This window comes from Pseudotamlana agarivorans (assembly GCF_001642835.1).
GTDB lineage: Bacteria > Bacteroidota > Bacteroidia > Flavobacteriales > Flavobacteriaceae > Pseudotamlana > Pseudotamlana agarivorans.
On the sequence record NZ_LXEI01000003.1, the window covers coordinates 1 to 115,343 of the forward strand.

108 protein-coding genes and 3 pseudogenes (1 of these 111 running past the window's edge) are annotated in these 115,343 nt (G+C 34.7%); 56 read left to right on the forward strand and 55 right to left on the reverse strand.

What is annotated here, in order from left to right; translation table 11 throughout:
• Positions 1-294: 294 nt before the first annotated feature.
• The 10 genes from A6I66_RS05800 to A6I66_RS05845 form a co-directional block, all read right to left on the reverse strand.
• On the reverse strand, positions 295-2,700 hold the full coding sequence (locus tag A6I66_RS05800) for a glycoside hydrolase family 31 protein (RefSeq protein WP_067146583.1): 2,406 nt from the start codon (positions 2,698-2,700) through the stop codon (positions 295-297).
• A 208-nt stretch (positions 2,701-2,908) separates the two neighbouring features.
• The gene (locus A6I66_RS05805; RefSeq protein ID WP_067146585.1) at positions 2,909-3,874 is read right to left on the reverse strand and encodes a tRNA dihydrouridine synthase; all 966 of its coding nucleotides are present in this window, start codon (positions 3,872-3,874) and stop codon (positions 2,909-2,911) included.
• 103 nt (positions 3,875-3,977) lie between these two features.
• The gene (locus A6I66_RS05810) at positions 3,978-4,676 is read right to left on the reverse strand and encodes a DUF2490 domain-containing protein (protein WP_084399502.1); all 699 of its coding nucleotides are present in this window, start codon (positions 4,674-4,676) and stop codon (positions 3,978-3,980) included.
• A gap of 6 nt (positions 4,677-4,682) precedes the next feature.
• A complete protein-coding gene (locus A6I66_RS05815) occupies positions 4,683-5,102 on the reverse strand; it encodes a DUF3995 domain-containing protein (RefSeq protein ID WP_067146588.1) in 420 nt (139 codons plus the stop codon).
• A gap of 95 nt (positions 5,103-5,197) precedes the next feature.
• A complete protein-coding gene (locus A6I66_RS05820) occupies positions 5,198-5,566 on the reverse strand; it encodes a DUF2200 domain-containing protein (RefSeq protein ID WP_067146590.1) in 369 nt (122 codons plus the stop codon).
• A gap of 143 nt (positions 5,567-5,709) precedes the next feature.
• Positions 5,710-6,609, reverse strand: coding sequence for a polysaccharide lyase family 7 protein (locus A6I66_RS05825; RefSeq protein ID WP_067146592.1), 900 nt, complete (start codon positions 6,607-6,609; stop codon positions 5,710-5,712).
• A 264-nt stretch (positions 6,610-6,873) separates the two neighbouring features.
• On the reverse strand, positions 6,874-7,647 hold the full coding sequence (locus tag A6I66_RS05830; RefSeq protein ID WP_084399504.1) for a peroxiredoxin-like family protein: 774 nt from the start codon (positions 7,645-7,647) through the stop codon (positions 6,874-6,876).
• Positions 7,648-7,893: 246 nt separating this feature from the next.
• Positions 7,894-9,801, reverse strand: a complete 1,908-nt coding sequence (glgB, locus tag A6I66_RS05835) for a 1,4-alpha-glucan branching protein GlgB (RefSeq protein ID WP_067146594.1) — start codon at positions 9,799-9,801, stop codon at positions 7,894-7,896.
• A gap of 3 nt (positions 9,802-9,804) precedes the next feature.
• On the reverse strand, positions 9,805-11,070 hold the full coding sequence (locus tag A6I66_RS05840) for a glucose-1-phosphate adenylyltransferase (RefSeq protein WP_067146596.1): 1,266 nt from the start codon (positions 11,068-11,070) through the stop codon (positions 9,805-9,807).
• A 1-nt stretch (position 11,071) separates the two neighbouring features.
• The gene (locus tag A6I66_RS05845) at positions 11,072-12,487 is read right to left on the reverse strand and encodes a glycogen synthase (protein ID WP_067146598.1); all 1,416 of its coding nucleotides are present in this window, start codon (positions 12,485-12,487) and stop codon (positions 11,072-11,074) included.
• A gap of 393 nt (positions 12,488-12,880) precedes the next feature.
• On the opposite strand from A6I66_RS05845, the gene A6I66_RS05850 reads away from it, so the two are divergent.
• Positions 12,881-13,129 (forward strand): hypothetical protein, encoded by a 249-nt coding sequence (locus A6I66_RS05850; protein ID WP_067146600.1) that lies wholly within the window; start codon positions 12,881-12,883, stop codon positions 13,127-13,129.
• A 206-nt stretch (positions 13,130-13,335) separates the two neighbouring features.
• Here the strand turns inward: A6I66_RS05850 and A6I66_RS05855 are convergent.
• The 5 genes and pseudogenes from A6I66_RS05855 to A6I66_RS17095 all read right to left on the reverse strand — a co-directional run.
• A pseudogene (locus A6I66_RS05855) lies at positions 13,336-13,800 on the reverse strand (elongation factor 4); the annotation flags it as partial.
• Positions 13,801-13,932: 132 nt separating this feature from the next.
• Positions 13,933-14,040, reverse strand: coding sequence for an integrase core domain-containing protein (locus A6I66_RS17090; RefSeq protein ID WP_394331373.1), 108 nt, complete (start codon positions 14,038-14,040; stop codon positions 13,933-13,935).
• A gap of 37 nt (positions 14,041-14,077) precedes the next feature.
• Positions 14,078-14,254 (reverse strand): hypothetical protein, encoded by a 177-nt coding sequence (locus A6I66_RS16610; protein WP_157614106.1) that lies wholly within the window; start codon positions 14,252-14,254, stop codon positions 14,078-14,080.
• Between the two features lie 3 nt (positions 14,255-14,257).
• Positions 14,258-14,548, reverse strand: a complete 291-nt coding sequence (locus A6I66_RS16450; protein ID WP_084399509.1) for a hypothetical protein — start codon at positions 14,546-14,548, stop codon at positions 14,258-14,260.
• 154 nt (positions 14,549-14,702) lie between these two features.
• Positions 14,703-14,870 carry a transposase gene (locus A6I66_RS17095; protein ID WP_084399511.1) on the reverse strand — a complete coding sequence of 56 codons (168 nt, stop codon included), beginning with the start codon at positions 14,868-14,870 and terminating at the stop codon, positions 14,703-14,705.
• Between the two features lie 554 nt (positions 14,871-15,424).
• Here A6I66_RS17095 and A6I66_RS05865 point away from each other — a divergent pair.
• A complete protein-coding gene (locus A6I66_RS05865) occupies positions 15,425-15,799 on the forward strand; it encodes a hypothetical protein (RefSeq protein ID WP_067146604.1) in 375 nt (124 codons plus the stop codon).
• An 80-nt stretch (positions 15,800-15,879) separates the two neighbouring features.
• On the opposite strand, the gene A6I66_RS05870 is transcribed toward A6I66_RS05865, so the two are convergent.
• From A6I66_RS05870 to A6I66_RS05880, 3 genes are read right to left on the reverse strand one after another with little or no spacing between them, the layout of a single operon-like run.
• A complete protein-coding gene (locus A6I66_RS05870) occupies positions 15,880-16,365 on the reverse strand; it encodes a GNAT family N-acetyltransferase (protein WP_067146606.1) in 486 nt (161 codons plus the stop codon).
• A gap of 37 nt (positions 16,366-16,402) precedes the next feature.
• Entirely contained in the window at positions 16,403-16,999 is a 597-nt protein-coding gene (locus A6I66_RS05875) for a LuxR C-terminal-related transcriptional regulator (protein ID WP_067146608.1), read from the reverse strand.
• 32 nt (positions 17,000-17,031) lie between these two features.
• Complete coding sequence (locus A6I66_RS05880) at positions 17,032-18,270, reverse strand: MFS transporter (protein WP_067146610.1); 1,239 nt, start codon at positions 18,268-18,270, stop codon at positions 17,032-17,034.
• A gap of 121 nt (positions 18,271-18,391) precedes the next feature.
• Here A6I66_RS05880 and A6I66_RS05885 point away from each other — a divergent pair, with 121 nt between their 5' ends.
• Complete coding sequence (locus A6I66_RS05885) at positions 18,392-19,474, forward strand: Ppx/GppA phosphatase family protein (protein WP_067146612.1); 1,083 nt, start codon at positions 18,392-18,394, stop codon at positions 19,472-19,474.
• A gap of 174 nt (positions 19,475-19,648) precedes the next feature.
• Here the strand turns inward: A6I66_RS05885 and A6I66_RS16460 are convergent.
• The 4 genes and pseudogenes from A6I66_RS16460 to lepA all read right to left on the reverse strand — a co-directional run.
• Positions 19,649-19,849, reverse strand: a pseudogene (locus A6I66_RS16460) (transposase); the annotation flags it as partial.
• A 38-nt stretch (positions 19,850-19,887) separates the two neighbouring features.
• A complete protein-coding gene (locus tag A6I66_RS05890; RefSeq protein ID WP_084399513.1) occupies positions 19,888-20,790 on the reverse strand; it encodes an IS1595 family transposase in 903 nt (300 codons plus the stop codon).
• Between the two features lie 74 nt (positions 20,791-20,864).
• A pseudogene (locus A6I66_RS17100) lies at positions 20,865-21,717 on the reverse strand (IS256 family transposase); the annotation flags it as partial.
• 104 nt (positions 21,718-21,821) lie between these two features.
• Complete coding sequence (gene lepA / locus A6I66_RS05900; RefSeq protein WP_067146618.1) at positions 21,822-23,618, reverse strand: translation elongation factor 4; 1,797 nt, start codon at positions 23,616-23,618, stop codon at positions 21,822-21,824.
• A gap of 343 nt (positions 23,619-23,961) precedes the next feature.
• On the opposite strand from lepA, the gene dusB reads away from it, so the two are divergent.
• The 4 genes from dusB to A6I66_RS05920 all read left to right on the forward strand — a co-directional run bounded on the left by dusB (position 23,962) and on the right by A6I66_RS05920 (position 29,105).
• Positions 23,962-24,957 carry a tRNA dihydrouridine synthase DusB gene (gene dusB, locus A6I66_RS05905; RefSeq protein WP_067146620.1) on the forward strand — a complete coding sequence of 332 codons (996 nt, stop codon included), beginning with the start codon at positions 23,962-23,964 and terminating at the stop codon, positions 24,955-24,957.
• A 279-nt stretch (positions 24,958-25,236) separates the two neighbouring features.
• Positions 25,237-26,424 carry a phosphoglycerate kinase gene (locus tag A6I66_RS05910; RefSeq protein ID WP_067146622.1) on the forward strand — a complete coding sequence of 396 codons (1,188 nt, stop codon included), beginning with the start codon at positions 25,237-25,239 and terminating at the stop codon, positions 26,422-26,424.
• An 80-nt stretch (positions 26,425-26,504) separates the two neighbouring features.
• Complete coding sequence (locus A6I66_RS05915) at positions 26,505-28,094, forward strand: lytic transglycosylase domain-containing protein (RefSeq protein WP_067146624.1); 1,590 nt, start codon at positions 26,505-26,507, stop codon at positions 28,092-28,094.
• A 30-nt stretch (positions 28,095-28,124) separates the two neighbouring features.
• The gene (locus tag A6I66_RS05920) at positions 28,125-29,105 is read left to right on the forward strand and encodes a DUF4837 family protein (RefSeq protein WP_067146626.1); all 981 of its coding nucleotides are present in this window, start codon (positions 28,125-28,127) and stop codon (positions 29,103-29,105) included.
• Positions 29,106-29,211: 106 nt separating this feature from the next.
• On the opposite strand, the gene tatA is transcribed toward A6I66_RS05920, so the two are convergent.
• On the reverse strand, positions 29,212-29,400 hold the full coding sequence (gene tatA / locus A6I66_RS05925) for a twin-arginine translocase TatA/TatE family subunit (protein WP_067146628.1): 189 nt from the start codon (positions 29,398-29,400) through the stop codon (positions 29,212-29,214).
• Positions 29,401-29,537: 137 nt separating this feature from the next.
• Between tatA and A6I66_RS05930 the strand changes: the two genes are divergently transcribed.
• The 8 genes from A6I66_RS05930 (at position 29,538) to rfbD (ending at position 38,420) form a co-directional block, all read left to right on the forward strand.
• Positions 29,538-30,410: a M23 family metallopeptidase gene (locus tag A6I66_RS05930; RefSeq protein ID WP_067146630.1), complete on the forward strand. Its 873-nt coding sequence runs from the start codon at positions 29,538-29,540 to the stop codon at positions 30,408-30,410.
• A complete protein-coding gene (locus A6I66_RS05935; protein WP_067146632.1) occupies positions 30,407-31,894 on the forward strand; it encodes a GH3 auxin-responsive promoter family protein in 1,488 nt (495 codons plus the stop codon). Before A6I66_RS05930 ends, A6I66_RS05935 begins: the two co-directional genes overlap by 4 nt.
• A 45-nt stretch (positions 31,895-31,939) precedes the next feature.
• Complete coding sequence (locus A6I66_RS05940; RefSeq protein WP_067146634.1) at positions 31,940-33,628, forward strand: DUF6909 family protein; 1,689 nt, start codon at positions 31,940-31,942, stop codon at positions 33,626-33,628.
• A gap of 8 nt (positions 33,629-33,636) precedes the next feature.
• A complete protein-coding gene (locus A6I66_RS05945; protein ID WP_067146636.1) occupies positions 33,637-34,704 on the forward strand; it encodes a hypothetical protein in 1,068 nt (355 codons plus the stop codon).
• Positions 34,705-34,899: 195 nt separating this feature from the next.
• Complete coding sequence (rfbB, locus tag A6I66_RS05950; protein WP_157614125.1) at positions 34,900-35,946, forward strand: dTDP-glucose 4,6-dehydratase; 1,047 nt, start codon at positions 34,900-34,902, stop codon at positions 35,944-35,946.
• 131 nt (positions 35,947-36,077) lie between these two features.
• Complete coding sequence (gene rfbA / locus A6I66_RS05955; RefSeq protein WP_067146641.1) at positions 36,078-36,944, forward strand: glucose-1-phosphate thymidylyltransferase RfbA; 867 nt, start codon at positions 36,078-36,080, stop codon at positions 36,942-36,944.
• A gap of 85 nt (positions 36,945-37,029) precedes the next feature.
• The gene (gene rfbC / locus A6I66_RS05960; protein ID WP_067146643.1) at positions 37,030-37,575 is read left to right on the forward strand and encodes a dTDP-4-dehydrorhamnose 3,5-epimerase; all 546 of its coding nucleotides are present in this window, start codon (positions 37,030-37,032) and stop codon (positions 37,573-37,575) included.
• Entirely contained in the window at positions 37,575-38,420 is an 846-nt protein-coding gene (rfbD, locus tag A6I66_RS05965; RefSeq protein WP_067146645.1) for a dTDP-4-dehydrorhamnose reductase, read from the forward strand. The genes rfbC and rfbD overlap by 1 nt, the downstream gene beginning before the upstream one ends.
• 274 nt (positions 38,421-38,694) lie before the next feature.
• On the opposite strand, the gene A6I66_RS05970 is transcribed toward rfbD, so the two are convergent.
• The 9 genes from A6I66_RS05970 to wecB all read right to left on the reverse strand — a co-directional run bounded on the left by A6I66_RS05970 (position 38,695) and on the right by wecB (position 48,651).
• Positions 38,695-39,837 (reverse strand): glycosyltransferase, encoded by a 1,143-nt coding sequence (locus A6I66_RS05970; RefSeq protein WP_245683435.1) that lies wholly within the window; start codon positions 39,835-39,837, stop codon positions 38,695-38,697.
• 98 nt (positions 39,838-39,935) lie between these two features.
• The gene (locus A6I66_RS05975) at positions 39,936-41,171 is read right to left on the reverse strand and encodes an O-antigen ligase family protein (protein WP_067146649.1); all 1,236 of its coding nucleotides are present in this window, start codon (positions 41,169-41,171) and stop codon (positions 39,936-39,938) included.
• Positions 41,168-41,968: a glycosyltransferase gene (locus tag A6I66_RS05980; protein WP_067146651.1), complete on the reverse strand. Its 801-nt coding sequence runs from the start codon at positions 41,966-41,968 to the stop codon at positions 41,168-41,170. Before A6I66_RS05980 ends, A6I66_RS05975 begins: the two co-directional genes overlap by 4 nt.
• A complete protein-coding gene (locus A6I66_RS05985; RefSeq protein WP_067146653.1) occupies positions 41,928-43,361 on the reverse strand; it encodes an O-antigen ligase family protein in 1,434 nt (477 codons plus the stop codon). The genes A6I66_RS05980 and A6I66_RS05985 overlap by 41 nt, the downstream gene beginning before the upstream one ends.
• 13 nt (positions 43,362-43,374) lie before the next feature.
• On the reverse strand, positions 43,375-44,535 hold the full coding sequence (locus A6I66_RS05990) for a glycosyltransferase family protein (protein WP_067146655.1): 1,161 nt from the start codon (positions 44,533-44,535) through the stop codon (positions 43,375-43,377).
• A gap of 61 nt (positions 44,536-44,596) precedes the next feature.
• Entirely contained in the window at positions 44,597-45,676 is a 1,080-nt protein-coding gene (locus A6I66_RS05995) for a polysaccharide pyruvyl transferase family protein (RefSeq protein WP_067146657.1), read from the reverse strand.
• Entirely contained in the window at positions 45,673-46,218 is a 546-nt protein-coding gene (locus A6I66_RS06000) for an acyltransferase (RefSeq protein ID WP_067146659.1), read from the reverse strand. Before A6I66_RS06000 ends, A6I66_RS05995 begins: the two co-directional genes overlap by 4 nt.
• Entirely contained in the window at positions 46,208-47,518 is a 1,311-nt protein-coding gene (locus A6I66_RS06005; protein ID WP_067146661.1) for a lipopolysaccharide biosynthesis protein, read from the reverse strand. The genes A6I66_RS06000 and A6I66_RS06005 overlap by 11 nt, the downstream gene beginning before the upstream one ends.
• On the reverse strand, positions 47,518-48,651 hold the full coding sequence (wecB, locus tag A6I66_RS06010; RefSeq protein ID WP_067146663.1) for a non-hydrolyzing UDP-N-acetylglucosamine 2-epimerase: 1,134 nt from the start codon (positions 48,649-48,651) through the stop codon (positions 47,518-47,520). The genes A6I66_RS06005 and wecB overlap by 1 nt, the downstream gene beginning before the upstream one ends.
• Positions 48,652-49,102: 451 nt before the next feature.
• Between wecB and A6I66_RS06015 the strand changes: the two genes are divergently transcribed.
• Genes A6I66_RS06015 through A6I66_RS06030 form a run of 4 tightly spaced genes read left to right on the forward strand, consistent with a single transcriptional unit; the run spans position 49,103 to position 52,668 of the window.
• Positions 49,103-50,089 carry a UDP-glucuronic acid decarboxylase family protein gene (locus A6I66_RS06015; RefSeq protein WP_067146665.1) on the forward strand — a complete coding sequence of 329 codons (987 nt, stop codon included), beginning with the start codon at positions 49,103-49,105 and terminating at the stop codon, positions 50,087-50,089.
• Positions 50,090-51,442 (forward strand): undecaprenyl-phosphate glucose phosphotransferase, encoded by a 1,353-nt coding sequence (locus A6I66_RS06020; RefSeq protein WP_067146668.1) that lies wholly within the window; start codon positions 50,090-50,092, stop codon positions 51,440-51,442.
• Positions 51,443-51,460: 18 nt separating this feature from the next.
• On the forward strand, positions 51,461-52,237 hold the full coding sequence (locus A6I66_RS06025; protein ID WP_067146669.1) for a glycosyltransferase family 2 protein: 777 nt from the start codon (positions 51,461-51,463) through the stop codon (positions 52,235-52,237).
• Positions 52,238-52,254: 17 nt separating this feature from the next.
• On the forward strand, positions 52,255-52,668 hold the full coding sequence (locus tag A6I66_RS06030; protein WP_067146670.1) for a hypothetical protein: 414 nt from the start codon (positions 52,255-52,257) through the stop codon (positions 52,666-52,668).
• A gap of 60 nt (positions 52,669-52,728) precedes the next feature.
• Here A6I66_RS06030 and A6I66_RS06035 read toward each other — a convergent pair whose 3' ends face one another.
• Positions 52,729-54,036, reverse strand: a complete 1,308-nt coding sequence (locus tag A6I66_RS06035) for a phenylacetate--CoA ligase family protein (RefSeq protein ID WP_067146671.1) — start codon at positions 54,034-54,036, stop codon at positions 52,729-52,731.
• 179 nt (positions 54,037-54,215) lie between these two features.
• Here A6I66_RS06035 and purD point away from each other — a divergent pair, with 179 nt between their 5' ends.
• A complete protein-coding gene (gene purD / locus A6I66_RS06040; protein ID WP_067146673.1) occupies positions 54,216-55,487 on the forward strand; it encodes a phosphoribosylamine--glycine ligase in 1,272 nt (423 codons plus the stop codon).
• Between the two features lie 17 nt (positions 55,488-55,504).
• Here the strand turns inward: purD and A6I66_RS06045 are convergent, their stop codons facing one another.
• Positions 55,505-55,732, reverse strand: coding sequence for a DUF6341 family protein (locus A6I66_RS06045; protein WP_067146676.1), 228 nt, complete (start codon positions 55,730-55,732; stop codon positions 55,505-55,507).
• A gap of 73 nt (positions 55,733-55,805) precedes the next feature.
• Here A6I66_RS06045 and A6I66_RS06050 point away from each other — a divergent pair, with 73 nt between their 5' ends.
• Positions 55,806-56,732 carry a DUF6427 family protein gene (locus tag A6I66_RS06050; protein WP_067146678.1) on the forward strand — a complete coding sequence of 309 codons (927 nt, stop codon included), beginning with the start codon at positions 55,806-55,808 and terminating at the stop codon, positions 56,730-56,732.
• Here the strand turns inward: A6I66_RS06050 and upp are convergent.
• Positions 56,721-57,380 (reverse strand): uracil phosphoribosyltransferase, encoded by a 660-nt coding sequence (gene upp / locus A6I66_RS06055; protein ID WP_067146680.1) that lies wholly within the window; start codon positions 57,378-57,380, stop codon positions 56,721-56,723. The genes A6I66_RS06050 and upp overlap by 12 nt on opposite strands.
• 71 nt (positions 57,381-57,451) lie before the next feature.
• Between upp and A6I66_RS06060 the strand changes: the two genes are divergently transcribed.
• Both A6I66_RS06060 and A6I66_RS06065 read left to right on the forward strand, forming a co-directional pair.
• A complete protein-coding gene (locus A6I66_RS06060) occupies positions 57,452-58,057 on the forward strand; it encodes a DUF4254 domain-containing protein (RefSeq protein WP_067146682.1) in 606 nt (201 codons plus the stop codon).
• A 172-nt stretch (positions 58,058-58,229) separates the two neighbouring features.
• On the forward strand, positions 58,230-59,210 hold the full coding sequence (locus A6I66_RS06065) for a glycosyltransferase family 9 protein (protein WP_317047667.1): 981 nt from the start codon (positions 58,230-58,232) through the stop codon (positions 59,208-59,210).
• A 34-nt stretch (positions 59,211-59,244) separates the two neighbouring features.
• On the opposite strand, the gene A6I66_RS06070 is transcribed toward A6I66_RS06065, so the two are convergent.
• Complete coding sequence (locus tag A6I66_RS06070) at positions 59,245-60,300, reverse strand: ferredoxin--NADP reductase (RefSeq protein ID WP_067146686.1); 1,056 nt, start codon at positions 60,298-60,300, stop codon at positions 59,245-59,247.
• A 177-nt stretch (positions 60,301-60,477) separates the two neighbouring features.
• On the opposite strand from A6I66_RS06070, the gene A6I66_RS06075 reads away from it, so the two are divergent.
• From A6I66_RS06075 to atpG, 13 genes are all read left to right on the forward strand, one after another.
• Entirely contained in the window at positions 60,478-60,879 is a 402-nt protein-coding gene (locus A6I66_RS06075; RefSeq protein WP_067146688.1) for a DUF2059 domain-containing protein, read from the forward strand.
• A 1-nt stretch (position 60,880) separates the two neighbouring features.
• Positions 60,881-62,359, forward strand: coding sequence for a DUF5687 family protein (locus tag A6I66_RS06080; RefSeq protein WP_067146690.1), 1,479 nt, complete (start codon positions 60,881-60,883; stop codon positions 62,357-62,359).
• A gap of 8 nt (positions 62,360-62,367) precedes the next feature.
• Positions 62,368-63,063 carry an ABC transporter ATP-binding protein gene (locus A6I66_RS06085; protein ID WP_067146692.1) on the forward strand — a complete coding sequence of 232 codons (696 nt, stop codon included), beginning with the start codon at positions 62,368-62,370 and terminating at the stop codon, positions 63,061-63,063.
• 117 nt (positions 63,064-63,180) lie between these two features.
• A complete protein-coding gene (gene porW / locus A6I66_RS06090; protein ID WP_067146694.1) occupies positions 63,181-65,736 on the forward strand; it encodes a type IX secretion system periplasmic lipoprotein PorW/SprE in 2,556 nt (851 codons plus the stop codon).
• A gap of 12 nt (positions 65,737-65,748) precedes the next feature.
• Positions 65,749-66,162, forward strand: a complete 414-nt coding sequence (locus A6I66_RS06095; RefSeq protein ID WP_067146696.1) for a bactofilin family protein — start codon at positions 65,749-65,751, stop codon at positions 66,160-66,162.
• Positions 66,125-66,367, forward strand: a complete 243-nt coding sequence (locus tag A6I66_RS06100) for an AtpZ/AtpI family protein (RefSeq protein ID WP_067146698.1) — start codon at positions 66,125-66,127, stop codon at positions 66,365-66,367. Before A6I66_RS06095 ends, A6I66_RS06100 begins: the two co-directional genes overlap by 38 nt.
• Entirely contained in the window at positions 66,360-66,734 is a 375-nt protein-coding gene (locus A6I66_RS06105; protein ID WP_084399524.1) for a DUF6168 family protein, read from the forward strand. Before A6I66_RS06100 ends, A6I66_RS06105 begins: the two co-directional genes overlap by 8 nt.
• A gap of 138 nt (positions 66,735-66,872) precedes the next feature.
• Complete coding sequence (atpB, locus tag A6I66_RS06110; protein ID WP_394331374.1) at positions 66,873-67,994, forward strand: F0F1 ATP synthase subunit A; 1,122 nt, start codon at positions 66,873-66,875, stop codon at positions 67,992-67,994.
• A 39-nt stretch (positions 67,995-68,033) separates the two neighbouring features.
• Entirely contained in the window at positions 68,034-68,222 is a 189-nt protein-coding gene (gene atpE, locus A6I66_RS06115; RefSeq protein WP_004569351.1) for an ATP synthase F0 subunit C, read from the forward strand.
• Between the two features lie 103 nt (positions 68,223-68,325).
• Entirely contained in the window at positions 68,326-68,826 is a 501-nt protein-coding gene (locus tag A6I66_RS06120) for a F0F1 ATP synthase subunit B (RefSeq protein ID WP_067146702.1), read from the forward strand.
• 7 nt (positions 68,827-68,833) lie between these two features.
• Positions 68,834-69,370 carry an ATP synthase F1 subunit delta gene (gene atpH, locus A6I66_RS06125; RefSeq protein WP_067146703.1) on the forward strand — a complete coding sequence of 179 codons (537 nt, stop codon included), beginning with the start codon at positions 68,834-68,836 and terminating at the stop codon, positions 69,368-69,370.
• A gap of 59 nt (positions 69,371-69,429) precedes the next feature.
• Positions 69,430-71,010: a F0F1 ATP synthase subunit alpha gene (gene atpA, locus A6I66_RS06130; RefSeq protein WP_067146705.1), complete on the forward strand. Its 1,581-nt coding sequence runs from the start codon at positions 69,430-69,432 to the stop codon at positions 71,008-71,010.
• 78 nt (positions 71,011-71,088) lie between these two features.
• A complete protein-coding gene (atpG, locus tag A6I66_RS06135) occupies positions 71,089-71,949 on the forward strand; it encodes an ATP synthase F1 subunit gamma (RefSeq protein WP_067146707.1) in 861 nt (286 codons plus the stop codon).
• A 134-nt stretch (positions 71,950-72,083) separates the two neighbouring features.
• Here atpG and A6I66_RS06140 read toward each other — a convergent pair whose 3' ends face one another.
• Complete coding sequence (locus tag A6I66_RS06140; protein ID WP_067146709.1) at positions 72,084-74,660, reverse strand: T9SS type B sorting domain-containing protein; 2,577 nt, start codon at positions 74,658-74,660, stop codon at positions 72,084-72,086.
• Positions 74,661-75,045: 385 nt separating this feature from the next.
• Between A6I66_RS06140 and A6I66_RS06145 the strand changes: the two genes are divergently transcribed.
• The 8 genes from A6I66_RS06145 (at position 75,046) to A6I66_RS06180 (ending at position 82,882) form a co-directional block, all read left to right on the forward strand.
• Positions 75,046-76,518 carry an oligosaccharide flippase family protein gene (locus A6I66_RS06145; RefSeq protein WP_067146711.1) on the forward strand — a complete coding sequence of 491 codons (1,473 nt, stop codon included), beginning with the start codon at positions 75,046-75,048 and terminating at the stop codon, positions 76,516-76,518.
• Positions 76,508-76,942 (forward strand): dUTP diphosphatase, encoded by a 435-nt coding sequence (dut, locus tag A6I66_RS06150; RefSeq protein ID WP_067146714.1) that lies wholly within the window; start codon positions 76,508-76,510, stop codon positions 76,940-76,942. The genes A6I66_RS06145 and dut overlap by 11 nt, the downstream gene beginning before the upstream one ends.
• Before the next feature lie 109 nt (positions 76,943-77,051).
• A complete protein-coding gene (locus A6I66_RS06155; protein ID WP_067146716.1) occupies positions 77,052-78,071 on the forward strand; it encodes a sugar phosphate nucleotidyltransferase in 1,020 nt (339 codons plus the stop codon).
• Positions 78,072-78,188: 117 nt separating this feature from the next.
• Positions 78,189-79,550, forward strand: coding sequence for a tetratricopeptide repeat protein (locus A6I66_RS06160; RefSeq protein ID WP_067146719.1), 1,362 nt, complete (start codon positions 78,189-78,191; stop codon positions 79,548-79,550).
• The gene (locus tag A6I66_RS06165; protein WP_067146721.1) at positions 79,550-80,317 is read left to right on the forward strand and encodes a DUF4292 domain-containing protein; all 768 of its coding nucleotides are present in this window, start codon (positions 79,550-79,552) and stop codon (positions 80,315-80,317) included. Before A6I66_RS06160 ends, A6I66_RS06165 begins: the two co-directional genes overlap by 1 nt.
• Positions 80,318-81,547: a murein hydrolase activator EnvC family protein gene (locus A6I66_RS06170; protein WP_067146723.1), complete on the forward strand. Its 1,230-nt coding sequence runs from the start codon at positions 80,318-80,320 to the stop codon at positions 81,545-81,547. It begins immediately after the preceding gene.
• Positions 81,548-81,567: 20 nt separating this feature from the next.
• Positions 81,568-81,921 (forward strand): hypothetical protein, encoded by a 354-nt coding sequence (locus A6I66_RS06175; protein WP_067146725.1) that lies wholly within the window; start codon positions 81,568-81,570, stop codon positions 81,919-81,921.
• Positions 81,922-82,093: 172 nt separating this feature from the next.
• On the forward strand, positions 82,094-82,882 hold the full coding sequence (locus tag A6I66_RS06180; RefSeq protein ID WP_067146727.1) for a leucine-rich repeat domain-containing protein: 789 nt from the start codon (positions 82,094-82,096) through the stop codon (positions 82,880-82,882).
• Positions 82,883-82,907: 25 nt separating this feature from the next.
• On the opposite strand, the gene A6I66_RS06185 is transcribed toward A6I66_RS06180, so the two are convergent.
• The 9 genes from A6I66_RS06185 to A6I66_RS06230 all read right to left on the reverse strand — a co-directional run bounded on the left by A6I66_RS06185 (position 82,908) and on the right by A6I66_RS06230 (position 94,345).
• Positions 82,908-83,417 (reverse strand): acyl-CoA thioesterase, encoded by a 510-nt coding sequence (locus tag A6I66_RS06185; RefSeq protein ID WP_067146729.1) that lies wholly within the window; start codon positions 83,415-83,417, stop codon positions 82,908-82,910.
• Positions 83,418-83,637: 220 nt separating this feature from the next.
• Positions 83,638-84,216, reverse strand: a complete 579-nt coding sequence (locus tag A6I66_RS06190) for a hypothetical protein (RefSeq protein WP_067146731.1) — start codon at positions 84,214-84,216, stop codon at positions 83,638-83,640.
• A gap of 70 nt (positions 84,217-84,286) precedes the next feature.
• The gene (locus A6I66_RS06195) at positions 84,287-85,576 is read right to left on the reverse strand and encodes a BamA/TamA family outer membrane protein (protein ID WP_084399528.1); all 1,290 of its coding nucleotides are present in this window, start codon (positions 85,574-85,576) and stop codon (positions 84,287-84,289) included.
• Between the two features lie 78 nt (positions 85,577-85,654).
• Positions 85,655-86,236, reverse strand: coding sequence for an HdeD family acid-resistance protein (locus tag A6I66_RS06200; protein WP_067146733.1), 582 nt, complete (start codon positions 86,234-86,236; stop codon positions 85,655-85,657).
• Between the two features lie 174 nt (positions 86,237-86,410).
• Positions 86,411-87,898, reverse strand: coding sequence for an arylsulfatase (locus A6I66_RS06210; RefSeq protein WP_067146737.1), 1,488 nt, complete (start codon positions 87,896-87,898; stop codon positions 86,411-86,413).
• Between the two features lie 367 nt (positions 87,899-88,265).
• A complete protein-coding gene (locus A6I66_RS06215) occupies positions 88,266-90,695 on the reverse strand; it encodes an arylsulfatase (RefSeq protein WP_084399544.1) in 2,430 nt (809 codons plus the stop codon).
• Positions 90,696-90,907: 212 nt separating this feature from the next.
• Positions 90,908-91,981, reverse strand: a complete 1,074-nt coding sequence (locus A6I66_RS06220; RefSeq protein WP_245683436.1) for a BamA/TamA family outer membrane protein — start codon at positions 91,979-91,981, stop codon at positions 90,908-90,910.
• A 135-nt stretch (positions 91,982-92,116) separates the two neighbouring features.
• Positions 92,117-93,193, reverse strand: coding sequence for a hypothetical protein (locus A6I66_RS06225; RefSeq protein WP_067146741.1), 1,077 nt, complete (start codon positions 93,191-93,193; stop codon positions 92,117-92,119).
• Positions 93,194-93,409: 216 nt separating this feature from the next.
• Entirely contained in the window at positions 93,410-94,345 is a 936-nt protein-coding gene (locus A6I66_RS06230; protein ID WP_067146743.1) for an HU domain-containing protein, read from the reverse strand.
• A gap of 103 nt (positions 94,346-94,448) precedes the next feature.
• Here A6I66_RS06230 and dprA point away from each other — a divergent pair, with 103 nt between their 5' ends.
• Positions 94,449-95,552 carry a DNA-processing protein DprA gene (gene dprA / locus A6I66_RS06235; RefSeq protein ID WP_067146745.1) on the forward strand — a complete coding sequence of 368 codons (1,104 nt, stop codon included), beginning with the start codon at positions 94,449-94,451 and terminating at the stop codon, positions 95,550-95,552.
• Between the two features lie 443 nt (positions 95,553-95,995).
• Here dprA and trpS read toward each other — a convergent pair whose 3' ends face one another.
• A complete protein-coding gene (trpS, locus tag A6I66_RS06245) occupies positions 95,996-96,964 on the reverse strand; it encodes a tryptophan--tRNA ligase (RefSeq protein ID WP_067146749.1) in 969 nt (322 codons plus the stop codon).
• Between the two features lie 148 nt (positions 96,965-97,112).
• Here trpS and A6I66_RS06250 point away from each other — a divergent pair, with 148 nt between their 5' ends.
• Complete coding sequence (locus A6I66_RS06250) at positions 97,113-97,853, forward strand: lysophospholipid acyltransferase family protein (RefSeq protein WP_067146751.1); 741 nt, start codon at positions 97,113-97,115, stop codon at positions 97,851-97,853.
• A gap of 224 nt (positions 97,854-98,077) precedes the next feature.
• Here the strand turns inward: A6I66_RS06250 and A6I66_RS16615 are convergent, their stop codons facing one another.
• The 5 genes from A6I66_RS16615 to recA form a co-directional block, all read right to left on the reverse strand.
• The gene (locus A6I66_RS16615) at positions 98,078-98,239 is read right to left on the reverse strand and encodes a hypothetical protein (RefSeq protein ID WP_157614108.1); all 162 of its coding nucleotides are present in this window, start codon (positions 98,237-98,239) and stop codon (positions 98,078-98,080) included.
• 111 nt (positions 98,240-98,350) lie between these two features.
• Positions 98,351-99,787: an outer membrane beta-barrel protein gene (locus tag A6I66_RS06255; protein ID WP_067146752.1), complete on the reverse strand. Its 1,437-nt coding sequence runs from the start codon at positions 99,785-99,787 to the stop codon at positions 98,351-98,353.
• Positions 99,787-100,329, reverse strand: a complete 543-nt coding sequence (locus A6I66_RS06260; protein WP_067146755.1) for an RNA polymerase sigma factor — start codon at positions 100,327-100,329, stop codon at positions 99,787-99,789. Before A6I66_RS06260 ends, A6I66_RS06255 begins: the two co-directional genes overlap by 1 nt.
• 41 nt (positions 100,330-100,370) lie before the next feature.
• The gene (locus A6I66_RS06265) at positions 100,371-100,784 is read right to left on the reverse strand and encodes a hypothetical protein (RefSeq protein WP_067146757.1); all 414 of its coding nucleotides are present in this window, start codon (positions 100,782-100,784) and stop codon (positions 100,371-100,373) included.
• Between the two features lie 108 nt (positions 100,785-100,892).
• The gene (gene recA, locus A6I66_RS06270) at positions 100,893-101,894 is read right to left on the reverse strand and encodes a recombinase RecA (RefSeq protein ID WP_067146759.1); all 1,002 of its coding nucleotides are present in this window, start codon (positions 101,892-101,894) and stop codon (positions 100,893-100,895) included.
• 344 nt (positions 101,895-102,238) lie between these two features.
• Here recA and trhO point away from each other — a divergent pair, with 344 nt between their 5' ends.
• From trhO to A6I66_RS06320, 10 genes are all read left to right on the forward strand, one after another.
• On the forward strand, positions 102,239-103,312 hold the full coding sequence (gene trhO, locus A6I66_RS06275) for an oxygen-dependent tRNA uridine(34) hydroxylase TrhO (RefSeq protein ID WP_067146762.1): 1,074 nt from the start codon (positions 102,239-102,241) through the stop codon (positions 103,310-103,312).
• A gap of 11 nt (positions 103,313-103,323) precedes the next feature.
• Positions 103,324-104,568 (forward strand): peptidase U32 family protein, encoded by a 1,245-nt coding sequence (locus A6I66_RS06280; protein ID WP_067146764.1) that lies wholly within the window; start codon positions 103,324-103,326, stop codon positions 104,566-104,568.
• Positions 104,568-104,798 carry a ferredoxin gene (locus A6I66_RS06285; RefSeq protein WP_067146766.1) on the forward strand — a complete coding sequence of 77 codons (231 nt, stop codon included), beginning with the start codon at positions 104,568-104,570 and terminating at the stop codon, positions 104,796-104,798. Before A6I66_RS06280 ends, A6I66_RS06285 begins: the two co-directional genes overlap by 1 nt.
• 215 nt (positions 104,799-105,013) lie before the next feature.
• Positions 105,014-106,399, forward strand: coding sequence for a PSP1 domain-containing protein (locus A6I66_RS06290; protein WP_067146768.1), 1,386 nt, complete (start codon positions 105,014-105,016; stop codon positions 106,397-106,399).
• Entirely contained in the window at positions 106,386-106,883 is a 498-nt protein-coding gene (locus tag A6I66_RS06295) for a gliding motility lipoprotein GldH (RefSeq protein WP_067146770.1), read from the forward strand. Before A6I66_RS06290 ends, A6I66_RS06295 begins: the two co-directional genes overlap by 14 nt.
• A 57-nt stretch (positions 106,884-106,940) precedes the next feature.
• Positions 106,941-109,280 carry a penicillin-binding protein 1A gene (locus tag A6I66_RS06300; protein WP_067146772.1) on the forward strand — a complete coding sequence of 780 codons (2,340 nt, stop codon included), beginning with the start codon at positions 106,941-106,943 and terminating at the stop codon, positions 109,278-109,280.
• Between the two features lie 33 nt (positions 109,281-109,313).
• Positions 109,314-109,772, forward strand: a complete 459-nt coding sequence (locus A6I66_RS06305; RefSeq protein ID WP_067146774.1) for an RNA methyltransferase — start codon at positions 109,314-109,316, stop codon at positions 109,770-109,772.
• A 242-nt stretch (positions 109,773-110,014) separates the two neighbouring features.
• Positions 110,015-110,722 carry a CoA transferase subunit A gene (locus A6I66_RS06310; RefSeq protein ID WP_067146776.1) on the forward strand — a complete coding sequence of 236 codons (708 nt, stop codon included), beginning with the start codon at positions 110,015-110,017 and terminating at the stop codon, positions 110,720-110,722.
• Between the two features lie 68 nt (positions 110,723-110,790).
• Positions 110,791-111,138, forward strand: coding sequence for a four helix bundle protein (locus A6I66_RS06315; RefSeq protein ID WP_067146778.1), 348 nt, complete (start codon positions 110,791-110,793; stop codon positions 111,136-111,138).
• Positions 111,139-111,208: 70 nt separating this feature from the next.
• Positions 111,209-111,862 (forward strand): 3-oxoacid CoA-transferase subunit B, encoded by a 654-nt coding sequence (locus tag A6I66_RS06320; protein ID WP_067146780.1) that lies wholly within the window; start codon positions 111,209-111,211, stop codon positions 111,860-111,862.
• A gap of 301 nt (positions 111,863-112,163) precedes the next feature.
• Here the strand turns inward: A6I66_RS06320 and A6I66_RS06325 are convergent, their stop codons facing one another.
• The 3 genes in view from A6I66_RS06325 to A6I66_RS06335 are tightly spaced (each overlapping or abutting the next) and all read right to left on the reverse strand, a layout consistent with a single transcriptional unit that may run on beyond the window.
• The gene (locus tag A6I66_RS06325; RefSeq protein ID WP_067146782.1) at positions 112,164-113,843 is read right to left on the reverse strand and encodes an ABC transporter ATP-binding protein; all 1,680 of its coding nucleotides are present in this window, start codon (positions 113,841-113,843) and stop codon (positions 112,164-112,166) included.
• Positions 113,843-114,556, reverse strand: a complete 714-nt coding sequence (locus A6I66_RS06330) for a 3'-5' exonuclease (RefSeq protein WP_067146784.1) — start codon at positions 114,554-114,556, stop codon at positions 113,843-113,845. Before A6I66_RS06330 ends, A6I66_RS06325 begins: the two co-directional genes overlap by 1 nt.
• Positions 114,549-115,343, reverse strand: the 3' portion of a protein-coding gene (locus tag A6I66_RS06335; RefSeq protein ID WP_157614110.1) for a serine hydrolase domain-containing protein. 354 nt of this gene lie beyond the right edge of the window; only the last 795 of its 1,149 coding nucleotides appear in the window; its start codon lies beyond the right edge, outside the window; the stop codon is at positions 114,549-114,551. The genes A6I66_RS06330 and A6I66_RS06335 overlap by 8 nt, the downstream gene beginning before the upstream one ends.

Sequence of the window (115,343 nt, forward strand, 5' to 3'; positions counted from 1 at the left end):
TACAGTAGGAGTAGGGTGATACCAAAGCGATTATCTGAGGTTGAATCGATTAAATGATCCATTTCATACTGTCCCGAGAGGATATTCTGTTTGGAGCTGTCCCACAAATGTTTGTAATGCGCTTCTAAATTCATTAAAAATAAGCTATCTATAAAAGAGGTTGTAATTCATGAATTATTATGGTCTAAAATAAAAAAATTAAGGAAGATGAATGTGTTTAAATAAAAAGACCTTTCAGGTTTTTAAAACTTGAAAGGTCTAGATGTTTAAAATATAAATTGGTATATAAAAAATTTATTCACCAATAATATGAAGCTCTGTAAATTCCTTGGTAAGCTTTAAGCTTGTTCCTCCTTTAAAACGGAGTTCTTCAAATGGAATGATCACATTATCGATTTCTATTTCTTTAATTTTAAAAGGTAATCCGTGGAAGTGGATTCTAAAGGTTTTATAAGTGGTAATATATTTTCCAGACTTATGTTGTTGGATAATAATTTCCTTTTCCTTGCCTTGAAACTTAAAGTTTCTTAAGCTATAACGGCCTTTAATATAATCGTAACCGTCGGTAGCATCTTCATAAACTTCTGAAATTTCGTTGCCTACTTTGTAATACACATCTAAGGTTAATTCTTCTATCGTTTTTTCACCCACATATTGTTGTATCGGGTATTTTGGGATAATAGCACCTTCTTTTACAAAAATAGGCATGCTATCTAAATCGGCATCTACCCAAATTTCTTGTCCGCCACTAACCAATTCATCGGTCCAGAAGTTATACCATCTTCCAATAGGGATGTACATGCGTCTTCCTTTTTGGTTCGGCCCCGTAACTGGGCAGGCTAATATCTTCTCTCCAAAAATAAACTCATCGTTTCTGTAATGGGTTTGTGGATCTTTTTGATCGTAAAGCACTAAAGATTTTAAGATAGGCACACCTTCTTCAGCATAACGCCAAAAAGCGGTATATAAATAGGGTAGGAGTTGATATCTTAATTCAATGAATTTTCTAACCACATTGGTGATGGTATCTCCAAAAGCCCAAGGTTCTTGGTCGCCATGATCTCCAGAAGAGTGCGTTCTACAAAACGGATGGAATATCCCCAATTGAATCCAACGGGCATAAAGTTCGCCATTAGGTTGCTCGGCAAATCCACCAATGTCAGACCCTATAAATGAGAATCCAGACATACACATACGCTGTGCTTGTAAATTAGCAATGTTGAGGTGGTCCCAAGTCGCTACATTATCGCCAGTCCAACTTGAGGTATAACGTTGTGTTCCCGAATAAGCGGCTCTAGTAATTACAAATGGACGCTTCGGATAAGAGAATTTTTTTAATCCTTGGTAAGTTGCACGAGCCATTTGCATGCCGTATACGTTATGCGCTTTTCTATGGCTACATTGGTTGCCGTCGTAATCATGGCGCACATCATTAGGGAATGTTTTACCTGGTACATCCATTACAGCAGGTTCGTTCATGTCGTTCCAAACGCCTTTAACACCAATCTCTTCAACGAGTTCTTTAAATAAATCGGCCCACCATTCTCTTACTTCCGGATTGGTAAAATCGGGGAAGTAACACTCTCCAGGCCATACTTTACCTTTCATATAAGGGCCATCGGCACGCTTACAGAAGTAGTCTTTCTCTAGACCTTCTTTAAACACCGAATAATCCATGTCTATTTTAATACCTGGATCTATAATCACGATCGTTTTAAAACCATCATCGGCCAATTCCTTTACCATACGTTTTGGATCTGGGAAATGTTGCTTACTCCATGTAAAGCATCTAAAGCCTTCCATATAATCTATGTCTAAATAAATAGCATCACAAGGAATTTGAAGCTCTCTAAATTTAGAAGTGATTTCTTTAACGTTCGATTCTGGGTAATAACTCCATTTACACTGGTGGTATCCTAAAGCCCAAAGTGCAGGCATCGCATGAGGCTTTCCTGTTAAATCGGTATAATTAATCACAACATCGCCCATATCTGGACCATAAATAAAATAGTAGTTCATTTCACCACCATGAGCCCAAAAACTGGTAATATTTCTACGTTCGTGACAAAAGTCGAAATACGATCTGAAGGTATTATCGAAAAATACCCCGTAAGATTTTTTGTTGTGTAAAGCCGTATAAAACGGTATGGTTTTATAAATAGGATCGGTATCGCGCCCATAAGCATACGAATCGGTTACCCAGTTTTCAAAACGCTTACCTTTTAAGTTATTATCTACAGGTTTATCACCTAGTCCGTAGTAACTTTCCCCGGGTTGTGCGGTTTTCGACATTTTAACCACATCGCCCCCAAATTCATAACTCTCTTCCCAGTGAAAACCTAATTCGTCTTCACAAATTAGAGATTTATCAATAGCATCGTAAATAGATGTGCGTAAATCTAATTTTGAGATGTTACAGATTAATTTTGAGGTCGTTATAATATAGTGGTTATCGTCTTCGGTAACTTCTAGGTGGTTGTACCCACGACTAGCATATTTTGTAATGGCATAAGAAAAGTCATTTTCAAAAATGCCTGTAGTTGTAAAACGAAACCTTAAAATACTATCTCTGCGAACAGTCACTTGTAAAATGACACCATTTTCGGTAGTGAACGACAGTACGTTAAGGTTTTTTTGGTATTTAATAATTTTTGTTGGAAAGAGATTTCCTTTATATTCTAATTCGGTATTTAAAATCATAAGGGTAAGTATTAGAATTCATTAACGAATTTAATAAATTTAAGTTGGCATTCATATCGCTTTTCATTAAAAAACAAATCGATATGTTACGTAATGAACAAATAATGAGTGTCTTAATTCCTGAATCCCTAAAAGGATATAAAATGAAAGAATTTTACTTCAATAAGTTTTGAGAATTCTAATAGAATGGCTTAGTCTTCAGATGAGTTTAAAAAGAGGTTTTAATTTTCATTTCTGAATTTATAATCTGACTTACCGCTTGTTTGTATTTTACAGGATTTGAAGCTTTTTTTATGGCTTTATAGGTTTTTTGTGGGTTGGAAGTAGATTGCGCAAAGTATTCCCAAAAACCTAGCATTTTCATTTTTATAGGTGTTGGTCCCGATAAATAAGCATCGTAGGCTTGATAGATGGTATCGTGAAACTCTGAGAAAATAGACCAGCGGTTTTCCGGGTATATCGTGGTATTATTTTTAATCATACTCGGAAGAAAAGGATCGGCAATTAACCCGCGGCCAATCATAAAATGATCGATTTGTGGAAAACGATTTGCTATTTCATTATATGAAGACACGCTAGTGATGTCACCATTGTAATAGAGCTTGTGTTTTGTGCCAGCCATACACTTTTCAAAGGCATCTAGATCTACAGGGCCTTTGTAAAGCTGTTTTCCAATCCTGGCATGAATGGCCACATTTTTAAGCGGATATTGATCTAAAATAGGAAAGGCCTCTAAAATTTCTTCAGCGTTTTCATAACCCATGCGCATTTTCATGGATACCAAAATATCCGTTTCCTGATGCGCTTTTTGAAGCACTTCGTTAATTCTTTGCGGATTACAAATTAAGCCTGAGCCCATTCCAGACTTGGTCACCATGGGGTATGGGCATCCTAAATTCCAGTTAAGTTCTTTGTACCCTAAACTTTGAACATATTTAGCAACGTATACAAACTCCTCGGGATCGTTTGTTATCACTTGCGGGATAACCTCTAATGTACTGTTGTTTTCAGGTAATAAATCATTTTGATAAGACTGCTTTATTTTTAGCTTTCCATTGAGACGAATATAGGGTGCATAAAAAGTATCGATACCACCAAAATAATGGTTGAAGGCATTACGAAACCTGAAATCGGTAAAACCCTGCAGGGGTGATGAAAGTAGAGTAGAAGCCATGTCTTTACAAAATGAGGCAAAGATAGGATAAATGATTAGTCCTTGTTTACTACATGTTGTATTAATGATTTACCAATGACTTTTTATGGAACTTTTAAGACGTTTAAATATTATGATGCAGACTTAGTTGTAGCTGATTTTTATTCCAGTGATTTGTTGTTTGATTCATCACACCCAGTTGAACCTTGACGTTATCATTAATAACATAGCCTAAAGCGGCATAGAATCGGTTTCGGTCAAAAATTTCAACATCTATACCGTTTCCAATGTTGCGTTGTCCGTTTATGAACAGTTCATTGTAAAAAGCTAGGTAAAGCGCATTTTTCTCAAAGGTAACTTTGTTTAGAGGTATGTTTAAGAACAGGTTATAACGGTAACGCGTTCTAAAATCTTGATGGTCTACAAAGCGTTGTTCGAATCGAAAACGGTGATTGGTATAAACCCGCTTCCCGAATTTTACAGGAAATAAAGCTTCTTGGTAAATTCGACTTTCTGAAGTTTTATAATCTTCATCACCGTAGGTGCCAGTGGTGATATGTCCGTAACCAAGGGTAAATTTAATATTTGCTTGTTTAGGAGTGTAAGTGATACCGCCTCTAAGTAAAAGTTGCTCCAAGTCGCCACCCATATTCCAATTTCGGTATTGAATATCCCCTTGAGCGCCCCATGAGCTTTCCTTAAAAGTGGTATTGAAAAAATACATATACCAAGCACCAAGGCTGCTTTCGTTAATTTGGGCATGTCCCATTTTTGGTATGAGAAATAAAACCGTGAAGGTTATTATTAAGCGTATCTTTTTCATAAAAATTTAATTTAAGAACTGTATGCCATATCCTAAACATGCAATTAGTAAACATAGAGGAGAAAATAATTTGGTATCGAGTTTTCCAAATGGCGTTTGCTTTACCTTTTTAAAAAAACCTACATATTTAAATTCACCAATAGCTCGAACTAGAAAAATACTAGGAATAAGCCATGCACCTACCGACATCACCCAATGAGGTAGAGTATAAGGTATGAGTCCAGATTGTAAAATATAAAAAAGACTAAAAAAGGACAAGCCTAGACCTACTATGACCGCATCTAGAGGTTTTGGGTTTAACACCCGTTTGCCTTCTAAATTGGTGGGTAAAGATGCATTTAACCCAAAGGTTCCACCAAAAATCCAGTTAAAATGAATGAGTGCCAAGATTAGGAAAATAGCGCTTAGAAAAAGAGGGATAATCATGTTTTTATTTTTTTCGTTGCATTAAAACGACTTCGCTTAAACATGAATAAAAATAAGAATTTTACGACATAAAAACACGTGATAGTCTGTATGTTTTATTTTTCAGATCGTAAAATCTTTTCCATTTTCCGACCTTTGGCTAATTCATCTACCAATTTATCTAAGTACCTCACTTGCTGTGTTAGTGGTGTTGTGATGTCTTCAATGCGATACCCACAGATTACTCCTTTGATGAGGGTGGCGTTTTGGTTTAATGTTGCTTGTTGAAAAAACTGCTCAAAAGTGACGTTTTCTTCAATGAGTGCTTTTATTTTGTTAGGTGTGAAACCTGTTAGCCACTCCATAACCTGATGAAGTTCGTCCACCGTTCGGCCTTTCTTTTCTATTTTGCTCACATAGTGCGGGTATACCGAAGCAAAAGTCATTTTCGCCATGCGTTGGTCGTGTTCTGGAGTTGTAATCATAACTTTAGTGTTTTATGCCAATAGGTTAAACGCTAATTTCAGCTTGCCAATAATTGAAAGTTTTGGTTACTCCTAAGAAAAAAGCATTTTTTCTTAGGAGTTATACTACTTGGTGTAATAAAGTTTATTGCCGTCTGAAAGTATTATTCATGTTTGGTTACCACTTCATGAAGTACTACTTGAGCTGCTTTTTCGTAATCGTCATGCCATCCAAAATAGTTACCAGTTTTAAAGTAATTTTCATGGATATAGCCATTACCTACATAGTCATATATTTCTTGGTAATCGACATTTAAGCCTTTAGCATCACAAACTAAAGCACAGTACATTTTTCCGTTTTCTATTTTAATTTTGAATGTGAATTTCTCGTTATCTACACGTCCGAAATCCAGTTTAGCATCATATTTACTGGTCCATGGATCGTCGTTTTCAGGTTTTGTGTAGTAATCAATTTGAATCATACCACTGTTCCATCTAATTTTTACGGTTGCAGGATCGCCAGGAATACCATCTGAAGACTTACCATGAATTTGAGCCACAATAGTTCTACCATTACCTTCAACAAAATCAACATGCATTGTAGATTCTAAAATATGGATTCCGGTAGCCATCGACCAATTGTCTTTGGTGTCTTGGTTACCGCGCCAGTATTCTCTTAATTCCGTACGACAGTATTTATCGCCTAAGGCAGATTGTCCAGAAGTGGTAAAGCCTGTGAATTTGGTCCACAGCGTGTAGCTCCCATCGTCATTTTTGTAAAAGTATTTCGATTCATTACTACTAAGCTCGTTATTAATAATCTCATCAGGCTGAATGGAAGTTGCACTGCCATCTCCTCGGTTTATAGGCACCGAAAGGTACCAGTTTTTCCATGAAATATTTGTAGGTTCTTCTACCGGAGGATCAACTTCTTCAGGTGTGGTTTCCTCTTCTTTTTCTTCAGTAATTGTAGAATCAGAATCGTTATTGGCACTACAGGACATCATAAAAACAACGGTTAATAATATGCTGAATGAGTGTTTTAAAAATGCTTTTGTCTTCATAAACTAAAATCTCTTTTTGTGATTTGTTTGCTAACTTTCCATTTGGGTAGCTTTAAAAGTTAACGGTTGTTTTTTTATTTATGAGTTGCTGTTATCATTTTGTAATGAATGTAAAAGTATACAATTTTAAGATATTGTTTTGATTGATTTACAACAATTAGGTGGGGTATAAAAAAAATGGCGCCATAAGTAGGCGCCAAATATGTGTTGGAATTGAGTTATTTGGTTGTATTTAAGATTTAAATTATCCTAATAATCCCAACCTTAATGTTTTTCAAGAAAAGTTGTTAACTCAGTAGGCTCAGCGCGATTGCGGTAATCGGCGTCCAGAAAGGCGTATTCAATAACGCCGTTTTGGTTAATAATGTAGGTGGCTGCTAAAGGCAGTTCGTTAGATTCATCACCATTATAACCATTCATATCGAAAGCCTCGTTATAAATTTCAGCAACCTCATCGGTAAGTTTAAAAACGATGCCGTATTCTTTAGCTACAGTGTTTCCTATGTCGCTCAAGACTTCAAATTCTAGCTTATTCTTTTCAGCTGTAGTCATCGATTGATCTGGAAGCTCTGGAGTCAATGCTATTAAAGTAGCATCATTAGCTTTAAAATTTGGTAATTCCTCTTGTAATTCATGAAGGGTTAAGTTACAATATGGGCACCAACCACCGCGGTACCATGTTAAAATAACTTTGCCCTTTTTTAAATAATCGTTTAAGGAAACAGGATTACCTAATGCGTTCTTTAAAGTGAAATTTGGTGCTTGATCACCAACTTGTAGAGCTGTATTGGTAATACCACTGTTGTTAACCGATTCGATACCTTCTTTGTAGATTCTTTTTTTTGTGTCGTCTGCCTTCAATTCAAAATTAGCTTTTTTGGCGTCCAATTTTGATTTTAGAGAATGGTCTTCTTGTATCACTGTTTCTGTTTTTTCAATAACTTCTTGGTTTTCTGTAGTTGTTTTTTTTTCATTTTTTCCGCCGCAAGCGACCAATAATCCACCCAGTAATAGGGCTGATACCATGTTAGTTTTCATAAGTTAATTTTTTATTGGAATAAAGAACTTGAAAACCGAAGGAATCCAGGTATAATGAAATGTTAATTTTAGACCTCCAGACGTTAAATTCCAGTTGAAGTAAACACTTTTCATAGGATTCTAAAGGGAATCTTATGAAAAGTGATATGTTTATTTAGTACGAAAACGAGTCTTCAGTTTTGAATTCTCTTAGTATTATTGGATCATCATAAAAATAAAGAAAAGGCTAAATTCTAAATCGAAAATCTATCCAATTTTAAAAACTACTATCCCTAATGGAGGTAAGGTGATATCAGCAGAGAAATCTTTACCATTCCACGCTGTTTTTTTAATACTAATTGTTTTTTTATTTTTTACCCCACTACCGCCAAAGGCTTCGTCATCGCTATTAAAAATTTCAGATAACTTACCTTTTTGGTTAACACCAATTTTGTAATTCTCAATAAGGTTTGGTGTCATATTACAAACCACGACCACTTGATCTTTTTCTTTATGACCTTTTCTAATGTAAGATATCACTGAATTTTTGTGGTCATCGTAGCTAATCCATTCAAAACCTTCATGGCTAAAACCATTTTCGTATAGCGCAGGTGTGGTTTTGTAAAGTTTGTTTAAAGCTTTAACATAGTTTTGAGTGTTTTGGTGCGGATTAAAATCTAATAAGTTCCATTCCACGCTACCTTGAAAATTCCACTCGTTATATTGTCCAATTTCTCCACCCATAAATAAAAGTTTAGTTCCTGGGTGGGTAAACATGTAGCCGTATAATAAACGCAAGTTGGCAAAACGTTGCCATTCGTCTCCTGGCATTCTACCTAGAATGGAGTTTTTACCGTAAACAACCTCGTCGTGAGAGAGAGGGAGCATAAAGTTTTCTGTAAAAGCATAAGCCAAACTAAAAGTGATATCGTTTTGATGATATTTTCTGTAAATAGGGTCTTTTTGGAAATATTCCAGCGTATCGTGCATCCAGCCCATCATCCATTTCATACCAAAGCCTAAACCGCCCATGGAGGTTGGTTTAGAAACCATAGGAAATGCTGTAGATTCCTCTGCTATGGTTTGCACATCGGGGAATGAAGCATATATTTCTTCGTTTAATTCCTTTAAAAAACTGATAACAGCAAGGTTTTCTCTACCGCCGTACATGTTGGGTTCCCATTCACCTTCTTCTCTAGAATAATCTAAAAATAACATAGAGGCTACGGCATCAACACGTAAGCCATCGGCATGGTACTGGTCTAACCAAAATACAGCGTTACTAATTAAAAAGGAACGTACTTCATTACGCTCGTAATTAAAAATCAAACTTTTCCAATCTTGGTGATAGCCTTTTTTAGGATCTGGGTGTTCGTATAAATTAGAGCCATCAAAAAAGCCTAGGCCATGTGGGTCTTCTGGAAAGTGAGATGGTACCCAGTCTAAAATAATACCGATGTCGTTTTGGTGCAGTTTATCGACAAGGTATTTAAACTCTTCGGGATAGCCAAAACGTGATGTCGGGGCAAAGTATCCCGTAATTTGGTAGCCCCACGATGGGTCGTAGGGAAACTCCATAATTGGCATGAGTTCCACGTGGGTGAAATTCATGTCTTTTACATAGTTTACTAAATCGTCTGCAAGTTCATAGTAAGAAAGCGATCTGTCTTCTTCGATATTTTTTTTCCACGAGCCCAGATGTACTTCATATACTGAAAAAGGTGCATCAATAGCATTGTGTTTTTTACGGTTTTTCAACCAGGTTTTATCCTTCCACTTATAGGTGTCTTCCCAAACGACTGAAGCTGTTTTTGGAGGATGCTCACAGCGTCTGGCATAGGGATCGGCTTTTTCGGTTATGATACCGTTATTATGACTTTCAATTTTATATTTGTATAGGTTGCCTTTACCAACAAAAGGAATAAAACCTTCCCAAATGCCACTAGAATCCCAACGTACATTAAGTTCATGTTCGTCTGCTTTCCAGTAGTTAAAATCACCAATTACCGAAACCTTTTTAGCGCTAGGCGCCCAAACGGCAAAATAAGTACCATCAATACCGTCGACGGTCACTATATGTGAGCCAAATTTTTCGTATAATCTATAATGTTTCCCTGTTTTGAAGAGGTTAATATCGAAGTCTGTAAACAGACTGTAAACTTTCGTTTGTGCCATATATTATATTACAAATCCATGAGGGATAGTTGCTCCGTTTTTTATTACTACAATGCCATCTTTAATCACATAAGTGTCCGTTTCTATATCTTCTAGATGCGGTCCTCCGTTTATTCTCACATCATCTCCAATGCGGCAGTTTTTGTCAATAATGGCATTTTTTATGAAGCAGCGATCGCCAATACCCATTAATATTTCTATTTTATTTTCTTCAATTTCCTGAAGCGTTTCATAATAGTCGCTACCCATCATATACGTTTTTATAATAGTAGTTTCCGTTCCTATTCTAGATCGAATACCAATAACCGAGCGTTCAATTTTTGCAGCACCAATAATACAACCTTCAGCAATAACGGCTTTATCTAAGGTAGTTCCAGCAACTTTGGTTGTAGGAAGCATACGGGCTCTGGTGTAAATACGTTTGGTTTTATCGTATAAATCAAATTGTGGAATATCGTCTGTTAACCCAAGGTTGGCTTCAAAAAAGGAATCTATATTCCCGATATCTGTCCAGTACCCTTCATATTGAAAGCTTAGAGTTTTATGTTTTTCAATGGATTGCGGAATAATCTCTTTACCAAAATCTATAGTAGATTCGTCGGCCATTAGCTTCACCAATAAGTCTTTATTAAAAATATAAATACCCATAGAGGCTAAATAGTGACGGCCTTGTTGTTTCATTTCATCACTGACATCCGAAGTCCAATCAGGCAATAAGCTAGGGTCTGGTTTTTCAATAAACGAAGTGATAACACTTTCTTCGTTAGATTTTAAGATACCAAATCCAGGGGCGTCTTTTTCATTTACCGGAATAGTGGCAATTGAAATTTCAGCACCACTTTTTTCATGTGCTTCAATCATTTTATCGTAATCCATTTGATAAAGTTGGTCACCAGAGAGAATTAAGGCATATTCAAAATCATGTCTTAAAAAGTGGTGCATGCTTTGTCTTACGGCATCGGCAGTACCTTGAAACCAGCCTTTATTGGTTGGGGTTTGCTCTGCAGCCAATACATCCACAAAGGCACTACTAAAAAAACTAAAATGGTAGGTGTCTTTAATATGACGGTTTAAGGAAGCTGAATTAAACTGCGTTAAAACAAAAATACGTTTGATATCGGCATTGATACAGTTTGAAATAGGGATGTCTACCAATCTGTATTTCCCAGCTATCGGTACTGCGGGTTTAGATCTTTGATGTGTTAATGGATATAACCTAGAACCTTGTCCGCCACCTAAGATGATGGATAAAACCTTGTTGTTAATCATATTAATTTAGTTTTATTAGAGAATTATATAAGTTTATGTAATCATGAGCTGAAACATCCCAAGAGTGGTCTATTTCCATGATTTTAGTTTGTATGGTTTTGTATTCTTTTTGGTCTTTATATAGTGCTAATGCTCTTTCTATAGCCGTGAGAATGTCGGCTACACTGGTGTTATCGTGACAGATACCAAAACCACCTTCTTCGCTAATGTCGGTAACGGTATCTTTTAGTCCGCCAATGCTTCGTACCAATGGTATCGTACCATAACGTAAAGCATACATTTGATTTAAACCACAGGGCTCTACCCTAGAAGGCATTAGTAAAAAATCGGCGCCAGCATAAACAATATGCGATAATTGTTCGTCGTAACCGATATGGGCGTTAAAACGACCTTCAAATTGTGGTTTTAAAGCTTCAAGCTGATTTTGAGTTTCAGGATCCCCCGAACCTAAAAGCAGTATGGATATATCATGCTTCTCTAAAGCTTTTTTGAAAACTTCAGGGAAAAGGTCTGATCCTTTTTCATATACCAAGCGTCCTATGAAGGCAAAAAGTGGTTTTGTAGGATTCAGATTAAAACGTTCACATAGGTGACTTTTATTGGCTTTAGCTCCAGAAATTACGGTTTTAACACCGTAGTTTTTTATTAAGTATTTATCGGTTTCAGGATTCCATTCGTGGTTATCAATACCGTTTAAAATTCCAACACATTTTTCATGTTCACTACTTAGTAAGTGCTCTAAACCGTTGGCCTGTAGTTTGAGTTCTTCCATATAGCTTGGTGACACCGTGGTTACGCCCCAAGCGCATTTTATAGCTGCCGCCAAAGGATTTATGTTACCACCCCAATCTAACAACCCAACATGGTCGAAATTAAAAGGAGGGATTAAATTCACTTTGTCATGCGAAAACCAGCCCTGGTATTGGGCATTATGTATGGTTAATAAATTCGGGATTTTTCTAAAGGCTTCATACTTATAACTTTCTTGTAGCATAAAGGGAATAAGCCCCGTATGGTGGTCATGGCAATGAATAATATCTGGATATATATCCCAGGTTAATATCCAATCTAAAGCCGCGATTTGAAAAGCTAAAAAGCGTTCGGTATCCGATGAAGAATACACATAGTCTTTAAATAACAGCTCAGGGATATCGATAAAAAACACATCAAAATCTAGTGGTTTTTCATCTAAAACTAAAATGTTTACAGGGTATGTGGTGTCTCCTAATACGACGCTAGAATTATAAACGGGAGCAAAAGAATTTTCTCTTGTGAAGGCATTGTCGTAAAAGGGCATTACAACCTGCGACCTTATTTCAGATCCGTTCTGGTATTTAGGTAAAGCACCAACAACGTCTGCCAAACCTCCAACTTTAGCTATAGGATAACATTCTGCACTTATATGAATAATAGTCATTTATGAATAATTATCATGGATATTTCGGTTCGATTATAAACTTACAAAAATATTCATGTATAAAATGAGCTATTTTCAAATTTGTTATGAAAATTACATTTTTAAAATAATATGTTTGTTACGTTGTTGAAATGTAGTAAAAACCACATGTCTTTTTGAGATATTTCGCTTTAAACTATAAATACTCCTTAAGTAGTTAGTGTTATTTTGTTATAAATATTAGTCCTTTCAGGTTATTAAAACAGTATCCTTAAAAGTTTTTTTGGTGTCTAACAAAAGTTTAACGTAATTTTATTCTTACTTGTTAAAGTTTTGGGCTTACATGTTAAAATGTAATTTCCTTCAAAATTAACATGATACATTCGACATTCATTAATCAAAAAACGAACATTTATGAAAACATTTATTCTTGTTGGTACAGTAATCTCATCAGTTACTGTATTGGCTTGCTCGTCTGATGAAGGCGAAAAAACCCGAGGAAGTTGCACTTCCTGTGACTCTTATCAATTTCAAGGAGAAACACACCCTGCTGTAATGGTTTGTAAAAGCAAAAACGGTAATTCTATTGTAGATGGGGTTGAAATAAGGACAGATTATGATGCTTATGTCGATTCTTTAGAAAAAGTGACTAGCTGTAACTAGGGTTTAACTTTTTGTTGAAGAAAAAACATTTAAATTAAAAAACCATTTATCAAGTTAGTTTAGACTAAAATGATAAATGGTTTTTGTGAATTCCTGCGAAAGCAGGAATCTTATACATATTTTGTATTAAATATTCTTAATTAAAACGCAGTCAATAACTTAATGTTTAGAACGCCTGTTAATGAGATTTCTGCTTTCGCAGAAATTTAGTCGTTCAATTTAAGAACAGCCATAAACGCTTGCTGCGGAATTTCAACATTACCAACTTGACGCATACGTTTTTTACCTTTTTTCTGCTTTTCAAGTAATTTACGTTTACGAGAAATATCGCCACCGTAACATTTAGCTGTTACATCTTTACGCAGGGCTTTTATCGTTTCACGAGAAATAATTTTAGCACCAATAGCGGCTTGAATTGGAATATCAAATTGCTGACGCGGAATTAACTCTCTTAACTTTTCACACATTTTTCGTCCTATGGTTTGTGCGTTATCGGCGTGAATTAATGCTGAAAGCGCATCAACAGGTTGGGCGTTTAATAAGATGTATAAACGCACTAATTTTGAAACTTTCATACCTATTGGCGAATAATCAAAAGACGCGTAGCCTTTTGATACTGTTTTCAATCTATCGTAAAAATCGAATACAATTTCAGCAAGTGGCATTTCAAATCTGGGCATATATTCCTTAGGGGATTTATTACCTAAAGATTTATGCGGTTGATTAAAGTTATAGTCCTCCCTCTAGTTATCACTGATCCTTTGGGGTTGTTAGGTAGGTGTCATTGAAGTAATAAGCATCTATTATATCTTCTTAATGAAGCGATTGAAGCGTTCTATATATCCGTTTAGCATCGGTTTACTAGGTTGTGTGTATTTGATTTCTATAAAATTCCTATTGCATGAGCTCATAAAGGTCTTAGATATAAATTCTGAACCATTGTCACATCTAAATATATTTAGGTGTTCGTATCTCTTCCTTTAAGAGCTCTAGTGTTTCAACAGCAGCTCTTGCTGGGTACGAAAGCCCTGCATCAATAGCTAGTGCTTCTCGATTACAATCGTCAATCACATTGAACACACGCACTTTTCTGCCATCGGTAAGGACATCGCTCATAAAATCCATGCTTCAACACTTACTGAGGCTAGAAGGTGTTTCTAAAAGTTGTTTTACACGTTTAACCAAATGCTTTTTGTGCTTACGCCTTAAACTGAGTTTCATCTCTCGATAAACTTGCAGCACTAGTTTTCTATTCCATTGTAAGCCTTCGCGACGGATCTTATAATAATATTCATCAAAACCACTGGTCGGATATGATTCAGCAAGCTCGGTCAATTTATTTATAACTTCGCTATTATCTTTTTTACTATGGTAATACCATATCGATCTGCTAAGTCCTGCAACTTTGCAGGCGCGCATGACGGGGATAAAATATGCTTTGATGAGTTGCTTTGCACGAACTTTTTTGTCGGAAGGCTTTACTTTTTTGACAATACGTCCTTTAGCATCTTGTTATCTAGGCTCACATCTGCGTACATCAGTCTGAGCGTGTTGTTCTCGTCTTCGAGATCCTTCAGTCGTTTAAGCTGCTGCTGTTCAATACCTCCATACTTTTTCGCCAGTAATAGAACCTACTTTTGTCTATTCCTAATTCTCTCGATAGATCGCCTACCGATCTTCCCTGTTCATTTTCCTTGTGAGCTTTTATGATCTGGCTCTCGCTAAATATGCTGTCTTTCATTGTAACAGTATGAATTTAAAGTTAATAGATTCGAATTTTTTACTGTTCTATTTTTAAGGAAACCTACACTTAAATCGAAATGAAAATCGATTCAATTTAGTATTAAATTACTATTTTCTGCATGTATTGCTCTATTGACTTTAAGCTAAGATTACATTTTGGTTCTTAAAAGATATAAATTCTTAAGTAGCCAAATGATCTTGTTATACAAACCTTGGGTTTTTATTTATTAGTTCGAATGATTAATTCCGTTTTAATTTTGGCTTTACTAGTTTTGACAGAAACTACCTATGTGTAGTTAAGTTTGTTTTTAGTAAAGTTAGGTACTGCCAGCGATATAACATGTTTCAAGAGCTGTTAATAGTATTGAAATCCATGTCATTTTTCTCGCTATCAGGATTATTAGATTTGCAACCTAGTTGTGAGTAGAATTTGTTCTACTTGTTTTTTGTTTCTGTGTTAAAAATGTAGAATAAATTCTACTAATACATAATGGTTTATGTTTAAATAAGATATATATTTGTTTCAAATTATAATAAACCAAAATAATAAACATGTCAGACTTTTTAAAGCAATTCGGAGAGGATTTAAAAAACAATGTGCCAGGATTTATGGCAGTAGCAGTAACAGAAATTAAAAGTGGTATTTCGTATTTTTCGCTTTCAGCAGTTAAGGGTTTTGATCCAGAACTGGCTTCTGCTTTTAATTTAGAAGTTGTTAAAGCCAAATTAAACGCAATTAGTGCGTTGGGTATAAATGAGAAAATTGATGATATTCTTATTTCATTGAAAAATCAAATACACATAATAGATGTATCTGAAAACGCTGAATATTTTGTCTATTTAGCAGTTGATTCTACTAAAGCAAATTTAGGAATGACAAAAGCTTTATTAAATAAATATAAGGAAGATATTAAATCTAAAATATAGTTATTGTATATTTTATTAAAGGAAATAAAGGCTAACTTAATTTGTTGGTCTTTATTACTCTTAAAATATAGTATATAATTTTATCTTCTTACCAAAGAATAATCGTTTAGGCACATAGAGTAACAATTGTAATTACCTAAAAAATTAGATTCTTTAAAACCAAATTTTATATACAGTGCAATTGCAGGTAAATTATCTTCTGTAGTGTATAATGACAAATTGCCTGCCTTAGTTTTTGTTAAAAAGTTATAAACATGAGTAAGCATTTTATAACCTAATCCTTGACGCCTAAACAAAATATCAGTATAAAAATAAGCTATATGCCAATCATATGCTGTATGATCATATAAGTTTTTATGCAAAACAATGATGCAAAAAGAAATAATTGTTTCTTTTTGATAACCAACAAAAACCTTTAGTTTATTTCGATTAAAGTTATGTTTTAATTTCGAAAATGAATTAGAGATATTGTCTGTAAATTCCTCTCCTAGTAGTCCTGATTTTAAGAGTAATGGCTCTATAGTTTTAAATTCCCCTTTTTTTAATTCAACAAAATTATTTAGCATTATAGATAGAAAATTTATTTAAAATTATACTTAGAATTTACACTAAGCTTTTTGCAAAATAATTTGTTAATTCAATGTTGTTATTAACATTTAGCTTAATGAAAACGCGTTTCCTATAAGTTGAAATTGTTTCTTTTTTTAGATTAAGTTTCCAAACAATTTCTTTATTACTAAAACCCTTCGAGATTAAAATTGCAACTTCAAGTTCTCTTGGAGTAAGTTTTTTTAAATACATTATAGAATTTTGGTTAATATCAGGGAAATAATCTGTATATCCGCTTGATACAAATTGAACTGCTCCGTGTAATTTTTTATCAATATCCTTTTTAGTTAATGTGGCATGGATAAATTCTTTAATTTTAAAAAACTGAAAATAATTAATTACAGAAATTATAACAATAATTTTCATGTCAGGAAATTTCAGTTTTATTCTTTTAAAGTCATTAAAAAAATCTTCAGAGTTCATGTCAACATCCAATAACAATATGCTATTATGGTTAACCAAATTACTACTAGAAAAAACATCTTTTAGAGATTCAAATTCTGTTATCTGAACAGTACCGTAGTTTTTTTCAATTAATATTTTCAAACCATTACGAGAAGCCCAGTAAGAATCAGTAATCAGAAAATCCATATATAAATTTCACAAAGGTTTAAATAAAAATTCTACCCAAAAAATGATTTTATAATATGATTTTTCTTTTGTAGACTTTCCTTTTTAATATTAATAGAAAGTAAATAAGTTAAAAACATAGCTATAATACAAATTCCAAAATTCACGTACCAATTGGTTGCGTATCCAAATGTTGAAATTATTTCCATACCCGTCTTTGCACTTAAAACATGAGCAAAACCATAACTCATCTGAAAAATAGACATAAAAAGACCTTCCTTACTTTTATGACTTCGTTTCATTACAATATCACTTGCAAACGGAAAAGTTAGCATAACACCGAAAGAAATAAAAACCATCATTAAAACCAATACGAAAGGATGATTAAAGAAACTAAGTAGTAGATAACCGATAGCCATTGAGCCTAATCCAAATGTCATGGCTACTGAACTGTGTATTTTCTTTCGCTGAATATAATTAACTAGAGGTATTTCAAAGAACATTATAAGTAAACCGTTAAAGCCTAGTAAAAGTCCACTGTAAAGTTCAGATAAATTAAAAAAATCTTTATGATAGATAGGTAATGTAGTAAAAATTTGAAAAAAGACAATTCCTGTAAGCATTGCAATAAACCAATTTAGTAGATACAAATCATCTTTAAAAGGAGTAAATCGACTATTTTTTAAATATTCAAAATTAAGTTTATGCAATATTTTTACCTCCTTAATTAATAAAGTGAAAATTATTATTGATATAATACAACTAAGTCCGTCAATATAAAACAATAAACTATAACCAAATTGGAAAATAATTAGCCCACCCAAACTAGGTCCTACTAAAAACCCAAGATTTGTAGCAGATCTAACTAAAGCCAAGGCTTTTAAACGTTGATCTACTCCAACAAAAGAATTTAAGGTTATCATCATGGCAGGACGATACATATCTGCAATGAATGTAAGAAGCATTATTCCTGCACACATAAAAATAAATGAAGTAATAAATTGTAGCCCAATAAAAATCAATCCACTCCCAAAAAGACTGAAAACCATTACTTTGTATGGGCCTATTTTGTCGGAAATATTTCCACTAAAATAGGTGCCCAATAGGGATCCAATACCAAAAGAAAACATAACCCAGCCAATTTGAGTATAACTAAAACCTAAGTCATCCATTAAATATTTTGATAAAAATGGTATAACCATTGTTCCTGCTCTGTTAATAAAAGTCACAATAGCAATAAGCCAGATTTCGCGAGGTAGATTTTTAAAATTTTGTAGGTATTTTTGAAGCATTTTTTGAAATTTTCAGCAAAAATAATTATTAAACATCACTTTAGATGTTAAAATATAATTAACTTTGCGAACCAATTTTAGGAGTGGTGATTTATAGCCATTTATCAAAATAAATATTGTAATGTACAAAAAATCGTTTTTAAATAAGATAATAGTAACGGTGTTCTTTTTTAGCTGTTTAAGTTTAACAGCCCAAAATAAAGATTTTTATGCTGGAATGGAAATTGGAAGTAAAGGTATTAAAATGACTGTGTTAGATATTGATAACATTAAAAAAGGAAGGTATGAAATAATAGATTTTTGGACAGATAATGTTGGTATAGCTAAAGGTATTTCTATTAATGGGGAAATTAAGCAACAAGACATAGAATTAGCTGTAAAATCTATAAAAGATAATTATTTAAAAATAAAAAATGAGTTTGGTGTCATTGATGAAAATATATTTTTAGTTGGATCTTCAGGTGTTGCTATGGCAAGCAACACAGAAGATTTAATAGATATGATTGAATTTGAAATTAATAAGAAATTATATTTTATAGACGCTAGTGAAGAAGCTAGAATGCTTTTACGAGGCAGTATTCCTCCTGTAGATTATGAAGACTCTATGGTGTTAGATATTGGTGGGGGGAATACAAAAGGTGGTTTTATAGATGAGATTAATGATAACCTCGTTTTTTTTCCTATTAATTTTAATTATGGAACAGTTACTTTAACTGAAGAAATATTAGAATACCAAAAAGAGTCTCTGACAACAGCTGATTATAATGAAATACAATTTAGTTATTTGCCGAAGTTGAGACAACAAGTAAGAGATATGTATAATTCTCGACCAAAGGCATTAGAAAAACAGAATGTTTATATGTCAGGAGGAGCCGTTTGGGCTTTTTATACTTTGTATATGAATTCAAATCCAGAAAAAAATTATAATTCATTCAAACTAGGAGACGTAATTAGATATGATGCAATTGTTAAGAATGATTTTAGATATTTTGAAAGGTTAGCAAAACATGATAAAAATGTAGCTATAGTATTAAAAGTTTATTCTCAAAAATATTTAATATCTGCTAGTAATTTGTTTTTAGTATGCTTAGAGGAAATTCCTAATATTGAAGAAAAAGAACTATATTTTTCAAAACAAGGACAAATAGCTTGGTTAGTGTCTTATGTGGTTGAAAATTCTAAGAAAATAAAAAAATTTTATTAACACATTAAGAGGTGTTATAGAGTATTTTAAAATAAAAAAAGACACTATCCTGGTAACTGTATAAGTTAAAAATAACGACACTATCCCATAAAGTGTGTAAGTTATAAATCGAGGGTTTAACTTTTTTAAAGTTGAACCCTTTTTTCAAATATAGTTAATAACCGGCATGGATCATTTTTTAGTCGTCTCCTTTGTAGCCAAAAATACTGATTTCCTAACAGTATCGTCTGTCGGGAAGGATAACTTGTTCTTGGTGTACTTCCTGAGTTTGCCATGAAGGTTCTCTATTAGATTAGTGGTATAGATGATTTTGCGTATCTCGATGAGGAGATCAAGGAACACGGTGAGTTCCTCCCAATTGTCCCTCCAGCTTTTATCGCTCAAGAATATTTATCCTCTCATTTGGCGATTTCCTAGGTAACGGCAATTCTTCGTTCTTGTTGAATAATTCTAGTTATTAGAAGACTAAATAGATTCTCTTTACTATTATTGAACTTGAAGGCTATTTCATCTAAATAACTCTGTAAATGTTCAGGGCTTACTCGGTGATACTGACCCACAATAGCCCTTTTGATTGTTGTCCAGAAAGAATCCAATCTAGAAGTATTATATTTTCCTAATGACATTATGTTTTTTGAATGATTGAGCTTAACATGTTTTGCATGTGTCTTATGAAGCATTCTATAAGCTCCAAACCCATCTATAACTACCTCGCTTGCAATATCAATGTGCTTGTTTAGCAATGGTCTAATGGTTTTTGCATCAGCCTTATCAATCACTATAACCTTCACTAACCCTTCTCGCTGCATCATCCCAAGTACGGGCTTTTTGTGCTCCATTCCTCCAGGATAAATACCGAGTTTCTTTTTATAAGACTTACGCATATTAGTCATACTTCCTCCAACATAGCTCTCATCTACCTCGACAATACCCTTTAATAGATCATCTGAATCAGAGTACATAGCTTCTCGTATGCGTTTTTGCATATACCATGCTGTATTTTTGTTAACATTAATATCACGAGCAAGTTGTAATGAAGAAATCCCTTTTTTAGCATTAACAATTAAAAATATTGCTGCAAACCATTTGGGTAATGGTAATTTTGAAGCGTGCATTACAGTGTCTACCGTAACGCTAAAAGAACTATTACAGTCCCTGCACAAATGTCTATTTGAATTTTTTCGATTATGAATATGCATGCTTCCAGAGTGAGTGCAAACAAGCCCATTAGGCCAACGAATAGACTCAAGGTGCTCTATACAGGCTTTCTGAGTACCAAAACGTGAGGCGATTGAAAGTACTGATTCTTGTTCCATTTATCTAAGATATACATTTTTTGCCATATTCTAGGAAATCGCCTCTCATTTGTAGGTAAAATCTTTTAGGTGACCTCTACGGCGGCTTGTGTAGGTGCATTGAAGATGAGTTTTATATCCCGAGGTAAAGGCTTGTTTGTCTTTCCATTCTACATACCTACAGGCGTTCCTGATCTGGTGCACTATATATATCTGGATTTTGGATTCGGGAAAGACGTTTTTGATTGTATGTGTGAATCCATTCACGTTATCTGTAGCGGTGATCAGGATGTCTTCTGTACTCCTGGCGCGCATATCGGTAAGTACATTCATCCAGAAAGCAGCCTGTTTGTTCTTTCCGAACCACAGACCCAGGACTTCTTTTCTATAGCCCTTCGCAGCCCTACGGCAATATTAAACGGTCTTATTAACAACTTTCGAGTTCTTACGCACTACTGTCCATCCAAACAAGAAGATAAATAGGCTCTAGCTAGTCTGTTCTGTCAAGCTACGATATCTCTTGAGATCTTATGGGGTATCCTTGATATGCCCGATGTGGAGACATCAAAGTTATAGACCTCGCGTATCTGTTCTTCGATATCGGCATTGATTATACCCTTAACATAAAGCGACACGATCACATTCTCGATACCGTCGACCATATTGCCCCGTTTTGGCATTATCATTGGGTTGAAAGATTCATCGCGGTCTCTTGGAACCGTAATTTCCGAATCCCCAAGAAGTACTCATCTTCTTTTTTGAATGGCCATTGCGTATATTGTTTTCTCTGGCCTTTTGATGTTTCTCGTAATCCATATGGGCATCGAACTCACCTTTGAGCATCATTTCGATACCTCGCTTTTAAATCTGTTTTAAAAAGTTGCTGAGTTCGGCCTTAGTTTTGAACTGCTTTAAGAACTCGTACGTAAATAACTCTTCTTTCTTCATAAGATGCAAATAATTTAAAGTTAAAAAAATAGCGTGGGCATGCCCACGCTATTTTTTTTATTTACACACTTTATGGGATAGTCCTTATACTTTTAAAAGTATATTTAATCGTTAAGCTTTAAAACAGCCATAAACGCTTGTTGCGGAATTTCAACATTACCAACTTGACGCATACGTTTTTTACCTTTTTTCTGTTTTTCAAGTAATTTACGTTTACGAGAAATATCACCACCGTAACATTTAGCTGTTACATCTTTACGCAGGGCTTTTATCGTTTCACGAGAAATAATTTTAGCACCAATTGCGGCTTGAATTGGAATATCAAATTGCTGACGCGGAATTAACTCTCTTAATTTTTCACACATTTTTCGTCCGATAGTTTGTGCATTATCGGCGTGAATTAATGCTGAAAGTGCATCAACAGGTTGGGCGTTTAATAAGATGTCTAAACGCACTAATTTTGAAACTTTCATACCTATTGGCGAATAATCAAAAGACGCGTAGCCTTTAGATACCGTTTTTAGTCTATCGTAAAAATCGAATACAATTTCAGCAAGTGGCATGTCAAAAATTAATTCAACACGCTCTGGTGTTAAATAGGTCTGATTTATAATGTTACCACGTTTTTCGATACAAAGTGACATCACGTTACCTACAAAATCGGCTTTAGTAATTATAGTCGCTTTAATATAAGGTTCTTCTACACGGTTAACGGTAGAAGGATCTGGTAAATCGGAAGGGTTGTTTACTACAAAGGCTTCATCAGGATTTTTGTTTGTAAACGCGTGGTAAGATACGTTGGGAACTGTTGTGATTACCGTCATATCAAACTCACGTTCTAAACGTTCTTGAATAATTTCCATGTGTAGCATTCCTAAGAAACCACAACGGAAACCAAAACCTAAAGCCGCCGAACTTTCAGGAGCAAATACTAAAGACGCATCGTTTAGCTGCAGTTTTTCCATAGAGTTACGAAGCTCTTCGTAATCTTCGGTATCAACAGGGTAAATTCCAGCGAAAACCATTGGTTTTACATCCTCAAAACCTTCAACAATATTGGTAGTAGGTTTTGCAAAATCGGTAATGGTATCACCAACTTTTACTTCTTTAGCAGTTTTAATACCTGTAATTAGATAACCAACATCACCTGCTTTTACACTTTGTTTGGCAACTTGAGTCAGTTTTAAAGTACCAACCTCATCGGCAAAATATTCTTTGTTGGTAGCAACGAATTTAATTTTTTGACCTTTTTTAATTTCACCATTAAAAACCCTAAAATAGGTTTCAATACCTCTAAACGTATTGTAAACCGAGTCGAAAATTAGAGCTTGTAAAGGCGCATTAGGATCACCTTTTGGCGCCGGAATACGTTCTATAATAGCCGCCAAAATATCATCAACCCCAAAACCTGTTTTTCCACTAGCATGTATCACTTCTTCAGGATCGCAGCCTAACAAATCTACGATATCGTCGGTTACTTCTTCAGGGTTTGCACTAGGTAAATCAACTTTATTAAGTACAGGGATAATTTCCAAGTCATTTTCTAAAGCTAAATACAAGTTAGAAATCGTTTGTGCTTGTATGCTTTGAGCGGCATCAACAATAAGTAAAGCGCCTTCACAAGCAGCAATAGATCGAGAAACTTCATAAGAGAAATCGACGTGACCCGGAGTATCAATAAGGTTTAAAACGTATTTTTCACCTTGATATTCATAATCCATTTGGATGGCGTGCGACTTGATGGTAATACCACGTTCGCGCTCCAAATCCATATTGTCTAGCAATTGATCTTGTTTCTCTCTGGCAGTTACCGAACCTGTATGATCTAATAATCGATCGGCTAAGGTACTCTTACCGTGATCTATATGTGCAATAATGCAAAAATTTCTAATGTGCTTCATAAAAGAATCTAATACTTAGATTTAATTTGCAAATATAGACGTTTTATCGGTTTATATCTATTGTTTTTATTAGCATCCTTGGGCTTGTTTAATCGTCTTATTTTTATGAATGTTTAAAATGGGGTATGAAAAGGGTTTTAAGTCGTGTTTAATAGATTACATGCATAATACTGTACCTGCTGTTGTTTGTAATGTTTTGTAAATAAGAGCTTTAGTTTTTAAGTGGTTTTGATGATAAATGAAGGTTTTTATGCTTTAAAAAGGTGATTTTATGAATTTCATGGCTGTGAAATTCCTCAGTTTTAAGTAAAAAGCCGTAATTTTGCGGCCAATTTTATTTCTTGTGGTAAAAATAGACAACATAGAACTTCCAGATTTTCCATTGCTTTTAGCGCCTATGGAAGATGTTAGCGATCCGCCATTTCGTGCCTTGTGTAAAGAACAGGGAGCCGATGTGGTATATACGGAATTTGTTTCTAGTGAAGGCTTAATTCGTAATGCTGCAAAGAGTGTTATGAAATTAGATATTTACGAGAAAGAACGCCCTGTAGGTATTCAAATTTTCGGAGCTAATTTAGATAGTATGTTGCAAACCATAGATATTGTAGCCGAGTCTAAACCTGATATTATCGATATTAATTTTGGATGTCCGGTTAAAAAAGTGGTGAGTAAGGGTGCCGGTGCTGGTATTTTAAAAGATGTCTGCTTAATGGAGCAACTTACCGCCGAAATGGTAAAGCGTACCAATATTCCCATTACTGTAAAAACGCGTTTAGGCTGGGATCATGATTCAATTCGTATTGTCGAGGTTGCCGAGCGTTTGCAAGATGTAGGTTGTAAAGCGATAGCTATTCATGGCCGCACACGAGCCCAGATGTATAAAGGTGAAGCCGATTGGAAACCTATTATGGAGGTGAAAAATAATCCGCGTATGCATATTCCTGTTTTTGGAAATGGTGATGTTGATACACCCGAAAAAGCCATGCTTATGCGTGATGCATTTGGTTTAGATGGTTGTATGATTGGTCGTGCTAGTATTGGAAACCCATGGTTTTTCAAGCAAGTGAAACACTTTTTTGAAACTGGCGAACATTTAGCGCCTATTTCTCTAGAAGAACGTGTGGAAGCAGCGCGTAGGCACTTACAAATGTCTATCGACTGGAAAGGGGAAACCTTAGGCGTTTTTGAAACACGTAGACATTATACCAACTACTTTAAGGGGATTCCGCATTTTAAAGATTACCGTATGAAAATGGTCACTTCAGATCATTCCGAAGATGTTTTTGCTGCCTTCGATGAGGTTTTAGAGAAGTTTGCCGGTTACCAGTTTACGGAGTAGGCTTTATGCCAAGCGATAAAATAACAAAAGTTTTACTTCTACTATTTAATTTTGTACTTCTAACTTAAAATGGCCTTCGACACGCTCAGGCTGACATGTCTTAGCTATACGCTATAGGCTGTACGCATAAGGCATATAGGATACAGCTTAAAGCATTATTTCCGCAAATATGTTAAATTCTTTAGAATTTCAAACGTTTTCGTGAAAAAACTCATTTTTTAACACTTTTTAATTAGTTACATTTGTGTGTAAATTTTTAAAAAGATAATACATAGAGCTATGAAAACGTTAAACGATTTTGATTTCAAAGATAAAAAAGCCTTAATACGAGTAGATTTTAATGTGCCTTTAAACGAGCAGTTTGAGGTTACTGATGCCACTAGAATTGTGTCGGCAAAACCTACTATAATCAAAATTTTAGAAGATGGGGGAAGCTGTATTTTAATGTCCCACCTAGGGCGTCCAAAAGGATTTCAAGATGAGTTTTCATTAAAACATATTGCTGGAAAGGTTGAAGAAATTTTAGGAGTTGAAGTAAAGTTTGTTGCCGATTGTATTGGTGATGAGGTTGAAGCCGCTGCTAATAGCATAGAGCCAGGTCAAGTTTTATTATTAGAGAACTTACGTTTTTATAAAGAAGAAACTGCAGGAGATAAGGCTTTCGCCGAAAAATTATCAAAATTAGGTGATATTTATGTGAATGATGCCTTTGGTACAGCGCACAGAGCACACGCTTCAACAACAATTGTAGCACAGTTTTTTGAAGGTAAAAAATGCTTCGGAAGTTTATTAGCACAAGAAATTGAAAGTATTCAAAAAGTTATGGAAACTGGAGAAAAACCAGTTTTAGCGATTCTTGGTGGTGCTAAAGTGTCTTCTAAAATTACCATTATTGAAAATATTTTAGATAAAGTAGACCATCTTATTATTGGTGGTGGTATGGCATTTACTTTTGTTAAAGCTCAAGGCGGAAAAATAGGAAACTCTATTTGTGAAGATGATAAAATGCCTTTGGCTTTAGAGATTTTAGAGCAAGCTAAAGCTAAAAATGTACAAGTTCATATTCCTATCGATACTATTGCAGCCGATGCTTTTAGTAATGATGCTAATAAACAAGTTGTTGATATTAATGCGATTCCTGATGGTTGGGAAGGTGTAGATGCTGGACCAAAATCTATCGAAGCTTTTGATAAAGTGGTAAAGGAATCTAAAACGATTTTATGGAACGGTCCGTTAGGGGTTTTCGAAATGGAATCTTTTGCTAATGGTACTATTGAGTTAGGAAATTCGATTGCAGAAGCTACTAAAAATGGTGCTTTTTCACTTGTAGGTGGAGGTGATTCTGTAGCTGCTGTTAAGCAATTCGGATTTGAAAATAAAGTAAGTTATGTGAGTACAGGTGGTGGTGCCATGCTTGAGAGTTTAGAGGGTAAAACCTTACCTGGAATTGCTGCCATTCTAGAATAAATAGCGCTTAAGTTTTTAGTTTAGCGTAAAATACACGAATTTTGCCATATTATCGTTCAATAAGTATTGATATAGATTATATGGCATTTCGTTTTTTTACACTTTTAGCACTTCTAAATATTGGCACTGGATTTTCTCAAGTGTCAGATTCAATTTCTCTTCAAAATAATATTATAAAAGACAGCTCTAAAGTCAGGAGTACTGTTGTTAAAGATACTTTATTAGATAGCAGGCAGGCCGCTGCTAAAACAGTTGCAGTGGATAGTTTTTCAATAAAAAATTTGAAAGACCACGAGTTGGCCGCACAATTTGATGCGAAATGGCATGATGAGTTGTTTAATAATAATCTTTACGATACCATTTCTAAATCGATTGCCGAGCTTGATTATGAGCCTGTAATTTATACAGAATTGCCTACCGATACACTTAAAGCACGATTAAAGGCGCTTAATGCAAGAACGCCTTTTAATGTAGAATATAACCCAGCTTTAGAAAGTGTAATTAAATCTTATTTAAAAAACAGGCCCAAAACATTACAAAAGCTTATCAATTTAAGTGCTTTTTATTTCCCAATGTTCGAGGCTGAGTTAGACAAACATGATATCCCGTTAGAGATAAAATACTTAGCCGTGGTAGAATCGGCGTTAAAGCCCAGAGCGAAATCTAGAGTAGGAGCAACAGGATTATGGCAATTTATGTTTACTACTGGTAAAATGTACGGTTTAAATGTAAGTAGTTATGTTGATGAGCGTAGCGATCCTATCATGTCTACAGAAGCCGCTGCCAGATATTTGTCTAAACTTTATAAGATTTTTGGTGATTGGGATTTAGCTTTAGCCGCCTATAATTCGGGACCTGGTAATGTTACCAAAGCCATTCGCCGTTCGGGAGGGTACCAAAATTATTGGAATATTCGTCATAATTTACCAAGAGAAACCGCGGGGTATTTGCCTGCCTTCTTAGCTAACATGTATATTTTTGAATATGCTGAAGAACATGGTTTTAAACAAGCAAAGCCTGAAATTGCGTATTTTCAAACCGACACAGTAAAAGTGAAGCATATGATTACACTCGATCAGGTTTCTGAAGTTACAGGGACATCTATTGAAGAGCTTCAATTTTTAAATCCATCTTATAAATTAGATATTATTCCGTATTTAAAAGAAGAAGATTATGTATTGCGTTTACCACTTGATGTGATAGGTGATTTTGTAAATAATGAAGATGAGATATATGCTTATGCAAAAGCTGAATTTAATAAACGCGAAAAGCCACTGCCTCAATTTTCAAAGGCCAGTGATAAAATTACTTATCGTGTAAAATCTGGCGATTATCTTGGTAAAATTTCTAGAAAATATGGTGTTCGAATAAGTGACTTAAAGCGCTGGAACGGTTTAAGAAGTAACAATATTGATATCGGACAACGTTTAACCATATATCCTAAAAGACCACATACGAGCACCAAAAGTGCTACCGCAAGTACAAATAAAGCCGCCACAACAAAGCGTTTATCTGGTCCAGTATCAACCTATACTGTAAAACAAGGGGACTCGCTTTGGAGTATTTCCCAAAAATTTTCTGGAGTTTCTGTGCAAAATATTATAGATTGGAACGGTATTAGTGGGACTAAATTAAAACCTGGGATGAAATTAAAAATTGCCAAAGGTTAAATCAGTTCAATTAAAAAAGATACTTGTATTATGAGAAACATGATTTGTTCAGTAGTTGTGCTATTGTTACTTAGCTCTTGTGGGAAAACTGAAAAAAAGGCTGATGATGAATTTCTTCCTGATGCCTCTGGAGCCATTAATAACGTGTCGGTCGTTACCGAAAATGATTACTGGGATGGTCGCGTTGGTGATGCTATTCGATCGGTACTAACAAAACCTATTTACGGACTACCACAGGACGAACCTATGTTTAGTATTAGCCAGATTCCACCATCTGTTTTTTCTGGTTTTGTAACTAAAAACAGAACGGTTTTATTAATTAAACCTAATAAAGAACAAGGTCTTGAGATTCTAACCAATGTATACGCTAAGCCGCAAAAAGTCATTGTTGTTTCTGGAAAAACAAGGGAGGAAATTATCGAAGAGCTTTCTAAAAATGAATCTAAAATTATAGAAACATTTAGACATGAAGAATTAGCCGAGCGCCAACGTCAAATGATGAAATCGCCACATACTTTTAAATCGATAAAAGAAAAGTTAGGCTTAAGTATACAATTTGCTTCAATTTATAGAAAGGCTACCGAAACTGATAATTTTTTCTGGTTTAGAAAAGATATTACCACAGGAACAAATAACCTAATGATTTATGAGTTGCCTTTTGATGCTATTCAGAGAAATGATAGTGTGGTGAAGCAAATCATCAAAATCAGGGATTCTATTGGAAAAGCATACATTCAAGGGCCTCTAGAAGGGTCTTATATGGTTACAGAAGACGCATATGCGCCATTTATAGAAGAAACGACCATAGATAACAAACCAGCTTTTGAAACTCGAGGTATTTGGGATGTTAAAAATGCTTTTATGGGCGGACCGTTTATTAATTACGCTATTGAAGACAGCAAAAACAACCGTTGGGTGGTTATTGAAGGTTTTTCTTTTGCGCCTTCAGTTGAGAAAAGAAACTACATGTTAGAATTGGAATCTATTATCCGTTCGGTTAAAATTGAATAAATAATAAGGGCTTTTTTAATGAAATTTTATTTATTAAAACCCCTTAATACAAAAAGACCAGTACATGTGTTGTACTGGTCTTTTTGTATTTTTTGAAGAGCTTTTTTTAGTCTTTTTTCTCGATTTTAGGGTCTTCTTCTTCTTCTTTGCTAGCATCTTTAAATTCTTTGATGCCACTACCTAAACCACGCATCAATTCAGGAATTTTTTTACCTCCAAATAAAAGTAAAACAACCACCACAATTAAGGCTATTTGCCAAGGTCCGATGGCTAATGGTAACATATGTAAGTTCATAGCTTGTAAATTTAAAAAACAAAGTTAATAATTAATGTTTAATAATATCGTTTTAAGGATAACTTTAGCATTTATATACCTTTTCTTGGGCTGTTACAACCGTACTATCTCATAAATTCTATTTATTTTTGCTGCGCATGGCGGAAACAAAAAAGAAACAAAAAAGAAGAATAAGAAAACTACTGGATAAATACCGGTTAGTGATTCTTAATGAAAATACTTTTGAAGAGCGATTGTCTTTCAAATTGACGCGTTTAAACGTGTTTGTTATGGGGTCACTTATCGCGGTGTTTTTTATTTCGGTAACCTACCTGATTATCGCACTAACACCATTGCGGGAATATATTCCGGGTTATTCTTCTACAGCATTGAAAAAGAAAGCAACCGAACTTAGTTATAAAACCGATTCATTACAACAGGTTATACTTATGAATGATCGTTACTATAGTTCTATAAAAAAAGTATTAACAGGTGATGTGAGTCAGGTTGATTTTAATAGAGATTCTATAATTAATGCCGTAAAACTTGAAGCTAGTGAGGTGGATTTAAATCCGAGTGCCGAAGATTCTATATTACGTCAGAAAGTGGATAAAGAAGATAAGTACAATTTGTTTGAATCGGCAACATCGTCAACAAACTTTGTGTTATTTCCACCTGTTAGTGGGGCGATTAGCGCGTCGTATGATACTAAAGATAAGCATTATGCTGTAGATATCACGGTTGCCAAAGATACGCCAATAAAAGCCACAGCCGATGGTGTGGTTATTTTTTCGGAATGGACGGCAAGTACTGGTTATGTGTTGATATTAGAACATAGCCAGGGGTTAATCTCTATTTATAAACATTGTTCGGCCTTGACTAAGGTTCAAGGTGATTTAGTAAAAGCAGGCGAGGTAATCGCAACCGCAGGAAATACAGGAGAACTATCAACAGGACCACATTTACATTTTGAACTTTGGAATGATGGATACCCCATTAATCCCACAAACTTTATCGATTTTAATAAATGATGTCAATAAAATCTGTTTTAGCAAAACCTTTTGCAAAAATTATATACAATAAAGTTCAAAAATGGGCTAATTACCCAGTGAAAACACAAGAAAAGGTGTTTCAGGATCTTATTGCCGAGGCCACAAGTACCGCTTTTGGTCGCGATCATGATTTTGTTAGTATTAACAGCCATGCCGATTTTGTAAAACGTGTCCCTATTCGTGACTATGAGGCTTTAAAGCCCTATGTAGACCGTGTGGTGGCAGGAGAATCGGATGTGCTTTGGAAAGGAAAACCGTTGTATTTTGCCAAAACCTCAGGAACAACTTCAGGGGCTAAATACATTCCGTTAACTAAGGAGAGTATGCCTAATCATGTAGAAGCAGCAAGAAATGCTATTTTGATGTATATCCATGAAACAGGGAACAGTAAGTTTGTGGATGGCAAAATGATTTTTTTACAAGGAAGCCCCGAGCTTAAAGAGCAAAATGGTGTGAAATTAGGAAGGTTGTCGGGTATTGTAGCGCATTATGTTCCAAAATATCTTCAAAAAAACCGATTGCCTTCGTGGGAAACCAATTGTATTGATGATTGGGAAACTAAAGTTGATGCCATTGTAGACGAGACCCTTAATGAAAACATGACCATCATTTCTGGAATACCGTCATGGGTTCAAATGTATTTTGAAAAACTTCAGCAAAAAACAGAAAAACAAATAGGGGATATTTTTAAAAATTTCAACCTGTTTATTTTCGGAGGAGTTAACTACGAACCTTATCGAGCGAAGTTTGAAAATCTTATAGGGCGAAAAGTAGATAGTATAGAGTTGTATCCTGCCAGTGAAGGTTTCTTTGCTTACCAAGACAAGCAGAATGAAAAGGGGATGTTACTCTTATTAAATTCTGGAATTTTTTACGAGTTTATTAAAGCTGATGAATTTTTTAATGAAAATCCACAGCGTCTTACTATTAAGAATGTAGAAGTTGGCGTAAATTATGTGATGATAATTTCTTCTAACGCCGGTTTATGGGGGTATAACATTGGTGATACCATTCAGTTTACTTCAACAAAACCGTACCGCGTTATTGTTTCAGGACGTATTAAACATTTTATTTCAGCTTTTGGTGAGCATGTTATTGGTAAAGAGGTTGAACAAGCCATTCAAGAAGCGACTGCTGGAACCGATGTTAGGGTTTCAGAGTTTACGGTAGCTCCAGAAATTACGCCAGAAACAGGACTGCCTTACCATGAATGGTTTATCGAGTTTGAAAATGAACCTGAGGATCTTTCCGCTTTAGCGAAAAAAATAGATGAATCGCTGCAAAAACAAAACACTTATTATTTTGATTTGATAGTGGGTAAAGTTTTACAGCCATTAAAAATCACAAAAGTTAAGAAGGGCGGATTTCAAGCCTATATGAAGTCGCAGGGAAAATTAGGCGGACAAAATAAAATTCCGAGGTTGTCAAACGACAGAAAAATTGTTCAAGGTTTTCAAGATTAAGATTCAACCAATAATGTTATCTTTGCAGCGCATTTAACCGATTTCATGTCAGGAAAAAATCATCATACTAGAACACGAGCGCAAGAGAGTTCCAACGCGATTGAGCGGTTGTATATCACGATGCGTCACCTGTTTAATCGTGGGTTTTACAAGCCTATGGGGATTTCTGGAGAAACTTTAAGAGAGGCTTTGTTGCTTTTAAGGCCAGAAATTTATGGTTCGGTTGGAGAAGAAAAAGCCGAGCTTGAAGGCTTACTTTATGTTATTGATCGTCTGCCTCAAGGGATTGAGGAGTGCACCTTTATAAACCTAACCAGTGATGAAGGTTATTCAAATTCACATTTTGAATCCATAGTTCCTAAAAAGCGTCGTCGTAATTGTTACCGCATTGACGATGAGCAGATGAATATTGAGATAACCAGAGGTCGATCGGAAATCTACGATATTTTAACCCATCTTACATTTATATTCATTGAATCTCATAAAATTGGTCGACGTGTTTTAATTGATGAAGACGGTGCGACTACAAGAGATTGGATGAAACTAGAAGCAGCAGTGCTTTCTAAAAAGAAGCTGTCACGGGAGCAGCGAGAAGTTGCTATTACGCATGCTGCGAATATTTTAGGGCGTACTTTTAATGAAATAAACACGATTTATAGCGCTTATGCTATGCCATCTCAGCCCGAACGGTTTTTGCATATTGTGTATTGGTTGGGGAAGCTAGCAATTGAAGAGCTTACGAATAACGATAAAAGAACCATTACTTTTAGTCCAGTTTTAAGAGAACGTATTGGTCATCATATTCATGGAGAAATATGGGCTGATACGATAAAAGAAACGCTTTTTAAAGCAGGTTTGTTAAACCGTCCTATTCATATTATTAGCGCTAATATGCATAGTGTCATGAATACGTTTTTTGCTAAAGAAGCTTTAAAGTTACAAAACTCTAAAAAAGATATTTTTGAAGTATACGAATCTTTAAGTCAGCCAGAAAACGAAACTTCAAGACATAAAATTTCCAAAGAAGCTTTGCAAAATGGAATGATTTATATCAAGGATACTTCGGGTGCTAATATTGATGTTCAGCTTTTTGATACAGCTAAATTTGATGCTTCAAAGTTAGGTGTTAAAGCTTCTGAAACCATTTTAAAAGAAGAGCAACCTGCTATTCTCGTTATGGATTATGCTTTCGGAGAGCAAGCCTATGAAACTATAGATGAGTTACTCAAGCCTTATAAAGCAAAAGAATCTGAAATTCATTTAAATGTAGATTCTGTGTCTATTATGGGTAAAGCAGGTATTTTAGAAGGTGGTAAAGGGGATATTATGATTCCGTCTGCACACATTTTTGAAGGTACCGCCGATAATTACCCGTTTAAAAATGAACTTAAAAAGGAAGATTTAGAAGGGCAAGGCATTTCGGTTTATGAAGGCTCTATGATTACGGTTTTAGGAACATCACTTCAAAATAAAGATATTTTAAAATTCTTTTATAATTCCACGTGGCGGGTTATAGGACTAGAAATGGAAGGGGCGCATTATCAAAAAGCGATTCAAGCAGCATCAAAAGTTAGAGGCAGTATATCAGAAAATGTAAAAGTAAGATATGCGTACTACGCTAGTGATAATCCCTTAGAAACTGGAGCAACCTTAGCTTCTGGAGGTTTAGGAGCTTCTGGAGTAAAACCAACATATTTAATAACAAAAACTATATTAGAACAAATACTTAACTAAAAATTATTATGAGTAACGAAGGGCAGAAACCACAACAATCAGAGGAGGTTGACTTAGGACAATTGTTTAAGGTCATCGGAAGAGGTTTCGAAAAGTTATTTAAGTTTATAGCAAGCATATTTATTGGTTTGTACAAATTATTAATTGCTTTACTAGCGCATTTTTACAAAAACATTATTTCGTATGGTGCAGCTATTATTATTGGTTTTGCTGCTGGTTTTGCTTTAGATGTAAATTCCGATAAATCATATGGCGCAAATATGTTTGTTGAAACGAACTTTAATTCGGCTCGTCAAGTATATGAGAATGTTAAACAGTTACACCAATTAACTCTGGATGAGGATTCTATACGTTTAGCTGCGATTTTAAATATAAAACCATCTCAGGCAGTAAAGTTAAAAGGGTTTTTTATTAACCCTTCAATTGATGAAAACCAAGTGGCAGAAATGTATTCCGAATTTTATTTGAAGCTAGATTCACTGTCTAGAACAGAAATGACTTACGATCGTTATGTGAACTCGCTAACGGCTACAAACTACCCGATACATCAAATTGGAGTGACTGCAACCGACAAATCTTTGTTTAAAACGATCGAGCCAGGAGTGAAACATAAACTTATCGATAACCCATATTTAGAAAATTTGGTGCTCGCGAACAAAAGAAATTTGGAAATGGAAGAAGCGGCATTGCGAAGTCAAATTCGAAAAACAGATTCTTTAGCCAATGAGTATTTAAAAATTAGAATAAACGAGTCTCGTAAGGAGCCTGTACAAGGTTCTGGAACGAACCTATATATGGCCGGAGATAGCGATTCAAATGGTTTGTTAGTGGATGAGTCTAAGGTGATTGAAAAGCGTTTGGATCTTGAAGAGTTACGACGTGAAGTTAATTTAAGAAAAGCTCAAGAGTTTGGGGTGATAAATATTGTAGCTGGTTTTCCAGAAACAGGATATGATACAAGAACTTGGACCGACAAAAAGAAGTTTGTTTTACCGTTACTTTTATTTGGGTTAACACTTGCCGTTTTTGCATTTTTAGGCTTAGGAAAGTTTCTTAAACAGCAAAGTAAAATTTAAGACTTAAATTGTAATGTTTATGTATTAGATATTGAAATCTCAGGTTACTTTTAATCTGAGATTTTTAGTTTTATAAAAAACGGAGGTTTTTAGTGTTTTCAATTTAAATCTAAATGTGAAACTGGACAAAATAGGTGTTTGTAATATATACTTTTATGACATTTTATTAAATTGAGGAGCTATCAAAAGCAAAAAATTATGAATATATTAATTACTGGAGGTGCAGGTTTTATTGGTTCGCATGTGGTGAGGCTGTTTGTTGATAATTATCCAAACTATCACATCTTTAATTTAGATGCACTGACCTATGCGGGAAACCTCGAAAATTTAAAAGATATTGAGGATAAACCAAATTATACCTTTGTTAAAGGTGATATCACCGATGAGTTTTTTGTTAACAATCTTTTTAATTCACATAAGTTTGATGGTGTGATTCATTTAGCAGCAGAATCACATGTTGATCGTTCTATAGTCGACCCTTTAGCCTTTGTGAAAACGAATGTTATTGGAACCATGGTATTGCTTAATGCCTTTAAAAACATATGGCATGGTAATTATGAGAACAAACGTTTTTACCATGTAAGTACCGATGAGGTTTATGGAACATTAGGGGAAACAGGCTTGTTTACCGAAAACACATCCTATGATCCAAATTCGCCGTATTCTGCTTCAAAAGCGAGTTCAGATCATTTTGTTCGGGCTTATGGAGAAACGTATGGACTACCTTATGTCATATCCAATTGTTCTAATAATTATGGACAGTTTCAGTTTCCAGAAAAACTTATTCCATTATTAATAAATAACATCATTCAAAATAAAGCGTTGCCTGTTTATGGTGATGGTAACTATACCAGAGATTGGTTGTATGTTAAGGATCATGCTTTGGCTATAGATTTAGTGTTTCATAAAGGCAAAAATACAGAGACTTATAATATTGGAGGTTTTAACGAATGGAAAAACATCGATTTAGTAACTCTATTATGTGCACAAATGGATGAAAAATTAGGAAGAAAAGCGGGAACATCAGAAAAGTTAATAACCTACGTTAAAGATAGGCCAGGACATGATTTACGTTATGCTATTGATGCTTCTAAAATTAATAAAGAACTAGGTTGGAAGCCATCCGTCACCTTTGAACAAGGTCTAGAAATTACTATCGACTGGTATTTAGAAAATGAAATCTGGTTAAAAAATGTTACCAGTGGAGCTTATCTAGAGTATTACGAGAAGCAGTATAGTTAGGGGTAAGTAAGGGAAATGTATCAGCCTGAGCTTGTCGAAGGGCAATTTATCGTAAAAGTTAAATATTAGATATTAGAAGTTTAAAAGCCTACATCAGCCTAATATCACCATAACATCACAATAATAAACCAATGAAAGGAATAATTTTAGCAGGCGGCTCGGGAACACGATTACATCCATTAACTTTATCGGTTAGTAAGCAACTCATGCCTATTTACGATAAACCTATGATTTACTATCCGCTTTCTACTTTAATGTACGCAGGTATTCATGAGGTTTTAATTATATCTACACCTAAAGACTTGCCTTTGTTTAAAGATTTATTGGGAGATGGAAAAAAGTATGGTTGTACCTTTGAGTATGCTGTACAAGAAGAACCTAATGGTTTGGCAGAAGCCTTTGTAATAGGAGCCGATTTTATTGGCAATGATAAAGTGGCTTTAATATTAGGGGATAATATATTTTATGGGACAGGTTTAGCAAAACTTTTGCAAGCAAATAACGATCCAGAAGGTGGTATTATTTATGCGTATCGTGTGCATGATCCAGAACGTTATGGGGTTGTAGAATTTGACGAATCGGGACAGGCCATTTCGATAGAAGAAAAGCCTGAGCAGCCTAAATCAAATTATGCTGTGCCAGGGATTTATTTCTATGACAATTCAGTTGTAGACATTGCTAAAAATATAAAACCGAGCCATCGCGGTGAGTTAGAAATCACAGATGTAAATCGAGTTTATCTTGAACAAGGTAAGCTTAGTGTAAGCATTTTAGATCGTGGTACTGCTTGGTTAGATACCGGAACCTTTCAATCGCTTATGCAAGCGTCACAGTTTGTTGAGGTTATAGAAGAGCGTCAAGGTTTAAAAATTGGTGCTATTGAGGGCGCTGCTTTTGAAATGGGTTTTATAAACGAGGATCAATTTAGAGCCTTAGCAGAACCTTTGCTTAAAAGTGGCTACGGTAAAAATTTATTGGGTTTATTAAAAACGAAATAAAATCATATCAACACGATTAATTATATAAGGTATAATTATCACGTTTTTATAGATTGAAAATAATAATAGAATACAAAAACAACGAATGATTGTAAAGGAAACAAAGCTGAAGGATTGCTTTTTATTAGAACCTAAAGTTTTTGGTGATGATCGTGGCTATTTTTTAGAATGTTATAACCAAAATACCTTTAATGAGCTAACAGGCTTAGATGTTCAATTTGTACAGGATAACGAATCTTTTTCGTCTAGAGGAGTTTTAAGAGGTTTACATTTTCAGCGTGCTGAACATGCCCAAGCTAAGTTAGTACGTGTTATTCAGGGTTCGGTGTTAGATATAGCGGTCGACCTCAGAAAGGATTCAGAAACTTTTGGCGAATACATTGCTGTAGAATTAAATGCAGACAATAAAAAACAGTTGTTTGTGCCTCGGGGCTTTGCCCATGGTTTTGTAGTATTAAGTGAAACGGCCTTATTCTCTTATAAATGTGATAACTTTTATAATAAGGCTTCGGAAGGCGGTATTATTTACAACGACAATACTTTAAATATCGATTGGAAAATAGAGGCTTCCGATTTAATTATTTCAGAAAAAGACCTTATACTTCCTAACTTTGAAAATATAGTTTTATAATGAGTGTTTTAGTAGTAGGAGCAAACGGGCAGCTAGGAAGTTGTATCAAAGATTTAGAAGTTCAGTATAAGGATTTAAATTTTATTTATACTGATGCTACTTTATTAAATATTTGCAATTTAAAAGAATTACAAGCTTTTTTTCAAGGGAATCAATCCATTGATTACTGTATAAATTGTGCAGCATATACGGCGGTTGATCAAGCCGAAACAGAAAAAGAAAAAGCTTTTCAAATTAACGCTGAAGGCGCTAAAAATTTGGCTTCCGTTTGCAAAGAAAATAAAGCGATTTTATTACATGTTTCAACCGATTTTGTGTTCGATGGCAAAAAAACAACGCCTTATACCGAAGCCGATACCCCAAACCCAATAAGCGTATATGGAGCTTCAAAACTACAAGGTGAAATAGAAATTCAAAAGTTAATAAAAGAACATTTTATTATTAGAACTTCTTGGTTGTACTCCGAGCATGGGAGCAACTTTTTGAAAACCATGTTACGATTGGCTGAAACAAGAGATGAAATTTCAGTGGTTTCCGACCAAATAGGAACCCCAACTTATGCGGGCGATTTGGCTGAGGTTTTATTGAAAATTATTGTTACTAGTAACAATAATTATGGCGTATACCATTTTAGTAATGAAGGGGAAACGAGTTGGTACGATTTTGCTAGAACCATTTTTAAATTCGCAAATAGTAAAGTAAACGTTATAGCAATCCCAACTGAAGCGTATCCAACCGCTGCAAAGCGCCCAGAGTATTCAGTACTGAACAAAGGAAAAATTGTACAGGCATTATCTATTCGTGTACCTCACTGGCAGAAAAGTTTAGAAAATCTTTTTATTTGAAGTGGATACAACTTGGTTGGACTTATATCAAAAAAATAGAGAATTGATTGAGTAACAAAGGCCTAGTGCTAGTTGAATATAATTATAAATTTAAATTCATTAATTGTTTTGTTACCTAAGTATGGGACGTCGTATTATAGCATATATCAATTCACTCAAAAAACAGATAACTCCCCTTCAGGTATTAGTTTAATAAAGGTGTCTGGAATAACATTATTTTAACGGGTGCTTTGTTAAGAATTTGAATAAATTAAGTTTAATTATTCCTTGTTTGTTAACCGTGTTTAGTAGAATAAGTACGATACAAGTCTTCTAATTTAGAAATATTATTAATCATATTAAATTTATTTTCAAATAACTGTAGAGCCTTTTTTTCAAAATTCATTCTTAAAATGTCGTCGGAATATAATGTTTGAATGTATTCTGCCATTTGATCAATATCTTCATTGTCTACCACAAAACCATTAAAGTTATGTTCAACTAAATCCCGATTACCGTCACTGTTCGTTACTACACAAGCCTTTCCTAAAGATAAGCTTTCAATAATTGAATACGGTAAACCTTCGTATCGAGCTGTAGAAATATATAGTTTGGAACGTTTTATGATTTTAAATATTTCATTTCTATCTATCCACTCAATAAGTAAAACATTATTTTCGAGATCATATTTTTTAATCTTATTTTTAACAGACTCAATATTAGGGCTATATTCTCCAACTCCTAATATTACCAAATTAACATTAAAGTTTTTTTGTTTAAGTTTATGAATGACCTCAATCATCATCTCTATATTTTTTTGAAATGATGGACGACCTACAGTACAGATATAATCATCAAATAAACGATCAAGGATTTGGGAAGGATTATTTTTATTTAATTTTATAGGTAAGATAGAATTATTAAACAACAGGGCGTTTTTTGAGCTATAATTTACCTCCTTAAGGCCACGTTGTCTTTCTGATTCCGAAGAGGCAACTAACACCGAATTAAATTGTTTAAAAAATTGCTCAATAAATAAAAAAATGCGTTTTTTTAATTTAGACTCAGCACTTAAATAAGAGTATGCTTGAGGGGTGTGAAAGACTTTTGTTTTGAAAAAAATATTAGCAGCTCTGGCAACAACCCCACCTTTTGCGCTATGAGCATGTATAATTTCAGGTTTTTCTTTTTTAATGATTTTAAAAGTGGAATAGATAGATTTAAAATCTTTAAAAAAATTTAACTCCCTTTGTATTGGTAATTTATATTCCTTAATTGAATTCCCGTTTTTATCTAAAAACACCTTTTTGGTATCGCTATCACCATGAATAACAATAGATTCAAATTTATCAGGATTTATATTTTCTAGTATTAAACGTAGCGAAACGTCAACACCACCAACCGAATTGAGTACATGAACTACTTTTATTTTATTCAATATGCTTCATATTAAGAAATTCATGCAAAGTTATCAATTACATAATAAATTTTGCTTACTAATAAAAAAATAATTTTTAGCATAGACACCTCTTTGTACTATGGTGTTGGTTCTAAATGAGATTTCTTTTCGGAAGTTAAAAGTTTTATGCCTTTAGAGAATATTAGAACTATAGCACAAAGTACTACTCCCATTTGTCGAGTTAAAACATTCTCGAATACAAAAAATAAAAGCATGGAGAGGTTTATCACAAAGGCAAATAAACTGTGGCGATTATCAATTAAGGTTGTAAATGAGAAAAATAGCATACTTATTAAACCTATAATACCAGAGCCTAGATAAAAATTAAAATATTGATTATGTGTATTAAATTTTTTATCTAAAAACCATTGTTTGTGCTCTTGGTTATTAAAGTTTTCACCTGCTAAAAAACAGCTGTTTAATTTTTCTTGGGTATTTTCAAAACCCAATCCCGTAAACTTAGGGGAGCTATTTGTTGTGATTTTATACACACAATTCCATATGTAATAACGTGGTTCAAACCTTAGAATTTTATTAAGTGTAACATTATCTTCTTTAAAACCAAGAGTTAAACGTTCTTTGAAGTTGTTGTTAAAATAGAGCATAGTGAAACAAATCGCGGTAAAACTTCCAATAGTGATTAACTTAATTCTTCGATCTTTTATATAGAATATTGCCGTAAGTATTGCAATAAATAAGGATAGCATTGATGCTCTGGCAGATATAAAAAATAAAAATAAAACTAAAGAAAATGAAAACAGGAATAACAAATACCTTAAGGGTTTATTTTTAGTTACTGTCACTAAAAAAAAGGAAGTAAATATTCCTATTAAATACATAAAACCCATATATGGGCGATCACCTAATAGAAAGGAATTAACATCACCAACAGCGATATTGAAATTATCATCTAATAAGTAACCTTTTACAATTAAAACTAAGGAGGAAATAAATAACACAAAAACTCCAAATAAAAAGCTAAGCATTAGTTTTTTTATTTCTTTTCTATCTAATAGAGGTATTGATAGAATGTAAAAAGCTATAAATAACCATAGTTTTGAGCTGACTTTTAAATCTTCCCACCTTTTAAAAATTATTATTTCTAAAAGTATAATACAGGCTAAGGAAATTATACAAATTACTCCTTTGTTCTGTTTTAAAAATATGAGATGTTTTTTTTTAATAACAAAAGGGAATAAAATAGCTAAGCCTAATATAAATAAGTTTGTAATCGCTTCTCCTAAATCAATAAAAGGTACGAGTACAAGTAATAAGCAAAATAAAAGTAAATAAATGGTGTTTATAATTTTCATTCTTTTGAATTAAAAACCTTTTTAATTACCGTAGTTATATTTCGAGACATAAATAATAATAGAATGTTTCTAATTAATCCGTAAATAGGATAGATCCCAAACTTGAAATGATGAATGATTATTCGTATACGGCTTTTTACCTGGATAAATCTTTTTTGTGAAGAAATAGAATTTTCGTCAATGATATAATCCAATAAGGCCTCAGGCATATTCTCTGCTTTATATTTATGGATTAATTTAAAGAAAAAGGCATAGTCTTCGGCTGCTTTATAGTTGGTAGGATAGCCATTTATGTGTTTTAGAACTTCTGTTCTAAAGACCACAGAAGGGTGTACAAACATGCTGTTTATGTACATTTTGTTCTTAATATCATCATACTGGGTTGGGTGTTTTAAAACATATAAAAGCTTCCCTTGTGTGTCTTTTATATTTGCCCAAGTCCCTAATAAAAATACATCTTTATTTTGAGTTAAATATTCAACTTGTTTTTTAAATCGATCTTTTAAACATAAATCACCACAGTCCAAGCGACCGATATACTCATAATCTAGTTTTTTTATGATATTTAGGCCTTCATTTAAAGCATTTTCAATACCACGATTTTTTTCAAGAACTTCCATAATAATTTTTCCACACGAATAATTTTGCTGAAGGTTTTTAAGTATTGGTGGATTTTTACTGCCATCATCAATAACTAATATGTCAACTTGGAGATGAGTCTCACTGATAGATAAAAGAGACTGTAACAACCCTTCATTATTGTTGTAATGCGGAATTAATACTATTATATTGTTCATTATTCTTTTTTTGTAGTAATATTAAAATAGCTAAGCATATCCAAAACCCATATAAACGAAAGGAATCTATTTGTAGCCAATTAAAGAAACATCCAATAAAGGCTACATTAAGTGACATAGTGATATAGTTATATTTTTTATTGTTTTTAATTTGTTTTAGTAAACTTAGAATGATAGTAATTAAAAATAGCATAAATATGAAAAAACCAAATATTCCTGTTTCGGCTAAAACCCTAAGATACATATTATACCCAGGGGGGAAAGATTTGACTTCTTCATTGAGATAACTTTCTCTAAATTCATAATTATTTTTAACGGCCCACTCTGGGTAAAACTGTTTAGAAACATAAGTTTGTTGTCCCCAACCAGTTCCTGTTAATGGATTTCTTAAAAAGGCTTGAAACATTGCATATTGTATGCCCAATCTTGATTTATTAGATACTGCATTATCAGATTTACCGTATTTTGTGTTTTCAACAAAATTTAAAGAGTCTAGTCTTTCTTCTATGCTTATAGCAATTTTTTTACCATTAAAAATGATTACAATAATAACTAATATGGAGGAAGAAATTAATCCTTTAGTTAGTATTGATCTAAACCTTAACGATTCTTTATATGCAAAATATACACCTACTAATATTTGTATTATTATTACTACAAATGCGGTTCGTGATTTTGTTAAAAAAGCTAGAATTACAACTAATAAAAATGGTACAAATTTTTTTATTCCTACAGAGGTTAAAATATAGCTAAACATAAAGCCAGATATTGTTATCAAAAACGAACCTAATGCAGGAGGCTCATAGGTGGTAGATGATATTCTTCCTAAGTTATAATCTAAATGAACTTTGACAAAAGGAAAGAAATCGAAAATAGATAAAACTGATGTTAGCGATTCCGCTCCTAAGTTTATGATGAAAAACTCTAAAAAACCATAAATACTAACAACTATCAAGCTTGCTAAAAATACTTTTCTTGTTTTCTTAAAAAAATGAGTCACACCATAATCATAGCATATGTTATAGAAAACATAAAAAAATATAACTCCTGAAAGTATTACAGAAATTAATTGTTTAAAGAGCCGCTCAAATCCAGAAGTTTGTTTGAAATAATAAGAGGATATTTGGGATATATTTAAAAAAGAAACAAAAAGAGCATAGCAAACAAATATCAAAAAAAGAGCATATAGAATTGAATTTAGAGGTAACCTTAGCTTAGAACGAATAAGGTCGTGAGTTAGTAAAAAAATAAATGATAAAAGAAAAAATATAGGTGAAGAGTCATTTCCATATTCTCCTAGGACCATAAAAAAACTTGGTACATTTGAATTAAAAGGCAAAAAGAACAAACCTGTAAAAAATAAAGTTTTACTAAGTGATTTTAAGGATATCATTTATACTACAGTATTATTCACTTTTAATTATAATTTCTTCAATCAATGCTTTGATATTAACTGAATTAAAAAGTTTTTTTGCCCCCGATGAAAATTGTGTATAGTTAGCTGAAATTTCTTTTACACATCTAGCAATTTCCTCAGGAGTAAATTCATTAGTACAGAGTCCAGCTTGAAATTGATCAAAACTACTTTTTAGTGCAGGAACATTATTGGAAATCATTGGGATATTATATCGTGAATATTCAAATAATTTATTTGGTGCACAATATAATACATTAATACATGCTTCTATTGAATTAGAGCGTTCTGGGAAGTAAGACAGAAAACCGATATATGCAATTTTAGTAATTAGCATATACTTAGGGGGTGAAATAAAGGGTAGAAAAATAACGCGTTCTGAAGCATATTTGTCGACCAATGATTGTCTTTCTGTATTATCACCTCCCATAATGCATATGACATAACTTTCGTCTAAATATTCAATGGCTTGACAAAGTTCTTCCACTCTTCTTTCAGGAAAGTTAAGAATCCCTTGATAAAGAATTACTTTTTTGTTCTTAACGCGCTCTAGAATGCTTTTAATCTCTGTATCCTGATTGAATGAATCTATGTGGTCTTCATCAATAAAAAACTTATTAGGAATCACATGTGGATCTACCTCTAAATCATAATATGCTTTTACTATTTGCGCTCTATTATATTCGCAACAAATTACTTTCCAAGCTTTTTGTATTTCTTTTTTATACTGAAGAAATGGAACAACTACCCTTAACTGATTAGGTACATTTAAGGCATAAGGAAATTCAAATAAGTACAGGATACTTTTATATGATTTTATTAATGAACCTAGTATGTATGAGTTTCTATTTCCAAAAAACCAAACTAATGTTTCATTCTCATAAGTTTCATCCAGATGTTTTTTTACTTCGTTCTTGTATTTAAATGTAATCTTTGTTTTTTTTAATGTACTCTCGTTTTTTTCATATCCAGGTACTTTCTTATAAGTTACATCGTTTTTTTCAAAATTATCAATAATACTTTTAGAGCTACAATGACCTACATAAGTTAATTCACAGTGATTTGAGAGGAGAACGTTAATAACCGATAAGATTGGAGGACATTTTTTTAAATCATCGTCATAAACAAGTATATGTTTTTTATATATATTCATATATTTTAGTATAAATTTAAAAGTACCATCACTCCAGTATAAAAACTACAAAAGTATTGGTTTATTTATTACTTAGAAATTTACTTTTGTATTTTTCTACGAATAAATTCAACATTTCATCTGCTTTTGATCTAAGCTTAATGATATAATCTTCATGGGTACATGCTAATTTTGAATTCAAAATTTCGCCTAATTCATCTGTGTTAAATTCATTATTCCATAGGGCGAATGTGGGTATTTGTTTTGTAAGTATTTTTAATTTGGGCTCTATTTCTATACAAATTACTTTCTTACCAAGTAGCCCAGCAATAATAGCCCCGTGATATCGGGCAGTAATAAATGTTGAAAAGGAGTTTAAGACTAAAAGAAAGTCCTTAATTTTCATTTTTTCAGGCTCCCAAATAATATGTTTTTTGTTACTTATTTTTTCTATCCATTTTGAATCTTTGTCTTTTGAGAAAACGATATAGGTAACATCAAGTTGTGGGTTAGAATCAACAAAAGTTATAATGCGATTCTGATAGTCAACCTTATTGTTATCCCAGTCCCAATCTCTAACTATTATCCCTATATTGTCTTTTACTTCTAATGGATCAGGGGTTTTAAGGAATTTCTGAAAATATGATGAAAAAACTACATCAGCTCCTAAAATAGCGTTTAAGTTCCAATCACTGCAATATTCAAATGATTTTTCATCTCTTACTCCAATAAAAAATGAGTTTTTTAATTGTGATTTTGCAAAATTAATAGCTTTAGTATTCCCGTGAAAAGGCCCTAATCCAAAACCTAAAAAAACTTTTTCTCCTTCAACTTTCTGTTTTGCAGATCTAAATTTGCTAAAAAGTTTTGTAATCAATTCAATGGGGCTATTAGAAATAAGGCTTTTTAATTTTGCCTTTATAGTATATTTTTCAATAAATGCAAAAAATTGAGTGCCACCTCCATAGATGAGCATCTCGTTTTTATGTTTATTATTATAACTAGAATTAACTAGAAATTTATAAACGTAATCATTTTCTTCACCTATAAAATTGAGTTGTTTTGTTTGTATGTTCGAATTAATATAGTCTTCAAAAACAACCATTAGGAGGTCATCCCCGAAGTTACTCTCACCATAAGCACCTTTTATTGATATGTTCATCTTTCTGTTAAAGGTTTAATTTTTTTTATAAATTTATTTTTTAAATAAATAGCACCTTCAGATTTTAATTTATAATAATGATTAGAGTCCCTGGTTTTTATAATTCTACAAGGGTTACCTATAATCACAGACAACGGGGGTATGGTGCCTGAAACCACACAACCAGCTCCTACAATACTTCCTTCTCCAATATGGCTTCCAGGTGTGATAATAACGTTTCCTCCAATCCAAACATTTTCTTCAATGGTTACTTTTTTAAAGTCGAAGGTTTCATCGTATGGGATATATTTAGAATTTACATAAGTGTGATTAGCTGAATGAATAACCAAATTGGGACCTATAATCACACCGTCATGAATCTCCACATCACCTAATCCATTAATATCTGCATTCGGTCCTATGTAAACATAAGAGCCTATATGAACGCTACTAGGAAATGCTATTTTTATACTTGAATGAATATCATTCAAGTCTCCAAAGTGCTTTAATTTACCTTTAATTCGGTAAATTTTAATTTTATTTAATAATTTGTTATAAAACATGCACGACATTATTCATTAATAAAACACTTAAATAACAGGCTATAGGGGCTGCCAAAATTAAATAAAAACAGGCATTATTAAGAGGCCTTTTGGTGATGTCTATATATCTTAGGAGTAGAACACTTAAAAACCCTAACATAAACGAAATTGAGATCCCTTGTAAGCCCATTGATTGTACTAATATAAAACTAAAAACAATAGAAACGATTGCTCCTACAAATGAGGTTGATGTAATTTTTAATGTTGTTTTCTTTTTTTGATATTTCAACCCCAAAAATCCTGCTATAGCATTAAAGCCTACGCCAAGGTATAAAAATGGAATATATTGCCAGGTTATAAAGTATTCCTCTGCTACTAATATTTTAGTCATTAATGGAGAAAACAATGCCAACCCAAAAACAAGAATTATTTCAAAAACAATAAATTTGTTTAACATTTTATAAAATACAGTGTCTTTTTTTTCTTTTAACACACTGTCTTGTAAAGGCAATAATAAAACAGAGTTTACAACTAAAAGTAAACTAGAAAACCTCGTAGCTACTGCATACAAGCCATTAGCCTCAATACCTTCATAGTGTAAAATAATAAATTTGCTAGCAGACGAAATAACCCACCAACTCATTAAGTTAGGGATTAAGGGTAAGCAATAGCCTACCATAGATTTTACTAAATTGAAATTCCAATAACGTATTTTTAAATATTGAAATAATTTAAAATGATATACTATCATAGCACATGATATAGTATAGGCTATGATGTAGGCTAAAAATACGCCTTTTATATTTAGTTTAAGGTAGTAAACAAATATGACATTAAAAATAACCACTAAGAAGGTGGTAATTACACCATTTGCTGCAAAATATTTTGTTTTGCCTAATCCTCTTAGAATACTCTGTAATAGTGGTAATAGCGAATTTAGAAAAATTAATAAAAGGAAGTAAATTTGATAATTAAAGCTTTTGAAGAAAGTATATACTACAAAACAAGCAGAAAAAATTACCGCACCTATGACTAATATGAATATTGCATTGGCAATAACTTTTTGTTTATCTGATTCGGTAACGTATTCTTCCCCAATAAGCCACCTATATGTTGCATCAGATATTTGTAAAGAAACCAATGGTACAAAAAGAGTCACCAAGGTTATTAATAGATCATATTCTCCTAAATCATTTTGTGATAGAAAATAGGTGTAAAAAGGAAATAATAAAAAAGAGAGAACTTTAGACCCAAAACTACCAATAGAATAGGTTAAAATTTCTCTGAAAATCTTCTTTTTAAATAGAGAAGATATATTCATTAGGTGTTTTTTATAAAAGATATGATTCGGTCACATGCTTTACCATCACCATATGGATTGTGTAATTTACTCATATTGAAATAAGCTAATTCATCAGTTAATAAACGGTTTGTTTCTTCTATTATTTTATTCTTATTAGTTCCCACAAGTAAAACCGTTCCGGCTTCCACTGCTTCTGGGCGCTCAGTGGTATCTCTCATAACTAAAACAGGTTTTCCTAAACTTGGAGCTTCTTCTTGAACACCTCCACTATCGGTAATAATTAAATAAGATTTGTTCATTAACCACACAAAGGCAGGATAGGATAAGGGTTCAATTAAAATAATGTTGTTAATATCACCCAAAAGTTCATACACTGGCTTTTGGACATTTGGATTTAGATGGACTGGGTAAATAATTTGAACATCCGAATGATCTAACGCAATTCTCTTTAAAGCATTGCAGATATTAATAAACCCTTGTCCATGATTTTCACGACGATGTCCAGTGACTAAAATTAATCGCTTATTTGTATCAACTATAGATTTTAGTTTGTCTACCTCTTCATCTTTATAGTTAGTTGTGCTTACCTTTTTGCTACTAAAATTTAAGGCATCAATCACAGTATTTCCAGTTACTAATATGGTAGAATCTAGTATGTTTTCATTCAATAAATTTTGTTTAGACGTTGTTGTTGGTGCAAAATGAAAATCTGAAATACTACCAGCAATACTTCTATTTACCTCTTCAGGAAAAGGAGAACGCTTGTTAAAAGTTCGTAACCCTGCCTCTATATGACATACTTTAGCACCTGAATAGAATGCCGCGATACTTGCGGCCATTGTAGTAGTTGTATCTCCATGAACATAAACATAATCGGGATTAAATTCTTCTAAAATTGGTTTTAAATCAGTGATTATATCCGCAGTTAATGTATAAAGATTTTGATTTGGTTTCATCAAATTCAAATCATACTCGGGAGTTATTTCAAAAAAAAACAAGACTTGATCCAACATTTCACGATGTTGCGCGGTAATACAGACTTTTGTTTCAAATATGTCTTTTTGTTTTTCAAACGCCTTTACTAAAGGTGCCATTTTAATTGCCTCTGGACGTGTGCCGAAAACGATTAAATTTTTCTTTTTTAACCCCATAATAATATTTACAAAGAGCAAAAATAACACAATACTTTATCTAGGCAAGACAAATCATTCCTATTAAAATATCTATTTTTATTTTGACAAAAAGTAAAAAGGTTTTCTAAATAATGTTTTTTTGTGTTAAATATAATTGTTTCTTCATTTTATTTAGTCTATTACATTGTGTTTTGCTTTTTTTTGTAAAATAATTTAGTTTTTTAGAGCTAGATACAAATTATATGTATTAGAAATTTAATTTTAAGGTTTTCTTACAAAATCAATCGAAGTTAGAGAAACAAACATAAAATTGATTGCAGAATAGGTATCGTTACTTTTGTATTAATTATGTAGGTGTTCAGATAAGTTCTGTTTGGTTGTGATGGGTAAGATTATTATAAAACAAGTATTAACATTAAAAGTTAAACCTTTACATTTGTCACTAATCAATTAATCGATATTTACACACTTGAAAAAAATCTTAATTACAGGAGCTGCAGGTTTTTTAGGTTCACATTTATGCGACCGTTTTATAAAAGAAGAATACTATGTTATTGGTATGGATAATTTTATAACTGGAGACAGAAAAAACTTAGCTCATTTAGAAGACCATGCTAACTTTGAGTTTATTGAGCATGATGTTACCGAGTTCGTTGAGGTTACAGGTTCGTTAGACTATATATTGCATTTCGCTTCACCAGCAAGCCCGATTGATTATTTGAAAATACCAATTCAAACTTTAAAAGTTGGAGCTTTAGGGACTCATAATTTATTAGGTTTGGCCAAAGCTAAAAAAGCTCGAATGCTTATAGCTTCTACCTCAGAAGTATATGGTGATCCGTTAGTACACCCACAAACAGAGGCTTATTATGGAAATGTTAGTACCATTGGGCCACGTGGTGTTTACGACGAAGCCAAACGCTTTCAGGAATCTATAACCATGGCGTATCATCGTTTTCATGGTGTAGAAACCCGTATTGTTCGTATATTTAATACCTACGGACCGCGCATGCGATTAAACGATGGACGTGTGATTCCAGCTTTTATGGGGCAAGCCTTGAGAGGAGAAGATTTAACTGTTTTTGGTGATGGCTCTCAAACACGATCTTTCTGTTATGTGGACGATCAGGTTGAAGGTATTTATAGGTTGTTATTGAGTGACTATGTAGAACCTGTAAATATTGGAAACCCGAATGAAATTACGATTAAAGAATTTTCTGAAGAAATTATTAAGCTCACAGGATCCAATCAAAAAGTAATTTATAAAGATTTACCAGTTAATGATCCTATGCAAAGGCGACCTGATATTACTTTAGCTAAGGAAATTTTGGGATGGGAGCCTAAAATTGGTCGTGAAGAAGGCCTAAAAATAACTTTCGAATATTTTAAAAATTTATCTCACGAGGACTTGTACAAAAGTGAACATAAAAACTTTAATAATCATATAAAAAAATAAGTGGATTATAAAAAAAGTAGATATTCTGGATTAATAAAACCTCTCTTCGGTTTTATAGATTTAGTTATTATAAACATAGCGGTTTTTTATTTTGATATTAATTTAACCAATGTTTATGTGTTCTGTTTGTATATTTCATTGTTGTGGTTAATTATTGCTATAAAAAACCACTTTTATGAGGTGCAACGTCAAACCAGATTAATCCAAATAATACCTTTATTATTTAGGCAAATTATTGCTTTTGCTATTGTACTTTACGCTTTTATAGGGTTTTTTAAACAGCCTAATATAAGTCGATTGTCCCTGGGGGCTTATTTAATTGCTGTATTTGTATCGATATCCTTATTTAAACTATTATCTACATATTTACTTAAAAAGTATCGATCGGTATTAGGTGGTAATATTCGAAACGTTATCGTTATTGGAAATACCGATAAAACAAGGCAACTTATAAAAACATTTAAGAGCCGTACCGATTATGGTTATAATTTTAAAGCGAAATTTGATGTTGATGATAAATCATTTTCATTAAAAAAATGCTACGATTATATCATAGAAAATAGCGTTGATGAAATTTATTTTTCGGTCGCCGAATTATCAAACAAACAGATAAATAGTTTAATAGATTTCGCCGATAATAATTTAAGAGAATTAAAGTTTATTCCAGACAATAAGGATATATACTCCAAACGTCTTAAGTATGAGTATTATAATTATATTCCCATTTTGTCTATAAGGGATATTCCGTTGCAAGAGCCTGTAAATAAGTTTGTAAAACGCTTATTCGACATCTTATTTTCTTCTTTTATAATAATAGGGGTATTGTCTTGGTTAACACCAATTCTTGCCATTTTAATTCGATTAGAATCTAAAGGCCCTATATTTTTTAAGCAATCTAGAAATGGCTTTAATTACCAGGAGTTTGATTGTTACAAATTCAGATCGATGAGGCCTAATGAAAATGCTCATTTACATCAAGCCACCAAGGGAGATATGAGGGTAACCAAGGTTGGTGCTTTTATTCGTAAAACAAGTATCGACGAGCTGCCACAGTTTTTTAATGTGCTTTTCGGTGAAATGTCGGTTGTGGGGCCAAGACCCCATATGGTAAGTCATACAAACATGTATGCGCAACGTATCGATAAGTTTATGGTACGTCACTTTGTAAAACCAGGCATTACAGGTTTAGCTCAAACAAGCGGATTTAGAGGTGAAGTAGAAACCGATAAAGATATTATCAATCGTGTGAAGTACGATATCTTCTATATTGAAAACTGGTCGTTATTACTCGATATCAAAATTGCTATACAAACCTTTTTAAATGCTGTTCGAGGTGAAGAAAAAGCCTATTAATAGTGATTTAATATAGCCATGGAAGCACTGGTTTCTATTATAACACCCATGTTTAATTCTGAAGCTTTTATTTCAGAAACGATAAACAGTGTAATTAATCAGAAGTATAAAAACTGGGAGCTGATATTAATTGACGATAATTCTCAAGACGATACGCTAAAGGTTGTTCACCCCTTTTTAGAAAAACATTCAAATATCAAACTATTATCAAATTCTGAAAATTCTGGAGCAGCTGTTTCAAGAAATAAAGGAATTGAATGCGCTAAAGGCGATTATATCGCGTTTTTAGATGCCGACGATGTATGGAAGCCTAATAAATTGGAAGTTCAAATTCAATTCATGGAAATCCATAACTGTGATGTGTCTTTCTCTAGTTACAATTTAATGGATGAAAGCGGATCGCCAATACATAAAATGGTCGTGGCCTTGAAAACGCTATCGTACCAAAAGCTTTTAAAAAGCAATTACATAGGGAATCTAACAGGGGTGTACAACGCCAAAAGTTTGGGCAAAATGACCTCGCCAAATTTAAGAAAGCGCCAAGACTGGTTACTATGGCTTGCTGCGATTAAACAGTCTGGAAAACCAGCATTGGGTATTCCGGAGGCCTTGGCCTCTTATCGTGTTAGAAAAAATGGTATTTCTTCAAATAAAGTTGAATTAATAAAACATAATTATTGGGTGTATCACAAAGGCTTAGGTTTTTCTAAAACGAAGTCACTTTACTGTATGGTGATATTTTTAAAGGAACATTTTTTGGTGAAATCAAAGCAGACTAAAGTTATCAGAAATTAAGGTTGAAAAATTGATATATGGAAGTTGAAAAGGATTTAATAAAGCGTGAAATTCAGAGGCTGACTTTAATGTTAAGTGGTTTGGTAGAGAAAATCAGTGGATTAAACCCAAATAGTGCTAAAGGTGGTATTGATGAAGTAAATAATGCTCTAAAAACTCAGTTTGATCTGTCCTTAGAAGACATTGCTGAAATGAGTGCTTCTGATGTAATCAAAAAAATATCGAATCTTCACGAATCTCATATTGAGAAAATAGTAGAATTAATTTATGAAATCATTTTAAAAATTGAATCGTCTGATGTAGATCTTAAGTTTGAAAAAACTAAAATTGCTGAAAAAGGCATTATAATCATTGATTTTTTGAATGAAAACTCGAATACCTTTTCAATGAAAAGAATGCATATAAAAACGGCTTTTCAGCAAAGGGTTTAGTTCATTTTAAAATAATCTTGCTCATAATTTCTATAGGAAAAACCGCAAATTATTTCAAAACTATAAATACGACGTAAACTGTTTCAGTTTGCCTCGGTTTGAACGGTCTAAGCGTTGGGTTTGTTCAAAAATAATCATGAGATGAGGTTCTAAATATTTTGAAATCGCTTTTATAATAGCTTCCTTTTTTGATGGTGACAAGGGGTGTTCACTAACATAAATGATTTTAAAAGTGTCCAGTTTGAGTTGCTCAATAACAAATTCCTTTACCGAGCTGCCATCTTCAATTATGGTTTTAGTCACATAGTAAAAGGTGAGGCCTGCAGCGGTTTTTCCACTAGGGAGTTTCACTAAGTCACTGGTTCTGCCATGTAGGCTTTTCAACAAAAGGTTTCCTAGCGTGCTGCGTTCAGATAAAGCCCCTAAATCTCCTAAATCATAACGAATAAACGGATGCGCTTTATTGTAGAGTGCTGTTATTACAACACGTCCAATTTGTCCGTATGGCAGTATGTTATCATCATCGTCTAAAATTTCTATGTATAAATCTTCGTGATTAACAACCCAATCGTCATTGTGGTTTTGAAAAGCAATAAGGCCCAATTCTGCCGCGCCATACTCATTGATGATTGGCACCCCAAATTGACTTTCTAATAACGTTTTATCCGATTCAAAAAGCATTTCCGAAGTTACAATACAAGCTTTAAGCGAGGGGCAAGCATTTTTTAAAATGATGTTTTTCTTTTGAAGAAATTTAGCAAATTGCACAATGGCGCTTGTGTATCCATTAATGTAGTCAAACTGGGTAGATTGAAAGATTTTAAGATTCTTTTCAAACTGATGATCGCTTAAATCAAAAACAGAAAATCGAAACCGGTTGCTAAGTTTGTCTTTTAGACGTTCTTTATAGTACCCTTTTTTGTCTAAAGGAATTCCGTAAAAGCGGGCCTGTTTAGAATGGTGTAAATCCAGGTTAAACCAGTTGTAGCGGTCTATAAAATTGGCCCAGTTTAGGGCATGACAAAATTTATCCTTGGCAAATAAAAATGGCGTTCCCGACGATCCCGAGGTTTTATTGATGTATATGTTTTTTTTAGAATATCCAGTCGATAATCGGTCACCTAAAGGACATTGTAAATCCTTTTTAGTCATCACCGGAAGATCATTCCAAATGAAGTTATTATCCGTTTTAACTAAAGTCTTATAAAAAGGATTATGCTTCAGGTGATAGTTTACAATGTCTTGTTTTTTACTTTCAATATAACCTTGATAATCCGAAGCGCTCTTTTCCTGAATGGTTTTAAGCTCACGCATGGCGCTTTCTAAAGGAAAGCCCTTGAGTTGTAAAGAAAATTTAAATAAATTCATATGCGAGAAGCGAAAAAACAAAACCAAATATAATTGATATTTTTTTGGAGTTTGGCGTAAAATTTAAGAAAAAAAGCAGCCCCTAGCGTTGCTAATTCTAAAAAGCCCTTATTTTTGCAATCGTATAATGAAGCTATTCTTATACATATCAAATTAAAGAGAATCTAAAAATCAATACAATGAATATCTTAATTCTTGGTTCGGGTGGAAGAGAACATACTTTTGCTTGGAAAATTGCTCAAAGTCCGAAATGTGAAAATCTTTTTGTTGCACCTGGAAATTCAGGAACTGCAAATATAGCAACCAATGTAAATATTGGTGTTACCGATTTTCCTGCTATAAAAGCTTTGGTTTTAGAGCACAACATCGATATGGTGGTTGTTGGTCCTGAGGATCCTTTAGTACAAGGTGTTCATGATTTTTTCTTAAATGACGATGCCATAAAACATGTGGCTGTTATTGGTCCGCAAAAAGTAGCTGCCGAGTTAGAAGGGAGTAAAGAATTTGCAAAGGAGTTTTTATACCGTCATAACATTCCAACAGCAGCTTACGAAAGTTTTACAGCCGAAACTGTTGAAAAAGGTTATGCTTTTTTAGAAACTTTAAAAGCACCTTATGTTTTAAAAGCAGACGGATTAGCAGCAGGAAAAGGTGTGGTTATACTCAATGATTTAGATGAAGCCAAGGCGGAACTAAAAAGCATGTTGGTTGATGCGAAATTTGGAGCAGCAAGTACCAAAGTGGTTATAGAAGAGTTTTTAGATGGTATCGAATTAAGTTGTTTCGTTTTAACCGATGGTGAAAACTATAAAATATTACCAACGGCAAAAGATTACAAACGTATTGGTGAAGGTGATACTGGCTTAAATACAGGTGGTATGGGAGCTGTTTCTCCAGTGCCATTTGCAACCGATGAGTTTTTAAATAAAATTGAAGAGCGTATTGTGAAGCCAACAATTAGTGGCTTCAAAAAAGATAATTTACCTTATGTAGGTTTTGTATTTATCGGATTGATTAAAGTAGGTGATGACCCTAAAGTGATCGAGTACAATGTACGTATGGGTGATCCTGAAACCGAAGTGGTGTTACCAAGATTGAAAAATGATTTGGTAGATGTCCTTCAAGCTATGGCAGAAGGAACATTGGATAAAATCAACCTTGAAATAGACGATCGTGCCGCTACAACCATCATGTTAGTATCTGGAGGATATCCTGAAGCTTACGAAAAAGGTAAAGAAATAACTGGTGTTGATGCGATTGAAGACTCTATCCCATTTCACGCTGGTGCTGTGATTAAAGACGGAAAAATTGTAACCTCTGGAGGAAGAGTGATGGCGATTACATCATACGGAGATACGTACCAAGAGGCCATAAAAAAATCTTACCAAAATATAGAAAAACTACATTTTGATAAGATGAATTATCGTAAAGATATTGGTTTCGATTTATAAATCGAAATCAAATTTTTTTATAAATATGAGTGTGAAGAGATGCTTTTATCTTCTTCGTTGTTATCGTTAAATCCTTTTAATTGGATCATCCAGTATACCATGGCAACAAAACCAATGATAATAAAGATCCAAGAAACAAGGTTTGCTAAAAACCAGTTTTCAAGCTCTAAAGCTCTAATCGCATCTAAAGGTTTTAAAAGAACGTTAACAAATAAATCTTGTATCGCGTAAAAGAAATCTTTCATATTGAGTTTGTTTATGGGTTGTTAAGCCCTATATAGTTAGTATATTTACGAAGCAAAAATACAAAAACAGTTAATGTTAACAAGCTTTTTTAATAAATCTAGACCAATAAATTTTATCATTGTATTTTTTATAACGCTTCTGGCGTTCGCAATACCTCGATTAAATTTACAGTTTAAAGCTTTAGAGTATGTTTTTATTATAAAACAAGTAGGGATGTTGTTAACCATTTACGCATCCATTTTGCTCCTAAACTTTATAGTTATAAAAAACAGTTTAACCGAAAGCAATCACTTCGAAATCTTGCTTTTTAGTTTGTTTTTGCTGTTCCTAACCCCAACAACCGAGCATGCTAACGTTATTTATGCGAACTTTTTTGTGTTGTTAAGTTTGCGGCGTATTATCAGTTTGCGATCGCAAAAGGAAGTTAAAAAGAAACTGTTTGATGCGGCTTTTTGGATAGCCATTGCTACCCTGTTTTATTTCTGGTCTATTTTATTCTTTGCTTTAATACTGCTGTCTTTAGCCTTGTATACCGATAATAACTTCAGGCATTGGGTAATTCCATTTTTAGGAGTTTTAGCCGTGTTGCTAATTGGTTCGGCAACTTCTTTAGTGCTTTACGATAACTATTTTCAAATTTTTAATATACCTTCGGTTGTTGTTAGTTATGACTTTAGTCCGTATAATTCCATTAACTATTTGGTGGCAATAACCCTATTAGTTTCCTTCGGAATTTGGTCGACCTTCTTCTATTTAAATAATATAAAAAAGAAGAAAAAAGTATTTCGAGTGTCTTTTAAAGTTATTGTTCTTGCTGCGGTTATCGGATTTTTAATTGTTATTGTGGCTCCCGATAAGAATGGAAGTGAGTTTTTGTTTGCTTTCACCCCTTTAGCTATAATTCTGGCCAGTTACATCGAAACCATTGAAGAATTATGGTTTAAAGAGCTGTTTTTAGCCATACTTATTTTGGTGCCATTTATTTTGTTAGTGCTGTAGTTTTGCACCAAAGGCTAAGTCGCCGGCATCGCCTAATCCAGGGATGATATAGCCTTTTTCATTAAGCTTGTCATCTATGGTTCCAATCCATAATTTAGTGTGCTTACCAAAATGTTTTTTCAAAAAATTCACACCTGGTTTTGCGCCAATAACGCTTATAAGATGAATGTCTTTTGGGGTTCCAAAAGCTTTTAGAGCTTCAAAAGTGGCCACCATCGATTGGCCTGTGGCTAACATAGGATCGGCTAGAATAAGTGTTTTGTTCTCTAAACTCGGGCAAGCCAAATACTCCACCACAATTTCAAAAGTTTCAGGATTATCTTTATGTTGTCGGTATGCGGAAATGAAAGCATTTTCAGCACGATCAAAATAGTTTAGTAAACCATTGTGAAGTGGTATGCCAGCTCTTAAAATGGAACATAAAACAATCTCGTTTTGGGGCAGTTTTGCTGAGCTTGTTCCTAGAGGTGTTTGTGTGTTTTCTGAGCGATAATTTAAACTCTTACTCATTTCGTAAGCTAAAATTTCTCCAATGCGTTCAATGTTTCTCCTAAAACGCATGGCATCCCTTTGAATGTTTACATCTCTAAGTTCCGAAAGGAAGCTATTTAATATGGAGTTTTGCTTTGATAAATCGTGAATTTCCATGGCTTCAAATTAGGTATTCTTTAGTAAAGTTAGTGAATTATAAGTATCTTTGCATTTTAAAAATTGAGACTATGTTTACAGATAAAGCAAATGCTATTTTTCAAGAAGTTATAGAGAAGTATCACGTTATAAATACGGTTGATCAGCCTTTTGAAAATGCATATCCAGAAAGTGATTTATTAGAGCATTTATTATATAGAAAATGTTGGATTGATACGGTGCAATGGCACTATGAGGATATTATTCGTGATCCGCAAATTGATCCAGTAGCCGCTTTAACTTTGAAGCGTCAAATTGATGCTTCAAATCAAGATAGAACCGATATGGTAGAGTATATCGATAGCTATTTTTTAGAAAAATATAAAGAGGTAAAAGTTAAAGATGATGCCACTATTAATACCGAAAGTCCTGCTTGGGGGGTTGATAGATTATCAATTTTGGCTTTAAAAGTATACCATATGCATGAGGAAGCGACTCGTGAGGATGCTTCTCCTGAGCACAAATCTGCATGTCAGAAAAAATTAGACATTTTACTAGAGCAACGCGTAGATTTGTCTACCGCAATCGATACGCTTTTAAATGATATCGCCAACGGTGATAAGTACATGAAAGTGTATAAGCAAATGAAAATGTATAATGACGACGAGTTAAACCCAGTACTTCGTTCTCAGAAATAAGAGGCTTTTAAAAATTAAGTTTTCCGTCAACCTGAACTTGATTCAGGTTCTCATTATGATTGATTTTCAATAAGATGAGATTTTGAAATAAATTCAGAATGACGAATTTTAACACTTTTTAGACAGCCTTCTCATCCTTAAAGTTGAGATGCCAAATTCAAAACATATATTAGTGATACGTCTCTCTGCTATGGGAGACGTTGCTATGTCTGTACCTGTGTTACGTGCAGTTATTGAACAATATCCTGAGGTAGAAATAACGGTTTTAACACGAGGCTTTTTTAAGTCTTTTTTTAGAGATATTCCACGGGTAAAAGTCTATACGGCCGAAGTTAAAGGAACTCATAAAGGTGTACTCGGACTCTATAAATTGGCAAAAGAACTTAATGAATTTGGGTTTTATGCGGTTGCCGATTTACACCATGTATTAAGAAGTAAAATTTTAAAACAGTTTTTAAAATGTAAACGTTTTGTGGCGCTTGATAAAGGTCGCAAGGAAAAGCATTTATTGATTTCAGGTGAAAAATTTGAACCTTTAAAAACAACACATCAGCGCTATGCAGATGTTTTTCAGAAATTAGGTTTTCCTATCGATTTATCAAATCCGAACTTTCCGGAACGCGTCGTTTTAAATGATAGGTTATTAAAACTGCTAGGTCATGATTCTAAAAAATGGATTGGTATAGCACCTTTTGCTGCACACCAAGGGAAGGTGTATCCATTAGATTTAATGAAAACAGTAGTGCGGCAATTAACACCGCATTATAAAGTTATTTTATTTGGAGGAAAAGCAGATCGCGAAGCCTTAAATCATTTTGAAAATACGATAAATCTTGCTGGCAAATTGTCTTTTGACGAGGAGTTAGATATCATATCAAATCTGGATGTGATGCTTTCTATGGACTCTGGAAATGCGCACTTAGCTGCCATGTTGGGGGTTCAAGTAGTCACTATCTGGGGTGTTACACATCCCTATGCAGGCTTTGGACCTTTTAATCAGCCGGAAGAAAACGCGTTGTGTGCCGATAGAGCACAATTTCCAAAAGTGCCAACCTCTGTTTATGGCAACAAATATCCTGATGGCTATGAGCATGCTGCAGGCAGTATTTCGCCAGAAACTGTAGTAGCAAAATTAAAAAGTTTACTTTCTTAACTACTTAACTTCCTCACATCATCACAATCCCAACTTAAACATCATCAAAGTCAACGGCAATAGTTGCAGTCGTAGGATGTGCTTGGCAGGTTAAAATTAAGCCTTCAGCAACTTCACTTTCTGTTAAAATATTGTTTTGTCTCATAGTGGCTTCGCCTTCTGTAATACGTGCTAAACAGCTACTACAAATACCTCCTTGACAAGAGTATGGTGCGTCTAAATCTTCATCTAAAGCCGCCTCTAAAATGGTTTGTTTTTGAGACATCTCGAAAGTGGTTGTTTCATCATCAACCGTAACCGAAATTTTTGAAGTACCACTAGCAACGTCTTCAGTTTTAACTTCAACAGGTTTAGCCGCTTTAAAAAGCTCGTAATGGATACGAGAAGCTTCCGTGTTATGCTCGGTTAATACGTCTTTTACAGTATGAATCATGGCTTCTGGACCACATAGGTAATAAGCATCGACATCGATGTGTTTGTGCTCATTTTTCATCACATAGTTCACCGTGCTTTTTTCTATACGACCAAAAATGGCATCTTCTTCGTCTTGTTGACTGAAAACGAATTGAATAGAAAAACGATCTTTATAAGCATGTTGTAACTCTAAAAGTTCGTTTAAAAACATAGTGTCTTTAGTTGTTTTGTTACCGTAAACCAGAATAACTTTGCTTTGAACTTCTTCTTCTAAAGCACATTTTATAATGCTTAAAATAGGTGTAATACCACTTCCTGCAGCAAAAGCTGCGATATTTTTTGTTTTTGAGTCATTAGGTTCAAAAACAAAACGACCTTTTGGAGGTGCCACTTCTAAAGTATCTCCAACTTTTAAAGTTGAATTCGCATAAGCGGAAAAAGTGCCGTCTTGAACTTCTTTAATAGCTACTTTTATTTCGCCACTTTTAGGCGATACACACAATGAGTAGTCACGACGTACTTCGTTGCCATCAATTTCAGTTTTTAAAGTGATGTATTGTCCCGCTTTAAATTGAAAAGTTTCTTTAAGGTTTTCAGGGATATTAAAAGAAATACTTATGGCTTTTGAAGTTTCTCTAGTTATATTTTTTACTGAAAGTTTATGGAATGATGACATGTGTATTAATTTTTAGCAAAAATAGTGAAGCCTTTAAAATTTAAGATGTTTTTTAAGAAAATAATATGTATGAATATTGTGTATATTTGATTGATTCGAAATTTAAATCTTATTGTAACATATATTAAAATACAAAAACCTAATAAATAACTGATATTAATTTAATCCCTTAACAAAATGAAAAATTTCCTTTTAGCATCCCTTTTACTTGTTGTGAGTTTTGTAAACGCTCAAACTAATGAAGATTTTAAAAATGAAGCCATTGAGTTTATAAAGCTTACGGGAGCAACATCGGCTTTTGATGCTGCCATAGATCAATTAGGTACATCAGTGCCTGCAGACAAAAAGGAGGCCTATACTATAGAAGCCCAAGAGACCTTAACAGGGTTATACAATCAGATGGCCGATTTGTACATGAGTGAATTTACCCATAAAGAAATAAAAGACTTAATAGCTTTTTATAATACGCCATTAGGTAAAAAATTAGCCTCAAAACAATTATCAATAACTCAAAAAGCCATGAATCTTGGACAAAATTGGGCTGTAGAGGTGCGTGATGTAGCCAATAAGTACCAGTAATATGCTCAAACTTTTTTTAGGTTTAGAGTGGAAGTCTTTTTTTAGATCGGCAAGTTTTGGTAAAACCTTAGGGTTGAAAATAATAATGGGCTTTTTTGCATTATATTTTATTGTAATGTTTTTAAGCCTTGGTATTTCAGCTTTTTTTATTTTAAAAGAAACCTACCCTAACCAAGAGCCTTTATTTGTTGTAAATAGCTATTTGTTTTACTGGTTTTTGGGCGATTTGGTTGTGCGCTTCTTTTTTCAGAAACTTCCGGTTATGTCTGTGAAGCCTTTATTAACCTTACCTATAAAACGCCATAAAATCGTAAATTATGTTTTATGGAAGTCAACCGTAGCATTTTTTAACTTTTTACCTTTATTTGCCGTAATTCCTTTTGGGTTAACTTTAATTTTTAACGGTTATCCAGCTGGGAATGTCATCATCTGGATGTTAGCATTGCTGCTACTCACGTTAATAGTTAACTTCTTAAATTTTATTATCGAAAGTCTTAGTGCTCAAAGCGAACTGTCGGCCTTGCCAATAGTTGTCATTTGTTCCGTATTATTTGGCTTAGATTATTTTCAAATTTTATCTATTTCAAACCTTTTCGGAAGGGCGTTTTATGCGATTTATGAAAGCCCAATATTTATAGTAGTTCCTATTTTGGTTTTAGGGGTTTTATATCGTATAAATTTTAAGATGCTTTGCCAAAAATTATTCTTAGATAGCGGATTGAAAACCAGGGTTGAAGAGGTGAAGTCGTCCAATTTAGAATGGACTAATTATTTTGGAGATATGGCACCATTTATGCAGCTGGATTTGAAATTAATCTGGCGTAATAAACGCACAAAATCTTCCGTTTGGATGCTAGTTCTAGGGTTGTTTTATGGGTTGTTTTTTTATACGAATGAAAAGTATATTAATGCACCATGGATGTATATCTTTATAGGTGTTTTTTCTACAGGGAGTTTTTTAATCAATTTCGGGCAATTCATTCCGGCTTGGGATAGCACATATTACAAGCTTTTAATGAGTCAGAATATTAAATATGAAAAGTATTTAAAATCGAAATTTACCTTAATGGCACTTAGCGTGATTATCCTTTTCGTATTAGGTATTCCTTACGTGTATTTTGGGTGGAAAATTCTATTGGCTCATTTTGCTTCAGCCATTTATAATATTGGGGTGAATACTCATGTGATGCTTTATGGTGGTTCATATAATCGAAAAAAGATAGATCTTAATCAAAAGGCAGCGTTTAACTATCAAGGTACAGGCGCTATGCAATGGTTAATAGGTATTCCTCTGCTTGTGGTGCCTATGGTTGTTTTCGGGCTACTTTATTACTTTTTAAATTTTGAGTATGCCTGTGCAATTATTGCTGGCTTAGGGGTTGTAGGAATTGTTTTACACGACAAGTTATTGGGTATAATAACCTCGAAATATTTAAAATCAAAATACGAAATGATTCATGCTTTCGAGCAAGATAACTAATTGAAAATATGATTACGACTTCTAATTTAACTAAAAAATATGGAGGCACTCAGGTTTTAAGTATTGCGTCTCTAGAAATTCCTAAAGGTCAAAGTTTTGGCTTAGTAGGAAATAACGGCGCTGGAAAAACCACATATTTTAGTTTGTTACTCGATCTAATTAAGCCTTCGACAGGCTTTATAAATTCTAATGGCGTTCAAGTTAGTACGAGTGAAGATTGGAAGTCTTTTACGTCATCCTTTATAGATGAAAGCTTTTTAATCGGGTATCTTACTCCCGAAGAATACTTTTATTTCGTTGGGGAATTGCGAGGGCAGAATAAAGCTGATGTAAATAAGGTTTTGCTTCAGTTTAAAGATTTTTTTCATGATGAAATATTAGGAAAAAGAAAATATTTACGCGATTTAAGTAAAGGAAATCAGAAGAAAGTGGGTATTGTAGCAGCTTTAATAGGGAATCCTGAAGTGGTTATTTTAGATGAACCCTTTGCTAATTTAGATCCAACAACCCAGATCCGTTTAAAATCTATAATCAAAGATATTGCCGAAACACAAGGGGTTACCGTACTTATTTCAAGTCATGACTTATTGCATATTACCGATGTTTGTGAGCGTATTGTTGTTCTAGAAAAAGGTGAAATTATTAAGGATTTAGAAACCAATACAGAGACTTTAAAAGAATTGGAAGCGCATTTTGCAAATTAGTTTCCTTTTTAAAAGTGATTACATTATTTAGGTTAATTCAAAAAGATGCTTATTTTTACCCCTATATATAATAATTACAAGCCTTTGTAGTTATTATTAAGACTAAAAAAACCAGCGTTGAAAACATTTTTTAAAGTCTTAGTAACCTGTGTATTTTGTGCCTTATTCGCCTTAAGTTGCTCCAGGAAAAAAGACAAATTTATTAGTAGAAATTATCATGCCGTTACAGCCGAATACAATGTGCTTTTTAACGGTTATAATGCTTTAGAGGCTGGTAAATCTACTTTAAATGCTTCTTATTTTGATAATTATTGGGACGTTCTGCCTGTAGAGCGCATGCAGATTTCTGAGGAAATTTTACTTCCTGGTCAATCTCGAAACGAAAATTTCACCATCGCTGAAGACAAAGCGGCAAAAGCCATTCAAAAGCATAGTATGCATATTGATGGTAAAGAAAAAAATCCGCAAATGGATGAGGCTTACCTGTTATTAGGTAAGGCACGATATTTCGATCAGCGTTTTATTCCAGCTCTAGAAGCATTCAATTACATTCTCTACAAATACGCGGCTAGCGATAAAATTAATCAGGCGAAAATTTGGCGCGAAAAAACCAATATGCGCTTAGATAATAATGAATTGGCTATTAAAAATCTAAAACGCTTGTTGCGATATGCCGATATAGAAGGTCAAGATTTAGCCGATGCCAGCTCAACTTTAGCTCAGGCATACATTAATACCCAAGTTATAGATACTGCAATTACAAAATTAGGTGTTGCAGCGCAGGCTACTAAAAGCCATGATGAGCGTGGTCGTTATCTTTTCATTCAAGGGCAGTTGTATAATGAATTGGGGAAAAAGGATAGTGCTAATATGGCTTTCGATAAGGTTATTGCTCTCAAACGTAAAACACCAAGAGTATATTGGGTAGTAGCACACCTAGAGAAAATTAATAATTTCGATTTTGAAAATGGCGACAAACTAGCCATGAGCGAAATGCTTACCGAGCTAGAGGAAAACAGAGAGAATCGTCCATACTTAGATAAGATCTATCACCAAATTGCAGTGTATCATTTAAGAAATGGATCCGAGTCCATAGCCAATCGTTATTTCAATAAATCTTTGCGAACCAATACCAAAGACACTTATTTAAAGGCTAAAAATTATGAAATTCTAGGTGATATGAATTTTGATAATTCTGTTTATGCTAAAGCGGGACAGTATTACGATAGTACCATGATGAATATGACCGAAAATTCTAAACCTTTTCGCGTCATGAAAAGGAAGCGGGATAATTTAGAGGATGTCATATTGTATGAAGGTATTGCAAAGGTTGATGATAGCATTATTGGCTTAGTAAACATGTCAGAGGCCGATCGTCAACAGTATTTTACTGAATATGTTACCGAGCTAAAACTTAAAGACGAAGCACTTAAAGCTCAAGAGGAATCAGCGAAGCGTAATAGTGGACTAGTAACTGTAAACAATCCAGTTGGTGGGGTGCGTACGGGAAGTCCAGATCAGGCACCTTTGTTTTATTTTTATAACCCCACAACGGTCGCTTACGGAAAAAACGAGTTTGTTAAAGTTTGGGGCGATAGGGTTGTTGAAGATGATTGGCGTTTGTCGAGCAAAGGCATTGCGGTAGGTCCAACCGTTGCAGAACCTGTTGCTGTTGCAGAAACGGCTTCCGATGAAGAGCGATTTGATCCGGAATTCTATATTTCAAAAATTCCTTCAGATAAAACGGTTATTGATAGCATTTCTAAAGAGCGCAATTATGCCTATTATCAGTTGGGATTAATCTATAAGGAGAAGTTTAAAGAATACGAGTTGTCTAAAGATAAATTTCAGGATTTATTAGAAAGCGATCCAGAAGAGCGCTTAGTGTTGCCTTCGAAATACCATTTATATAAAATTTATGAATTGCTAGGCGAAACCGATGAAGCTGAAATCGCAAAAAAAGAGATTATTTCAAAGTATCCCGATTCTCGTTATGCTCATATTTTAGAACATCCGGAGTTGGTAACTGATGCAGATGAAAATAGTCCGCAGTATATTTATGAGAAATTATACGAACAGTATGAAAATCAGCAGTTCCAAACGGTAATTTCAAAATGTGAAGAATATATTAACCGTTTTGATGGGGATCCCATTGTGCCAAAACTTGAATTGTTAAAAGCATCGGCCTCAGGACGACTAAATGGGTTTGAAGCTTATAGCGAGGGAGTCAATCGAGTAGCCGTAGAATATGCCAATACCGAAGAAGGTAAACAAGCCAAGCACATCGCATCAAAAGTTTTACCAAAACTCGCATCGAAGGAATTTGTTGCCGATGTAGATGGCGTTCCAGAACATTACAAGGTTGTTTTTAGTTTTACAGATGAGTCTGACGAAACCATTTCAAAATTTAAAACCACTTTAGATGAGGTATTAAAAAACATCAGTAATTATTACGTGTTAAAATCCTCTATAGATGTTTATAATGCGAATACTTCATTTGTGGTTGTTCACGGTTTAAACACCAAACAACTTGCAGAAACATTTCATCAAATCCTACTTAGTAAAGATAAGAGTAAAATTAACGTCCCCTATTTTGTAGCATCGTCTACAAACTATCAAATTATTCAAATTCATAAAAATTTGGATGATTATATGAATCTCTACAATAAATAACTTAACCAGATTATGTTTTCAGATAATAAAAAAGAAAAAACCATGGCAGAAGGCGGATCAAGTCAGAATTTAATAGCACAAGGCACAAAAATAGTTGGTGATTTAGCCAGTGAAGGTGATTTTAGAATCGATGGTACGATTGAAGGTAATATAAAAACGACAGGAAAAGTAGTCGTTGGTAAATCAGGATTAATAAAAGGAACTCTAGATGGTACCGATGCGTACTTTGAAGGGAGCTTCTCAGGGAAATTAACCTTGTCTGGCACATTAACACTAAAGTCTTCAGCACGTATTGAAGGTGAAGTGGTTTCAGGAAAATTAGCTGTCGAGCCAGGCGCTACATTTAATGTAACCTGTTCTATGAATGGCACAGGAATAGGATCTCAACATGGACAACAAAAATCAAAAGCCGAAAAATCAGCTTAATAAATACGTAAGGTTTACTTCCATAGCATTACAAATGGGGTTAACCATTTATTTAGGTAGTCTGTTAGGTGGTTGGGTCGATTCTAAATTAGGAAACACCAATCAATTATATTATAAAATCATAACATTGCTAGCTGTTTTTCTAGCAATGTTTTCTGTTATTAGGCAAGTCCTTAATATCACAAATAACGATAAGAATGATTAAAAGAATTCTCGTTTTTGCATTATGCATACTGCTGCTTTTTGCGATTTCATTAAGTGCGCATAGTTATTTTATAACCCAACCGATGGCTTTTGAGCTTTGGGAGGTCTATTTGTATCATGCTGTAGCGGCTTTTATAGTGTATGTGTGTATCGAGGGTGTATCGCATACGTTACCTAATCAAGCAGGTTATGCTTACTTGGCTTTAATGCTTTTTAAAATCGGAATTTTTGTGTTTGTTTTTAAAAGTTCGGTGTTCGAAAATGAGGCTTTAACGCGCCCAGAACGCTTGGCTTTAGTGGTGCCGTTATTTCTTTTTTTAATAGCCGAAGCTATCGGTGTTGCAAGATTGTTAAATAACCAAAAATAAGTGCTTTAAAGCTTAGAGTTGCTAATTCTAGATAACTATAAATACTAATTATAAAAAACCGCTTGCCTTTTTAAATTATTATGTACATTTGCACAAAATTTTAGAAAGCGTAATTTTTCATTAGTTTATAAAAATATGATGCTAGTAAAACAAACTACCAAGTTTATTGCAATTTTAGTTTTATTGATGACTTCAGTTTCGAGCTTTGCAAATACTCAAGAGCATGGCAATCAACATGATGAGCAGGGGAATAAAGTAGATTCTCCAGAAGAAATTAAAGATTATATTGCGCATCACTTAAAAGATTCACACGATTTTCATTTGTATACCAATAATGAAACGGGAAAACATGTTGGTTTTCCGTTGCCAGTTATTGTTTGGACTAGTGAAGGGTTAAAAACTTTTATGTCTTCAGAATTTCATCACGATGATAACGGTCAAGTTATCGTAGAAAAAGGTGGTGTTAAATTAACAAAAATTCACAGTAAAATATACGAGTTGGAAGCTGGGGCAGAAGCTGTAGCTTTTGATGATCACCATCATGCTGAAAATGCACATAAGGTTTTAGATTTTTCTATTACTAAAAGTGTTTTCGGGATGTTGTTAACAGGGGTTTTAATGCTTCTAATGTTTGTGTCTCTTGCTAGAGCATACAAAAAAGGACCTATACCAACTGGTGTTTCTAGAGCTTTAGAGCCGTTGGTAATTTATGTGCGTGACGAAATTGCACGTCCGAATATTGGTGAGAAGAAATACAGAAAGTTTATGTCCTTTTTGTTAACCGTATTCTTTTTCATCTGGATATTGAATTTACTGGGCTTAACGCCATTTGGATTTAACGTAACAGGTCAAATTGCTGTAACAGCATGTTTAGCGATCTTTACCTTAGTTATATATATGTTTAGTGGTAGTAAAGATTTCTGGGCACACACCTTATGGATGCCAGGAGTACCAGTAATATTACGTCCGATATTAGCGGTAATAGAACTTGTTGGTTTTATATTAATTAAACCATTCTCGCTTCTAGTACGTTTATTTGCCAACATTACAGCAGGACACTTCGTAGTTATGAGCTTAATTGCTTTAATGATTACGATGAAACAAGCCTTTGGCCCTGTAGCTTCTACAGGAATGTCGTTGGTATTATCATTATTTATTATGGTCATTGAAATTTTAGTGGCCTTTTTACAAGCGTTTATTTTTACGATGTTATCATCGTTATTTATAGGTATGGCTGTTGAAGAACATGACCATCATTAATAAGAATTTGTTTAATTAATATTTTAAAAATCAATTAGTATGTACAATTTAATTGGAGCAGGTTTAATCGTTATCGGAGGTGGTATCGGTTTAGGTCAAATTGGTGGAAAAGCAATGGAAGGTATTGCTCGTCAACCAGAAGCAGCTGGAAAAATCCAAACTGCAATGATCATTATTGGAGCTTTATTAGAAGGTTTAGCATTTGGTGCGTTAATCTTAGGTAAATAATCCTGCAAGAAACAAAGTAGAAGCAGCATTCTGTAACGGTTGGTTACAGAAGCTGTTTTTAAAATTAAACAAAAAAAAAGTTAAACTTATTATATAGTTACACATGGATCAGTTGTTAAATGATTTTTCTCCAGGATTGTTTTTTATGCAAGCCATCATCTTATTAATCTTAATTGTATTAATGAGAAAGTTTGCCTGGAAACCTATTTTAGATTCTTTACAAACTAGAGAAGACGGAATCAAAGATGCTTTAGATGCCGCTCAAAATGCAAAATTAGAATTAGAAAATCTTCAAGCCGATAACGAAAAGTTATTACAAGAGGCCAGAGTAGAGCGTGAAACTTTATTAAAAGATGCACGTGATATTAAAACTAAAATGATTGAAGACGCTAAAGGTGAAGCTGAATCTCAAGCGAACAAAATGATAGAGCAAGCGCAAGCTGCTATTGAAAGCGAAAAGAAAACTGCTATGGTAGAGCTTAAAAAGCAAGTAGCCGATTTATCTTTAGAAATCGCCGAAAAAATGGTGCGTAAAGAATTATCTAGCAATGACAAGCAATTAGAATTGGTGGAAACCATGCTGTCTGAAAAATCATTAAACTAATAGCATAATGGCAGGAGCAAGAGCAGCAATACGATATGCTAAAGCAGTATTAAATGTGGCATCAAATCAAGGTACAGCCGAGGTTGTAAATAATGATATGAAGCTTATCACTAATACGATTGCAGAAAGTAAAGACTTAAGCGACATGCTTCAAAGTCCTGTAGTACCGTCTTCAGTAAAAAAATCGGTTTTATTAGAAGTGTTTAATACAGCTAGTAAGGATGTGTTAAGCTTAATTGATGTTTTAATCAAAAATAACCGAATCAATATTTTCGATCAAGTGGCTTTAAAATACAGCCAGTTATTTGATGAATTAAACGGTATAGAACACGCTACAGTAACTACTGCAGTAGCTTTAACAGCAGATTTAGAACAGCAAGTTTTAGCAAAAGCTAAAGCGCTTTCTGGAAAAAATGTTGAAATTAAAAATATTATCGATGAAAGCATTATTGGTGGTTTCATCTTACGTGTAGGTGATTTGCAGTATAACGCAAGTATCGCAAATCAGTTAAACAAATTAAAAAGAGAATTTACATTAAATTAAAAAGTTTTTAGATACGTGGTAGACAACATCACCTATCTAAAGTCTAATACTAAATAACGATGGCAGAAGTAAAACCAGCTGAAATATCAGCAATCTTAGAAAAACAACTTTCAGGCTTTGAGGCAGGTGCTTCATTGGATGAAGTAGGAACTGTATTAACTGTAGGTGATGGTATTGTACGTGCTTACGGATTGTCTAACGCACAATATGGTGAGTTAGTAGAATTCGAAGGCGGGTTAGAAGGTATCGTACTTAACCTTGAAGAAGATAACGTTGGTATTGTATTATTAGGAGGATCTGTAGGTGTTAAAGAAGGTTCTACTGTAAAACGTACAGGACGTATCGCTTCTATTAATGTAGGTGAAGGTATTGTTGGTCGTGTTGTTGATACTTTGGGTACTCCAATAGACGGTAAAGGTCCTATCTCTGGTCAAACTTACGAAATGCCATTAGAGCGTAAAGCTCCTGGTGTTATTTATCGTGAGCCTGTTACCGAGCCATTACAAACTGGTATTAAATCTATCGATGCCATGATTCCTGTGGGACGTGGACAACGTGAGTTAGTTATTGGTGACCGTCAAACTGGTAAAACAACAGTTTGTATCGATACTATCTTAAATCAAAAGGAATTCTACGATGCAGGTGAGCCTGTTTATTGTATTTATGTTGCTGTGGGACAAAAAGCTTCTACAGTAGCAAATATTGCTAAAGTTTTAGAAGAAAAAGGAGCGCTTGCTTATACAACTATTGTAGCTGCAAATGCTTCCGATCCTGCTCCAATGCAAGTTTACGCGCCAATGGCGGGTGCTGCAATTGGTGAGTATTTTAGAGATACTGGTCGTCCAGCTTTAATTATCTATGATGATTTATCTAAACAAGCGGTAGCTTACCGTGAGGTATCTTTATTATTACGTCGTCCACCAGGACGTGAGGCGTACCCAGGTGACGTTTTCTACTTACACTCGCGTTTATTAGAGCGTGCAGCTAAAGTAATCAATAACGATGAAATCGCTAAAGATATGAACGATCTTCCAGATACCTTAAAACCTATCGTGAAAGGTGGTGGATCTTTAACAGCTTTACCAATTATTGAAACACAAGCGGGTGACGTATCAGCTTATATTCCAACAAACGTAATTTCGATTACCGACGGACAAATTTTCTTAGATGGTGATTTATTTAACTCTGGTGTACGTCCAGCAATTAACGTAGGTATTTCGGTATCTCGTGTTGGTGGTAACGCTCAGATTAAATCAATGAAGAAAGTATCAGGTACTTTAAAATTAGATCAAGCACAATTCCGTGAGTTAGAAGCTTTCGCGAAATTTGGTTCTGATTTAGATGCTGTAACTTTAAATGTAATTGAAAAAGGTAAACGTAACGTTGAAATCTTAAAACAGGCACAAAACGATCCGTTTACTGTAGAAGATCAAATTGCAATTATCTATGCAGGTTCTAAAAACCTGTTAAGAGATGTGCCAGTTGAAAAAGTTAAAGAATTTGAAAGAAACTTTTTAGAGTTATTACGTTCTAAGCACAGTGGTGTTTTAGCAACTTTAAAATCTGGAAAATTAACTGATGAAGTTACAGATACTTTAACAGCTGTAGCAAAAGATTTATCAGCACAATATAAAAAATAGTATAAAGTTCAAAGTTTAGAGTTATGAGTTCTTAAATGATGGTTCATAACTCTAAACTCATAACTCATAACTTGTTTTATGGCAAATTTAAAAGAAATACGTAACAGAATATCTTCAGTATCTTCAACCATGCAGATTACCAGTGCCATGAAAATGGTATCGGCTGCAAAGTTAAAGAAGGCTCAGGATGCTATTACTGGAATGCGTCCTTATTCAGATAAGCTAACTGAACTTTTACAAGGTTTAAGTGCTACTTTAGATGCTGATTCTGAAAGCAAATATTCTGAACAACGTGAGTTAAAAAAAGTGCTTATTGTAGCGATTACTTCTAACAGAGGTTTAGCAGGTGCTTTTAATTCAAATATTATTAAAGAGGTTAACCTATTAACTTCTCAGAAATATGCGAACCAAGAAGTATCTTATGTTGCTGTTGGTAAGAAGGCTAATGACGCTTTCAAAAAAACCAACCGTGTTATAGCTAACGAAAGTGATGTTTACGACGATTTAACTTTCGAGAATGTAGCTGTTATAGCGGAGTCTTTAATGGAGAAATTTGTTGAAGGTGAGTTTGATAGAATTGAAATCGTTTATAACAAGTTTAAAAATGCCGCGACTCAAATCGTAACAACCGAACAATTTTTGCCAATTGTTCCTGTTGAAGGCGAAGTTGATAATGATACTTTTTACATTTTTGAACCTTCAAAAGAAGAAATCATTGAGCAATTAATACCAAAATCTTTAAAAACTCAGTTATACGGAGGTATTAGAGATTCATTTGCTAGTGAGCACGGTGCTCGTATGACGGCTATGCATAAAGCAACCGACAATGCTACCGAGCTAAGAGATCAGCTTAAATTGACTTACAACAAAGCACGTCAGGCCGCTATTACTAACGAGATCCTTGAGATTGTTGGTGGTGCTGAAGCCTTAAATAACTAAATTCTAGAAACTAACATTAGTTTCAAACATACATTAAAAAACCTCACAAAATGTGAGGTTTTTTTGTTTTTAGAGTTGAACGCTTATTCAATAAGTGAAACTTTAAAGCGTTTCAAAATTGTTTTTAATTCTGTTTAGCGTTTCAAACTAAAATGCCCAGTATAGGTGGTGTTGTTTACGATAATAACATACCAGTAATCATCCGAATGCAGTAATTCTCCGTTGTAAGTACCATCCCATGAAAATGAATCACTTTTGCTGTGCTTTAAGAGTTTCCCAAAGCGATCAAAAATAGAGACTTCATTAATAAGGATATTGGTGCTACTTTTTAATTCGAAAGTGTCATTATATCCATCGTTGTTAGGAGTAAAAAATTTGGGAATTTCAAAGTGTAAATGTTCAAATGAACTAGTGGTATCGCAGGTATCATTTTTAACCACAATATTATAAACGCCAGAAGGCATGCTGTAAAAAATGTTTTGGCTTTGAAAACTATGTCCGCCGTCTATGGAGTATAAATAATTACCTGAATTAGACATGTAAATAACAATATCGCTTTTTTGCGACTCCACCTTATCAATTACAGGAGGATCGATTTTAGTTACTGTAAAAGTAGCTTTTCTAGACAAGCATCCGCTTTCAGTTATATCAACGCTATATTGGCCTTCTTGATTTACAGTGATACTTTCTGTGGTTTCACCGGTACTCCACAAAAAGCTTGAACCACTTGCGTTGTTGTTTGTTGTTAAAATAACAGATTCGTTTGTACATAAATCGGCGTCATAAGTTTCTGTTACGATAGTGCTTTCTATATCCCACGAACAAGTCGTATTGTTGAAAGTAGCCGTTTCCCAGCATTCTAGGTTAGTAGGTTGTGCAGGTTGCGTTCCAGAAACGTTCCACGCACATGTTGTGCTATTGAAAGTAGCCGTTTCCCAGCACTCTAAATTAGTAGGTTGCGCAGGTTGCGTTCCAGTAACGTCCCACGAACAAGTAGTAGTATTAAAGGTAGCCGTCTCCCAACATTCTAGATTAGTAGGTTGCGCTGGCTGTGTTCCAGAAACGTCCCATGCACAAGTCGCGTTATTGAAAGTAGCCGTTTCCCAGCATTCTAAATTCGTAGGTTGCGCAGGTTGGGTTCCAGTAACATCCCACATACAAGTTGTGTTGTTGAAAGTAGCTATTTCCCAACATTCTAAATTAGTAGGTTGAGCGGGTTGCGTTCCAGTAATGTCCCAAGAACAAGTCGTGTTATTAAAGGTAGCTGTTTCCCAGCATTCTAAATTCGTAGGTGATGCAGGTTGAGCCCCTGTAATATCCCACATACAAGTCGTGTTATTGAAAGTAGCTGTTTCCCAACATTCTAGGTTTGTGGGTTGTGCAGGTTGCGTACCAGTAACGTCCCACGCACATGTTGAGTTATTGAAAGTAGCTGTTTCCCAACATTCTAAATTAGTAGGTTGCGCAGGTTGCGTTCCAGAAACGTTCCACGCACAGGTTGTGTTGTTGAAAGTAGCCGTTTCCCAGCATTCTAGGTTAGTAGGTTGCGCAGGTTGCGTTCCAGAAACGTCCCACGCACAAGTTGTGTTATTAAAGGTTGCCGTTTCCCAGCATTCTAAATTAGTAGGTTGTGCAGGTTGCGTACCTGTAATCGTCCATGTACATGTTGCTGGGTCAAGTGTGGCCGTTTCCCAACATTCTAATCCTGTAGGCGGTGTTGTGGTTTGTATGTTTATTTGAAAAGTGTCAGAATACGAAATACAATTTGAATTGTTTAAATTGTTAGCATGTTCTGCAACTCTGGCGCGGTAATACATAGCGGTAGTTATACCCGATACATTTAAATCTTCAGAGGTTGAGCCTGAGATATCTGTCCAGTTTGTACCATCACTACTTTCTTCCCATTGATAAAAGTGACTGTTGAAAACAGCATGATCTGGAACCGCTGTAATGGTGGTGCTATAAGGTAAATTAGCAGGGCATACATCGACTTGATCACTTGTTCCATCGGTAACAGTAATAGAATCCCCGCAACTTCTAAATACGATATCATCGATAGCTAAATCGTTACCATAGCCTCCAATACCGTTGTTTACCATCTTTAAAACCACTTCGGTTTGTCCGGCTTGAGTCTGGAAAACGAGACCATATTGTTCCCATTTGCCAGGTTCTCCCAATAAGCTTCCATAAAAGTCGCCAGTATCTCCCGATTTAATTATGATGGTTTCTGTACTATCCCATATTTCAAAACTAACGTTACAAGGGTTTGGATAGCTCCCTCCGTGCAAGTCATCACGTGGCGTTAAGTTAAGAACCCATGAGGAAAACTCGTAGGTGGTATTCTCACAAAGCCCAGTTACCCGTAAATTAAAAAATTCACCCTTTACAAAATCTGCATTTACGAGCAGCATGCGGCCATTGGTGTCCCCCGTTGTATGGTCTTCAGTGTTAAACCAATTAAATTGTTGATAGTTCATATTAGTAACGGTATATTTCCCATCACCAAACGGAGTAGGTGGGTTACCTAAAAAGGTGTAATTGGTGGTTCCAGGAGGGGGTAAAGGAATGTGTTGTGTGGCAGATGATGGTGCTGTACCGAAATCTTCAATAAAAATTGGAGCGCCAGAGTTTCCTCCACAGAAGCCTAGTTGGGCATGTAAACTTAATATACTTATAAAAAAGAATAAAGAAGAACATAATGTTTTTCTCATTTTTAGAATTTGGGGCATGTCTAAATGTTTTAAAAAACGATATTAATTAAAAGCCTTAAAGGCAGCTGACTAAAATCTAACCTATACAGGTTTTATATTACCTTATCGATAAAATTTTGGTGAAAATTTTAAGACTTAATTAAGTAATCTGTCAAATTAATGGATAATTGTAGATTTAAAGAGGTTTTTCAACTAGACAAAAACTAACATTTGGAAGAAAATTCGTTAATATGGTTTAAAAAGCGCTTTTTTAATGAATGTATTTAAATGACGTATGCAGGATGAAAAACCATTTACCATCATGACTTTTTCCGCTTACATAATTCCTCAGAATTGATGATTTTGATTTAATTTGTGTACTTTTAGCCATCTAAATATAATCTGTTTGGGAGGACTCAAAAATTTATTCAAACAAACATTCATTTATGGTTTAGCTACGGTTTTACCTCGAATGCTCAGCTTTTTATTAGTGCCTTTATACACCACTAAGGGGGTGCTATCTTCTGTTGCCGAGTATGGTGAAGTATCGGTTATATTTTCATATTTCGTACTTTTTAATGTGGTTTTGGCTTATGGGATGGAAACCGCTTTCTTTAGGTTTTTTAATAAAGACCTCGATAAGTCTATCGTTACTAGTACCGTTTCCATATCACTCATACTTTCTTCATTCGGATTTTTCGCTATAGCGTTTCTATTCAAAGGTTATATTGCCGAATTTATAGAGATCAAGGAGCGCTATGTATCCTATGTGTTTTGGATTTTACTTTTAGATGCCCTAGTGATTATTCCATTCGCTTGGCTTAGAGCAAACGAGCAGCCTACCCGCTATGCTATAATTAAGATTTTTAATGTGATTGTGAATATTGGATTGAATATATTCTTCTTATTAGCTTTAAAAAACTTGGCTGCTAAAGGTGTTATATTTAAAAGTTTATACATCCCTAATTTTGGCGTGAGCTATATTCTAATTGCTAACGTTATAGCAAGCGGCATCACCCTTTTAATTATGTTGCCTTTTTATGCACGTTTAAAATATAAATTCGATCTCACCTTATGGAAAAGTATGATGAAATATGCCGTCCCTGTATTAATTGCTGGTGTTGCTTTTTCAATTAATGAAACTTTCGATCGTATTTTATTAAATCATCTTTTACCAGCCGATATCGCTAAAACTCAAATTGGTCTGTATTCAGCTTGTTATAAATTAGCCTTGTTTATGACTTTATTTGCTACGGCATATAGGTTGGGTATTGAGCCTTTTTTCTTTAGTCATGCTAAAGCCAAAAATCCGCAAAAAAATTATGCGCTCATTTTAGAGTTTTTTGTCATTTTTGGTTCTATCATTCTTTTAGGAGCTATTGTTTTTGTGGACCTTTTAAAAGTAATTATCGTTCGTGGTCAAGGTTATTGGGAAGCCATGTGGATTGTACCTCTAGTACTAATAGCAAACTTTTGTTTAGGAATATATCATAACCTTTCGGTGTGGTACAAAATTACAGACCGTACCCGTTTTGGAGCTTATATTTCTATTTTCGGGGCGTTGGTGACCTTAATTTTAAATTTTTGGCTCATTCCTATTATTGGTTATCGCGGCTCGGCAATCGCCACATTAGCAGCCTATGCTTCTATGATGTTTTTATCGTTTTACTTCGGAAGAAAATACTATCCTATACCGTATAATCTTAAAAAAATAGGGGTATATATGGGCAGCTCCATCATCTTGTCGTTATTATCGTTCTATGAATTTAGAGGTAATTATGTGATCGGAGTTTCAATGTTAATTGTATTTTTGGGTGTCGTATATTATTCAGAACAAAAAGTAATCAAGCAACTTTTAATAAGAAAGCATGAAGATTAAAATTATAAACAAATCCAATCATGAGATGCCAAACTACGAAACCTTGGCTTCCGCAGGGATGGATTTACGAGCAAATTTATCAGAATCAAGAGTTTTAAAACCTCTAGAGCGTAGTATTGTAGGGACCGGTTTATTTATTGAATTACCAGTGGGCTATGAAGCACAAGTGCGCCCAAGAAGTGGTTTAGCCGCTAAAAAAGGGGTTACCGTTTTAAATGCGCCAGGAACCATTGATGCCGATTACCGTGGTGAAATAGGGGTGATTTTAGTTAATCTTTCTCATGAAAATTTTACCATTCAAAATGGCGAGCGTATCGCACAATTAGTTATCGCGAAACACGAGCGCGCCGAATGGGAGGTTGTAGAAAGCCTTACCGAAACCGATCGTGGCGAAGGTGGCTTCGGAAGTACCGGGGTGAAGTGATAATAGCCCCTTTAATTCCCCAAAGGGGAAAACTCAGAAGGGGATAAAAAAAATAAAAATAATTTAAACATAATAGTTTCTCCCCTTTGGGGAGATTAAGAGGGGCAGTATGAAAATAATAGTACCAATGGCGGGACGCGGATCTCGTTTAAGACCACACAGTTTAACCGTACCAAAACCATTAATTCCAGTTGCAGGACAACCTATTGTTCATCGGTTGGTAAAGGACATCGCTAAAGTTTTAAAACAACCCATAGATGAAATTGCCTTTGTTTTAGGTGATCCAGCTTGGTTTGGTGACGATGTGGTGTCTAGTTTAGAAGATTTAGCTAAAAGTCTAGGAGCTAAAGCATCCATTTATCGTCAGGACAAACCATTAGGAACAGGCCACGCTATTATGTGTGCTAAACCATCGCTTTCAGGGCCTGCCGTTATTGCTTATGCCGATACGTTGATTCGTGCACAATTTGATTTAGATCCTAGTGCTGATAGTGTGATTTGGACCAAGCAAGTGGATAATCCAGAAGCTTATGGTGTCGTGAAATTAAATGACAATCAGGAAATTGTTGAATTGGTTGAAAAACCAGAAACCTTTGTTAGCGATCAAGCGGTTATAGGAATTTATTATTTTAAGGATGTAGCTGTTTTAAAAGATAAATTACAAGAAATCCTAGATGAGAACGTTATGAACGGAGGCGAATACCAAATTAATGATGGTATTAAACGTATGATGGCCGATGGGAAAATATTTAAAACAGGAACCGTTGATGAGTGGATGGACTGCGGAAACAAAGCCATTACCGTTGAAACGAATCAGCGTATGTTAGGATTTTTAAAAGCTGATGGTGACGAACAGTTAGTAGCTACTTCAGCCAAATTAGAAAATGCTAATATTATTGAACCTTGTTTTATCGGTAATAATGTCGTTATCAAAGATGCTACTGTTGGTCCGTTTGTGTCTATTGGAAACGATAGTGTTATTGAAAACGCAACCATTAAAAACAGCTTAATACAAAGTCATACAAGTATTAAAAATGCGAATTTGGATAATGCTATGATTGGTAATCATGTAAAATATAACGGGGAATTTACTAGCATTAGTATTGGTGATTATTCTGTTTTAGAATAATAGATTCAGACCACTGCGTTAGGGATTGCAGCGGCATCCTTTTTGCCATTAAAGCAAAAAGATATAGCGGAAAGCCCGACCCTTGGGTAACGCCCAAATAAAATAGTATATTAAAAAATGAAAAATAAAATCTACATCCTTTGTTTGCTTTTCGGAATGCTATGGTTTCCGCAGGTAAACTATGCCCAAGTAGATTTTAATAAAAAACCAGATGACGATTTAGGTAATAGGGAAGATGAATTTCAAGAATTCTTTTTTGAAGGCCTAAAGCAAAAGGGCATAGAAAACTACGATAAAGCTGCTGAAGCCTTTGAAAAATGTATTAAAATTGATAAGTCGGTTCCTGTGATTTACTTTGAATTGGGTAAATGCTATAATCATCTTAAAAATTTTGGTGCTGCCGAAGATGCTTTAAAAAAGGCGGTAGATAAAGATCCTGATAATGAATGGTATTTAGATGAATTGTATGGCTATTATGCTGCCCAAAACGAACATGATAAAGCCATTAAAACCGTTAAACAGCTGGTTAAATACCATCCCGATTATAAGGAAGATTTAGCCGCCCTTTATGCGCGAACTGAAAAATATGATGATGCTTTAGAAATATTAGATGAATTGGATGCCGAATTTGGCATTTCGATGAGTCGGGATATCATGCGAAACCGTATTTATGAAGCTTCCGGCAGAAAAAAGGATCAGATAGAAAATTTAGAAGCCCGCGTTGAAAATAACCCTGAAAAAGAATCTAATTATTTGGCTTTAATTTTCCGATACAGTGAAAGTAACGAAAAAGAAAAGGCGTTTGAAACGGCTAAGGAATTGTTGAAAATAAATCCGAATTCGCAACTAGTGCATTTGGCTTTATATAAATTTTATCTGGATGATAATGACACAGATAAGGCGGTAGAGTCGATGAAAATTGTGGTTCAGAGCAATGAAATTAAGCCTGATGCCAAAATGAAGGTGCTTACCGATTTTATGGCCTTTGTGCAAAATAATCCGGAATATGAACCCGATTTAATTGAAGCAACTGCCCTGGTTAGCGATTCCAACAGTAGTAAAACGGTTATGGAATTGGGACAGTATTATTTGTCTAAAAATGAAAATGAAAAGGCCTTAACGTATTTTGAAACTGCACTGCGTTTAGAACCTAATAATTTCAATACCCTACGTCATGTGATGCTTTTATATATCGATTTAAAAAAGTATGATTTGGCTAAGGAAAAAAGTGAGGAGTCTTTACAAAAATACCCCGCACAACCCTTATTTTATTTGATAAATGGCGTGTCTTTAAATGCTTTAAATCAACCTAAAAAAGCCTTGTCTTCATTAGAAATGGGGCTGGATTTTATTATAGAAGATTCTCAAATGGAAATCGATTTTTATTCAGAAATGAGTAAAGCCTACACCATGTTAAACAATACAGCCAAAGCGAAAATATATAGTGATAAAGCCAAACAAATTCAATCCTCAAATTAATGCGTAAATCTGTATATATCAGTTTAAGTTTCATGCTTTTATTACTGTTTAATTGCAAGTCGGTAAAATCTATAAAACCGGGAGAAGAAAACTTAAAACTATCCACGAAGCAATTAATAAAAGTAAATAACGATCAGGAGGCTCAGTTTAAAACCTTGCAGTCCAAACTTCGAATTGGCTTTACCCAACAAGGAAAATCACAAACCTATACGGTGACATTACGCGCTAAAAAAGATGAAGTGATTTGGATAAATGCGCCTTTTTCGGTGATTAGAGCTATGATTACCCCCGACAGGCTCAGTTTTTACAATAAATTAGATAACACGTATTTTGATGGTGATTATCAATATATCAGTAAGTTGTTGGGTACTGACTTTGATTTCCAGAAGGTTCAAAACCTGTTGTTTGGAGAAACGATTTTTGATTTAACCTCGAATGATTATACGGCTTCGGTTGCCGATGGTGCTTACGTGGTTCAACCTAAACAGCAGCAAGCTTTGTTTGAGATTTTCTTTTTATTAAGTCCGAAAACCTTCAAAGTGACCTCACAACAAATTTCACAACCATCAGAATTTCGTCATTTGCAGGTCGATTACGAAGCCTATCAGTTGGTTGAAAATCAAAATTTTCCGCAGCGCATTAAAGTAATGGCTGTTGAGGCTAATGAAGAAACCATTATCGACTTAGAATTTAAAAATGTGACTTTAAATGAAGATTTTAGATTTCCGTTTAAAATACCTTCAGGATTTAAAAAAATTGAGCTATAAATGCTAAGATTACCTGCCACATATAAAACCCTTTTTCTAGGCTTTGTTTTGCTTTGCAATCTTGTTGGTTTTGCTCAAAATAATAAGCAAAAACAGTTGGAATCGCGTAGGCAAGAATTACGCCGAGAAATTCAGAAAATTAACGAATTGCGCATCGAGCATAAATCTAAGGAAAAATCGGAGCTATCGTTAATTGAAGATTTCAATTATAAAATCAATGTACTTTCTAACCTGATTAAAGTTACCAATCAGCAGGCTAATTTGTTGTCTAGGGAAATTAATAACAATCAGAAACACATTTCCGAATTACGAGACGAATTAAAGCAGCTTAAAGAAGACTACGCTGCTATGATAGTGAAATCCTATAAAAGTAAAAATCAGCAAAGCCGTATCATGTTTTTATTGTCTTCGGAAGACTTTAAACAGGCCTATAAGCGTATTCAATATATCAAGCAATACTCTAATTACCAGAAGAAGCAAGGCGAGTTGATAAAAGATAAGACAAACGAACTTCAAGAAACGAATATGAAGTTGTTAAAACAGCAAGAGGAGAAAAAGGCTTTAATTGCTGAAAATAGAATTACTCAAAAATCATTAGAAAAAGAGCGTAAAGATCATCAAGTTTTGATGCAGTCCATCAAGAAAAACTTGTCGTTATACGCTTCTCAAATTAAAGAAAAGCAGCGTGAAGCCGATAGAATTGACCGAGAAATAGACCGTTTAATTAAGGAAGCCATTGCAAAATCGAATGCGAAAGCGGGTAAAACCACGAGTTCAAAAAGTTTTGCTTTAACAGCCGAAGAAAAGGTATTAGCTTCTAATTTTATGGCTAACCGTGGGAAATTGCCTTGGCCTGTAGAACGTGGTGTGGTACGTTTGGGTTATGGTACACAGCGTCATCCCATCGATAATTCATTAACTATAAAAAGTAATGGTGTGCGTATTGAGACCTCTAAAGGCGCTAAAGTACGTGCTGTTTTTAATGGTGAAGTGAGTGAAATTTTAAGGATGAAACACGTAAACCCTATCGTGATGATTCGTCACGGTAATTACTTAACCATCTATAAAAACTTGTCGAAGGTTTATGTTAAAAAAGGCGATAAGGTCGTTACCAAGCAAGAAATAGGTGAGGTGGCAACCAACCCAAGCAATGGTGAAACCATTTTAAGTTTTATACTTTCCAAAGGTCGCGATACCGAAAATCCAGCGAGTTGGATTTATAAAATGTAAACACCATAATAAAATAATTTATGTTAGGATTAGTATTACTCTACTGGATAGGAAAATATTTTTATAAATTGGCCGAGACTCATAACAAAAGCCAATGGGGCTATGCTATTTTGGGCGTGATAACTTATTATGGTGGTATTATTGTATGCGGATTTATAATAGTGCTCCTTTTTGAATTAATGTCTCCAGGTGCTATTGATAGTGTGAATGATAGCTTATTAGGTATTTTGATGCTTCCTTTTGGGATATTAAGCTGCTATTTGCTTTATAAATATTTAGAAAAGAAATGGCAAAAGGAGTATTCAAACCCTGCTGAATTAATAGATGATATAGGAAAACCTGTAGATGACACTTTAAATACGAGTACTAAGTAAACTGTTTTTGGTTCTGACGTTTTTAAGGGTTAGAGCCGAATTTGAATTTAGGGTGAATTCACCAATTTTGCTTAAGCAACATATTTATGTAAGTACTATATAAATGACGTAATAAGGATTAATTTATTCACCTTCTTTTATGTATTTTTATAGTAAAGAATAATCTAAGCTCATGCCAAAATCCAGTACATCCATTAGAGAAATTACAAAATCGCCCCTTGATTTTGTGGAATTGAACCTTGATTCTAAACATTTAAAAGAGCTCAATCCTAAAATTAAAGCCTGCTTAAATTTAGAAATACTTTCGCTTCAAAATAATAAATTAACCGTTATTCCTGATTGGATCGGCGCATTATCTCATTTAAAAACATTACATGTAGGAGGCAATCAGTTAGAAAGTTTGCCAGAAGCATTGGGTACTTTAGTTCAACTAAAAACACTGAGTTTAGGTGGTAATCCTATTAAAAAACTGCCCGACGCTATTGGTAAGTTAAATCTTTTAGAACAGCTAAAAGTAGATGACGGTCACTTAACTAATCTTCCAGAAGGATTAGGTACCTTTTCGCATTTAAAGGAATTAGATTTATTTAGAAATCCTATTACGCATTTTTTAGAAGATGTTTCTGGCTTAACTAGTTTAACGTCCTTAAATGTCTCTCAAACACAATTGGGCACGTTTCCGGTAAATATCTGTTCATTAAAAACTTTAGAATATTTAGCTGTAAGTTCAGATGGCATAACATCCATTCCAGAGGAAATTAAAAATCTAAGTCAATTAAAACAACTTGTTTTGTCTGGATGTACTATTACAGCGTTTCCAGAAAGTTTGAGTAAGCTTAATAATCTTGAAGAGCTCAGTCTATACGACACAAAAATACCTGTAGAAACTGCTAAGCAGCTTTTTGAAAACATGCCAAACCTCGTTAGGCTAGAGCATCCAGATGCTTATCTTTCACGCTAAAATAGACTTTAGAAATCTTCTTGTTTTATTCAAACAAAGCTTTGAGCTCCGTAGCGTCTTGAGGCTTTATTTTTCCAGCAAGAAGTAAACTAAGTTGTTTTCGGCGTAAAGCCGCTGCAAAGCGTTCTTTTTCCAGATCGGTTTCTGGAGCGACTTCTGGTACAGCTACTGGTCTTCCGGTTTCGTCTACAGCTACAAAAGTATAAATGGCTTCATTGGCTTTTGTTCGTGCACCCGATTCGCGATCTTCAATCCATACATCAATAAAAACCTCCATAGACGTTCTAAAAGCTCTAGAAACTTTAGCTTCTACTGTTACTACACTACCTAAAGGGACAGCGCTATTAAAAGCGACATGGTTTACCGAAGCCGTTACTACAATTCTACGACTATGGCGTCTTGCCGAAATAGCAGCAGCACGATCCATTCTAGCCAATAACTCGCCTCCAAACAGGTTGTTTAAGGGGTTGGTTTCGCTTGGTAAAACCAAATCGGTCATTATCGTTCTGGATTCTTGAGGAGCTTTAGCTGTCATTATTTTTGAATTAAAGCTCAAAGGTACTGCGTTTTATGTGATTTTTGGAAGTTTTACTGTATTGAAGCCTCACTTTTAATAACATTTAATTGTTAGACCTAAATTGTTTAAATAATAGCCTGCTAGAAGTGTTAATTTTTTTGATATATAACAAAATATTGATTGATAACTTACATCTATTAAAAGGGGAGAGATAAAGTAGAAGTCTTCAATTGACTTTTTACGTAATAGGCAGTCCTTTTCCTTGCTTTTTCATAATGCCTAGTAGTGTTTTCGCATCAAGATCAATTTTTTGAACCATTTGATTGTTTACTACGACAACTTCTCCTTCTAAATGATTTGTTGTGCTGGGAAAGAATACCACAGAACTTGTTTCTTTTTCATCCACTAAAAGGCCTGGTTTATTGCCTAAAGTTGTATTTACTAATACGGGAATACGCGTATCTGGTTTCGGACTTATTTTATTCTCTAAATCTGATTTATACTTTGAATAGCCAGGTATAACGTCCAATAACATGGCTTCAAACCAATTGTAAAACTTCATAAATCTTGGTAAGGTTGCCAAGTAGCCAAAAATGTAAAAAATAAGTAGTATTAATAAACCTGTGGTTAAGGTTATGGAATATTTACCAAGGAAAGCATCTAAATGTAAATTGTGAGCGATGAATTTTCCAATGTGCTTTATTTTGTACCAAAATTTTTCAATAACTATAAATAAAACAAACAGGGGTAGTAAGTACATCATACCACTTACAATTTTATTGCGTGGTTTTTCTAAGCGTTTTTTATAATCTCTCATGATTTTAAGGTTGTTTATTGGTTTTTTAAATTCAAGTAAGACTTAGTAGGTGATAATTTATTTTAGGACTTTAGAAGTTTTCATTTAATCTTAAAAATAAGCCTTTGGTGCCATAGTTACCCCAACCATAATCAATTCCGATATTTGTTCTTGCTTTTTGACTAATATTAAAGCGAAGTCCTAATCCACCACCTGGTTCGATATATTCGAATAAATTAATGCCATTATTTTTGCCACTGGCGGTGGTGGCATTGGCATATAACACTAATCCTAAAAGTTTAGGGTTCTTTTTGGAAGCATATAAGTGCTTGCGGTACTCTATTCCAGTAAACATTAAGTTATTACCTCTAAAACGCCCTTGGGCATAAGGTTCTCCCGTTTTGGCGTATTGATCCCAACCAATCGCAGGCAGATTCATATAAGGCAAATCACCAGATACTGTAAAATTACCCACCATCCATAAGGCTAAAATATTATTGTTGTCTGGTGTAAAATTAAAGTAATCGCGGTATTCCATCCATAGTTGCGAAGATCTTTGGTCACTTCCTAAAAACTGCGGGTTTATTTTATATTGTACCATGGCATAGCGGCCTTGGTATGGATTGTTTATGTTATCTCTTGTGTCGTAAATACCGTTTAGCGATAGACCTACTAATGTACTTTCGTCTTGTTTAAATCCATAGTGTTCAGAATAAGCATAATAAGGCGTAATCACGGGGGTATCTGCTTCAAGATCCAATAATTGGTCTTTTATATTCCTGAAAAAATCTAAATGTAGACCAATACCTGCGTAAAATGGAGAATCGTTTATCTGTCGCAAATAAGTTTGGTAAAATCGGAAAAATGAGAATTCCATCATATCCGTTTCTGAGGTTCCTTCAATAGAACCATCGTCAAAACCAAAATTATTATCAGCCAATCTTGCCGATTGTGGTCCGGTACCCAAACCCCAAGTGGGCTGTGATGAGTCTAAATAGCGCCAATCTCCCAATAATATATACTTATTGTCTTCGCCATATATGGTAGATTTTAAAGTAATGATGGTTTGCTTTTTGGTAGTATGGGCTAGCCCAAGTAGGGCATTCGATATTTTAGTAGTTTCGGGTTCACCCAAAAAACCACTTACCGAAGCTCCCGCACCATAAATAAATCCAAAAGCCGGATTAGCACCAATAACAGGAACTGGTGAAAAATAAATGGTTCCTTTCGTTGGAGGCTCTTGTTTTTTTAATTTTTTCGCCTCTTTTTTTGCCTGTTTGCGTTCTTTTTTATCAGATTTAGTATCGTTCTGACCTATTGCAGAAAGAGATAAAAACAACAACAACAACCAAGTGAGACAGGTTTTTATAGAATGAGTCATTTGGTTCTTCAGTTATTGGATTAATTAAATATGACTTGTAACACTTAAGATTCTAGTAGTTAGTGTTCTATAAAATAATTAATTGTATAAGTTCTTAGAGTTATTGCGTAAATTTTTCAATTTAAAAGCGAAGTAAATACTAAAAACTCCTGCTGATATTAAGGCCAAGCCTGTAGTAACTACTATAGTCATACCCGCAAATAAGGGGTTCCATAAAAGTATAAACGAAAAGAATAATCCTAAAAAACTAATAACCAAAAGGTAACCCCAGCTTAGTACCTTATAGTTTTTTAATTCAATAGCAAAACTGATGCCCATAATAGATCGAAAGAGCAACACAAAGCCAACATAAAATGGTAATGTCGTTAGAGATATTTCTGGTTCGCTTAATAACAAAACACCAATTAAAAAAGTTAATATTCCAAAGGTTAAGTTCCAGCCCCAACTGTCTATTTCATGACGATTGGATATAGAGAAAATAATTTCGCCTATTCCTGAAATTAAAAAAGAAATACTAAAAAGAATAGATAGTGCTAAATAGGATTCTAGCGGTGAGGTAAATGTATATATGCCAACTATAATGAACAGCAAGCCGCTAATAAGATGCATGTACCAGTGTTTAATAGAATTTCTTACTGTTTTTAAAAATGAATTTTCCATGGTTCTAATCTTTAACTTCACCCTTCAAAAATTTCCGTGTTTCATACTTCTTTTTGTTAGGCAAATGTCTGTACAAATTGATTTTATTACTTTGTATTTACTTGTTTTTAATAATTTTATTAGTAAAAAAAAGAGGCTATTTAAAAAAAACGGCCCCTTCATATTAATTCTAAATTATTGTCTTGGTGTAAAACTTCCAGGTTCTTGACGTACAGGGTAATCTTTAAATGATCCCATAAATTTAGCTACCAGTTTTTGAAGTGGCACAAAGGCGTACATGTGTCGTACCAACCAATCGTCATAATAAGATGATGATTCTGGAGCTTGCTCAAAAGGATCTGCTCTAAGGTCAATTAAAAGCGGCGCTTTTCTAGGGGTTTGGGCTTGCAACCAAGCATCTAAACCTTCATGTTCTTGTGTAGAGAAGTGGAATTTCCAACGACCATAACGCACAGCACCTAGGGTACCATCGTCTACAAAAGCAAAAAACTCTTCACGAGGACCTTTTTCTACTTTGCCAGTTAAATATGGTAAAAAGTTATACCCATCTAAATGTACTTTAAATCCACGGTAGCCGCTTAATAATCTATTTTTAACATCACTTTCACCAGCAGCGGCAACTAACGTAGGGAAGCAATCTTCTAAAGAAATGATTTCATTAGATACTTTACCAGCTTCAATTTTCCCTGGCCATTTAACCATGAAAGGGACGCGTAGACCACCTTCCCAAGTCGTGGCTTTTTCTCCTTTAAATGGGTTCGTACCACCATCAGGCCATGAAAACTTTTCAGCACCGTTATCAGTTGTGTAAATGACAATGGTGTTATCTTCAATACCTAATTCTTTTAGTAAATCTAATAATTCCCCTACTTGTAAATCATGTTGGGTCATACCATCAGCCACAATACCTAAACCTGTTTTTCCTTCGTACTCTGGGCTTAAATGGGTGAAAATGTGCATTCTTGTTGAATTAAACCAAGTAAAAAATGGTTTTCCTGCTTTGGCTTGCTTCGTAATAAAATTTTTGGTAGCCTCAAGAAACTCATGGTCTATCGTTTCCATTCTTTTTTTAGTAAGGGGTCCTGTATCTTCTACTTTTCCGTCTGCGGTAGATTTAATAACACCTCTAGGCCCAAATTCTTTTCTAAATTTTGGATCCTTTGGATAGTCTGAATTTTCTGGTTCTTCCTCAGCATTTAAATGGTATAAGTTTCCGAAGAACTCATCAAATCCATGATTAGTAGGTAAAAATTCATCTAAATCACCTAAATGATTTTTTCCAAATTGTCCTGTAGCATAACCTAGTGGTTTTAGCATTTCGGCAATAGTAGGATCTTCTTTTTGTAAACCGATAGGATCGCCTGGCATTCCAATTTTTAATAAACCAGTACGTTTAGGAGACTGACCTGTTATAAATGCAGATCGACCTGCGGTACAGCTTTGTTGGGCATAGGCATCTGTAAAACGCATACCATCTTTGGCTATACGATCAATATTTGGTGTGGTATATCCCATCATCCCGCTATTGTAGGCACTGGTATTAAACCATCCTATATCGTCACCCATAATTATTAAAATGTTAGGCTTTTTCTGAGCATGCACCAGTGGTATGGAAAACATACAAGCCAGTAGAAATGAAAAAAGTGTTTTTTTTGTTTTCATAAAGGATTTATTTAGAATTAATAATTAAAGTTTGTTTGTTGTCAATTGGAACAACTAAGGTTGTAATTTTTTAATTTATATAATGTGTTCATAAAACACTAATTTACAATACTTATTGGAGTATTTGAAGTAATTGATAAAAAAGTTGATGATGATTTTTGTTCTTGGGACTATAAAACAGCTTGGGTAGTAAACACACTTTTGCTATAATGTATTTATTCATGAGCGCCATTCATCCTTATACTGTCATTTTAAACATCTAAATAATTATTTATAGTATTTTAGTTTTCAATACGGAATAAAAAAGCTGATTTTGAAAGATCAAAATCAGCTTTTAAGGATATTAGTACTTTAATATGTATTTAAATTATTGCACCATCATTGCACGTCGTGCTTCAGCTTCTAAGTTAACGTAAGGTTCGCCTTCAACAGTCACACCAACGCCTTGAATCTTTCCTCCTTTAAACGTGCCAGGAGCTTTATAAAGATTACTTACGTTATCACCACTATCGTAACCTATACATAAACCATCACCAGATAAGGTGAATTTAGCTGGTTGCGTACGCATTGGGCCTTCGGCAACAACGTCTTCGTTAATGTAGAGTTTCATGTTTCCTATAGATTCACCATATTCTCCAGCTTTTTCTCTATTAAATTCCATACCAAGTGTATATGTTCCTGGCTTTAAGGTTTTGTTAGAAACAAAAACTTGCTCTGGCTTAATGCCTAAGAAGTTATAGACGTAGTATAGCTTTTTGTCTTTAATGAACAAAGAGTGACCGCCAAATCGCGAACCGTGAGCAAAAAGTACACCACTCGCTTTAGGATTGGTAATCTCTACATTGGCTAGGATTTTATAATCACGTCCTCTAACATTTACAGCAACACCCTCTGGTACTGGTGCAGTATTAGGATAGTATACGTAACGGTCTTTTGGTTTTTCTTGTGTTGGTCGCTCTATGGTTAATAATTCTGCTGGACCTCTATCATCTAAAGGTAATACCTTGTTAATTTTGGCTTGATTAAACCACTCATCTATAAGTTCTTGTAATTTTTCTGGGTGTTTTTCAGCAAGATTATAAGTTTCAGAACGATCTTCGGCAACGTTATAAAGTTCCCAAACATCTTTGTCAAAATGACCTTTACCACTAATAGGAGCGTGTACCGCAGCGGCTTTCCAACCGTCTTTCCAAATACCTCTAGTTCCTAACATCGCGTAATATTGTACTTCTTTTTGAGTTTTAGCGTCTGGTGCGGCATCAAATGTGTAAGCCATAGATACACCCGATAATGGTGTTTGTTTAACGCCATTGTAAACCTCAGGAAATGTAATGCCACATACTTCTAATAAAGTTGGTACAATATCTACGGAGTGATGATATTGATGTCTAATTTCTCCTTTAGCTTTAATACCTTTTGGCCAATGAATAACTAGCGGATCGTTGGTTCCTCCAGCATATTGCGAGTAACGCTTAAACATTTTAAATGGTGCTGAGAACGCAGCAGCCCATCCGGTAGGGAAATGGTTATAGGTATCTGGACCTCCTAAAACATCTATGTATTTCATGTTTTCAGCAAGCTCATCTGGATAGCCATTAAAGAATTTGTTTTCGTTTACAGAACCATTAGGACTTCCTTCTCCTGAAGCACCGTTATCGGCAGCATAAAGGACTATGGTATTGTCTAATTGACCTGTTTCTTCTAAATAATCAATGATGCGTCCCACTTGAGCATCGGTATACTCAGAGAATCCAGCATATACTTCTGCCATTCTTGAAAACAGTTTCTTTTCGTTGGCGTTTAGTTTGTCCCATGGGCGTACAAAATCTCCTGGGTTAGCCATTTCTTCAGGCATTGGGTTAAAGTCTGCCATGCCTGTATTTTCAGGTAAGATGCCTTTTTCTTTCATACGACCAACAACCCATGTACGATATGCTTCGTAACCATCGTCAAATTTACCTTTGTATTTAGCGGTATATTCGGCAGGTGAATGGTGTGGTGCGTGATTGGCTCCAGGGTTAAACCACATATAAAATGGTTTTGATGGGTTGGTTGCATTTTTATCACGTAACATGGTAATAGCTTGATTGGCTAAATCTTTAGATAAATGATAGCCTTCTTCCGGCGTTTCAGGGGCTTCAATAAAATGGTTGTCCATCACTAAGTCTGGATACCAGTTATTAGTTTCACCTCCTAAGAATCCGTAAAAACGGTCAAAGCCCATTTGAGTAGGCCATTCGCCACGGCTTGCTCCAGGAGCGATATCCTGTTCAGGGACATTATGGTTTTTACCAATCCAAAAGGTGCTATACCCATTATCGCGCATAATTTGTGCAAAAGGTGCACAATCGTCAGGTATATGACCGTTTGATCCTGGGTAACCATCGGCAGTTTCAGTAATGGAAGCCATTCCGTTTAGGTGATGGTTTCTTCCTGTAAGAATGGTAGAACGCGTTGGTGAACACAAAGCTGTAGTATGCCATTGCGTATAGGTTAAACCATTGGCAGCGAGGCGGTCCATAGTTGGCATATTAATGCGTCCACCATATGGAGACCAAGCTCCTAGGCCTGTGTCGTCATATAAAATAAATAAGATGTTAGGTGCGCCTTCTGGTGCCGATTTTGGTGTGTAAGCCGACCAGTCGGCCTTTGAATCACGAACATCTAAGGCGATCTTGCCTTTAAAATCGTTGTCTGATGCGGTGGTTTGCTCAGTCTTCCCAGCATCATGATTGGCATCCTTACATCCAACTAAAAGGAGGGCTGCAGTTGCTAATGTAATTGTAATTTTTTTCATAAAAAATTGGGTTAAGTTAGCTATAACTAACAAGGGATTAATAACTAAATCTCCATAAAGATAAAGTTTTTTATACAATGATTACAAATTTTTAAAATAATGTTAAAATTTGAATTTATGCTTTTAACCTTTGTATATCAGATGTTTGTGAATATTTTTGGATAGAGTGCTATTAAAATATGGTGCAATGAAACCATTAGAATATTAGAAGTTTAACTTCTAATATTCCAAGCCGATCCAAAAACAATATACCAGCCAAAATCATGATTTGACCAAGCAAGGTCCACCCCCGTTCTAAGTTTAAATTTTCTGGCGATTAAATATCTAAATCCTGTGCCATAGTTGTAAATGGTTTCAGCATTTTTGAAGGATATTTGTTCCGAAGGTGCCTTTGATGCGCCAACAAATCCTATGGCACTCCACCTAGGTGTGATGTCGTAACGTTGTTCGGTTTCTAGCATGTAGGTTTCATCACCTTGATATCTGGCCATGGGAACCCCACGGGCTTGAATAGAAGGTTTACTATAAAAAGGCGCATCCCCAAATTGAAAGGTACTTTGATATCTGAAACCACTTACCCATTTAGGGGTGAACTGAAAATATTTTGTTAAAAAGATATTTAAATTTTGAAACTCATAATCGCTTCCTGTCCAAGACGAATTTACCAAATACTCAATATTGGCAAGCCACCCGGTGTCTGGAGTGAAAATGGAATTACGTTTGTCAAATTCGGCCTGTAAGCCTAAACTGCCTAGCTGACTTTTTAAATCTTTTTCTAAAATATCATCTGGTCGGTTTTCAAAATTGAAATTAGGATCTATGTTATTGTTAAGATACATGTATTCTAAACCCATATACAGTTCGGTTTTCCCTATTTGGCGCAGTATAGAACCGTACAATACGGTCGATTTAAAATTAAAGCTGAAGGCTTCTTCCCCAACTTGCGGAAGGGTCCTATAAAAATCTAAGTTGGCATTGCCGTAGGCTGCAGCCACACGGTATTTTAAATGTAGTTTGGGTAAAGATGCGATACGCATACCGCCAATGCCCCAACTTTTATTCGCAGTATACCCTATAAAGCCTGCGGTAATATCGGGTGGAATGTTTTCGCCTTCTGTTTTATATTTATTAGGTTTGATGAAAACAGGCGTGAGCAATAGACCAATATTACCTAAAGCTGGTTCTGTAATAATTTGTGGTACGGGAATAAAGCCGTTGTAGTCAATCAATAAACTACTAACATCTAATTTGCCATCAATAGAATCTTTTAAAACTTTGAAAGACATTTTTGGTTTGTCCTGAGCAAAGGATAAAAACGTGAAGAGAAAGAAAAAAAGGATAAAAAACTTCGTTTTCATTGTGTTGAGGGATTTAAAGTAGTTAAGTTCTATTTTTTATTTCTCATAGAATTTCTAGGGTAATTATCTGAATTCTTTCTTTTTAACACCGAAACGGTATTGAATTCCTGTTAGAATAAAACGCTGTGCATCAGAAAGGCTGTATTCACCTCTAAGCATCCACTTTTTATTAACTTGCAGGTTAAAACCCATTTGAAAAGTAACGGTTTGAACCAGGTCTTTTTTAATGTTATAATCAATTTCTGTTGAAAACACACCACTGTCATTTATTTTGTCTTCGATAGTTTGTAAGGCTTGATTTTGGGCTTGTAGTTTTAGTTTTTCTGCAGCAGATGTACCAGGGTCGTCTATGATGGCTTGATTGCTAGCTATTTTACTATCCACCGTTTCGTTAAACTTGGTATCTATGTCTGGGAAAACTTCGTTGAAGTTAATCTTTCCTGTGCTACCACGAGCACCAACAAAGTTTCTGTACATAACACCAACATAAGGGGCTATCATAAATTCTTTATTCTTTTTTGAGAGTCCGAAACGATGTCCGAATCTTCCAGAAACGGTGGCATAACCTATTTGATTATCAAGTAGGGCCGTACTGGTTCTTGAGTAATTAAAATCGATACTAGAAAAATAACCCTTCCATCCAAATACAAGGGTGCTTCCCAGGCCATAAGTCATGGCATCAAAATCTACATGAGATGAGAATTCAGGAAGCTGTAAGATGATTTCACCTTCAGAATTTTTCCAAGTTGGTTGAAGTTGTACCTCGGTACCGCCCGTTACAGTCGAAACAAGTGCGTAAACATTTAGAAAAGGTAATATCCAAGCATCAGCTCTAAAATTTAAACCATTAGTTGTAGCGCTAACCTGTTTGAAATTCAAGGTTTCAACATTTACAATATTTGTGAGGTCATGACCAGCAATCGATAATCCAAATTCAGTAATCTCTAAATCCATGAAAGTGTTCACGTAATTTACATTTAACCCAAAAGGGAGCTGAAGCTGGTCTGCCATGCCACGTTCGGCAACTTTATCACCCCAAATAGGTAAAACATAAGGAAATGCTATGGAGTCTTGAGTTTGCGCTAAGGATTTAACTGGTAAGTATAGTGCAATAAGAAAAAGAATTATAAATCGCTTCATATTAAATACGCGGTTTGAGACATGGTTTTACAGGCTCTAAAGTAATTAAAACTTTTGAACTTTCATCTTATGTACTGCTTTTCAATATATGTTAATTGTATGGGGAGGAATAAAAGCGCACACGTTTTGAGTTGTAAATTTTAGATGCTCAAGCATAAAAAAGGTTAGCTTTTTGAGAAACTAACCTTTTTTTGTGTGTTAAAAAATATTTTGTAATTAATCTAATTGCTTTGTTAATAACCAAGCACTAGAATTGTGAGATTTTTTAATGTTGCGCAGTGCTTTTAAAGCCTCTAAACGGTTTTCGTAACTGGCATAAACCACTTGGTGTAAACCGTATTTATTTACTCCAATTTTTCTTGCACTAAAACCTTCAGATTTTAGTTCGTTAACTTTTTTGTCGCAATTTTCTTCTACACGAAAAGCCCCAGCGATAATATGATAGTTACCGGTTTGTTTGGTTACATTTAAAGTAACAGCAGGAAGCGGATTTAAGTTAAAAGTAGCTTGTTGAATTTGGGTATCCAATTGTTTTGTAGCCTCTTCTTGAGCTAATTGGTTATGCGTTTCCACTTGGTCAACATAATATTTTGAAGCTCCTAAACCACCTAAAGTCAAGGCAATTAATGCTACTGCCGCATATTTTAAATATGATTTTGTTTCACGCTTTTCAGGAGTGATGGCAATAGGAATAACTTTTTCGATTTTTTCAACTTCTTTTTTGTACACTTCACGTGTGATAACAGGAGTTGATAATTGAGATAACCCAAAGGCATCAGGTAAGTAATTTAACTGATACGTAGGTTCAAATAAAATTTTACCCTCTTTATTAAAAACAATATCACCAATGTTTTTAAAGGTTAAAGTTTCACCTTGTGTTAAATATGATTTTATAAGTCGAACACGTTTCTCGATTTTTTTGTTAGCAATCTCGAACGGGATCTTTTCAATTTCAGCAATATAATTGGCTAACAAGCCATCATTTTTCTGAATTTGCTCATTAAAAGACAGTACTTTTTTGGGCGCATGGAACGTATTTGTGTCGGTATCAATCGTTGCCGAGACAGATTGTGTTAAAAACGCACCAAAGCCAGGAATGGTAACGCACTCATATCTATAGAGTAAATCGCTAATGTATGTTTCTAGTTGCATAAGTTCAAAGTTATAAAATTATGGGGTTAGATAAAATTTAAGCTTAACTTTTTATTAACAGTAGGAAAATTCTTTTAATTTAGTTGAGATTTAATCAGATACCATGACAGAAAACGATTTGCTTTACACGCTTGCCCTCCAGCATGTACCCAATATTGGTGACATTACAGCCAAAAAACTCATGGCACATTGCGGTTCTGCGGAAGGGGTTTTTAAAGAAAAGCAACATAACTTACTTAAAATTGACGGTGTCGGACAAGTGATTTTAAACAGCTTGTTTAAACCGCACCATTTAAATGAGGCTGAAAAGGAAATCGAATTTATTTATGCCAATGAGATTAAAGTGTCTTTTTTTGAAGATGACGACTATCCAGATAAGTTGAAACACTGCATCGACGGTCCTATTTTACTGTTTGAATCGGGGCAAATCAATTTGAAAAAACAAAACATCATAAGCATAGTAGGTACTCGGAAAATAACAACGAGTGGTGTTGCTTTTTGTGAAGAACTGGTAGAACATTTGGTCCCTTACGATCCTATTATTGTTTCGGGGTTTGCTTATGGTACCGATATTACAGCACATAAAGCTGCCATGAAAAACGAATTGCAAACGGTGGCTTGTTTGGCGCATGGTTTAAATCAGATTTATCCTAAAGTGCATAAAAAGTATATGGTTGATATGGAGAAAAATGGTGGTTTTATTACCGATTTTTGGAGCAATTCCACCTTTGATCGTAACAACTTTTTAAAACGAAATCGTGTTATTGCTGGTTTAAGTGAAGCGACTATTGTAATTGAATCTGCCGAAAAAGGCGGAAGCCTCGTTACTGCTGATATCGCTAATTCTTATAACCGCGATGTTTTTGCCGTTCCCGGAAGAACAACCGATAGCCAAAGTATAGGCTGTAATAATTTGATAAAGCAACAAAGGGCGCACATACTTACTACCCCTTTGGATGTGCCCTATATTTTAAATTGGGCGTTAGAGGATGTAAAAAAACCAGCAATCCAAAAGCAACTTTTTGTAGAATTGGACCCTTCCGAAAAATCGATTTATAATTACTTAAAAGACAATCAAAAACAGCTATTAGATGTCATTGCTTTGGAATGTCAGTTACCTATTTTTAAGGTAGCGAGTATTCTTTTAAATATGGAGCTTAAGGGAGTTATTAGGCCTTTGCCAGGGAAGTTGTTTGAGGTGATTTAATTCCTACGAAGGCAGGAATCTTAATAACAAAGGGAGTTACATGGAGATACGCAGAGAAGTCGCAGAGGTTCACGGAGGTGTTTTTCGATTAGAACATAATGAATTGATGTTATTCAGAGGAAGAATCTGTTCGGGTGAATATTGCAAAAGTAGTTTCACTGAGATACGCAGAGAAGTCGCAAAGGTTCACGGAGTTATTTTTTGTATGGAACATATTGAATTGATGTTATTCAGAAGAAGAATTTGTTCGGGTGAATATTGCAAAAGTAGTTTCACGGAGATACACAGAGAAGTCGCAGAGGATCACGGAGTCATTTTTCAGTAAAAAACATTATGGAAAACAAAAACGCTCAAAATCAACAAAAAATAATTTTATTGAAGTTGAACGTTTTATTATTTTGAAATCTCGTATTTAAATCATAAGATTCCTGCCTTCGCAGGAATTAGTAACCAACTTTAGCGCGCACTCTCGCTAAAACATCATCAGCAACTAATCTGGCTTTTTCTGCACCAATGGCTAGGGCTTTATCAATTTCTTCTAAGTTATTCATATAGTAGCTATAGCGTTCGCGTTGTGTGGCGAATTTTTCTACCACCAATTCAAATAGGGCTTGTTTGGCATGACCATAACCATAGTTGCCATTTTCGTAATTGGCTTTCATGGTTTCTATTTGAGCTTCATCAGCTAATAATTTATAAATGGCGAAACAGTTACAGTTTTTCCAATCTTTTGGATCTTCAAGAGCTGTACTATCCGTTTGAATGGCCATAATTTGCTTGCGCAATTTTTTATCGGTTTCAAAGATGTTAATCGTGTTGTTTCTACTTTTACTCATCTTTTCACCATCTATTCCAGGAATAAGCATGGTGTTTTCTTGTATTTTTCCTTCTGGCAATACAAATGTTTCTCCCATTTTCGCATGGAAGCGAGAGGCTACATCACGGGTCATTTCAATATGTTGCAATTGATCCTTTCCTACTGGTATAATGTTGGAGTCATAAAGTAAAATATCGGCAGCCATGAGCATAGGATAAGTAAAAAGCCCTGTATTAACATCTTCTAATCTGTCGGCTTTATCTTTAAAACTATGTGCTAATGTTAAACGTTGGTAAGGGAAGAAACAACTTAAATACCAAGACAATTCTGTGGTTTGTGGCACATCACTTTGTCTATAAAACACGGTTTTTTCTATATCTAAGCCAAAAGCAAGCCAAGTAGCGGCAACGGAGTAGGTGTTTGATTTTAAGGTCTCTGCATCTTTAATTTGTGTAAGGGTATGCAGGTTTGCAATAAATAAAAAGGATTCATTTTTTGGGTCGTTTGCCATTTCAATGGCTGGAATTAGTGCGCCTAAAATGTTTCCTAAATGTGGTGTTCCTGTACTTTGAATGCCTGTGAGTATACGTGCCATAAATTTTTTGTAAAGCGCAAATTTAAAGATAAGTTGGACAATAAAAAAAGTGGTAGAGGCCACTTTTAAAAATAAGCTGAAATATATCTATTTTATATAATTAGTATGCTTTAGAGATAATCAAATTATAATACTATTTTTGAAGCTTATGAAAATTCTGAAATACATATTTTGGACCTTTTACCGTATTTGGTTTTACATTTTAGTGTGTTTGCCCATACTGATATTGTTTCCGTTTTTAATACTATCTATTTTAAAGGAATCTTGGTACCCATTCTTTTTTAGGTTAGCTCGAATTTGGGCTAAATTTATTTTAATGGGCATGGGGTTTGTTCCCATTATAAAACGCGAAGAAGCTTTAGACAAAAGTAAAAGCTATATGTTTATTGCTAACCATACCTCTATGGCCGATATCATGCTCATGTTGGTTACGGTTAAAAATCCGTTTGTCTTTGTAGGGAAAGCCGAGTTGGCTAAAATTCCACTATTCGGATTTTTCTATAAGCGTACTTGTATTTTGGTAGACCGCAGTTCGGCTAAAAGTAGGCATGCAGTTTTTTTAAGGGCTCAAAAGCGCTTAAAATCAGGTTTAAGTATTTGTATTTTTCCAGAAGGTGGTGTACCCGAAGAACATATTGAATTAGATACCTTTAAAGATGGGGCTTTTCGACTGGCGATTAATCATCAAATTCCAGTGGTGCCTTTAACATTTGCCGATAATAAGAAGCGATTTTCTTTTACTTTTTTTAGCGGAAGCCCTGGTCGTATGCGCGTGAAGGTGCATAAACTTATCCCGACCAGTGGTTTAACTATTGATGATACTAAAGACTTAAATGCTAAGGCTCGTGAGGTTATTTTGAAGCAGTTAGATGTTTTTTGCGGGAAATAAAAAGCGATTAAGAATTACTTCTATTATTTAAATTATTTGTGATTGTAAAATAAAGCGCCGACCGAAGTTGTCATTTTGTTCCAACATCAACAAAAATACTGTGAAATACCTGTGGGAGGTCAAGCGTGTCAAATACAAAACTCACAATTCTAGCGTAATTACTTTCGTTAATAATACGGCTATTATCGTGTTGTATTAGCTTAGTGCTGCCTCAGATACCAGCTCTATTCCTCTTTTTTATTATCGTTTTTAACGCTATTTAAGTATGCTTCTTTTTTAAACTTGCCGAACCTCGCAAAATCTTCCCTAATTTGCTCAGTTGTTTTCCCTTTTAAATTGTCTTTCTTTTTCATACCTGTTCCTTCTGTATCTATTTCTTTCATCATTTTTAAATTAAAAATAGATTTTTGGTTATGTTTAATTCCTAATTAAATAGCCTTCTGATTGTCTTCTAAAATGGTTGTAACATTTAACAATGCGTATAGTTTAATACGGTTCTAAAACTTAAATGAGAACCCTGTGTAAACGCCAATAAAGAATGGTGTGAAATTCCCAGAAGTGTTATCAAATGTATTGAATTGATATTTGAACATCGGCTCTAAATTCAAGTCAAATTTCTTCGAAAACTTGTAATTTAAGCCCAGACCCACGTTGGCACTATAACTTGTGTTATTGATGTTGTTGGCTTCCCCTAAATAAGTATTTGAACCGTCTTCGCCTTCAGAATAAATACCATTATCACTTAAAAAGAATGAACTAAAACCACCAATAACATTAACTCCAAAGCGTTTTTGTGAAATGGCGTATTGAATTTCTAAAGGTATTTCTATATAATCGAATGTTTGATGAATGGAAACATTGGATGATGATATGGATTGTGGGAAACCCTGAGTGTTTTCGGCACTGGCAACCGATAGGTTTGATGACGAACTTTTTACATTTTGTAAAGCACTCACACCTGATCCTCTAGATTCATAAACCACAACATTATTGGTGTTGTAGCCTAAATTCACTTTATTGATTCCAGATCGAATTTTTATACGGTTATTAACGGCATAGCTCGTAGAAATTCCGTAACTCATGTTTACATCACCCGTTTTTTGGTTGTTGTTAAACTGTTGATCTATAGACGAGCCTTCACCCAAGCTGTTAAAATAAACCGGTGCTACATTTGGCGTAACGCTCCATTTGCTTTCAGGTTTTGCATGAGCTACTTTCCCTTTGCTTTCGGCCATAGCTTCTTCAATAGTAAGCTCATTTTGCTTAGAAGGTTTGTTTACTTCAGCAATTGTACTGTTGTTTTTGGACACATTGGATATATGTGTTTTAGCCGCTTCTTTATCTATTAAAACCGGTCCGTTGTTTTCCTTTTTAACCGACGCAGCTATTGCGGAATTAGTCGTAGTGTTATCTGAAGTTGTTTTTTCAAAATGTTGTTCTTCCGAAGACTTCGTGTTATGGGATTTACTTACAGCAAAGTTTGTTGCTGTCTTTTTAGGTGTATGGTTTTGTTTTTCTGATTTACTTGAGGCTACTGCAGCTGAGGTGTTGTTGTTTGTGTTCGATGTCTGTTCAGTAGTTCCAGTACTATCGTTTTCAGCATTTGAATTTACCACGGATGGTGCTTGTTCAATCGTATTATTAATCGTGTTTTTTAATACTTCTGAAGCATTTTCAATCATGTCATCATTGGTGTCTACCACTTGAATTGTTGAGCTGTTGTTGTCACTTATTAAAAAGTTACCAATGCCAATAAAAAGTAATAGTAGGGCAGCCACACCAGCATAGCGCCACCAAATTGGGATGATTCGACGTTTTTCTTCTTCGGTATTCAGTTTAGCCGCGATGTTTTCCCATACGGCTTCGCTTGGAGTCGCTTCAAAATCTTTAAAGCGCTCTTGGAATAACCGGTCTATGTGTTTCTTTTCAGCCATTATAATGAATGTAAATGTTCTGTATTGTGATAATCTTCAATGGTCGATTTTAAAATCATCCTTGCTCTGGCCAGGTTCGATTTTGAGGTTCCAACGTTTATGTTTAGCATCTCTGCAATTTCTTTATGTGAATAGCCATCCAATACGTAAAGGTTAAAAACCAGACGGTATCGGTCGGGTAATTCTTGAATAATTCCAAGTAGATAATCGATAGAAACCAAATCTTCATCAATCTCTATTTCAACATCTTCTATAGCGCTTTCGTTTACCAGCTCGAACACTTTTTCGGTGCGGTAGCGTTGTAAAACGGTATTTACTGTAATACGTTTTAACCAACCTTCAAAAGAGCCTTTGTTTTTATACTGTCCTATTTTATTAAAAATGGTTAAAAAGGCATCTTGCAGATTATCTTCCGCTTCTGCACGATTCCTCGAATACTTTAAGCTTACGGCGAATAACTTGTTTGAAAACAGTTTATATAATTCGCCTTGGGCTTTAGTATTTTGGGCTTTACAATTTTCTATGAGCAATTCTAAACTCAAATGGAACAGGTTTTAAAAGAGTACTTAAAGTTACTAAATAGTTATGGTGTTTCTACAACTGGAACTTCAATGACTAAATATTGATCTTCGCCATCCTCGTCTTTTCCTTGCCAAAATTTAAAAACATACGAACCATTACCTGTAACTACAAAATTGAAAGTGTTACTCACTAAAACGTCTTCGGTCGATTCACAATCATTGTGGTCAAAGACTAAATTAATAGGGGCTACGGTACGTTCGTTGTTGTGTTTTTTGTAATAGAAATTGTAAAAATCATAACATGAAGTAGGTTGGTAATAGAATACTTCAATAGGATAGGTTTCTCCCATTTCAAATTCGTCTGGGATATTTACACTATCAACAGGTAAAATTTCTGAATGGTAGGCTGTGCCTTCATCTACACTACATGAGGTAAATAAGGCGATTGTTAAAAAAAGTGCTATTAATCTTTTCATCACAAATAAATTAGGGGGTATTATACATAGTTTATATGTAGATACATTTATCTTACGATGGTTGCGTTAAAAGCAAAAAAAAATCCCGAATTAACGGGATTTTAAATTTTATTTTTCTGAAATGATTTGTCGAACTTTAGCTTCGAGTTCATCCATGAGTTCTGGATTGTCTTTTATTAATGCTTTCACAGCATCACGACCTTGACCCAATTTAGTTTCTTCGTAGCTAAACCAAGAACCACTCTTTTTAACGATTTCAAGTTCTACAGCTAAATCTAAAATTTCACCAACTTTAGAAACACCTTCGCCGTACATGATATCAAATTCAGCCGTTTTAAATGGTGGTGCTACTTTATTTTTAACCACTTTTACACGGGTTTTGTTACCTGCAATATCCCCGTTGGTTTCTTTAATTTGTGTAGAACGTCTAATATCTAAACGTACAGATGCGTAGAATTTTAAGGCATTACCACCCGTTGTGGTTTCAGGGTTTCCAAACATCACACCAATTTTTTCACGTAATTGGTTAATAAAGATTACCGTACACTTGGTTTTACTAATAGAAGCTGTAAGTTTTCTTAATGCTTGAGACATTAAACGAGCGTGAAGTCCCATTTTAGAGTCACCCATTTCACCTTCAATTTCACTTTTTGGTGTTAATGCGGCAACCGAATCGACAACCACAATATCAATAGCACCCGAACGAATTAAGTTATCGGCAATTTCTAAAGCTTGCTCACCATTATCTGGTTGAGAAATAATTAAATTGTCAATATCAACGCCTAATTTTTCAGCATAAAAACGATCAAAAGCATGCTCGGCATCAATAAATGCTGCAATACCTCCAGCTTTTTGAGCTTCCGCAATAGCGTGCAACGTTAAAGTGGTTTTACCCGACGATTCCGGACCGTAAATTTCAATAACTCTACCGCGAGGATATCCGCCAACGCCTAAAGCAATATCTAAACCTAAGGATCCCGAAGGAATGGCTTCTACGTCTACAATGGCAGAATCGCTCATTTTCATTACGGTTCCCTTTCCGTAGGCTTTATCTAGTTTATCTAATGTAAGTTTTAGTGCTTTTAATTTCGCTTCTTTTTCGCTGCTCATGGCTCTGTTTTTTTACTAAAAATTGAAGGGCTAAAATACTATAAGTTTTATCATAACACAATAATAGTTTTCAACATAAATTCATGAAAAATAGAACGTTGTTTTGTGTCATTATCAATAAAAATCGAAGTGCTACGCAACCTTTATGAAGCGGTTGCATCTCATTATAAAGAATGAGTATTTTTAAAATCTTGTTCTAAATAAAAAGTAGTTTGACTAACTCAAAATTAAGCACTTAGACTTATGTTTAAGTGCTTTTTATGTCTAAAAAATGGGATAACTACGATAAAATCGTACCTTTGCACCTTCAAAAAATAGTCTTTAACCTTATAAATTAGTATAGCATGCAACTGTACAATAAATTAAGTGCCAAAGAAAGAGCCGAATTAATCGAAAAAGCCGGAAAGGATCGATTAACACTTTCTTTTTATCAATATGCCAAAATTGAGAATCCTCAAGAATTTAGAGATCACCTTTTTCTAACCTGGGATCAATTGGATGTTTTAGGACGTATTTATGTCGCTACCGAAGGCATAAACGGCCAATTATCCTTACCTGCCGATCGTTTTAACGAATTCAAATCACATCTAGATACCATTGATTTTTTAAAAGATATCCGTTTGAATATTGCCGTGGAGCAAGACAACATGTCTTTTTTAAAGTTGAAAGTTAAAGTGCGTAACAAAATTGTTGCCGATGGTTTAAATGATGATACTTTTGATGTAACCAATAAAGGTGTGCATGTGGCTGCTGATAAGTTTAATGCTCTTATTGAAGATGAAAACACGGTATTGGTTGATATGCGTAACCATTACGAAAGTGAAATTGGTCATTTTAAAAATGCCATTACGCCCGATGTCGATACGTTTAGAGAGTCTTTAGATATTATTGAAGATGATTTAAAAGACCATAAAGAAGATAAAAACCTAGTGATGTATTGTACAGGCGGTATACGTTGTGAAAAAGCGAGTGCCTATTTTAAGCATAAAGGTTTTAAAAACGTATTTCAATTAGAAGGCGGTATCATCGAATACACGCGCCAGATTAAAGAGCAAGGGCTCGAAAATAAATTTGTAGGAAAGAATTTTGTTTTTGATGAGCGTCGTGCCGAAAAAATTAGCGACGATGTCATTGCTTGCTGCCATCAATGTGGTGCTCCTGCTGATATTCACACCAATTGTGCTAACGATGCCTGTCATTTACTTTTTATTCAGTGTGATAGCTGTAAAGAAGAAATGAATAACTGTTGTTCTAACAATTGTAAAGAAATTCATGCCTTACCGTTTGAAGAGCAAAAAGCCCTTCGTAAAGGACAAGCCAACAGTAACGACATTTTCAAAAAAGGTCGTGCGGACCATTTACCTTTCAAAAAAGATTTAAGAAACATTTTTGAGACACTAAAAGTGGACAAACTTTAAAACTTAAAATCATGCAAAAAATTGAATTAATGGCGCCTGCAGGGAACTTTGAATCTCTACAGGCTGCTTTAGATAATGGTGCCGATTCTGTTTATTTTGGTGTTGAACAATTAAACATGCGCGCTAGAGCAACTGTAAATTTCACTTTAGATGATTTAGATGAAATCGTAAAACGTTGCGAAGCTAAAAACGTAAGAAGTTATTTAACGCTTAATACCATCATTTACGATCACGATTTATCCATCGTAAAAACCCTAGTAAACAAAGCCAAAGAAGCGAATATTACTGCTGTTATTGCTATGGATCAAGCCGTTATTTCCATGGCTAGAGAAGCTGGCATGGAAGTGCACATTTCTACACAAATTAACGTAACCAACATCGAAACTGTAAAGTTTTATGCCATGTTCGCCGATACCATGGTGTTGAGTCGTGAATTGAGCTTACGTCAGGTTAAAAAAATTACAGAGCAAATAGAAAAAGATCAAATTAAAGGCCCTTCGGGGAACTTAGTTGAAATTGAAATATTTGGTCATGGTGCACTTTGTATGGCGGTTTCGGGTAAATGTTATTTGAGTTTACATTCTGATAATTCTTCAGCCAATCGTGGTGCTTGCAAGCAAAATTGCAGAAAGAAATACACCGTTATCGATCAAGAAACAGGCTTTGAAATGGAGTTGGATAACGAATATATTATGTCTCCAAAAGACTTGTGTACTATCGATTTTTTAAATGAAGTGGTCGATGCTGGTATAAAAGTTTTAAAAATTGAAGGGCGTGGTCGCGCTCCTGAATACGTTGCTAAGGTGATAAAATGTTACCGTGAAGCCATTGATAGTATTGAAAATGGTACCTATAGCAAAGAAGAAGTTATAGAATGGATGAAAACTCTAGAGACGGTTTACAATCGCGGCTTTTGGAGTGGATACTATTTAGGTCAGAAACTGGGCGAATGGAGTAAAGGCTCAGGGTCGCATGCTACACAAAAGAAAGTGTATATAGGCAAAGGAACACATTACTTTCCAAAAGCAGAGGTTGGCGAATTTAAAATTGAAGCTTATAATTTAAATGTCGGTGATACCATTTTAATTACGGGACCATCAACAGGAGCGCAGGAAATGCAAGTGGACGATATGCTTGTTAACGATCAAAAGTTAAGTGCAGGTACCAAAGGCGATATGGTAACTCTAAAATTACCATTTAGAATCCGTCAATCCGATAAATTATACAAGATTGTCGAAAATAAAGTCGAAGCCTAATGGTTGTAGTTACCCTTCAGCGTAAAAAGTGTATTGGTTGTAATTATTGTGTGGAATTGGCTCCCAACCAGTTTCAAATGTCTAAAAAAGATGGTAAAACCGTTTTACTCCATGGGCAGGATAAAAAGGGCTTTTTCACATTAAAATCTAATGACGAATTTATCTTTGATAGTTGCGATAATGCCGCCAAAGCTTGTCCCGTAAAAATTATATCGGTAAAGCAAGTTTAATTTATAAAAGCTGAGTAATTAAGGGGTTGAGAACTATATTATCATCTTCTTTTTTTAAGTCTTTAGAATAATCATATCTTTACGTCGTAAATGTTCTTGAAACTTAGTTTTAAAAACATAAAGAAAATGTGTTCTTCACGCGAAAGCGGAAAACAAAAAATTAATAAATCTTCATTCGTAATAAGTTAATTATTAGCGAATTCAATATATAATATATGGCTTGCGCAAGTTGCTCAACAAAAGACGGCTCTCCTAAGGGCTGCAAGAATAATGGTACTTGTGGTACAGATAGTTGTAATAAACTAACGGTATTCGATTGGCTGTCAAACATGTCCTTACCCGGTGGGGAAGCCCCATTTAGCTGGGTTGAGGTACGCTATAAAAACGGCAGAAAAGAATATTATAACAATACAGAAAACTTAACTTTAAGCATTGGCGATATTGTGGCGACACAAGCTAAAGCTGGTCACGATATTGGTATGGTTACCCTTACGGGGGAATTGGTGCGCGTTCAAATGAAGCGTAAAAATATACCAGTAAATGTTGAAGAAGGCCTTAAAATTTACCGTAAAGCAAGTCAGAAAGATATTGATATCTGGCAAACCGCACGCGAACGTGAAGAAGCCATGAAGGTTAAAGCACGCCAGTTTGCGATCGATTTGAAGCTGCAAATGAAAATTTCAGACATCGAATTTCAAGGTGATGCTAGTAAAGCGACTTTCTATTATACGGCTGAAGATCGTGTCGATTTTCGTGAACTGATTAAGGTTTTTGCACGAGAATTTAGAACGCGTATCGAAATGAAACAAGTTGGTTTTCGTCAAGAAGCCGCTAGGCTTGGTGGTATTGGTTCTTGTGGGCGCGAATTATGTTGCTCTACTTGGTTAACCGATTTTCGTTCGGTGAGTACTTCAGCAGCGCGTTATCAACAATTATCCCTAAACCCGCAAAAGTTAGCTGGGCAATGTGGTAAGCTTAAATGTTGTTTAAACTACGAGTTAGATACTTATCTTGATGCTTTAAAAAGTTTCCCGAAATCGGATGTTAAATTATATACCGAAAAAGGTACGGCTGTTTGTCAGAAAACTGATATTTTTAAAGGCCATATGTGGTTTGCTTACGAAGGCGAATGGATGAACTGGCATAAGATAACGACCGAGCAGGCTAACGAAATCATTGCAATTAATAAGAAAAAAGAAAAAATTACAAGTCTTGAGGAGTACGCTTTAGATTTGGTTGAAGATACTAAAACAGAATTTGAAAACGTTGTAGGGCAAGATAGTTTAACACGTTTTGATAATCCGAAACCTAATAAAAAACGTAGAAATAACAGACGTAAAAAAGGTCCGGCTCAAGGCCAAAAAAATACTGGAGGTGATACGAAGTCAACACCAAGAAAAAATACACAGCCAGCAAATAAAAATACAGATCCTAATAAGCCAAAGGCTAAACCAAAGCAGCGACCAAACCGATCGAATAAACCAAAGGCTGAAGGTGACGTGAAAAAACAAAATCCTAATCAAAATAGGAATAGAAACCAAAGAAGAAAACCTGGCAATAACCAGAATAAATCTCAAAACAGTAAAAATGCTGAAAAATAGAGTCTTATTACTTTTAGTTTGTGTTTTTTTTAGTCTTTCATCCTGCGATTCAAAATATTATTTTGATGAGTACAAATCGGTACCTAAAAAATGGCATAAAGATTCGGTTGTTAGTTTTAAAATCCATCCGCCAGATTCCATAAATCCCTATAATTTATTTGTAAACCTTAGAAATACGAGTGCTTATAAGTACAATAACTTATTTCTAATTGTCGAAATGGTTTTTCCTCACGGTAAAACGGTTAAAGACACCCTAGAATATAAAATGGCCGAGCCTAGCGGTAAATTTTTGGGCACTGGATATTCCGATATTAAGGAGAATAAATTGTGGTATAAAGAACAAGTTATTTTTAACGAGTCTGGAGAGTATGAAGTTAAAATACAACAGGCTATGCGTGAAAATGGCATGGTAAATGGCGTTGAAGAATTGGAGGGGATTACCGATGTTGGGTTTAGTATTGAAAAAAACAAAATTAAAAAATAGAGGCATCTTCTGTTTTGCATAAGCGAAGTAGTATCAAGATGTAGTAATAAATAGTACATGGCAAAGGCAAAAAAAGAAACGACCAAGGTTCAAGATTTTTCAAAGTACATCCGTTGGATGTGGATTTTGTTTGTAGCAGGATTACTATCTGTAGTCTTCCTTTTTTTATTAGCATCATGGGGTGCATTTGGTGAAATGCCCGATCATACGGTTTTAGAAAACCCGAAAACCAATTTAGCTACCGAAATTATCTCTTCAGATGGTAAAACATTAGGGAAATTCTATTTTAACGATAATAGAACACCGGTGAGTTACGACGAGTTACCACAACACTTAGTAAATGCTTTAATTGCCACTGAAGATGCCCGTTTTCACGAACATTCAGGGGTTGATGCTCGAGGGACGCTTAGAGCAGTAATTAAGCCTGGAAGTGGTGGAGCAAGTACCATTTCACAACAGTTAGCCAAGCAATTATTTCATGGCGAAGGATCTAAGAATATTATTGAAAGGGTGCTTCAAAAAATTAAAGAATGGATTATTGCCATTCGTTTAGAGCGTCAATATACCAAGGAGGAAATTATCGCCCAGTACTTTAATATTTATGACTTTGGTAACAATGCCGATGGTATTCGTAGTGCTTCGCGAATCTATTTCAATAAGGAGCCTAAGGAGCTAGATATTAAAGAATCGGCTATGTTGGTAGGGATGTTTAAAAATTCATCACTGTACAACCCAAGACCTGAGCGTAACCCTATAGGAGTAAAAAACCGTAGAAATGTGGTTTTATCTCAAATGTATAAGTATGATTTCATTTCTGAAAAGGAAAAGGATTCACTTCAAAAAACCGAGCTTGATTTACGTTATTCTCCAGAGTCACACCGTGAAGGGATCGCCACATATTTTAGAGGTTATCTCGATGGGTTTATGAAGGATTGGATTAAAAACAACCCGAAGCCGGATGGTACCAAGTGGAATTTATATAACGACGGACTAAAAATTTATACGACGATAGACTCTCGTATGCAAACCTATGCTGAAGATGCTGTGCAACAGCACATGCCAAGGTTACAAGCCGAGTTTTTTCATCAAAATACCCCAGAAAGAAATCCAACAGCACCGTTTTTAGACTTAACTCCCGAAGAGGAACAAGCTTTAATGCGCCGTTCGATGCGTCAATCGGAACGTTGGAGACATATGAAATACGATTTGAAAAAATCGAACAAAGAGATTGAAGAGTCTTTTAAGAAACCTATTAAAATGACTGTTTTTAAATGGATTGACGGGAAACCTTCCGAAGTTGATACTCTTATGAAACCTATGGATTCCATGCGTTATTACAAATCGTTTTTAAGAACGGGTATGATGTCTATGGATCCTAAAACGGGACATGTTAAAGCATGGGTTGGTGGTATGAACTATAGACATTTCCAATACGATATGGTAAAACAAGGTAGGCGACAAACAGGTTCTACATTTAAGCCTTTTGTTTATGCTACAGCTATTGATCAGTTGCATTTTTCACCATGTGATGAATTTCCAGATACACCGTTTTGTATTGAAGCTGGGAAATTTGGAAACCCAGAAGAATGGTGTCCTAAAAACTCAGGAAATGAATACGGCGGTAAGCGTACTTTAAAAGATGCTTTGGCCAATTCTGTGAATACCGTTACCGCGCGATTAATCGATAAGGTAGGACCACAAACTGTAGTTGATTTGGTTAAAAAACTTGGTGTTGAGGCCGATATTCCTGCGGTACCTTCCATTGCCTTAGGAACTACTGATATTAGTGTTTACGACATGGTTGGGGCTTATTCGACTTTTGCGAATCAAGGGGTGTATACCAAGCCTGTAATGGTACTGAATATTGAAGATAAAAACGGTACTGTTTTATACCAATTTAAACCTGAAACTCGCGATGTATTAAATGCCGAAACTGCTTATGTGACGGTAAAACTTATGGAAGGTGTTACACAGTCTGGTTCGGGCGGACGCTTACGTGGTAAAGGACGTGATTCGTATAGAGCCGATTATAGAGAAATCGTAACAGGGTATCCTTACGAATTTACTAATCCGATTGCGGGAAAAACAGGAACGACACAAAACCAAAGTGATGGTTGGTTTATGGGTATGGTTCCAAATTTAGTGACTGGCGTTTGGGTTGGTGCTGAAGATCGTGCTGCACACTTTAAAACGATTACCTACGGTCAAGGTGCTGCTATGGCTTTACCTATTTGGGGTGTTTATATGAAAAGTTGTTACGCCGATAAAGAGCTTGATGTGTCTAAAGAAGATTTCGTTGCACCGGATAACTTGTCCATTAATGTGGATTGCTCGGCCGTTTCTCAAGATCAAAATAACGACGATGAAGATGATCGTCTAGACGAGCTAGAGTTTTAAAAGGCATACTTAAAACGCTTAGAAGCTGATATCATGAACGATAATTTCGTAAATGAATTTTTTGGTATAGGTATTTTTAACGGAAAGACTCCCGAAAACCTTGGTGTTTTATGGCGTTCTGCACAAAATTTGGGCGCTAGTTTCATCTTCACCATTGGAAACCGTTATGCTAAACAGGCCTGCGATACCCACAATGCGGTTAAATCTATGCCATATTATCATTATGAAAACTTCGATGAATTTTTTAATAATCTACCAAAAGGTACCCGAATTGTTGGTGTCGAGCTAGACGATTCTGCAGAGGACCTAGAAACCTTTCATCACCCCAGACGTTGTGTGTATTTGTTAGGAGCCGAAGATCATGGACTAAGTAAAGAAGCTATCGAGAAATCGCACTTCTTGGTAAAGTTTAAATCTGAATTAAGCTTGAATGTTTCTGTGGCCGGTAGTATCGTTATGTATGATCGCGGTATTAATAAACCAAGGAGTTAGTTTTTCGGTGATTCAAATATTTGAGGCTGTTTTAAAAGTCGATTTCACGTCAATCTGAATTTATTTCAGATTCTTATAATCTTTGAACTTCAATGGAATGAGATGCTGTGTAAAGCATATAATAGCGATTGTTTTTACTTTTTAGACAGCTCTACCTGTTTATGCATACTTAATTCTTAACAGTTACTTCCTTCCTAATTTCATTGAAATATTCGTAAATTTATAAGCATAAATATGACGAAATGATAAATAAAACGGTTTCTAGTGTCAAAGAAGCTTTGGAAGGGCTTTCTAGTGGTAACACACTCATGTTAGGTGGTTTCGGACTCTGTGGTATTCCTGAGAATGCTATCGCACGCTTAGTGCAACTTGGTGTGACTAACTTGACCTGTATTTCTAACAATGCTGGTGTCGATGATTTCGGATTGGGTTTATTGCTCCAAAAGAAACAAATTAAGAAAATGATATCTTCCTACGTTGGCGAGAACGATGAGTTTGAACGACAAATGCTTTCAGGTGAATTGGAAGTCGATTTAATCCCGCAAGGGACTTTAGCCGAACGCTGTAGAGCTGCACAAGCAGGGATCCCTGCTTTTTACACCCCAGCGGGCTATGGCACTGAAGTAGCCGAAGGAAAAGAAACCAGAGAATTTGATGGTAAAATGTATGTGTTGGAGCATGCTTTTAAGGCCGATTTTAGCTTGGTTAAAGCGTGGAAGGGCGATGCCGCAGGGAATCTCGTTTTTAAAGGAACCGCCAGAAATTTTAACCCCGTAATGTGTGGCGCCGCAAAAATTACAGTCGCTGAGGTTGAAGAATTAGTACCCCTCGGAACCTTAGACTCCAATCAAATTCATATCCCAGGCATTTTTGTACAACGTATTTTTCAAGGAACAAACTACGAGAAACGGATTGAACAGCGGACGGTAAGATTTAATGATACAATATAATTAATGTACTAATATATCAATATTCAAAAGTGCTTATTTAACCATTTTGTGGTTTAATCTGTGGATTTATGGGAAGAACAAATATAATCTTAGAAAAGTCTATTGCTTTTGCAATATTAATTATTGAGTATAGTGAATTATTAGAAGCTCATAAAAAATATATAATTGCTAAACAATTATTAAAGTCAGGAACAAGTATTGGAGCAAATATCCATGAAGCACAACAGGCAGAAAGCAAAGCTGATTTTATTCATAAAATGAAAATTGCATCAAAAGAGTTGGAGGAAACCAAATATTGGCTTCTACTGTGTGAGAAGTCTAATACTTATCCTTCTATGGAAAGATTAAAAAAGCCACTAATGGAATTAGGATTAATATTATATAAAATTTTAAGTACAAGTTATAAGTCAAGATAAAATAAATGAGTAGAATGTTTCATTTTTACATTGGTACATTGAATTATTATTACATTGATACATTAAACATATGTTAGACAAAACAGGTATAGCAAAACGTATTGCACGGGAAGTTCAAGATGGTTACTATGTGAATTTAGGCATAGGGATACCGACTTTGGTGGCCAATTATGTTCGAGATGATATTCAGGTTGAATTTCAAAGTGAAAATGGCGTACTAGGCATGGGGCCATTTCCTTTTGAAGGTGAAGAGGATGCCGATATTATTAATGCCGGGAAACAAACCATTACGACCTTGCCTGGGGCTAGTTTTTTCGATTCGGCATTAAGCTTTTCAATGATTCGTGGGCAACATGTCGATTTAACCATTTTAGGAGCTATGGAGGTTGCTGAAAATGGCGATATCGCCAATTGGAAAATTCCAGGGCGTATGGTTAAAGGAATGGGAGGCGCTATGGATTTAGTATCGAGTGCCGAAAACATTATCGTGGCCATGATGCATACGAATAAGCATGGCGATTCGAAATTATTAAAGCGATGTACGTTGCCACTTACGGGTGTAGGCTGTGTAAAAAAGATAGTGACTAACCTTGCAGTCCTTGAAGTGACCGAACAAGGTTTTAAATTATTAGAACGTGCCCCAGGGGTATCTGTGGAACACATCCAAGAAGCTACAGAAGGTAAATTAATAGTTGTAGGAAATATTCCGGAAATGAAAATTTAGAGTTGTAATATCTTACCTGGTGTAGGGGTGAAAATTACGAGTTTGTTAAAAAAATATGCGTTTCATCGAATTTATATGTTTTTAATCGGATAAAAGGAATATATTATCGATATTAGACTCAGCAAACAAAAAGAAAGTCTATAAACGGTTTTCCCCCAAAACTATCATAAATTTCAACCTTATGAACACTGCAACCAACCTACATGAAGTACCTACTAACCAAAGCAAATTTAGAGCGTCTGTAAAAGATACTTATGAGTTTGTAAGAAGCTTATGTTATTTAACAAAAAAGATTTTCATGCTATAATCCTTTCGGAATAGCATGAATAAGCTTTTTTGTATATGCTTTCTCAGGCTTTTTATAGATGATGTCTGCATCGTCTAACTCTTCAATTTGACCTTGGTTCATAACCAATAATTGATCTGACATGTATTTCACAACTGCTAAGTCATGTGAGATGAAAATATAGGTAAAATTGAAGTCTTTTTTAAGTGAATTAAGTAAGTTTAAAACCTGAGCTTGAACAGAAATGTCTAAGGCCGAAACTGATTCGTCACAAACAATGAGTTTCGGTTGAAGGGCAATGGTTCTAGCAATACCAATACGCTGGCGCTGACCGCCCGAAAACTCATGGGGGTAACGGTTAAAGTACGCCTCCGACAGCCCAACTTTTTCTAATATATCAATCACTTTCTCTTTACGTTCGGCATCCGAGCTATAAAGTTTATGCACTTTCATAGGCTCCATTATGGCTTCGCCAACAGGGATTCTCGGATTTAAAGAAGAGTACGGATCTTGAAAAATGATTTGAATATCTTTTCTAAGTTTTCTAGTTTCAGACTTTGACAGTTTTGTGATATCAATGCCTTTATAAATTATTTTTCCTGCGGTAGCTTTATCTAATTGAAGTATGGCATTACCAAGTGTCGATTTTCCACAACCCGATTCGCCAACTAATCCTAAAGTTTCCCCTTCATATAGTTTGAAACTGACGTCATTTACCGCTTTAAAACGTTCTGGTTTGGAAAAGAATCCAGATTTAGAAAGGTATTCCTTCTCCACATTTATCACTTCTAATAATGGCGGTTTGCTGTAAATCTTTTCGTGATTTTTTTTGCGATCCTCTGGTGTAATGATGCTGTTGGAGATCTTGTCCTCTAAAAAGTCTTTGATGGTGGGTAACACCTCCAAGCGTACATCTAAAGCAGGTCTAGAATTAATTAAAGCTTTGGTGTAATTGTGCTCAGGGTGTTTAAAAATACGGGCTACCAAACCTTGTTCGACGATGTTGCCTTTATACATTACCAAAACACGATCGGCAATTTCTGAAATTAAGGCCAAATCGTGGGTGATAAAAATGATGCTCATTTTTGTTTGTGCCTGCAGTTCTTTCAGTAAAATAATGATATCCTTTTGTACCGTAACATCTAAAGCGGTTGTAGGCTCGTCGGCAATTAAAACATCGGGTTTACAGGCAATAGCCATGGCAATCATAACCCGTTGCTTTTGACCACCAGAAATCTCATGCGGATAGGCTTTAAAAACACGCTCAGGATCTGGAAGTTTAACCATGTTAAAAAGAGCTAAAGTTTCTTCCTTGGCTAATTTTTTGGAAACATGAGTATGTTGTAATAAGATTTCTAAAACCTGGTTTCCACAGGTCATAGACGGATTTAAGGAACTCATAGGTTCTTGAAAAATCATGGCAATTTTGTTGCCTCGAATACTTTCAAATGATGAGGACGATAATTCAATTAAATCACGGTCTTCAAAGAGGATAGAACCAGAATTTATTTTAGCGATTTTTTTTGGTAGTAAACCTAAAATGGCCAAAGAGGATACCGATTTCCCTGAGCCCGATTCACCTACAATGCCTAAAACTTCATTAGTATGTAGTTTATAGGAAATGTTATGAACCACTTCATTATCGCCAAATGAAACACTTAAATTCCGTACTTCTAAAATCTCGTTTTCTTTCATTAAATATGAATAATTTCATCATCAGTTAAAATGTCGTCACCCCGTAATCGTAAAAATATTTGAGCTACCGCAATGGTGTCTTTTTCACAATAGGTTACAATACGATCAATTTCATTTTCTTTATAATACACCTGATAAACTTCACTGCCATCAATATCATCTTTTGGTGATGGAATGCCTAAAACATGGGTGAGTAATTTTAAAGAGGTGTAACTTTTAAAATCGCCAAATTTCCAGAGTTCTAAGGTGTCTAAATGCGGAACTTCCCATGGTTTTTTACCAAATAAATTGAGTTTATGAGGTAATTCGATGTTATGGATAATCATGCGTCGAGCAATATACGGAAAGTCAAATTCTTTGGCGTTATGACCACAAAGTAAATGCTTGGGTTCGTTGTAATGTGTGTTTAATAGGTTTTTAAAGTCTTTCAGAATTTTAGCTTCATCACCAAAAAAAGAGGTGGTTCTAAATTTTCTTAAGTCGTTTTGAAAGTTAAAATAGCCCACCGAGATACAAACAATTTTACCAAATTCGGCCCATATACCAGCACGGTCATAAAACTCTTCGGCGGTATAATCATCCTTTCTTTGGTATTTGGATTTGTCTTCCCAAAGGATTTGTTTGGTGTCGTTCAGTTCTGAAAAATGCTCAGTTTCTGGAACGGTTTCAATATCGAGAAATAGAATATTCTCAAGATTAATCTTTCTAATCATGCCCTAACATTTTATAGGCTTCTTCAATATAAACATCTTGGTCTTTGGTGAAATGTGTGGTGCCTTCATCATCGGAGGTTCTTTGCCCAAGCCTCACAATAATTACATTGTCGTCCGGCTCGACCATAACCAATTGACTGTGATGCCCTAGCATCATAAAAAAGTTTTTGTCTTCATATTTTCGCAACCACCAGCCGTATCCATACTCTGGACTTTCTTTAAAACGAGGGCGGATGGATTTTGCCACATAGGCAGAATCTAAAAGCTGTTGGCCTTCCCATTTTCCGTGGTCTTTATAAAGTTTTCCAAAACGGGCAAAATCTCTCGCGTTACTTGAAATACAACAAAATGTTTTTGCCAAACGATGCTCTTTGCCATCCAATTGCCATAAAGCATCTTGAGCAGCACCCATAGGTTTCCAAAAGTTTTCCGAAAGGTATTCTGCAAGGGGTTGTCCTGTAGCTTTTTGAATAATCATGCCTAACAATTCGGTGTTTCCACTTAAATACTCAAAGGATTCCCCTGGGGTTTCAATAACTTTTTGATTTAAAATGGCCTTGGCTAAATTATTGTCATAATTGGCTCTAGCGGTAACCGAAAACGGACTGCTATAATGTTCAACCCAGTCTAACCCCGATGCCATAGACGCCAAATCACCAACGGTAGTTTTTGCATAGCTGTATTGCGGATAAAAATCACTTATTGGCTGATCCAAGCTTTTGATATGTCCTTGCATGATGGCTTTTCCTAATAAAGCTGTGGTGATGCTTTTTGCCATTGAAAAGGA

Bases quoted from the DNA above. Each gene is read 5' to 3' on its own strand.
- A6I66_RS05800 (WP_067146583.1), bottom strand. From the start codon at position 2,700: ATGATTTTAAATACCGAATTAGAATATAAAGGAAATCTCTTTCCAACA.
- A6I66_RS05805 (WP_067146585.1), bottom strand. From the start codon at position 3,874: ATGGCTTCTACTCTACTTTCATCACCCCTGCAGGGTTTTACCGATTTC.
- A6I66_RS05810 (WP_084399502.1), bottom strand. From the start codon at position 4,676: ATGAAAAAGATACGCTTAATAATAACCTTCACGGTTTTATTTCTCATA.
- A6I66_RS05815 (WP_067146588.1), bottom strand. From the start codon at position 5,102: ATGATTATCCCTCTTTTTCTAAGCGCTATTTTCCTAATCTTGGCACTC.
- A6I66_RS05820 (WP_067146590.1), bottom strand. From the start codon at position 5,566: ATGATTACAACTCCAGAACACGACCAACGCATGGCGAAAATGACTTTT.
- A6I66_RS05825 (WP_067146592.1), bottom strand. From the start codon at position 6,609: ATGAAGACAAAAGCATTTTTAAAACACTCATTCAGCATATTATTAACC.
- A6I66_RS05830 (WP_084399504.1), bottom strand. From the start codon at position 7,647: ATGAAAACTAACATGGTATCAGCCCTATTACTGGGTGGATTATTGGTC.
- glgB (WP_067146594.1), bottom strand. From the start codon at position 9,801: ATGGCACAAACGAAAGTTTACAGTCTGTTTACAGACTTCGATATTAAC.
- A6I66_RS05840 (WP_067146596.1), bottom strand. From the start codon at position 11,070: ATGATTAACAACAAGGTTTTATCCATCATCTTAGGTGGCGGACAAGGT.
- A6I66_RS05845 (WP_067146598.1), bottom strand. From the start codon at position 12,487: ATGACTATTATTCATATAAGTGCAGAATGTTATCCTATAGCTAAAGTT.
- A6I66_RS05850 (WP_067146600.1), top strand. From the start codon at position 12,881: ATGAAAACATTTATTCTTGTTGGTACAGTAATCTCATCAGTTACTGTA.
- A6I66_RS17090 (WP_394331373.1), bottom strand. From the start codon at position 14,040: ATGAGCTCATGCAATAGGAATTTTATAGAAATCAAATACACACAACCT.
- A6I66_RS16610 (WP_157614106.1), bottom strand. From the start codon at position 14,254: ATGGATTTTATGAGCGATGTCCTTACCGATGGCAGAAAAGTGCGTGTG.
- A6I66_RS16450 (WP_084399509.1), bottom strand. From the start codon at position 14,548: ATGCGCGCCTGCAAAGTTGCAGGACTTAGCAGATCGATATGGTATTAC.
- A6I66_RS17095 (WP_084399511.1), bottom strand. From the start codon at position 14,870: ATGAAAGACAGCATATTTAGCGAGAGCCAGATCATAAAAGCTCACAAG.
- A6I66_RS05865 (WP_067146604.1), top strand. From the start codon at position 15,425: ATGTCAGACTTTTTAAAGCAATTCGGAGAGGATTTAAAAAACAATGTG.
- A6I66_RS05870 (WP_067146606.1), bottom strand. From the start codon at position 16,365: ATGCTAAATAATTTTGTTGAATTAAAAAAAGGGGAATTTAAAACTATA.
- A6I66_RS05875 (WP_067146608.1), bottom strand. From the start codon at position 16,999: ATGGATTTTCTGATTACTGATTCTTACTGGGCTTCTCGTAATGGTTTG.
- A6I66_RS05880 (WP_067146610.1), bottom strand. From the start codon at position 18,270: ATGCTTCAAAAATACCTACAAAATTTTAAAAATCTACCTCGCGAAATC.
- A6I66_RS05885 (WP_067146612.1), top strand. From the start codon at position 18,392: ATGTACAAAAAATCGTTTTTAAATAAGATAATAGTAACGGTGTTCTTT.
- A6I66_RS05890 (WP_084399513.1), bottom strand. From the start codon at position 20,790: ATGGAACAAGAATCAGTACTTTCAATCGCCTCACGTTTTGGTACTCAG.
- lepA (WP_067146618.1), bottom strand. From the start codon at position 23,618: ATGAAGCACATTAGAAATTTTTGCATTATTGCACATATAGATCACGGT.
- A6I66_RS05910 (WP_067146622.1), top strand. From the start codon at position 25,237: ATGAAAACGTTAAACGATTTTGATTTCAAAGATAAAAAAGCCTTAATA.
- A6I66_RS05915 (WP_067146624.1), top strand. From the start codon at position 26,505: ATGGCATTTCGTTTTTTTACACTTTTAGCACTTCTAAATATTGGCACT.
- A6I66_RS05920 (WP_067146626.1), top strand. From the start codon at position 28,125: ATGAGAAACATGATTTGTTCAGTAGTTGTGCTATTGTTACTTAGCTCT.
- tatA (WP_067146628.1), bottom strand. From the start codon at position 29,400: ATGAACTTACATATGTTACCATTAGCCATCGGACCTTGGCAAATAGCC.
- A6I66_RS05930 (WP_067146630.1), top strand. From the start codon at position 29,538: ATGGCGGAAACAAAAAAGAAACAAAAAAGAAGAATAAGAAAACTACTG.
- A6I66_RS05935 (WP_067146632.1), top strand. From the start codon at position 30,407: ATGATGTCAATAAAATCTGTTTTAGCAAAACCTTTTGCAAAAATTATA.
- A6I66_RS05940 (WP_067146634.1), top strand. From the start codon at position 31,940: ATGTCAGGAAAAAATCATCATACTAGAACACGAGCGCAAGAGAGTTCC.
- A6I66_RS05945 (WP_067146636.1), top strand. From the start codon at position 33,637: ATGAGTAACGAAGGGCAGAAACCACAACAATCAGAGGAGGTTGACTTA.
- rfbA (WP_067146641.1), top strand. From the start codon at position 36,078: ATGAAAGGAATAATTTTAGCAGGCGGCTCGGGAACACGATTACATCCA.
- rfbC (WP_067146643.1), top strand. From the start codon at position 37,030: ATGATTGTAAAGGAAACAAAGCTGAAGGATTGCTTTTTATTAGAACCT.
- rfbD (WP_067146645.1), top strand. From the start codon at position 37,575: ATGAGTGTTTTAGTAGTAGGAGCAAACGGGCAGCTAGGAAGTTGTATC.
- A6I66_RS05975 (WP_067146649.1), bottom strand. From the start codon at position 41,171: ATGAAAATTATAAACACCATTTATTTACTTTTATTTTGCTTATTACTT.
- A6I66_RS05980 (WP_067146651.1), bottom strand. From the start codon at position 41,968: ATGAACAATATAATAGTATTAATTCCGCATTACAACAATAATGAAGGG.
- A6I66_RS05985 (WP_067146653.1), bottom strand. From the start codon at position 43,361: ATGATATCCTTAAAATCACTTAGTAAAACTTTATTTTTTACAGGTTTG.
- A6I66_RS05990 (WP_067146655.1), bottom strand. From the start codon at position 44,535: ATGAATATATATAAAAAACATATACTTGTTTATGACGATGATTTAAAA.
- A6I66_RS05995 (WP_067146657.1), bottom strand. From the start codon at position 45,676: ATGAACATATCAATAAAAGGTGCTTATGGTGAGAGTAACTTCGGGGAT.
- A6I66_RS06000 (WP_067146659.1), bottom strand. From the start codon at position 46,218: ATGTTTTATAACAAATTATTAAATAAAATTAAAATTTACCGAATTAAA.
- A6I66_RS06005 (WP_067146661.1), bottom strand. From the start codon at position 47,518: ATGAATATATCTTCTCTATTTAAAAAGAAGATTTTCAGAGAAATTTTA.
- wecB (WP_067146663.1), bottom strand. From the start codon at position 48,651: ATGGGGTTAAAAAAGAAAAATTTAATCGTTTTCGGCACACGTCCAGAG.
- A6I66_RS06025 (WP_067146669.1), top strand. From the start codon at position 51,461: ATGGAAGCACTGGTTTCTATTATAACACCCATGTTTAATTCTGAAGCT.
- A6I66_RS06030 (WP_067146670.1), top strand. From the start codon at position 52,255: ATGGAAGTTGAAAAGGATTTAATAAAGCGTGAAATTCAGAGGCTGACT.
- A6I66_RS06035 (WP_067146671.1), bottom strand. From the start codon at position 54,036: ATGAATTTATTTAAATTTTCTTTACAACTCAAGGGCTTTCCTTTAGAA.
- purD (WP_067146673.1), top strand. From the start codon at position 54,216: ATGAATATCTTAATTCTTGGTTCGGGTGGAAGAGAACATACTTTTGCT.
- A6I66_RS06045 (WP_067146676.1), bottom strand. From the start codon at position 55,732: ATGAAAGATTTCTTTTACGCGATACAAGATTTATTTGTTAACGTTCTT.
- A6I66_RS06050 (WP_067146678.1), top strand. From the start codon at position 55,806: ATGTTAACAAGCTTTTTTAATAAATCTAGACCAATAAATTTTATCATT.
- upp (WP_067146680.1), bottom strand. From the start codon at position 57,380: ATGGAAATTCACGATTTATCAAAGCAAAACTCCATATTAAATAGCTTC.
- A6I66_RS06060 (WP_067146682.1), top strand. From the start codon at position 57,452: ATGTTTACAGATAAAGCAAATGCTATTTTTCAAGAAGTTATAGAGAAG.
- A6I66_RS06070 (WP_067146686.1), bottom strand. From the start codon at position 60,300: ATGTCATCATTCCATAAACTTTCAGTAAAAAATATAACTAGAGAAACT.
- A6I66_RS06075 (WP_067146688.1), top strand. From the start codon at position 60,478: ATGAAAAATTTCCTTTTAGCATCCCTTTTACTTGTTGTGAGTTTTGTA.
- A6I66_RS06080 (WP_067146690.1), top strand. From the start codon at position 60,881: ATGCTCAAACTTTTTTTAGGTTTAGAGTGGAAGTCTTTTTTTAGATCG.
- A6I66_RS06085 (WP_067146692.1), top strand. From the start codon at position 62,368: ATGATTACGACTTCTAATTTAACTAAAAAATATGGAGGCACTCAGGTT.
- A6I66_RS06095 (WP_067146696.1), top strand. From the start codon at position 65,749: ATGTTTTCAGATAATAAAAAAGAAAAAACCATGGCAGAAGGCGGATCA.
- A6I66_RS06100 (WP_067146698.1), top strand. From the start codon at position 66,125: ATGGACAACAAAAATCAAAAGCCGAAAAATCAGCTTAATAAATACGTA.
- A6I66_RS06105 (WP_084399524.1), top strand. From the start codon at position 66,360: ATGATTAAAAGAATTCTCGTTTTTGCATTATGCATACTGCTGCTTTTT.
- atpB (WP_394331374.1), top strand. From the start codon at position 66,873: ATGCTAGTAAAACAAACTACCAAGTTTATTGCAATTTTAGTTTTATTG.
- atpE (WP_004569351.1), top strand. From the start codon at position 68,034: ATGTACAATTTAATTGGAGCAGGTTTAATCGTTATCGGAGGTGGTATC.
- A6I66_RS06120 (WP_067146702.1), top strand. From the start codon at position 68,326: ATGGATCAGTTGTTAAATGATTTTTCTCCAGGATTGTTTTTTATGCAA.
- atpH (WP_067146703.1), top strand. From the start codon at position 68,834: ATGGCAGGAGCAAGAGCAGCAATACGATATGCTAAAGCAGTATTAAAT.
- atpA (WP_067146705.1), top strand. From the start codon at position 69,430: ATGGCAGAAGTAAAACCAGCTGAAATATCAGCAATCTTAGAAAAACAA.
- atpG (WP_067146707.1), top strand. From the start codon at position 71,089: ATGGCAAATTTAAAAGAAATACGTAACAGAATATCTTCAGTATCTTCA.
- A6I66_RS06140 (WP_067146709.1), bottom strand. From the start codon at position 74,660: ATGAGAAAAACATTATGTTCTTCTTTATTCTTTTTTATAAGTATATTA.
- dut (WP_067146714.1), top strand. From the start codon at position 76,508: ATGAAGATTAAAATTATAAACAAATCCAATCATGAGATGCCAAACTAC.
- A6I66_RS06155 (WP_067146716.1), top strand. From the start codon at position 77,052: ATGAAAATAATAGTACCAATGGCGGGACGCGGATCTCGTTTAAGACCA.
- A6I66_RS06160 (WP_067146719.1), top strand. From the start codon at position 78,189: ATGAAAAATAAAATCTACATCCTTTGTTTGCTTTTCGGAATGCTATGG.
- A6I66_RS06165 (WP_067146721.1), top strand. From the start codon at position 79,550: ATGCGTAAATCTGTATATATCAGTTTAAGTTTCATGCTTTTATTACTG.
- A6I66_RS06170 (WP_067146723.1), top strand. From the start codon at position 80,318: ATGCTAAGATTACCTGCCACATATAAAACCCTTTTTCTAGGCTTTGTT.
- A6I66_RS06175 (WP_067146725.1), top strand. From the start codon at position 81,568: ATGTTAGGATTAGTATTACTCTACTGGATAGGAAAATATTTTTATAAA.
- A6I66_RS06180 (WP_067146727.1), top strand. From the start codon at position 82,094: ATGCCAAAATCCAGTACATCCATTAGAGAAATTACAAAATCGCCCCTT.
- A6I66_RS06185 (WP_067146729.1), bottom strand. From the start codon at position 83,417: ATGACAGCTAAAGCTCCTCAAGAATCCAGAACGATAATGACCGATTTG.
- A6I66_RS06190 (WP_067146731.1), bottom strand. From the start codon at position 84,216: ATGAGAGATTATAAAAAACGCTTAGAAAAACCACGCAATAAAATTGTA.
- A6I66_RS06195 (WP_084399528.1), bottom strand. From the start codon at position 85,576: ATGACTCATTCTATAAAAACCTGTCTCACTTGGTTGTTGTTGTTGTTT.
- A6I66_RS06200 (WP_067146733.1), bottom strand. From the start codon at position 86,236: ATGGAAAATTCATTTTTAAAAACAGTAAGAAATTCTATTAAACACTGG.
- A6I66_RS06210 (WP_067146737.1), bottom strand. From the start codon at position 87,898: ATGAAAACAAAAAAAACACTTTTTTCATTTCTACTGGCTTGTATGTTT.
- A6I66_RS06215 (WP_084399544.1), bottom strand. From the start codon at position 90,695: ATGAAAAAAATTACAATTACATTAGCAACTGCAGCCCTCCTTTTAGTT.
- A6I66_RS06220 (WP_245683436.1), bottom strand. From the start codon at position 91,981: ATGTCTTTCAAAGTTTTAAAAGATTCTATTGATGGCAAATTAGATGTT.
- A6I66_RS06225 (WP_067146741.1), bottom strand. From the start codon at position 93,193: ATGAAGCGATTTATAATTCTTTTTCTTATTGCACTATACTTACCAGTT.
- A6I66_RS06230 (WP_067146743.1), bottom strand. From the start codon at position 94,345: ATGCAACTAGAAACATACATTAGCGATTTACTCTATAGATATGAGTGC.
- dprA (WP_067146745.1), top strand. From the start codon at position 94,449: ATGACAGAAAACGATTTGCTTTACACGCTTGCCCTCCAGCATGTACCC.
- trpS (WP_067146749.1), bottom strand. From the start codon at position 96,964: ATGGCACGTATACTCACAGGCATTCAAAGTACAGGAACACCACATTTA.
- A6I66_RS06250 (WP_067146751.1), top strand. From the start codon at position 97,113: ATGAAAATTCTGAAATACATATTTTGGACCTTTTACCGTATTTGGTTT.
- A6I66_RS16615 (WP_157614108.1), bottom strand. From the start codon at position 98,239: ATGATGAAAGAAATAGATACAGAAGGAACAGGTATGAAAAAGAAAGAC.
- A6I66_RS06255 (WP_067146752.1), bottom strand. From the start codon at position 99,787: ATGGCTGAAAAGAAACACATAGACCGGTTATTCCAAGAGCGCTTTAAA.
- A6I66_RS06265 (WP_067146757.1), bottom strand. From the start codon at position 100,784: ATGAAAAGATTAATAGCACTTTTTTTAACAATCGCCTTATTTACCTCA.
- recA (WP_067146759.1), bottom strand. From the start codon at position 101,894: ATGAGCAGCGAAAAAGAAGCGAAATTAAAAGCACTAAAACTTACATTA.
- trhO (WP_067146762.1), top strand. From the start codon at position 102,239: ATGCAACTGTACAATAAATTAAGTGCCAAAGAAAGAGCCGAATTAATC.
- A6I66_RS06280 (WP_067146764.1), top strand. From the start codon at position 103,324: ATGCAAAAAATTGAATTAATGGCGCCTGCAGGGAACTTTGAATCTCTA.
- A6I66_RS06285 (WP_067146766.1), top strand. From the start codon at position 104,568: ATGGTTGTAGTTACCCTTCAGCGTAAAAAGTGTATTGGTTGTAATTAT.
- A6I66_RS06290 (WP_067146768.1), top strand. From the start codon at position 105,014: ATGGCTTGCGCAAGTTGCTCAACAAAAGACGGCTCTCCTAAGGGCTGC.
- A6I66_RS06295 (WP_067146770.1), top strand. From the start codon at position 106,386: ATGCTGAAAAATAGAGTCTTATTACTTTTAGTTTGTGTTTTTTTTAGT.
- A6I66_RS06300 (WP_067146772.1), top strand. From the start codon at position 106,941: ATGGCAAAGGCAAAAAAAGAAACGACCAAGGTTCAAGATTTTTCAAAG.
- A6I66_RS06305 (WP_067146774.1), top strand. From the start codon at position 109,314: ATGAACGATAATTTCGTAAATGAATTTTTTGGTATAGGTATTTTTAAC.
- A6I66_RS06310 (WP_067146776.1), top strand. From the start codon at position 110,015: ATGATAAATAAAACGGTTTCTAGTGTCAAAGAAGCTTTGGAAGGGCTT.
- A6I66_RS06315 (WP_067146778.1), top strand. From the start codon at position 110,791: ATGGGAAGAACAAATATAATCTTAGAAAAGTCTATTGCTTTTGCAATA.
- A6I66_RS06320 (WP_067146780.1), top strand. From the start codon at position 111,209: ATGTTAGACAAAACAGGTATAGCAAAACGTATTGCACGGGAAGTTCAA.
- A6I66_RS06325 (WP_067146782.1), bottom strand. From the start codon at position 113,843: ATGAAAGAAAACGAGATTTTAGAAGTACGGAATTTAAGTGTTTCATTT.
- A6I66_RS06330 (WP_067146784.1), bottom strand. From the start codon at position 114,556: ATGATTAGAAAGATTAATCTTGAGAATATTCTATTTCTCGATATTGAA.